The 103,190-nt window shown below is 68.4% G+C and carries 97 protein-coding genes and 2 tRNA genes (1 of these 99 cut by a window edge); 37 read left to right on the top strand and 62 right to left on the bottom strand.

The features are described from left to right. Together AB0F51_RS34765 and ffh are read right to left on the bottom strand one after the other, a co-directional pair. Positions 1–1,320: lytic transglycosylase domain-containing protein (locus AB0F51_RS34765; protein ID WP_360287015.1), on the bottom strand; the 1,320-nt coding region annotated here is incomplete at its 3' end. Between the two features lie 189 nt (positions 1,321–1,509). Further along, a complete protein-coding gene (ffh, locus tag AB0F51_RS34760) occupies positions 1,510–3,066 on the bottom strand; it encodes a signal recognition particle protein (RefSeq protein WP_360287013.1) in 1,557 nt (518 codons plus the stop codon). A gap of 386 nt (positions 3,067–3,452) precedes the next feature. On the opposite strand from ffh, the gene AB0F51_RS34755 reads away from it, so the two are divergent. Further along, positions 3,453–4,127, top strand: a complete 675-nt coding sequence (locus AB0F51_RS34755) for an arginase family protein (RefSeq protein ID WP_360287011.1) — start codon at positions 3,453–3,455, stop codon at positions 4,125–4,127. 1 nt (position 4,128) lies between these two features. Here the strand turns inward: AB0F51_RS34755 and AB0F51_RS34750 are convergent, their stop codons facing one another. From AB0F51_RS34750 to AB0F51_RS34735, 4 genes are read right to left on the bottom strand one after another with little or no spacing between them, the layout of a single operon-like run. Next, positions 4,129–5,169: a DUF2332 domain-containing protein gene (locus tag AB0F51_RS34750; protein ID WP_360287008.1), complete on the bottom strand. Its 1,041-nt coding sequence runs from the start codon at positions 5,167–5,169 to the stop codon at positions 4,129–4,131. A 10-nt stretch (positions 5,170–5,179) separates the two neighbouring features. Next, positions 5,180–7,441 (bottom strand): [protein-PII] uridylyltransferase, encoded by a 2,262-nt coding sequence (locus AB0F51_RS34745; RefSeq protein WP_360287007.1) that lies wholly within the window; start codon positions 7,439–7,441, stop codon positions 5,180–5,182. Next, entirely contained in the window at positions 7,442–7,780 is a 339-nt protein-coding gene (locus AB0F51_RS34740; RefSeq protein ID WP_131346991.1) for a P-II family nitrogen regulator, read from the bottom strand. Further along, positions 7,777–9,120 carry an ammonium transporter gene (locus tag AB0F51_RS34735; protein ID WP_360287004.1) on the bottom strand — a complete coding sequence of 448 codons (1,344 nt, stop codon included), beginning with the start codon at positions 9,118–9,120 and terminating at the stop codon, positions 7,777–7,779. Before AB0F51_RS34735 ends, AB0F51_RS34740 begins: the two co-directional genes overlap by 4 nt. A 250-nt stretch (positions 9,121–9,370) precedes the next feature. On the opposite strand from AB0F51_RS34735, the gene AB0F51_RS34730 reads away from it, so the two are divergent. Further along, positions 9,371–9,967, top strand: coding sequence for a TetR/AcrR family transcriptional regulator (locus AB0F51_RS34730; RefSeq protein WP_360287003.1), 597 nt, complete (start codon positions 9,371–9,373; stop codon positions 9,965–9,967). A 22-nt stretch (positions 9,968–9,989) separates the two neighbouring features. Here AB0F51_RS34730 and AB0F51_RS34725 read toward each other — a convergent pair whose 3' ends face one another. The 3 genes from AB0F51_RS34725 to AB0F51_RS34715 all read right to left on the bottom strand — a co-directional run bounded on the left by AB0F51_RS34725 (position 9,990) and on the right by AB0F51_RS34715 (position 12,959). After that, positions 9,990–11,237, bottom strand: a complete 1,248-nt coding sequence (locus AB0F51_RS34725; RefSeq protein WP_360287000.1) for a hypothetical protein — start codon at positions 11,235–11,237, stop codon at positions 9,990–9,992. After that, positions 11,234–11,692 carry a sigma factor-like helix-turn-helix DNA-binding protein gene (locus AB0F51_RS34720; RefSeq protein ID WP_360286997.1) on the bottom strand — a complete coding sequence of 153 codons (459 nt, stop codon included), beginning with the start codon at positions 11,690–11,692 and terminating at the stop codon, positions 11,234–11,236. The genes AB0F51_RS34725 and AB0F51_RS34720 overlap by 4 nt, the downstream gene beginning before the upstream one ends. An 85-nt stretch (positions 11,693–11,777) precedes the next feature. After that, on the bottom strand, positions 11,778–12,959 hold the full coding sequence (locus tag AB0F51_RS34715) for an MFS transporter (RefSeq protein ID WP_360286994.1): 1,182 nt from the start codon (positions 12,957–12,959) through the stop codon (positions 11,778–11,780). A 38-nt stretch (positions 12,960–12,997) separates the two neighbouring features. Here AB0F51_RS34715 and AB0F51_RS34710 point away from each other — a divergent pair, with 38 nt between their 5' ends. Continuing rightward, a complete protein-coding gene (locus AB0F51_RS34710; protein ID WP_360286991.1) occupies positions 12,998–13,570 on the top strand; it encodes a CGNR zinc finger domain-containing protein in 573 nt (190 codons plus the stop codon). Here AB0F51_RS34710 and AB0F51_RS34705 read toward each other — a convergent pair. Further along, positions 13,548–14,525: an NAD(P)/FAD-dependent oxidoreductase gene (locus tag AB0F51_RS34705; RefSeq protein ID WP_360286988.1), complete on the bottom strand. Its 978-nt coding sequence runs from the start codon at positions 14,523–14,525 to the stop codon at positions 13,548–13,550. The genes AB0F51_RS34710 and AB0F51_RS34705 overlap by 23 nt on opposite strands. Positions 14,526–14,610: 85 nt before the next feature. On the opposite strand from AB0F51_RS34705, the gene AB0F51_RS34700 reads away from it, so the two are divergent. Together AB0F51_RS34700 and AB0F51_RS34695 are read left to right on the top strand one after the other, a co-directional pair. Beyond that, positions 14,611–15,192: a helix-turn-helix transcriptional regulator gene (locus AB0F51_RS34700; protein ID WP_360286986.1), complete on the top strand. Its 582-nt coding sequence runs from the start codon at positions 14,611–14,613 to the stop codon at positions 15,190–15,192. An 84-nt stretch (positions 15,193–15,276) separates the two neighbouring features. Beyond that, entirely contained in the window at positions 15,277–16,260 is a 984-nt protein-coding gene (locus AB0F51_RS34695; RefSeq protein WP_360286984.1) for an asparaginase, read from the top strand. Here the strand turns inward: AB0F51_RS34695 and AB0F51_RS34690 are convergent. Beyond that, complete coding sequence (locus AB0F51_RS34690) at positions 16,232–17,443, bottom strand: sigma-70 family RNA polymerase sigma factor (RefSeq protein ID WP_360286982.1); 1,212 nt, start codon at positions 17,441–17,443, stop codon at positions 16,232–16,234. The genes AB0F51_RS34695 and AB0F51_RS34690 overlap by 29 nt on opposite strands. Positions 17,444–18,011: 568 nt before the next feature. On the opposite strand from AB0F51_RS34690, the gene AB0F51_RS34685 reads away from it, so the two are divergent. The 4 genes from AB0F51_RS34685 (at position 18,012) to AB0F51_RS34670 (ending at position 21,765) form a co-directional block, all read left to right on the top strand. Continuing rightward, positions 18,012–19,307 carry a globin domain-containing protein gene (locus AB0F51_RS34685; RefSeq protein ID WP_360286979.1) on the top strand — a complete coding sequence of 432 codons (1,296 nt, stop codon included), beginning with the start codon at positions 18,012–18,014 and terminating at the stop codon, positions 19,305–19,307. Beyond that, positions 19,255–19,770, top strand: a complete 516-nt coding sequence (locus AB0F51_RS34680) for a hypothetical protein (protein ID WP_360286977.1) — start codon at positions 19,255–19,257, stop codon at positions 19,768–19,770. Before AB0F51_RS34685 ends, AB0F51_RS34680 begins: the two co-directional genes overlap by 53 nt. 86 nt (positions 19,771–19,856) lie before the next feature. After that, positions 19,857–21,002 (top strand): nitric oxide synthase oxygenase, encoded by a 1,146-nt coding sequence (locus AB0F51_RS34675; protein ID WP_360286975.1) that lies wholly within the window; start codon positions 19,857–19,859, stop codon positions 21,000–21,002. Between the two features lie 13 nt (positions 21,003–21,015). Further along, positions 21,016–21,765 carry a class I SAM-dependent methyltransferase gene (locus AB0F51_RS34670; RefSeq protein WP_360286972.1) on the top strand — a complete coding sequence of 250 codons (750 nt, stop codon included), beginning with the start codon at positions 21,016–21,018 and terminating at the stop codon, positions 21,763–21,765. Positions 21,766–21,784: 19 nt separating this feature from the next. Here the strand turns inward: AB0F51_RS34670 and ftsY are convergent, their stop codons facing one another. The 5 genes from ftsY to AB0F51_RS34645 are packed head-to-tail and all read right to left on the bottom strand — an operon-like array spanning position 21,785 to position 28,700. Further along, the gene (gene ftsY, locus AB0F51_RS34665; RefSeq protein ID WP_360286970.1) at positions 21,785–22,978 is read right to left on the bottom strand and encodes a signal recognition particle-docking protein FtsY; all 1,194 of its coding nucleotides are present in this window, start codon (positions 22,976–22,978) and stop codon (positions 21,785–21,787) included. Positions 22,979–23,015: 37 nt separating this feature from the next. Beyond that, positions 23,016–24,623 carry a thiol reductant ABC exporter subunit CydC gene (cydC, locus tag AB0F51_RS34660; RefSeq protein WP_360286968.1) on the bottom strand — a complete coding sequence of 536 codons (1,608 nt, stop codon included), beginning with the start codon at positions 24,621–24,623 and terminating at the stop codon, positions 23,016–23,018. Between the two features lie 8 nt (positions 24,624–24,631). Then, positions 24,632–26,221 carry a thiol reductant ABC exporter subunit CydD gene (gene cydD / locus AB0F51_RS34655; RefSeq protein ID WP_360286966.1) on the bottom strand — a complete coding sequence of 530 codons (1,590 nt, stop codon included), beginning with the start codon at positions 26,219–26,221 and terminating at the stop codon, positions 24,632–24,634. Between the two features lie 50 nt (positions 26,222–26,271). Beyond that, entirely contained in the window at positions 26,272–27,270 is a 999-nt protein-coding gene (gene cydB / locus AB0F51_RS34650) for a cytochrome d ubiquinol oxidase subunit II (RefSeq protein ID WP_360286964.1), read from the bottom strand. A gap of 11 nt (positions 27,271–27,281) precedes the next feature. Then, positions 27,282–28,700, bottom strand: a complete 1,419-nt coding sequence (locus AB0F51_RS34645; protein ID WP_360286961.1) for a cytochrome ubiquinol oxidase subunit I — start codon at positions 28,698–28,700, stop codon at positions 27,282–27,284. A gap of 80 nt (positions 28,701–28,780) precedes the next feature. On the opposite strand from AB0F51_RS34645, the gene AB0F51_RS34640 reads away from it, so the two are divergent. Continuing rightward, on the top strand, positions 28,781–29,167 hold the full coding sequence (locus AB0F51_RS34640; RefSeq protein ID WP_360286959.1) for a BlaI/MecI/CopY family transcriptional regulator: 387 nt from the start codon (positions 28,781–28,783) through the stop codon (positions 29,165–29,167). Further along, positions 29,164–30,069 (top strand): M56 family metallopeptidase, encoded by a 906-nt coding sequence (locus AB0F51_RS34635; RefSeq protein ID WP_360286956.1) that lies wholly within the window; start codon positions 29,164–29,166, stop codon positions 30,067–30,069. Before AB0F51_RS34640 ends, AB0F51_RS34635 begins: the two co-directional genes overlap by 4 nt. Before the next feature lie 152 nt (positions 30,070–30,221). Here the strand turns inward: AB0F51_RS34635 and AB0F51_RS34630 are convergent, their stop codons facing one another. The 4 genes from AB0F51_RS34630 to AB0F51_RS34615 all read right to left on the bottom strand — a co-directional run bounded on the left by AB0F51_RS34630 (position 30,222) and on the right by AB0F51_RS34615 (position 33,270). After that, on the bottom strand, positions 30,222–31,340 hold the full coding sequence (locus AB0F51_RS34630) for a beta-eliminating lyase-related protein (protein ID WP_360286953.1): 1,119 nt from the start codon (positions 31,338–31,340) through the stop codon (positions 30,222–30,224). A 33-nt stretch (positions 31,341–31,373) separates the two neighbouring features. Then, positions 31,374–32,099, bottom strand: a complete 726-nt coding sequence (locus AB0F51_RS34625) for a zf-HC2 domain-containing protein (RefSeq protein WP_360286951.1) — start codon at positions 32,097–32,099, stop codon at positions 31,374–31,376. Beyond that, positions 32,096–32,629, bottom strand: a complete 534-nt coding sequence (locus AB0F51_RS34620) for a sigma-70 family RNA polymerase sigma factor (protein WP_360287035.1) — start codon at positions 32,627–32,629, stop codon at positions 32,096–32,098. The genes AB0F51_RS34625 and AB0F51_RS34620 overlap by 4 nt, the downstream gene beginning before the upstream one ends. 155 nt (positions 32,630–32,784) lie before the next feature. Next, the gene (locus tag AB0F51_RS34615; protein ID WP_360286948.1) at positions 32,785–33,270 is read right to left on the bottom strand and encodes a hypothetical protein; all 486 of its coding nucleotides are present in this window, start codon (positions 33,268–33,270) and stop codon (positions 32,785–32,787) included. Positions 33,271–33,353: 83 nt separating this feature from the next. Between AB0F51_RS34615 and AB0F51_RS34610 the strand changes: the two genes are divergently transcribed. Then, positions 33,354–33,683 carry a nuclear transport factor 2 family protein gene (locus AB0F51_RS34610; protein WP_360286946.1) on the top strand — a complete coding sequence of 110 codons (330 nt, stop codon included), beginning with the start codon at positions 33,354–33,356 and terminating at the stop codon, positions 33,681–33,683. Positions 33,684–33,692: 9 nt separating this feature from the next. Here the strand turns inward: AB0F51_RS34610 and smc are convergent, their stop codons facing one another. From smc to AB0F51_RS34560, 10 genes are all read right to left on the bottom strand, one after another. After that, a complete protein-coding gene (gene smc / locus AB0F51_RS34605) occupies positions 33,693–37,256 on the bottom strand; it encodes a chromosome segregation protein SMC (RefSeq protein WP_360286944.1) in 3,564 nt (1,187 codons plus the stop codon). A 222-nt stretch (positions 37,257–37,478) separates the two neighbouring features. After that, positions 37,479–37,634, bottom strand: coding sequence for a hypothetical protein (locus tag AB0F51_RS34600; RefSeq protein WP_360286942.1), 156 nt, complete (start codon positions 37,632–37,634; stop codon positions 37,479–37,481). A 189-nt stretch (positions 37,635–37,823) separates the two neighbouring features. Beyond that, positions 37,824–38,678: a bifunctional DNA-formamidopyrimidine glycosylase/DNA-(apurinic or apyrimidinic site) lyase gene (mutM, locus tag AB0F51_RS34595; protein ID WP_360286939.1), complete on the bottom strand. Its 855-nt coding sequence runs from the start codon at positions 38,676–38,678 to the stop codon at positions 37,824–37,826. Between the two features lie 6 nt (positions 38,679–38,684). Next, a complete protein-coding gene (gene rnc / locus AB0F51_RS34590) occupies positions 38,685–39,416 on the bottom strand; it encodes a ribonuclease III (RefSeq protein WP_360286937.1) in 732 nt (243 codons plus the stop codon). Positions 39,417–39,429: 13 nt separating this feature from the next. Further along, positions 39,430–39,621: a 50S ribosomal protein L32 gene (rpmF, locus tag AB0F51_RS34585; RefSeq protein WP_020389378.1), complete on the bottom strand. Its 192-nt coding sequence runs from the start codon at positions 39,619–39,621 to the stop codon at positions 39,430–39,432. A 92-nt stretch (positions 39,622–39,713) separates the two neighbouring features. After that, on the bottom strand, positions 39,714–40,226 hold the full coding sequence (locus AB0F51_RS34580; protein WP_360286934.1) for a YceD family protein: 513 nt from the start codon (positions 40,224–40,226) through the stop codon (positions 39,714–39,716). 173 nt (positions 40,227–40,399) lie between these two features. After that, positions 40,400–40,870 (bottom strand): pantetheine-phosphate adenylyltransferase, encoded by a 471-nt coding sequence (gene coaD, locus AB0F51_RS34575; RefSeq protein ID WP_360286932.1) that lies wholly within the window; start codon positions 40,868–40,870, stop codon positions 40,400–40,402. Further along, positions 40,863–41,426 carry a 16S rRNA (guanine(966)-N(2))-methyltransferase RsmD gene (rsmD, locus tag AB0F51_RS34570; protein WP_360286930.1) on the bottom strand — a complete coding sequence of 188 codons (564 nt, stop codon included), beginning with the start codon at positions 41,424–41,426 and terminating at the stop codon, positions 40,863–40,865. The genes coaD and rsmD overlap by 8 nt, the downstream gene beginning before the upstream one ends. Continuing rightward, complete coding sequence (gene recG, locus AB0F51_RS34565; protein ID WP_360286927.1) at positions 41,423–43,666, bottom strand: ATP-dependent DNA helicase RecG; 2,244 nt, start codon at positions 43,664–43,666, stop codon at positions 41,423–41,425. Before recG ends, rsmD begins: the two co-directional genes overlap by 4 nt. Continuing rightward, the gene (locus AB0F51_RS34560) at positions 43,663–45,318 is read right to left on the bottom strand and encodes a DAK2 domain-containing protein (RefSeq protein WP_360286925.1); all 1,656 of its coding nucleotides are present in this window, start codon (positions 45,316–45,318) and stop codon (positions 43,663–43,665) included. The genes recG and AB0F51_RS34560 overlap by 4 nt, the downstream gene beginning before the upstream one ends. Positions 45,319–45,393: 75 nt before the next feature. Between AB0F51_RS34560 and AB0F51_RS34555 the strand changes: the two genes are divergently transcribed. Continuing rightward, positions 45,394–46,377 (top strand): SAM-dependent methyltransferase, encoded by a 984-nt coding sequence (locus tag AB0F51_RS34555; protein ID WP_360286923.1) that lies wholly within the window; start codon positions 45,394–45,396, stop codon positions 46,375–46,377. Here the strand turns inward: AB0F51_RS34555 and AB0F51_RS34550 are convergent. Beyond that, entirely contained in the window at positions 46,351–46,809 is a 459-nt protein-coding gene (locus AB0F51_RS34550; protein ID WP_360287032.1) for a MarR family winged helix-turn-helix transcriptional regulator, read from the bottom strand. The genes AB0F51_RS34555 and AB0F51_RS34550 overlap by 27 nt on opposite strands. 69 nt (positions 46,810–46,878) lie before the next feature. Between AB0F51_RS34550 and AB0F51_RS34545 the strand changes: the two genes are divergently transcribed. Next, the gene (locus AB0F51_RS34545; protein ID WP_360286920.1) at positions 46,879–47,991 is read left to right on the top strand and encodes a nitroreductase/quinone reductase family protein; all 1,113 of its coding nucleotides are present in this window, start codon (positions 46,879–46,881) and stop codon (positions 47,989–47,991) included. Positions 47,992–48,021: 30 nt separating this feature from the next. Continuing rightward, on the top strand, positions 48,022–48,504 hold the full coding sequence (locus AB0F51_RS34540) for an AAA family ATPase (protein WP_360286916.1): 483 nt from the start codon (positions 48,022–48,024) through the stop codon (positions 48,502–48,504). A gap of 69 nt (positions 48,505–48,573) precedes the next feature. On the opposite strand, the gene rpmB is transcribed toward AB0F51_RS34540, so the two are convergent. From rpmB to AB0F51_RS34515, 5 genes are all read right to left on the bottom strand, one after another. Next, positions 48,574–48,795, bottom strand: coding sequence for a 50S ribosomal protein L28 (gene rpmB, locus AB0F51_RS34535; RefSeq protein ID WP_360286914.1), 222 nt, complete (start codon positions 48,793–48,795; stop codon positions 48,574–48,576). A gap of 73 nt (positions 48,796–48,868) precedes the next feature. Continuing rightward, positions 48,869–50,863, bottom strand: coding sequence for an aldo/keto reductase (locus tag AB0F51_RS34530; protein ID WP_360286912.1), 1,995 nt, complete (start codon positions 50,861–50,863; stop codon positions 48,869–48,871). A 30-nt stretch (positions 50,864–50,893) separates the two neighbouring features. After that, a complete protein-coding gene (locus tag AB0F51_RS34525; protein ID WP_360286909.1) occupies positions 50,894–51,721 on the bottom strand; it encodes a carbohydrate ABC transporter permease in 828 nt (275 codons plus the stop codon). Continuing rightward, entirely contained in the window at positions 51,711–52,772 is a 1,062-nt protein-coding gene (locus AB0F51_RS34520) for a sugar ABC transporter permease (protein WP_360286906.1), read from the bottom strand. Before AB0F51_RS34520 ends, AB0F51_RS34525 begins: the two co-directional genes overlap by 11 nt. A gap of 1 nt (position 52,773) precedes the next feature. Beyond that, positions 52,774–54,057 (bottom strand): ABC transporter substrate-binding protein, encoded by a 1,284-nt coding sequence (locus AB0F51_RS34515; protein WP_360286903.1) that lies wholly within the window; start codon positions 54,055–54,057, stop codon positions 52,774–52,776. A gap of 188 nt (positions 54,058–54,245) precedes the next feature. Between AB0F51_RS34515 and AB0F51_RS34510 the strand changes: the two genes are divergently transcribed. Next, positions 54,246–54,872, top strand: a complete 627-nt coding sequence (locus AB0F51_RS34510) for an HAD-IA family hydrolase (RefSeq protein ID WP_360286901.1) — start codon at positions 54,246–54,248, stop codon at positions 54,870–54,872. Here the strand turns inward: AB0F51_RS34510 and AB0F51_RS34505 are convergent. Together AB0F51_RS34505 and AB0F51_RS34500 are read right to left on the bottom strand one after the other, a co-directional pair. Continuing rightward, a complete protein-coding gene (locus tag AB0F51_RS34505; RefSeq protein WP_360286898.1) occupies positions 54,799–55,974 on the bottom strand; it encodes an MFS transporter in 1,176 nt (391 codons plus the stop codon). The two genes, AB0F51_RS34510 and AB0F51_RS34505, sit on opposite strands and share 74 nt — an antisense overlap. Next, a complete protein-coding gene (locus AB0F51_RS34500) occupies positions 55,971–56,603 on the bottom strand; it encodes an HAD-IA family hydrolase (RefSeq protein ID WP_360286896.1) in 633 nt (210 codons plus the stop codon). The genes AB0F51_RS34505 and AB0F51_RS34500 overlap by 4 nt, the downstream gene beginning before the upstream one ends. Before the next feature lie 65 nt (positions 56,604–56,668). On the opposite strand from AB0F51_RS34500, the gene AB0F51_RS34495 reads away from it, so the two are divergent. Then, on the top strand, positions 56,669–57,853 hold the full coding sequence (locus AB0F51_RS34495) for an ROK family transcriptional regulator (protein ID WP_360286893.1): 1,185 nt from the start codon (positions 56,669–56,671) through the stop codon (positions 57,851–57,853). Here the strand turns inward: AB0F51_RS34495 and AB0F51_RS34490 are convergent. The 3 genes from AB0F51_RS34490 to AB0F51_RS34480 are packed head-to-tail and all read right to left on the bottom strand — an operon-like array spanning position 57,829 to position 60,311. Then, positions 57,829–58,476, bottom strand: coding sequence for a DinB family protein (locus AB0F51_RS34490; RefSeq protein ID WP_360286890.1), 648 nt, complete (start codon positions 58,474–58,476; stop codon positions 57,829–57,831). The two genes, AB0F51_RS34495 and AB0F51_RS34490, sit on opposite strands and share 25 nt — an antisense overlap. Continuing rightward, positions 58,473–59,288, bottom strand: coding sequence for a bifunctional hydroxymethylpyrimidine kinase/phosphomethylpyrimidine kinase (gene thiD / locus AB0F51_RS34485; RefSeq protein WP_360286888.1), 816 nt, complete (start codon positions 59,286–59,288; stop codon positions 58,473–58,475). The genes AB0F51_RS34490 and thiD overlap by 4 nt, the downstream gene beginning before the upstream one ends. A 60-nt stretch (positions 59,289–59,348) precedes the next feature. Then, a complete protein-coding gene (locus tag AB0F51_RS34480; RefSeq protein ID WP_360286886.1) occupies positions 59,349–60,311 on the bottom strand; it encodes a thiamine-phosphate kinase in 963 nt (320 codons plus the stop codon). 203 nt (positions 60,312–60,514) lie between these two features. Between AB0F51_RS34480 and AB0F51_RS34475 the strand changes: the two genes are divergently transcribed. Together AB0F51_RS34475 and AB0F51_RS34470 are read left to right on the top strand one after the other, a co-directional pair. Continuing rightward, positions 60,515–60,748 carry an Lrp/AsnC ligand binding domain-containing protein gene (locus AB0F51_RS34475; RefSeq protein ID WP_041290445.1) on the top strand — a complete coding sequence of 78 codons (234 nt, stop codon included), beginning with the start codon at positions 60,515–60,517 and terminating at the stop codon, positions 60,746–60,748. Continuing rightward, entirely contained in the window at positions 60,727–61,248 is a 522-nt protein-coding gene (locus tag AB0F51_RS34470; protein WP_360286884.1) for a DUF3515 domain-containing protein, read from the top strand. Before AB0F51_RS34475 ends, AB0F51_RS34470 begins: the two co-directional genes overlap by 22 nt. A 16-nt stretch (positions 61,249–61,264) precedes the next feature. Here AB0F51_RS34470 and AB0F51_RS34465 read toward each other — a convergent pair whose 3' ends face one another. After that, entirely contained in the window at positions 61,265–62,398 is a 1,134-nt protein-coding gene (locus AB0F51_RS34465) for a D-alanine--D-alanine ligase family protein (protein ID WP_360286881.1), read from the bottom strand. A 47-nt stretch (positions 62,399–62,445) separates the two neighbouring features. After that, positions 62,446–63,687 (bottom strand): cytochrome P450, encoded by a 1,242-nt coding sequence (locus AB0F51_RS34460; protein ID WP_360286879.1) that lies wholly within the window; start codon positions 63,685–63,687, stop codon positions 62,446–62,448. Positions 63,688–63,846: 159 nt separating this feature from the next. On the opposite strand from AB0F51_RS34460, the gene AB0F51_RS34455 reads away from it, so the two are divergent. Both AB0F51_RS34455 and AB0F51_RS34450 read left to right on the top strand, forming a co-directional pair. Beyond that, the gene (locus AB0F51_RS34455) at positions 63,847–64,446 is read left to right on the top strand and encodes a TetR/AcrR family transcriptional regulator (protein ID WP_360286877.1); all 600 of its coding nucleotides are present in this window, start codon (positions 63,847–63,849) and stop codon (positions 64,444–64,446) included. Continuing rightward, positions 64,443–65,549: a PLP-dependent transferase gene (locus AB0F51_RS34450; protein ID WP_360286874.1), complete on the top strand. Its 1,107-nt coding sequence runs from the start codon at positions 64,443–64,445 to the stop codon at positions 65,547–65,549. The genes AB0F51_RS34455 and AB0F51_RS34450 overlap by 4 nt, the downstream gene beginning before the upstream one ends. Here AB0F51_RS34450 and AB0F51_RS34445 read toward each other — a convergent pair. Continuing rightward, a complete protein-coding gene (locus AB0F51_RS34445) occupies positions 65,546–66,706 on the bottom strand; it encodes an MFS transporter (RefSeq protein WP_360286872.1) in 1,161 nt (386 codons plus the stop codon). The two genes, AB0F51_RS34450 and AB0F51_RS34445, sit on opposite strands and share 4 nt — an antisense overlap. Further along, a complete protein-coding gene (locus tag AB0F51_RS34440; protein ID WP_360286869.1) occupies positions 66,703–67,485 on the bottom strand; it encodes a DeoR/GlpR family DNA-binding transcription regulator in 783 nt (260 codons plus the stop codon). Before AB0F51_RS34440 ends, AB0F51_RS34445 begins: the two co-directional genes overlap by 4 nt. A gap of 93 nt (positions 67,486–67,578) precedes the next feature. On the opposite strand from AB0F51_RS34440, the gene AB0F51_RS34435 reads away from it, so the two are divergent. Further along, the gene (locus tag AB0F51_RS34435; RefSeq protein ID WP_360286866.1) at positions 67,579–68,739 is read left to right on the top strand and encodes an MFS transporter; all 1,161 of its coding nucleotides are present in this window, start codon (positions 67,579–67,581) and stop codon (positions 68,737–68,739) included. Here AB0F51_RS34435 and AB0F51_RS34430 read toward each other — a convergent pair. Next, on the bottom strand, positions 68,736–69,536 hold the full coding sequence (locus AB0F51_RS34430; protein ID WP_360286863.1) for a class I SAM-dependent methyltransferase: 801 nt from the start codon (positions 69,534–69,536) through the stop codon (positions 68,736–68,738). The genes AB0F51_RS34435 and AB0F51_RS34430 overlap by 4 nt on opposite strands. Positions 69,537–69,685: 149 nt before the next feature. Between AB0F51_RS34430 and AB0F51_RS34425 the strand changes: the two genes are divergently transcribed. After that, complete coding sequence (locus AB0F51_RS34425) at positions 69,686–69,994, top strand: MerR family transcriptional regulator (protein WP_360286860.1); 309 nt, start codon at positions 69,686–69,688, stop codon at positions 69,992–69,994. Here the strand turns inward: AB0F51_RS34425 and AB0F51_RS34420 are convergent. Next, complete coding sequence (locus AB0F51_RS34420; protein ID WP_360286858.1) at positions 69,981–73,433, bottom strand: S8 family serine peptidase; 3,453 nt, start codon at positions 73,431–73,433, stop codon at positions 69,981–69,983. The genes AB0F51_RS34425 and AB0F51_RS34420 overlap by 14 nt on opposite strands. 22 nt (positions 73,434–73,455) lie before the next feature. On the opposite strand from AB0F51_RS34420, the gene AB0F51_RS34415 reads away from it, so the two are divergent. Further along, positions 73,456–73,686: a hypothetical protein gene (locus AB0F51_RS34415; protein WP_360286856.1), complete on the top strand. Its 231-nt coding sequence runs from the start codon at positions 73,456–73,458 to the stop codon at positions 73,684–73,686. A 195-nt stretch (positions 73,687–73,881) separates the two neighbouring features. Here the strand turns inward: AB0F51_RS34415 and AB0F51_RS34410 are convergent, their stop codons facing one another. Together AB0F51_RS34410 and AB0F51_RS34405 are read right to left on the bottom strand one after the other, a co-directional pair. After that, positions 73,882–74,889, bottom strand: a complete 1,008-nt coding sequence (locus tag AB0F51_RS34410) for a sugar phosphate isomerase/epimerase family protein (RefSeq protein WP_360286853.1) — start codon at positions 74,887–74,889, stop codon at positions 73,882–73,884. Between the two features lie 11 nt (positions 74,890–74,900). Further along, complete coding sequence (locus AB0F51_RS34405) at positions 74,901–75,995, bottom strand: Gfo/Idh/MocA family oxidoreductase (protein ID WP_360286851.1); 1,095 nt, start codon at positions 75,993–75,995, stop codon at positions 74,901–74,903. Positions 75,996–76,068: 73 nt separating this feature from the next. Between AB0F51_RS34405 and AB0F51_RS34400 the strand changes: the two genes are divergently transcribed. Beyond that, a complete protein-coding gene (locus AB0F51_RS34400; RefSeq protein WP_360286849.1) occupies positions 76,069–77,202 on the top strand; it encodes an ROK family protein in 1,134 nt (377 codons plus the stop codon). A 2-nt stretch (positions 77,203–77,204) separates the two neighbouring features. Here AB0F51_RS34400 and AB0F51_RS34395 read toward each other — a convergent pair whose 3' ends face one another. Beyond that, positions 77,205–78,209: an NAD(P)H-dependent glycerol-3-phosphate dehydrogenase gene (locus AB0F51_RS34395; protein ID WP_360286846.1), complete on the bottom strand. Its 1,005-nt coding sequence runs from the start codon at positions 78,207–78,209 to the stop codon at positions 77,205–77,207. Further along, entirely contained in the window at positions 78,206–78,976 is a 771-nt protein-coding gene (locus tag AB0F51_RS34390; protein WP_360286844.1) for a lysophospholipid acyltransferase family protein, read from the bottom strand. The genes AB0F51_RS34395 and AB0F51_RS34390 overlap by 4 nt, the downstream gene beginning before the upstream one ends. Positions 78,977–79,192: 216 nt before the next feature. On the opposite strand from AB0F51_RS34390, the gene cofC reads away from it, so the two are divergent. Both cofC and AB0F51_RS34380 read left to right on the top strand, forming a co-directional pair. Next, a complete protein-coding gene (gene cofC / locus AB0F51_RS34385; RefSeq protein ID WP_360286842.1) occupies positions 79,193–79,864 on the top strand; it encodes a 2-phospho-L-lactate guanylyltransferase in 672 nt (223 codons plus the stop codon). 20 nt (positions 79,865–79,884) lie between these two features. Next, positions 79,885–80,091 (top strand): hypothetical protein, encoded by a 207-nt coding sequence (locus AB0F51_RS34380; RefSeq protein WP_360286839.1) that lies wholly within the window; start codon positions 79,885–79,887, stop codon positions 80,089–80,091. A 117-nt stretch (positions 80,092–80,208) separates the two neighbouring features. On the opposite strand, the gene AB0F51_RS34375 is transcribed toward AB0F51_RS34380, so the two are convergent. The 5 genes from AB0F51_RS34375 to leuC form a co-directional block, all read right to left on the bottom strand. Beyond that, positions 80,209–80,790, bottom strand: a complete 582-nt coding sequence (locus AB0F51_RS34375) for an HU family DNA-binding protein (RefSeq protein ID WP_360286837.1) — start codon at positions 80,788–80,790, stop codon at positions 80,209–80,211. Between the two features lie 292 nt (positions 80,791–81,082). Continuing rightward, complete coding sequence (locus AB0F51_RS34370) at positions 81,083–81,268, bottom strand: hypothetical protein (protein WP_360286835.1); 186 nt, start codon at positions 81,266–81,268, stop codon at positions 81,083–81,085. An 80-nt stretch (positions 81,269–81,348) separates the two neighbouring features. Next, complete coding sequence (gene corA, locus AB0F51_RS34365; protein WP_360286832.1) at positions 81,349–82,512, bottom strand: magnesium/cobalt transporter CorA; 1,164 nt, start codon at positions 82,510–82,512, stop codon at positions 81,349–81,351. A gap of 269 nt (positions 82,513–82,781) precedes the next feature. Beyond that, on the bottom strand, positions 82,782–83,381 hold the full coding sequence (gene leuD / locus AB0F51_RS34360) for a 3-isopropylmalate dehydratase small subunit (RefSeq protein ID WP_360286830.1): 600 nt from the start codon (positions 83,379–83,381) through the stop codon (positions 82,782–82,784). 14 nt (positions 83,382–83,395) lie between these two features. Continuing rightward, positions 83,396–84,826 (bottom strand): 3-isopropylmalate dehydratase large subunit, encoded by a 1,431-nt coding sequence (gene leuC, locus AB0F51_RS34355; RefSeq protein WP_360286827.1) that lies wholly within the window; start codon positions 84,824–84,826, stop codon positions 83,396–83,398. A gap of 132 nt (positions 84,827–84,958) precedes the next feature. Here leuC and AB0F51_RS34350 point away from each other — a divergent pair, with 132 nt between their 5' ends. Continuing rightward, on the top strand, positions 84,959–85,678 hold the full coding sequence (locus AB0F51_RS34350; RefSeq protein ID WP_360286824.1) for an IclR family transcriptional regulator: 720 nt from the start codon (positions 84,959–84,961) through the stop codon (positions 85,676–85,678). 157 nt (positions 85,679–85,835) lie between these two features. On the opposite strand, the gene AB0F51_RS34345 is transcribed toward AB0F51_RS34350, so the two are convergent. The 5 genes from AB0F51_RS34345 to AB0F51_RS34325 form a co-directional block, all read right to left on the bottom strand. Next, positions 85,836–85,911 (bottom strand) — tRNA-Glu (locus AB0F51_RS34345). Between the two features lie 81 nt (positions 85,912–85,992). Beyond that, positions 85,993–86,064: transfer RNA gene (locus AB0F51_RS34340), tRNA-Gln, on the bottom strand. Between the two features lie 116 nt (positions 86,065–86,180). After that, positions 86,181–87,143, bottom strand: a complete 963-nt coding sequence (locus AB0F51_RS34335; protein WP_360286821.1) for a CPBP family intramembrane glutamic endopeptidase — start codon at positions 87,141–87,143, stop codon at positions 86,181–86,183. Next, complete coding sequence (gene gltX, locus AB0F51_RS34330; RefSeq protein WP_360286818.1) at positions 87,143–88,681, bottom strand: glutamate--tRNA ligase; 1,539 nt, start codon at positions 88,679–88,681, stop codon at positions 87,143–87,145. The genes AB0F51_RS34335 and gltX overlap by 1 nt, the downstream gene beginning before the upstream one ends. Beyond that, entirely contained in the window at positions 88,674–89,462 is a 789-nt protein-coding gene (locus tag AB0F51_RS34325) for a fumarylacetoacetate hydrolase family protein (RefSeq protein ID WP_360286815.1), read from the bottom strand. Before AB0F51_RS34325 ends, gltX begins: the two co-directional genes overlap by 8 nt. Positions 89,463–89,539: 77 nt before the next feature. Here AB0F51_RS34325 and AB0F51_RS34320 point away from each other — a divergent pair, with 77 nt between their 5' ends. The 5 genes from AB0F51_RS34320 (at position 89,540) to AB0F51_RS34300 (ending at position 96,101) form a co-directional block, all read left to right on the top strand. Next, positions 89,540–90,028 (top strand): GNAT family N-acetyltransferase, encoded by a 489-nt coding sequence (locus AB0F51_RS34320; protein WP_360286812.1) that lies wholly within the window; start codon positions 89,540–89,542, stop codon positions 90,026–90,028. Next, positions 90,025–90,888 (top strand): 3-methyladenine DNA glycosylase, encoded by an 864-nt coding sequence (locus tag AB0F51_RS34315; RefSeq protein ID WP_360286809.1) that lies wholly within the window; start codon positions 90,025–90,027, stop codon positions 90,886–90,888. Before AB0F51_RS34320 ends, AB0F51_RS34315 begins: the two co-directional genes overlap by 4 nt. A gap of 599 nt (positions 90,889–91,487) precedes the next feature. Further along, the gene (locus AB0F51_RS34310) at positions 91,488–94,106 is read left to right on the top strand and encodes a P-loop NTPase fold protein (protein WP_360286806.1); all 2,619 of its coding nucleotides are present in this window, start codon (positions 91,488–91,490) and stop codon (positions 94,104–94,106) included. 55 nt (positions 94,107–94,161) lie between these two features. Then, the gene (locus AB0F51_RS34305; RefSeq protein ID WP_360286803.1) at positions 94,162–95,433 is read left to right on the top strand and encodes a Fic family protein; all 1,272 of its coding nucleotides are present in this window, start codon (positions 94,162–94,164) and stop codon (positions 95,431–95,433) included. Between the two features lie 86 nt (positions 95,434–95,519). Then, the gene (locus AB0F51_RS34300) at positions 95,520–96,101 is read left to right on the top strand and encodes a DinB family protein (protein ID WP_360286800.1); all 582 of its coding nucleotides are present in this window, start codon (positions 95,520–95,522) and stop codon (positions 96,099–96,101) included. Between the two features lie 321 nt (positions 96,102–96,422). Here the strand turns inward: AB0F51_RS34300 and AB0F51_RS34295 are convergent, their stop codons facing one another. Beyond that, the gene (locus AB0F51_RS34295; protein WP_360286797.1) at positions 96,423–96,983 is read right to left on the bottom strand and encodes a CGNR zinc finger domain-containing protein; all 561 of its coding nucleotides are present in this window, start codon (positions 96,981–96,983) and stop codon (positions 96,423–96,425) included. A 101-nt stretch (positions 96,984–97,084) separates the two neighbouring features. Here AB0F51_RS34295 and AB0F51_RS34290 point away from each other — a divergent pair, with 101 nt between their 5' ends. The 4 genes from AB0F51_RS34290 to AB0F51_RS34275 all read left to right on the top strand — a co-directional run. Further along, entirely contained in the window at positions 97,085–98,257 is a 1,173-nt protein-coding gene (locus tag AB0F51_RS34290; protein WP_360286794.1) for an epoxide hydrolase family protein, read from the top strand. Positions 98,258–98,470: 213 nt separating this feature from the next. Beyond that, positions 98,471–101,290 carry a ribonucleoside-diphosphate reductase subunit alpha gene (locus AB0F51_RS34285; protein WP_360286791.1) on the top strand — a complete coding sequence of 940 codons (2,820 nt, stop codon included), beginning with the start codon at positions 98,471–98,473 and terminating at the stop codon, positions 101,288–101,290. Continuing rightward, complete coding sequence (locus AB0F51_RS34280) at positions 101,287–102,342, top strand: ribonucleotide-diphosphate reductase subunit beta (protein ID WP_360286788.1); 1,056 nt, start codon at positions 101,287–101,289, stop codon at positions 102,340–102,342. The genes AB0F51_RS34285 and AB0F51_RS34280 overlap by 4 nt, the downstream gene beginning before the upstream one ends. A gap of 92 nt (positions 102,343–102,434) precedes the next feature. Then, positions 102,435–103,190, top strand: the 5' portion of a protein-coding gene (locus AB0F51_RS34275; protein ID WP_360286785.1) for a hypothetical protein. 624 nt of this gene lie beyond the right edge of the window; the window shows 756 of its 1,380 coding nt (coding positions 1–756); its start codon is at positions 102,435–102,437; the stop codon falls past the right edge of the window.

Here is a 103,190-nt window from a genome sequence, read left to right as displayed (position 1 = left end):
GGGGGGCGCGGGGGGGGGGGTCGGGGGCCCGGGCGGGTGCGGGCCAGGGGGCGGGGGCGTGGGCGTGGGGGTCGGCGTGGGGGTCGGCGTGGGGGTCGGCGTGGGGGTCGGCGTCGGCGTGGGGGTCGGCGTCGGGGTCGGTGTGGGGGTGGGAGTCGGCGTCGGGGTCGGCGTCGGAGTGGGGGTCGGCGTCGGCGTCGGCGTCGTGGTGGGCCGGGTCGGGATCGTGGTCGGCGGCGGGGTGTTCTGCGGCGTCTTCGGCGGCGTCGGGGAGGAGGGCTTCGGCGTACTCGGCCGGGGCGTCGTCGGGCGCGGCGTGGTGGGCTGAGGCGTGGTCGGCAGGGGGGTGGTCGGCTGCGTCGTCGGCTGCGGCGTCGTCGGCTCGACCGGGGTGGTCGGCGTGGTCGGCACCTGGGTCGGGTCGTCCTCGTGGTCGACGTTGCCGTTCTCGTCCACCGGCGGGGTGATCGGGTTGCTGTCGTCCGGGATGGTCACGGTCGACTTGCTGTAGGTCTGCATCCAGCGCAGCACGGTGGACACGTAGTCCATCGAGTGGTTGTACCGCAGTACTGCCTGAACCAGGCCCGCCGGGTCCTTGAGGTTCGCTCCGCCCGAGCACAGGTAGTTGCCGGCCGAGCGGGCCGCGTCGAAGATGTTGTGCGGGTCCTTGACGCCGTCACCGTTGCCGTCGGCGCCGAACGACTTCCAGGTGCCGGGGATGAACTGCATCGGGCCGACCGCGCGATCCCACTTGGTGTCGCCGTCGTACGCGCCCTGGTCGGTGTCGGCGATCGCCGCCATCCCCGGGCCGCCGTCGAGCACGGGGCCGAGGATCTTGCCGCGGGTGAGCCCGGTGGCGTCGACCCGGCCGCCGCTGGCGTGCGCGGACTCGACCTTGCCGATCCCGGCCAGCAGCGGCCAGGTGATGCCACAGTTCGGCTGGGCCAGCGCCAGGTCGTTCGCGGTCTTCTGGTACGCCGCCAGCACGGTCCCCGGGATGCCGGAGGCGTCACCGGTGACTCCTGTCCCGGGCTGCTGGGCGCTGTCCACGGCTCCGGTGACCGGAACCTGGATCTGGGACTTCTGCTCGGTGGCGACGCTGCCGTCGACACCGGGACCGGACGGCAGGTTCTGGGCGAGCTCGTCGAAGACGGAGTCCTGGCGCGGCTGACTCAGCGCTTGGGCGTCGACGATGAACGTGTTCGAGGTGACTCCCCCGGCCACGAACACCACGACCATGGCGGTCGGGGGCGCAACACAGACCCAGACGGCGGTCAGTTTCCCCCGCCAGGTGTCCAGGTTCCTGAACTGCTGCCTCATCCGAACCGTCCCCACAACGTTTCGCAGTACCAGCGTGCTTCGGGCGTAGTGATGATCTTAGCCCTCGGTGGGGCCTGGGCAACCGCGGACGATCGGACTTGTGTTGCTGCCCGATGGTTGACTTGCGCTCACGGACCGATTCGTGCCCACGATCTGGACGACTACCCCCGGTGGCGGCCGGGGCTGGAGTCACTTGTCGCCGAGCATCTTCTTCAGCTCGTCCGGCAGTTCGAAGTCGCCACCCGCGGCCCCGCCGAAGGCCGCCGGGAGCTGACCGGCCGCCGGTGCGGCAGGCTCGCTCGGGCCCTGGTTGGCCCGCTTGGCCGGGTTGCCCGAACCGCGCTTGGGCTTGCCCTTCTTCGCCTGCTGCTTGGCCTTCTTCCCGCCGCCCATGCCCGGCATGCCCGGCATCCCGGGCATGCCCGGCATTCCCTTGCCGGACGCCATCGCGGACATCATCTTGCGGGCCTCGAAGAACCGCTCGACCAGGCCGCTGACGGTGGCCACCTCGGTACCGGAACCGTTCGCGATCCGGAGCCGGCGGGAGCCGTTGATGATGGTGGGATCGGCCCGCTCGGCCGGCGTCATCGAGTGGATGACCGCCTCGATCCGGTCGATCTCACGCTCGTCGAAGTTCTCCAGCTGGTCCTTGAACTGGGCCGCGCCCGGCAGCATGCCGAAGATCTTGGTCAGCGGACCCATCTTGCGCACCGACTGCATCTGGGCGAGGAAGTCGTCCAGGGTGAAGTCCTTGCCGCCCTTCTTCTGCAGCTTGGCGGCGGTCTTGGCGGCCGACTCGGCGTCGAACGACTTCTCCGCCTTCTCGATCAGGCTCATCACGTCGCCCATCCCGAGGATGCGCGAGGCCATCCGGTCGGGGTGGAAGACGTCGAAGTCCTCGAGCTTCTCGCCGTTCGAGGCGAACATCACCTGGCGGCCGGTGACCTGCGCGATCGACAGCGCCGCACCACCGCGGGCGTCACCGTCGAGCTTGGACAGCACCACGCCGTCGAACCCGACACCGTCGAGGAAGGCCTGCGCGGTGGTGACCGCGTCCTGGCCGATCATCGCGTCGACGACGAACAGGATCTCGTCCGGGGTGACCGCGTCGCGGATGTCCGCGGCCTGCTTCATCAGCTCCTCGTCGACACCCAGCCGGCCGGCCGTGTCGACGATGACCACGCTGTACTGCTTGGTCCGCGCCTCGTCCATCGCCTGCCGGGCCACGTCGACCGGGTCACCGACACCGTTGCCAGGCTCCGGCGCGAACACCGGTACGCCGGCGCGATCGCCGACCACCTGCAGCTGGGTGACCGCGTTCGGCCGTTGCAGGTCGGCCGCGACCAGCATCGGGGTCTGGTGCTTGGTCTCCTTCAGCCACTTGGCGAGCTTGCCGGCCAGCGTGGTCTTACCGGCACCCTGCAGACCCGCCAGCATGATCACCGTCGGCGGCCGCTTGGCCATCCGCAGCTCACGCGTCTCGCCGCCGAGGATCGTGACGAGCTCCTCGTTCACGATCTTGATCACCTGCTGCGCCGGGTTCAGCCCGCCGCGCACCTCGGCACCACTCGCGCGTTCCTTGACCGCGGCGATGAAGTCCTTCACCACCGGCAGCGCGACATCGGCCTCCAGCAAGGCGATCCGGATCTCCCGGGCGGTCGCGTCGATGTCGGCGTCGGTCAGCTTGCCCTTGCCGCGCAGATTCTTGAAGGCGGCGGACAGGCGATCAGAAAGCGTGTCGAACACGAGAACACAGTCCATTTCTTCCGGTGACGCGGTTTCCGGTGGAGGAGGCAGTCGCCAAGACCCCCAGGCAACTCCACGAGTCTACCGGCCCGGCCGGACGGGTAGCGGACCGGAGCGGGGGTAGCATCGGCTAACCGAATCTTCTGTAAGTAGTGGTTAGGGGTGGGGTCGTGGGAAAGAGCAGGGTCGTGCTCGACGGGCCGTCCAATTTGGGGTTGCGGCCACCGGTGCCGGGGAGTGTGCCGGGGTGTTACAAGTTGGCGGGGGCGGTGCGGGATCAGGGGTTTGTGGGGCGGATCGGGGCCGGGGACGCGGGGTGTGTGACGCCGCCGCGGTACGACCGGGGCGACTGGAAGCCTGGGGACGGGGTCTTCAACGCAGGCGCCATGGCGACATACACGACCAAGCTCGCCGATCGGCTGGGCAAGCTGCTCGAGGACGACAAGTTCGTCGTGTTGCTGGGTGGCGAGTGCAGCAACCTGCTCGGACCGGCGTTGGCGCTCAAGCGGCGCGGCCGGTACGGCGTGGTCTATCTCGACGGGCACTCCGACTTCCGCACCGTCGACAACGACGAGTACGTCGGAGCCGCCGGTGGTGAGGCGCTCGCGTTGGTGACCGGTCGCGGGCAGGACGACCTGACGAATCTCGAGAACCTCGGGCCGTACGTCCTCGACACCGATGCCGTGATGCTCGGGTACCGCGAGGACGAGGCGTATCTCGACAGCCTGCGCGAAGCGGGCATCCCCGACTGGTCGGCGCTCACGATCATCGACGACCCGGCAGCCGCCGCGGCCGGAGTACTGGCTCATCTGGAGCGGGATGAGTTGGACGGGTTCTGGGTGCACCTGGATGTGGACATCCTCGACTCCGAGGTGATGCCGGCCGTCGACAGCCCAGACCCCGGTGGTCTGCAGCACGAGCACCTACGCGGACTCCTGCAGCCACTGCTGGCCTCAGCCAACTGCGTAGGCATCGACATCGGCATCTTCGACCCGGACCTCGACCCCGACGGCAGGTACGCGGCCGAACTCACCGACACCCTGGTTGCGGCACTGACCTAGGTCACTCCCAGTGCGCAGGAAGCCCGTGAGGGTCGGCGGTGCCGAGGATGCGGGGCACTCCCCCGGGCCAGGTCTGCAGTACGACGAGGAACTCCGGCTCGGCGTCCGGCGTACGGCGCATTGGTTCCAGGCACAGGTGCGCCAGCGGTGTCGCCGGAGTCGCCTTGGCTCCCAGGGCGTTGATCAGCTTGTCCGCTGCCGCCTGGTCCTCCGGCGCGAGGTACTGCCACATGACGGAGTGCCAGATGACCGTGACGTGCCCCTCGGCCAGCTCCAGGTTCCGCAAGAAGGACAGCGCGTCTTCACGCCGTACGTCGGCCGGCACCTTCCGGGCGACCTCCAGTGCTCCGCGGAGTCGCTCCAGCCGGGCAGTCATATCCGGCCACACGTACGACGTGAGAGTGAGCGCCCCGTCCTCGCTCAGCGGGTTCACCGGCGAGATGTCGCTGCCGACCCGCTCTGCGATGTGCACGGCAGCCGGAGTGATCTCACGGCCGGACCAAGCGTCCTCCAGGACCACCGGACTCTCAGCCGGCCCGTAGCTGGTCCCGTCGGCCAGGTTGTAGCGGAAGTGATCGGCCCGCAGGTTGAGCCCGCCACTCGCGCCGATCTCGAACAGCCGCACGGGAAGCGGCACGACCTCCGCAAGCCGCAGCAGTCCGCCGTACAGGGCGGTGGAGCGGCCGACCTCGTTCGTCTGCGGTGCCTGGGTCAGCAGGTTGCGCAACTCGGGCCCACGCGCGAGCAGTACCTGGTCGAAGGCCTCCCAGCCGAGTACCGGGTCCCACTCGCCTCCAACACTCGGGTAGAACGCAGCAAGCTCAGGCGCCGCCCCGGACAACACCAGCCGGTGTACTGCGCCCAGCAACCGCAACCCGAGCGCAGCGTCGGGCGGCAGAGACTCGAACCCGGCCAGCACCTTCGTGGACGACCCACCGAGCTCGTAGTCGTCCACGAGCCGCCGCAACAAGTCGGCGTACATGGGCGATCCCAGGTCCTCGCAAGCCACCGCCTGCCGCTGCAATGCCTGTACTAGGTTCACCTACCCGACCCTAGAACGTCAGGCGATCCAGGATCGACTTGGCCGTGGTGCGCGCGTCCTCTGGCTCCAGTGGAGAGCCGTTGCGGTCGGTCAGGTAGAAGACGTCCACGCACTCCGCACCGAGGGTGCTGACGTGTGCCGACCTGACATCCGCTCCGGTCGAGGCGATCGCGGCAGTGACGTCGTAGAGCAGTCCCGGCCGGTCATGCGCCCGCACCTGCAGCACAGTGGCCGTTTCTGATGCCTCTGGCAACAAGTCGACTCGGCTGGCGGCACTCTTGCCTCTGGACGCGTCCCGCGCGGCCAACCGGCGTACCAGGTCGCTGTCGTCGCGCAGAGCCACAGCAAGCCGGTCACGCAGCCGTACGGGATCCGGGGCAGACCCGGCCACCGACCACTGCGAGATCCCGAGCCCCTCGACGGAGGTGACCACAGCAGCCCGTACTGCGAGCCGCTCCACCGCCAGTACTCCGGCCACCGTCGACAGCGTTCCGACCTGGTCAGGCACAGCCACGTTGACCCGCACATCACCCCGGTGCTCGGACACTGTCACGCCGAGCCGGCCCACGCCGACGATGTGATGCAGTTCGGGTACGGGGATCGGCGGAGCCTCAGTCCACAGGCCGGCCCCTCCCCCGGACAGCTCACCGCGGACACGGCGGGTCAGCTCGCCCACCAGCCGCAGCCGCCAAGGTGACGCGGCCGCAGGACCGGCAGCGCGCGCATCGGCGTACGTGAGGGCTTCCAGCAGGTCCAGGGTCTCGGTGTCGCCCACGATGCCCGCGACGAGATCCACTGTCATCGGGTCCTCGAGGTCGCGCCTGGTGGCCACCTGCGCCAGTACGAGGTGCTGCCGCACGAGCAAGGTGATCGTGTCGACATCAGCCTCCGCGAAGCCCAGCCGGCGAGCAACAGTTGTGGCGATGGCCGCACCGGTGACGCTGTGGTCGCCCTCGACCCCCTTGCCGAGGTCATGGATCAGAGCGGCGATCAGCAGCAGGTCAGGACGCCGTACGTCGCGAACCATCTTCGACGCTTCGACACAGGTCTCCAGCAGATGCCGGTCGACCGTGTAGCGGTGCACCGCCGACTGCGGCGGACGGAAGCGAACCAGATCCCACTCAGGCAGGATGCGTGCGATGTACCCGGCCTGGTCCAGCGCCTCCCAGACCTCCAGGAGTCCTGTCCCCGCACCGACCAGCGCACAGAGCAACCGTCGAGCCTCGGCAGGCCAGGGCTCGGGCAGAGGAGCAGCAGAGCTCGCCAGCCGAGCACAGACAGCCGGAGACAACACCAGGTCCCTGTCGGCGGCCACAGCCGCAGCACGCAGCCCTAGCGCCGCGTCCCGCTCCGGGCGGGCGTCGGGCATCAGGACGACCTCGCCCTCGTGCTGGCCAACGCCTTCGTCCAGTGCCAGCAGCAGCGGCCCACCAGTGCGGTTACGTCGTCGCGAACGCGGCGGCCGGGCCGTGAGACTCTCGATCCGCCGCCACGACACGTCACACACGTGCGCGAGCGTTCTGCCGGTCGAATAGATGTGTCGCAGCAGGGCATCGCGATCCGGGAGTCCCAGTCCCGCAGCGACTTCACCTGCCACGTCTGCGACCACCCGGTCGGTTGCCCGGCCGGCGACGGTGTGCAGCTCGTCCCTGATGTTCAGTAGGTCCAGCCGGGCTCGCTCGACCACGGGATGCGGTACGTCGATCAACCAGGAGGCGACCAGCGCACGCAGTACGACGGCATCCCGCAACCCGCCGTACGCCTCCTTCAGGTCAGGCTCAGCCAGGTGCGCCAGCTCGCCAACCGTGTTGGCCCGCTCGCGGCACGCCTCGGCCAACGCGGGCAGCCGCGTCTTCGCAGTACGGCGCCAGTCGGCCATCAGCACCGACCGCAGCTGCAGGGTGAGGTGGGAGTCGCCTGCCACATGCCGGGCGTCCAGCAAGCCCAGCGCAACCCGTACGTCGTCCGCGGCCGCTGCCGAGGCCTCGGCAACCGTGCGGACGCTGTGGTCCAGCTTGGTCCGCGAGTCCCACAGCGGGTACCAGATCTGGGCGGCCAGTTCGTCGATCTGCGGGTATCCCTCGGTGTGCAGCAGCATCACGTCGAGATCGCTGTACGGCGAGAGCTCCTCCCGGCCGTAGCCGCCGACGGCGACCAGCGCGACGCCCTCGGCGGGTAGGCCGAGGGCGTCGCAGGCTTTGGAGAGGAGCAGGTACAGCAGCGCGTCGGCCTCTTCGGCACGCACGCGCCGCTGTGCTGCTCGATCCACCATCTAGAGGGCGTCTCCGTCCAGCTCGCCGGTACGGACCCGGACGATCGTCTCGACCGGGGTGACCCAGACCTTGCCGTCACCGATCTTGCCGGTCTGCGCGGCCTTCACGATCACGTCCACCACGTCGGCGCTGTCGCCGTCCTCGACGACCACCTCGAGCCGGACCTTCGGGACCAGGTCCACCTCGTACTCCGCGCCCCGGTAGACCTCGGTGTGGCCCTTCTGCCGGCCGTAGCCGCTCGCCTCGGTGACCGTCATCCCGGTCACTCCGAACGTCTCCAGCGCGGCCCGGACATCTTCCAGCTTGTGCGGCTTGACCACCGCGGTGATCAGCTTCATGCGTTCGCACCTTCCTTGTCGGCCGTCTCGGCGTCATCCTGCACGACAGGGGTCCGGACCACGGTGCTGTGACCGCGCAGGCCGGAACCCGCGGCCAGGAAGTCGTACGCCGTCTCGGCGTGCTCCACCTGGTCGACACCCGCGACCTCGTCGTCCTCGCTGAGCCGGAAGCCGATCGTCTTGTCGATCAGCTTGCCGAGCGCGAAGGCGACCACGAACGAGTAGACACCGACGGCCAGGTTGGCCAGCGCCTGCCGGCCGAGCTGCCCCGCACCGCCACCGTAGAACAGACCGTCCACCGCGGACGGCGCGGCGGCGCTGCCCAGGAAGCCGATCGCCAGCGAGCCGACCAGACCGCCGACCAGGTGGACGCCGACCACGTCGAGCGAGTCGTCGAAGCCGAGCTTGTACTTCAGCGACACCGCGAAGGCACAGATCCCGCCGGCCACCAGGCCGAGGATGATCGCGCCGACCGGGGTGACCGCGCCACAGGACGGGGTGATCGCGACCAGACCGGCCACGGCACCGGACGCCATCCCCAGCGTGGTGGCCTTGCCGTGCCGGATCCGCTCGATGATCAGCCAGCCGATCACCGCGGCGGCGGTGGCGATCTGGGTGTTCACGAAGGTGACCGCGGCGGTGGTGCCGGCGCTCAGCGCCGAACCGGCGTTGAAGCCGAACCAGCCGAACCACAGCAGACCGGCGCCGAGAATGACCAGCGGCAGGCTGTGCGGCCGCATCGGGTCCTTGCGCCAGCCGACCCGGCGGCCGAGCACCAGCGCCAGCGCGAGTGCCGCGGCACCGGCGTTGACGTGCACCGCGGTACCACCGGCGAAGTCGATCGCCTTCAGCTTGTCGCCGATCCAGCCGCCGTTGCCGTCGTCGAGGAACCAGACGGAGTGCGCGACCGGGAAGTACACCAGGCAGGTCCAGCCCGCGACGAAGGCGATCCAGCCCCGGAAGGTGGCCCGGTCGGCGATCGCACCGGAGATCAGCGCCGGGGTGATGATCGCGAACATCAGCTGGAAGGCGACGAAGGCCAGCGTCGGGATCGTGCCGGTGACCGCCTCGGGAGCGATCAGGCCCTTCAGCCCCGCGAGCGAGAAGTCGCCGATCACATGCCCGGAGTCACCACCGAACGTCAGCGAGTAGCCGACCACCACCCACAAGATGGTGACGACCGCGATGGTGATGGCGCTCATCATCATCATGTTCAGCACGCTCTTGACGCGCACCATGCCGCCGTAGAAGAAAGCCAGGCCCGGTGTCATCAAGAACACCAGGGCGGCACTGACCAAGACCCAGGCGGTATCGCCGGCGTTGATCTCCATCAACGTCATCCCTTCCATCGATCTGGGGGTGGGCCGCGTCCTCGATCGGGGAGTTCCACAACGCCGGGGAACCCGCGCCGCCCACATCGCAAACGGTGTCGGCGTGTCGTTTCAACCGATCGGTCCGCATGTTTCAGGCATGTGACAAAGCGGCTCCTCAGGTGACATCGGCGTGACATCGGCCTGGTTGTGGCACTCTGGCCTGACCACACGGCCAGCAGCCGCGCCACTGCGACCGTCCGAGCTGGGGAAGTACGAAATGGGGACGAGCAGCACCGAAAGGCCGCGCCGCGGCAGGCCGCGGGACCCGGACGCCGAGCCGAGGATCCGCCAGTACGCCGTCCGGCTGCTGCTGGAGCGCGGCTTCGACGGGATGACGGTGGACGACGTCGCCGAGGCGGCCGGCGTCGGCAAGGCGACGATCTACCGGCGCTGGGCGAGCAAGGAGCAGCTGGCCAACGATGCGATGGCCGAGTTGTTCGACATCGAGATTCCCGATGCCGACACCGGTTCGCTGGCCGGCGACCTGCGCCAGGTCTATCGCCACGCGCTGGGGTTCGTGAACACCAAGGAAGGCGTCGCGCTGATCCGGCTGGCCGTCAGCGAGGCGAACCGCGACGAGCAGTTCGGCGCCTTCTACCGCAGCTTCCTGCAGCGCCGGATCGCCTTGACCGAGGCAGCACTGGAGCGGGCCCGGAAGCGGGGTGAGCCGATCCGGGCCAATGCGGACCCGGTCCTGATGGTGCAGTGGCTGGCCGGAGTGCTGATCATCCGGGCGCTGACGGGAGAAGAGATGCCGCCCGTCGAGGAGGCTGACCACTTGGTCGAGATGACCATGCGGTGCGTGTCCGACTGAGTGTCCGACTCAGGACACGTAGTCAGCGGATGCCGGGGCCGAGGGCGACACCGTCGACCTCGAGCTCGGCCACGCGGCGGACCTGGCCGGTCTGGACGTTCCAGGCCAGCAGCCAGTCGGTGACCTGGAACAGTGCGATCTGGCTGTTGTACCAGCCGAGTACGAAGCAGCAGCCCGGTTCGCGGATCCGGTCCGGGGTGGTCCGGCCCGGGGTCGGTGTGGCCGCCGGTGTCTCGCCGAGGACCAGTAGCCGGTCCTCGAGCGGCTGCAGTGTGGAGATCGCCGCGACCACCTGGGCTGCCGACGCGACGGTCGGGACCTGCGGCAGACGGCCTGCTACGAACACCCGGCCCACCAAGTTGCCGCCAGCAAACGTTTGTCCCACCCAGCTGGCGACCGGCAGCCGCGGGTTGCTGATTTCCACCCAGCCGTTGGCCCCGGCGTACTGCCGCAGCGTGACACCGCCCGCGACACCTTCCAGCCGGTACGGCGTGGTGGCGTCCTCGGCATCGTTGCTGGGGGGCGCGCCGCCGATGACCGGGTCGGTAGAGGTCTCCAGATCGACATCGAGCCGGTACGCCGTACCCGGCCCGCTGACGATCAAGCGGGTGCTGTTGGCCAGCCACGAGACGCTGCGGATATCCCTCGACGGCAAGGGGATCAGCCGGCTGTTCGCAGTACTGGCGTCGATGACGTAGACAGCTCCGGGCTGTGGGAAGGCCACGAGCGTCCCGTTGGATGCGATGGCTCCAGAGCTGAGTGGATGGCCTGTGGCGATGGGCTGCAATTGGCGGTAGCCGTATGCCCAGCGGGAGTCTGCACTGAGGAAGAGAGGCACATAGCCGCCTTCCTGCGAAGCCACGATGACCGCCGCGAGCTGCTCGATCGGCTTGGTCCGGAGATCGTCGGGATTGTCCGGGACGCGCAGTGCGTCGCCCAGTGGGGTGGCGAGCCGATCGAGGAAGCGCTCGCTCCCTGCGGGCGGTGCGTTCCAGTAGTCGATGCCGGAGATCTGCCCGGCCGGCGGAACGGTGCCGGGTGGAGTAGGTGTGGTGTCAGGTGGAGTGAAGGCGTTCTTGCCGCCTCCCAGCGTGAGCACCAGGGCAACGACGATCGCTAGCACCAGCAGGAGAACCAACCCGGACACGGTGTTGCGCCGCTGCCTGCGGCGGTGTGCGACTGCTGCAGCCCAGGCCGCATCGGCCAGGTCCGGCTCTGGGATGCCTTCGGATGCCCTGCTCAGCAGGAGAGGGACCTCCTCCCGCCTCATCGCGAGTCTCCTTTGGTGACGTCGCGCCAGTCCGGCGTACCGAGCTCGAGCCGGAACCGGCGGACGGCGGTCATGGCGGTCGAGTGCACGGCCGAGTGGGACATGCTCAGGATCTCCCCGGTCTCGAACTCGGTGAGCTCCTCGAAGTACATGAGCACCAGTACTGCGCGCTGCTGGGGCGTGAGAGCGGCCAATGCGGTCTTGACCAGATCCTCCTCGCCTTCGAACGCCTTCGCCCGCGACCAGCGCGACAACGCCGCCTGGTAGAGGTTCCCGAGCACGTACGCGTCCGGGTCGTCGACCTTCCCCCACCGCAACGACAACCGCGTGAAGGCGTCCAGCAGCTGCTCCTCAGCCCGCTCCAGATCGCCGTACACGAGGTACGCCGTACGGATCCATCTCCCTTGCCGCGCATCGACGTACGCGGCGAACTCCGGGTCGACTGTTTCGCGCATTCAACCCTCCCTAGTGCCCTGCGTTGGGTGGCGCAAGCGCCGAACAACGCCCAACGCGGGGTGCTTAGTGCATTCAACCTCTGAATTACCCGGGATGGGGAGGGTGTGACCGCACTTGGCGGCGCAAGCTTGGCTGGAGGGCTGCCAACACCACTGCAAGCAGGCCGCAGCCGACCCAGAGGGCTACTGGGCCTGCCGCCTTATACACCTGAGTGCTGAGTAGTGGCGCTACTGCTGTGGCCACTCCCCAGCTGAGGCCGTAGGTGGCGAGGTAGCGACCGCGTGCGTGTTCTGGAGCCAGTTCGGCGACTATCGACAGCGCACGGCCGATCAGTATCAAGTCGGCCAGGCTCCACACGACAGCAGCGGCCATGAACGCCTGCAGGCTGTGGGAGAAGCCATTCGCGATCAGACCGACAGCCAGCAAGACATAGCCCAGCGTCATGGCTTGGAAGTTCTCCAGCGCCTGCAGCCGACGGTTTCGCAGTACTGGCTGTACTGCGACTTGCGCGATCGCCGAGACGGCCAGGATGAGCCCGATGCCCGAGGCCGGCACACCACGGTCGAGCAGAGTGAGCGGAAGGCTGAACACGATCACCATGGCGAGTACTGCGAAGACTGTGCCGGACGCGAGTACCAACAGCAGCCGCCGGTCGCGCCAGACCGCTGCAGCCGCCGGTGCTGCCTGCACCCCACCCGGCAACGCGATCGCCACCAGCACAGCGCAGGCCAGACACGAGACCGCATCGGCGACGAACAGCCACCGCAGGTCCCACTGGCCGAGCCACGCGGCCAACAGCCCGGCAACAACCCCAGCAACCGCCATCACCGCGCCCAGCAACCCGTACGCCGCCGGCCGGGCGGCGGGCTCGGTCACGTCGGCGATGATCGCCTGACTCGGCGGCTCGTAGATCTCGAACGCCAGCCCCAGCACCACTACCGCCGGCACCGCGGACCACAGGCTCCCCGAGGCCGCGATCCACACCTGCCCCACCGCGCAGCCGACCAGCCCGAACACGATGGTCCACCGGCGCCCGAATCGATCAGCCAGCCACCCGCCGAAGACCCGGGACGGCAACGTCGCGGCCCCGAACACAGTCAGCACCAGCCCTGCCTGGGCGACCGTGGCCCCCAGCTCCACCGTCAGCACCACTGCGAGGAACGGCAGCGTAAAGGCGCCCAGCCGATTCACTCCGCGAGCGACCACCAGGACCCAGACGACCGCCGGCAACCGTCGATGACTGGCTAACTCGGTATGGTTGGTCACGAGACGAGACCCTACGAAACTCCGGAGTGACTGGTCAAGTGAACTTCGATAGTCACATCCTCACCGTGCTGACCGCTGCCACCGCGCTGGTCAACCGGCTGACGCCCGGGTACGCCGGCGGCTCGGCCTTCAGCGGTCCGGACGACCTCGCCGAGGCGACCGCGGATGCGCTCGGTGACGACGGCCGGCCGAGGCCAGAAGTGAGCACCGGCGACGCGCAGTACCTGACGGCGGTGGCCAGGCGAATGCGCGTTGTCTTCGAGGCGGCCCACAGCGGAGACCTGGACCGGGCCGCCGAAGAGACCAACGCCCTGCTGCTCGACACCAACGCACGGCCGCAACTCGACCGAACCGGCTCACCAGGTTGGAATCTTCACTTCCACGGCGCCGACGACACCCTGGGAAACGGCTGGGCAGCAGGCTGCGCGGCAGGGCTGGCCATGGCACTCGGCAGCGACCTGGCAGGCCGGCTCGGTGTTTGTTCCGCGCCGGCCTGCGACCGGGTGTTCGTCGACGCCTCCCGCAACAGCGCCCGGCGGTTCTGCTCACCCCAGTGCCAAAGCCGCGTCAAGGCAGCGGCCCATAGAGCTAGACGACTGCAGACACCGTGACGCCTGCGCGGTAGGCGTCTACTGCCTTGCGGGTGTCGTCGTTGACCAGGTCGGCGTTGATCGCTGCGCCTGCCGCGAGGCCGGCCGCAGCGGAGGTGATCACCTGGATCATCGGGTCGGTGACATTGCCCGCCACCCAGACGCCTGGGACCGCAGTGGCCCCAGTGGCGTCCGACTCGATCGCCGTGCCGACTACTACCCCGCGCGCCTCTCGCACGACCGCCTTGAGTCCCAGGTCGGTCAGGAAGTCGGCACGCGCCTCCAGCTCGGTCTGCACGACCAGCGCCTGTCGCGGGATGACCCTGCCACCCTCCAGCCGGACCCCGGTGAGCTTGTCGTCGGTCACCTCAACTGACTCCACCTTTCCTTGCACCACAGAGATCCCGCGAGCGGCGAACTGCTCCCACTCCTCCTCTGTCGGCTCCAGCACGTCATTGAGGAACAGCGTCACGTCATCGCTCCACTGCCGGAACAGCAGCGTCTGATGCCCAGCCATCCCGCCAGTAGCCAGTACGCCGATCGCCTGGTCCTGCACCTCCCACCCATGGCAGTAGGGGCAGTGCAACACGTCCCGGCCGAACCGCTCGGCCAGCCCCGGTACTGCGGGCAGCCGGTCGACAACCCCGGTAGTCACCAGCAACCGCCGAGCCTCCACCGCCTCCCGCCCGGCCAACTCCACCACGAACCCGTACTCCGATCCGCCTGGCCGCACCCCCGTCACGGTGTCGATCACCACGTCCCCGCCGTACCCGCTGACCTCGGCCCGCCCGATGGAGTAGAGCTCCGAAGGCGGGACACCGTCCCGGGTCAGGTAGTTGTGCACATGCTCGGCCGGGGCGTTGCGGGGCGTGCCGTTGTCGACCACCAGCACGGACCTGCGCGCCCGGACCAAGGCCAGCGCGCCACTCAACCCGGCTGCTCCCCCGCCGATCACCACCACGTCGTACCGCTTCATCTTCGTGCTCCTTCGTTGTCGTGCTGCTGGTCCGACTTTCTGCCGCACCATCGAAAATGACAAACTTCTTTGCCAGAATGGCAACATGGAACCTGATCTGGACGACGTCCTCGAAGCGGTCGGCCCGCGGCTGCGCGCGCTGCGCCTGGAGCGCGACACCACGCTCACCCAGCTGTCGGAGACCACCGGCATCTCGGTCAGCACGCTGTCCCGGCTGGAGTCCGGGCAGCGCCGCCCGACCCTGGAACTGCTGCTGCCGCTGGCGCGCGCTCACCAGGTCCAGCTGGACGAGCTGGTCGACGCGCCGCCGACCGGTGACCCGCGCGTGCACGCCAAGCCGTTCAAGCGCCACGGTGGCGCCACGGTCGTCCCACTCACCAGACGGCCGGGCGGCCTGCAGGCGTTCAAGCAGATCGTCCCGGACGGCTGGCCGGGCGGCGACGTGCAGCAACGCGTGCACGAGGGCTACGACTGGGTCTACGTGCTGTCCGGCCGGATCCGTCTCGTCCTCGGCGACCAGGACTTCGTCCTGCGCGAGGGTGAGGTGGCCGAGTTCGACACCCGGGTCCCGCACTGGTTCGGCAACCCCGGGCCCGGGCCGGCCGAGATGCTCTGCCTGTTCGGCCCGCAGGGCGAGCGGATGCACGTCCGCGCCCGCGCGAAGTAGTAGTACTCTTCCGGCGGCGCCAGCACCAGCCGGAGTACCTACCGCCCCACCACTCGGTCGTGAATCGATGAGAGGACTCTGTCCGTGAGCGTTGCGTTGTTCACCCTCGGCGGCACCATCTCCATGGCCGGCCGCACGGCCGCCGGTGTGAGCCGGCTGACCGGCGCCGACCTGACCGCTGCCGTGCCCGGCCTGGCCGACCTGCCGGTACCGCTCGAGGTCCAGGACATCGAGGCAGTGCCGAGTGCGAACCTGACCCTGGCCAAGATGCTCGACGTGGTCGACGCCGCGTCGAAGGCGATCAGCAACGGCGCGACCGGCGTCGTCGTCACCCAAGGCTCGGACACGCTGGAGGAGACGGCCTTCCTGGTCGACCAGGTCTGGCCACACGCCCACCCGTTCGTCCTCACCGGCGCCATGCGCAACCCGACGCTGGCCGGCCCCGACGGCCCGGCCAACCTGCTCGCCGCCGCCCGCGTCGCCTGCTCCCCGGCTGCTCGCGACCTCGGCGCCCTCGTCGTGTTCAACGACCAGGTCCACGCCGCCCGCTGGGTCCGCAAGACCCACAGCACCAGTACTGCGACCTTCGCGTCCCCCAACGCCGGACCGATCGGTCAGCTCGTCGAGGACCAGGTCCGGATCCTCACGCGCCCCGCCCGGCAGGACGGCGTACCGGGGCGGGCTGAGCCTGCGGATTTCGATGCTGCCCGGGTGGCGCTCTACACCGTCACGCTGGACGACGACGGCGTACTGCTGTCCGGGCTCGCCGACACGCACCAGGGGCTGGTGGTAGCCGGGTACGGCGTCGGACACGTGCCGGCCGCCTTGGCGCCAGTACTGGGCGAGTTGGCCGAGCGCATCCCCGTAGTACTGACGTCGCGGACCGGCGGCGGGTCGGTACTGCGCAACACCTACAGCTCAGTCGGCTCCGAGTCCGACCTGCTCCGTCGAGGCCTCATCGACGGCGGTTTCCTCGACCCCTTCAAGGCGCGCGTGCTCCTGAGGTTGCTGTTGGCAACGGGTGAGGGACAGGACGAGATCATCGGGGCTTTCGCCCAGCATCACTGACCTCAGCGGCCTTCGTGGTCAGGTAGTTCTGCTCCGGCAGGCTGGTCGTCCCCCGGGCCGCCGCACCGAAGTGCTGCGCGGCGGTCTCGTACTCACCGAGCATCTCGTACAGGTGCCCGCGTACTGCGTCCAGCCGGTAGTGCCCGGGCAGCTTGTCGTCCAGCGGCCGCAGTAGCGCCAGGCCCGCCTCCGGGCCCGCCACCATCGCCTCGGCGATCGCGCGGTTCAGCGTCACCATCGGGTTGCCGGACAACTCCTCCAGCAGCTTGTAGAGCCCGAGAATCTGCGGCCAGTCGGTGTCCTCCGGCCGGGCCGCCTCGTCGTGCAGCGCGGCGATCGCGGCCTGCAACTGGTACTCCCCCAGCGGCGGCTGCTGGAACGCCTCGACCGCCAGCGCGACGCCTTCGTCGATGAACTCCTTGTTCCACAGCGATCTGTCCTGCTCCCTCAACGGGATCAGCTCGCCCGCCGGACCGGTCCGCGCCAGCCGCCGGGCATCGTTGAGCAGCATCAGCGCGAGCAGCCCGGTGACCTGCGGATTGTCCGGCAGCAACGCGTGCACCATCCGGGTCAGCCGGATCGCCTCGCCGGACAGATCGGTGCGATGCAGCTCGGTCCCGCTGCTGGTCGTGTATCCCTCGTTGAAGAGCAGGTAGAGCACATGCAGCACCTGTGCCAGGCGCTCCTCGTCCTGTGACAGCTCGAACGGCTGACCCTTGAGCTTCTGCTTCGCCCGGCTGATCCGCTGCGCCATCGTTGCCTCAGGCACAAGGTAGGCGGTGGCGATCTCCGCGGTGGTCAAGCCGCCGACCGCGCGCAGGGTCAGCGCGATCGCGGACGCCGCAGTGAGCGCCGGGTGGCAGCACAGGAACAACAGCCGCAGGGTGTCGTCGTGCTCCTCGACCTCCTCGGCCGGTACTTCGCGCTGCGCGGCCAGCTCCTCGCGCCGCCGTCGCGCCTGCTCCTGCCGGACCTGGTCGATGAACCGGCGCGAAGCTGTCTGGATCAGCCAGGCGCGTGGGTTGTCGGGCACCCCGTCGGCAGGCCACGTCTTGGCTGCCGCGATCAAGGCCTCCTGGACGGCGTCCTCGGCCGCGCTGAAGTCGCCGGTCCGCCGGACCACCGCACCGAGCACCTGCGGCGTCAGCTCCCGCAACAGATCCTCGAGTCTCGTCTCCGCCATGCCCATCGCCCGCCTCTAGCCGAACTGGTCTGATCCGCAACTGAAATTCTTCTTACCATTGCCTTTAGCAACCAATTCGGCTGATGACCCGATCAACGGCAGCGAACGGTTTACGGACGCATACTTTCAAATGTCGGCCGACACCTTGACTCGGCCCTGGCTCACGTGTTCGGAACGCTCAACTCGGGAATCGATTCCATCTCCGAGGAGGGTCGCCTGCGGCTCTGAAACGTTTAATGCACGGAGCAGTAGTTGCCATGGGCAACTTTGCCGTGAAAACCCAGTGTTCTGAGGGGTAGCCAGCGGGGTGGGGGCAGGTCTAGCATCGCCCGGGTGAGGCCGTGGGAATTCCGAGACGATTCGGTCCGATTTACTGGTTTCGGTCCGTTGGACCGCGGGTAGGTCGGAGGAGGACTGGAAAGACTCGGGGACTGGATCTGGGAGGGAACCCTTGTCACCACAGCACCCGCCGGCGCGAACTGCCGACGGCCGCAACCACTTGAGGCCTTGCGATGGGCGGTCGGACGCCCCGGAGGAGCTGCCGGTCCGAGACGGATAGCGAAGTCCGATGGATGCCTATGCCCTGCAACGCAGCTGGGACCAGGTCACCGAACACGGTGAGCAGGTTCCGCTCTACTTCTACTCACACTTGTTCGTGTCGCACCCCGAGGTGCGGTCGATGTTCCCGCTGTCGATGTCGCACCAGCGGGACAAGTTCGTCGGTGCGCTCGGGCGAATCGTCAGTCATGCCGACCAGATCGAGCAGGACGCGGCCTTTCTGCAACACCTGGGCCGCGATCACCGCAAGTACGCCGTACTGGCCGAGCACTACGACGCGGTCGGTGCCTCGTTGTGTGCGACGCTGATGCACTTCCTCGGCTCGGAGTGGGACGAGCAGCTCGCCGCACACTGGACGGCGGCGTACCAGATCGTCGCGCGGCTCATGGTCGAGGCGGCTGAGACGTCGTCGGAAACCAGTCCGGACTGGTGGGACGCCGATGTGTTGTCGGTCGAGCGCCGGACCATGGACCTGACGCTGCTGACCGTTCGCCCCCGGCGCCCGTTCCAGTACCTGCCCGGCCAGTCGATCTCGATGGAGATTCCGCAACGCCCACGGCAGTGGCGCTACTTCAGCCCGGCCAATGCACCACGCGCGGATGGCTCCATCGATCTGCACGTGCAGCAGATCGACGGTGGTCAGGTGAGCCCGGCCGTGGTCCGGTTCCTGAAGATCGGCAACACGGTGAAACTCGGAGCACCGGTCGGCGAGCGACTGACCCGCCGCGTGGGCGATCCGCGTGACCTGCTGCTGGTCGCCGGTGGAACCGGGCTCGCCCCGCTGCTCGCCGTACTGGAACAGATCGACAACGAGTGGCAGCGGACGGGTCGTGGACCTGTCGTGCAACTGCTGCACGGAGTGCGGATGCCGTGGCACCTCTACGACCGGCCGAGGTTGCGCGAGCTGGCCGAACGGCGGTCGTGGTTCGACTACACGGAGGTCGTGTCCGACGATCCGTCCTACCCGGGGACCCGCGGGAAGGTCGGTACGGCGGCGGCGCGGCAAACGCTGTCTGGCCGTACGGCGATGGTGTGCGGCGGACCACAGATGGTCGCGCACACGCTGGAGCGGCTGTCCGCCGCCGGCATGCGCGCCGAGCACATCAAGTACGAGCACTTCTACTACGCCGCAGCGGGCGAACACGCCGCCGGGCCGGCGATTCCAGGTCAGGAGACAGCTACCGATGATCCATCGCCACGACTTCCCACGGCAGACACCGCACTCGATCCGCGACAAGAGGTTTCGGCGGCGGATGCGCGGTCTCGATACGGAGGAGGTGTTCGAATTCCTCGATCTGCTGGCTGACCAGGTTCAGGCCGGCGAACGCGAGCTCGCGGAGAGCCGTGCCAAAAGTGAGCGTTTGCTGGCCGAACTGCAGCGCACCCGGTCGGAGCTGCAGACCGTGCGGACCGAAGTGGAGCACTACGAGCAGGCCGGCGACCGCGTGAACGAACAGGTCGTGCAGATGTTCAGCCAGGCGCAGCTCGTGGTCGAGGAGATGGTCCAGGACGTCAGCCGGGACGCTCGGGAACGGATCGGCCAGGCCCGGGCGCACGAGCGCAAGATCGTCGCCGAGGCGATGGACACCGCCGGCGAACAGGTGCGCGAGTACGCACAGACGGCCCAGGCTCAGATGCAGTCGATCGTGAACTCGTTCGCCACCGAGGTCGACCAGATCGCGACACCGCCCGCGCCTCCCCCGGTGCCGGATCCGTTGTTCGACCGGGATTGGCAGACGCGCTTCCGGAGCGGTTCGGGCAGTCCATGAGCACCCGGCCGTGGCGGAAGGCTCCGCGGATCGGCCGCCGGGCGTCGCCCGGTCCCGGACGGGTTCTGGCCAGGCACACCCATGCGGTGAGCAGTCCGGAAAACAGCGATACTGCGGCGCTCAGGTCGGCGGCCGAGGAGTTCCTCGAGCTCTTCCACGCCGAGAACCCACAGGCCGGTCCGATCGAGGCGCGGATCGCCGCCGTGATGCGCGAGATCGACCTGACCGGCACCTACTGGCACACCGCCGACGAGCTCGTCTTCGGCGCCCGCGTCGCCTGGCGCAACAACGCCCGCTGCATCGGCCGCCTGTACTGGCACAGCCTGCAGGTGCGTGACCTGAGGAGCGTCACCGCCGCGGGTGAGGTCGCGGCACACTGCTTCGACCACCTCCGCATCGCGCACAACGGCGGGAAGATCCGCCCGATGATCAGCGTGTTCGCGCCCGAAACCCCCACCAGACCAGCCCCGAGGATCTGGAACGAGCAACTGATCCGGTACGCCGGGTACGCGCAACCCGACGGCCGGATTCTCGGCGACCCCCGCTACCGGATGTTCACCAGCCAGCTCATCCAGCGCGGCTGGCGACCACCGGCGTTCCCCGGAGCCTTCGACATACTCCCTCTGGTCGTGGAAACCGTTGACGAGGGCCCGCAGTTGTTCGAGCTTCCGCGGCGATCCGTGCACGAAGTCGCCCTCGAACACCCCGAGCTGGCCTGGTTCGCCGACCTGGGTCTGCGCTGGCACGCGGTACCGGTGATCAGTAACAACCGCTTGGACATCGGCGGGGTTTCCTATCCGGCGGCACCCTTCAACGGGTGGTACATGGGCACCGAGATCGGCGCGCGCAACCTCGGTGACGAGGACCGCTATGCGATGGTCCCCGAGGTCGCGGAGCGGATGGGACTGGACACGTCCAACGAGGCGACCCTCTGGCGCGACCGGGCCCTGGTTGAGCTCAATCGCGCGGTCCTGCACTCGTTCCGGGTGAACGGGGTGAGCATCACCGACCACCACACCGAGTCCCGCCGATTCCTCGTCCACCTGGAGCGAGAGGAACGCGCCGGCCGCCGCTGCCCGGCCGACTGGACGTGGATCGTGCCGCCGCTGTCCGGCTCCCAGACCCCGGTCTTCCATCGCTACTACGACGCCGAACCCCAGCAACCGAGCTTCCGCACCGATCACGACGGCGGCCTGCGGGGTCTGCACGGCGGTCCGCCCGCGTTCTCCTGACTAAGCTGCCGGCATGGCTGGGGACAAGGTGCAGGCGCTGGTGTTCGGTGAGGTCGCTGAGGAGTACGACCGGGTTCGGCCGGGCTATCCGCCGGCATTGTTCGAGGACATGCTCGGCTACTCGGCGCCGACCACCGCTCTGGAGATCGGCGCGGGTACGGGGAAGGCGACAGTCACGGTCGCGTCCCGCGGCGTACGGGTTGTTGCGCTGGAGCCAGACCCGGCCATGGCGCTCGTACTGCGGCAGCGCGTGGCCGGGCTCGCGGTGAACATCGCCATGGCGCCTCTGGAGTCGTACGAGCCGGAGGAGCCCGTCGATCTCGTCTACTGCGCCCAGGCGTTCCACTGGACCGACGAGAAGACGCGCTGGTCCCGTACTGCGGCCGCCCTGCGCCCGGGCGGCTCGCTGGCGCTCTTCTGGAACATGGAGCGGCTACCGGGCGCCGCCTTGCGGGCAGCGGCCGCCACGATCCTGGGCGAGTACGAACTGCGGGCGTTCAGCTCGTGGCCTGAGTCCGACCAGCTCGAGCCCGACCCGGAGTTCGCCGCGCGGCCCGAGTTCGCGGAGTTCCGGCAGGAGCTCTACCGGTGGGAGCGCCCGCTGCCGCGGGAGGACTACCTCGCGAACCTGAGCACCCAGTCGTCGTACCGGATGCTCGAGGACGAGGATCGCGACGAGCTGCTCGGCAAGCTCCGCGACCTCCTGCCCGACCCCGTCACGCTCGAAATGGCGACCGCGCTCTACCTGGCCAAGCGGGTCTAGCCGAGCCTGGCCGGAGCGCCTAGTCGAGCAGGGCGTCGACGAACTGCTCCGCGTCGAACGGGGCCAGGTCGTCGGCGCCTTCGCCGAGGCCGACCAGCTTGACCGGGACGCCGAGCTCGCGCTGGACGGCGATCACGATGCCGCCCTTCGCCGTACCGTCCAGTTTGGTCAGCACCAGGCCGGTCACGTTGATCACCTCGGCGAACACGCGCGCCTGGGTCAGCCCGTTCTGGCCGGTGGTGGCGTCGATGACCAGCAGCACCTCGTCCACCTCGGCGGTCTTCTCGATCACCCGCTTGACCTTGCCGAGCTCGTCCATCAGGCCGGTCTTGGTGTGCAGCCGGCCGGCCGTGTCGACCAGCACGACGTCCGCTTCCTCGGCGATGCCCTGCTTGACCGCGTCGAACGCGATGCTGGCCGGGTCGCCGCCCTCGGGTCCGCGGACGGTCTTCACGCCGACCCGCTCACCCCACGTCTGCAGCTGGTCGGCCGCGGCGGCCCGGAACGTGTCGGCTGCTCCGAGCAGGACCTTCTTGTCCTCGGCGACCAGGACCCGGGCCAGCTTGCCGACCGTGGTCGTCTTGCCGGTGCCGTTGACGCCTACCACCAGGACGACGGCGGGCTGGCTGTCCTTGCGCTCGACCTTCAGGGAGCGGTCCAGCGACGGGTCGACCAGCGCGATCAGCTCCTCGCGCAGGATGGTCCGCGCCTGGTCGCCGGTAACGCCCTCGACCCGCACCCGGGTCCGCAGCTTCTCGACCAGCTCCTGCGTCGGCGCGACGCCCACGTCGGCGGTGATCAGCGTGGTCTCGATGTCCTCCCACGCCTCTTCGTCCAGCTTGTCGCGCGAGAGCAGCGCGAGCAGGCCCTTGCCCAGGGAGCCCTGAGAGCGGGCCAGGCGGGCCCGGAGCCGGACCAGCCGTCCCTGTGCGGACTCGGGCTTCTCCACCGTCGTAGTGGCGGTGGAGGGCTCTGGCAGCTCGGTGTCCTCGAGCGTCCGGGTCGGCGTGTCCCGCGGCTCCTCGGCGTCGTCGCCCACCTTGGGCTCGGTGAGCTCCGGGGTGGGCTGCGCGGCGGGCAGCTCGGCCTTACGGCGCCTGGAGACGACCAGACCGGCGGTTCCGGCGACCAGGAGGGCAGCGACCACCGCGATGATGGCGATCAGGGCCTGGTCGGTGAGCAAGGAGACAAGCTGAGGGGTCGACACGATCACCCATCTTCGCAGACGCCCGGACCGCGGCTGGCAGGCCTCACGGCAGAACCAGTGCCGGTTGCGTTGTGTGAGGAGCCAGTTCCGGACGGTGCGTCAGCAGCACGACGGTACGCTGCCCCGCCGCGGCGAACAGGTCCGCCAGCAGGACCCGGGCGGTCTCCTCGTCCAGGTGCTCGGTGGGTTCGTCCAGCACCAGTACGTCGTGGTCCGCCAGCAACAGGCGGGCGAACGCGAGCCGCTGCCGCTCCCCACCGGACAGTCGAGCCCCGTGTTCGCCGACCATCGTGCTCAGCCCCTCCGGCAGGCTGTAGACGAATTCGCCCAAGCGGGCGCGGTAGAGCGCTCGCCAAAGCATCAGGTCACTGGCACCGGGCCTGGCGAGCAGGAGGTTCTCCCGAATGCTGGTGTCGAACACGTGGCTCTCCTGCGTCAGCAGCCCGATCACCGAGCGCACGTCGTCGCCGTCGAGGTCCGTCAGGATGACGCCGCCCACCTCGACCTGTCCACTCATGGGCTCCAGGAAGCGGAGCAGTACGGCGGCCAGGGTGCTCTTGCCCGATCCGCTGGGACCAGTCACCACCACACGGCTCCCGGCAGCGACGGTCAGGCCGACGTCGCGTAGTACGGGGCCGTTGTCGTAGCCGGCGTGCAGGTGGCTGATGACGAGGTCACGGCTCGTTGGGAGCTCGTGGGGAGTGGCGGGCTCCTGTACAGGGGTGGGCGCGCTCAGGAGGTCCTGCACTCGGCGGAGAGAGGCTTTGACGCGCATGGCGACCTGAGCCGTGGCCGGGATGCCGCCGAGCGCGTCGGCGAGCGCCAGAGGGGTCAGGACGAGCACAGCGAAGACTGGGCCGGAGATGTCGGCACTGCTGCCGAGTACCAGCCCGGCCACGCTGGCACCGCCGACACAGAGCACTAGCAAGGCGTTTCCCAGGCCTGCGCTCCACGCCGACCGCCGCTCTGCAGCCGCCAGCCGCGCATCCGCCTCACCAAAGGCAGCCAGTACTGCGTCCGTCGCGTTGAAGGCCACCACGTCCGCAGCAGTCAGCAGTGTCTCGGTCGCACTGGCTGCAACCTCTCCCCTGTCGCCGGCGATCGCTGCTTCGGCTCGCCGGGCGCTGTAGGCGGTGAGCCACGGCACCACGGTGCAAGCGAGTGCTACGGCGACGGCCACTGCAGCCCCGGCCGTGGGTAGCAACACCACCAGCAGACCGACCGTCGCCAGCGCGGTCACGCTGGCCACCAGCAAAGGCAGGACGACCCGCAGCCACAGGTCGAGCACCGCGTCGACATCGAGCAGCAGCCTCGCGAGGAGGTCGCCACTGCGCATCGGCCCGAGTCCGGCTGGTGCCAGCTCTTCCAGGCGGCTGGTCACTCGCGAGCGGGTCGCGCCCAGCACGCGATAGGCGGCGTCGTGCGCGGCGAGCCGTTCGACGTACCGGAAGACGCCGCGGCCGACACCGAAGGCGCGGACGGCCACGATTGCTACCAGCAGGGTGAGTACCGGCGGTTGGGCGGCTGCTGTGGTGATCAGCCAGGCAGAGGTCGCTAGGAGGCCGATGGCTGACCCGGAGGCCAGCACGCCGGCCAGTACGGCTAGGGCGAGCCGGGGCCTGACGCTCTGCTCGGGCTTCACTAATGCCATCAAGACGCTCACCTCACCAGCACCGATTCAGTCGACAGGTCTTCGGTTGCGCCGACTGTGACAACTCGGTCGGCGGCCGCGAGGAGTGCAGGGCGGTGTGCTACCAGGAGAACTGTGCGCCCGGATGCGCGGAGGTGGCGGACTACTGCCGCCTCTGCCTCCGCATCCAGCCCGGCTGTCGGCTCGTCGAGCAACAGCACAGGTGCGTCCGTCACGAGCGCCCTGGCGAGAGCTACTCGCCGTTGCTGCCCGCCTGACAGCAGCCGTCCGCCCTCGCCCACTGGCTGGTCCGGGTCCAGTTCCGGCGCGCCCGCCTCAGTCAGCGCGCGCAGTACCTGGTCGTCTGTGGCGTTGGGCTTGGCGAGACGGATGTTGTCGGCGATCGTGCCGGTGCGGAGCCCGGGACGCTGCGGCACCCAGGCGAACTGGGCCCGCCACTGCTCCGGGGTGAACTCGTCAGCGGCACTCGCACCCGCAACCACGACTCCACGCTCGGGTACTACGAAGCCCAGCACCGCCGCGAGCACTGTGGACTTGCCGGCGCCACTGGGACCGGCCAATGCGACTACCTCGCCCGGCCAGAGATCCAGGTCGAAGCCTTCCAGCGCAGGCTCGTCCCGGTCCGGGTACCGCACCGTCACGTCGTGCAGGTGCAGCGGAGTCACCCGCAGATCCGGTACGTCGGTCCGCTCGCCCCGCTCCGGCAGTGGAGTCTCCAGCACCCGAAAGACCTCTTCGCTGGCCGCTACGCCATCTGCACTCGCGTGGAAGTGCGCACCGACCTGCCGTAGGGGCAGGTACGCCTCAGGAGCCAGGATCAGTACCAGCAAGGCCGTCTCGAGCCCGAGCTTGCCGTCGATGAGCCGCAGCCCGACGCCGACCGCGACGAGCGCCACCGAGATGCTCGCCAGCAGTTCCAGCACGAACGACGACAGGAACGCCAGCCGCAGGCTCTTCATCGATGCCACGCGATGCCGGTCGGTCACCTGCCGTACGGCGCCCACCTGTCCCTTCGCCCGCCCGAACAGCTTCAGCGTGGGCATTCCGGCCACTACGTCGGAGAAGTGATGAGCCAGTACTGCGAGCGCGTGCTGCCGGCGACGGCTGTGGGCCTCGGTGGCCCAGCCGACCAGAGCCATGAAGACCGGGATGAGCGGCAGAGTCACCGCCACTGTCCCGGCCGCGAGGAGGTCGCCGGTAGCCATCCAGCCGACCACACCGGCCGGCACTGTCGCGGCCAGCACGAGTTGCGGGAGGTAGCGGGCGAAGTACGGGTCTAGGTCGTCAAGTCCCTTGGTGAGCAGGGTTGTCAGGGCACTGCTCCGCTCGCCGCTCAGCCACGCCGGGCCGAGCTTCAAAGAGTGCTCCAGCACCTGCCTGCGCAATGTCGACTTCACTGCGGCGGCCGCGCGCTGTGCCACGACCTCTTGCAGCCAGACGAGTGCTGCACGCGCTAGGAGCACTCCCGCGAGCAACCACGCGACCTGGCCTACGCCTTTGTCGCGTAGTACGACGTCGGTGATGCCGCGAGCCAGCAGCACCGCCTGCACGATGATCAGCAGCCCGGTGAGCACACCGATCACCACAGAACCGGCCATGAACGTCCGAGCAGCCTTTGCCCTCCGCAACAACCGCGGATCAACCGGCTTCACGAGACCGCAACCGGTTCGACGCTGATGCGCTTGCGAAACACCCAGTAGGTCCAGCCCTGGTAGAGCATCACCAACGGCGTGAAGATCGCCGCGATCACGGTCAAGATCTTCAACGTGTACGCCGACGAGGCAGCGTTGGTGACCGTCAAACTCCACGCAGGATCAAGCGTCGAGGGCATCACGTTCGGGAACATCGCCACAAACAACGAGGCCACCCCCAACGCAATCGCGGCTGCGGTGCAAGCAAAGGCAAAACCTTCACGACCTCTCCTGTTCGCCAGCAGTCCACCGACAAGTGCGAGAGCGGCCGCCGCAGCAACTACTACCGACCACGTGTCGCCTCGCAGGCCGTGTGCCCACACCAAGAACACCCCCACCAGCACCGTCGCGACCAAGCCCGTCTGCGCGGCCAGGCGGTTGGCGCGGGCTCGGAGGTCGGCGGTGGTGCGGAGGGCTAGGAAGATGGCGCCGTGGGCAACGAAGAGGGCGGTAAAGGCGACGCCGCCGAGGAGGGCGAAGGGGTTCAGAAGGGTGGCGAGGCTTCCGGTGAACTCGTGGTCGGCGTCCAGGGGCACGCCGCGGACGAGGTTGGCGAAGGCGATTCCCCAGAGCAGCGCCGGCAGCAGCGAGCCGATGGTGATCAGGGTGTCCATCCGGCTGCGCCATGCCAGGTCGTCGCGTTTGCCGCGGTACTCGATCGCAACCCCGCGCAGGATCAGCGCGACCAGGATCGCGAACAGCGGCAGGTAGAAGGCGCTGAAGAGGGTCGCGTACCACTCCGGGAAGGCCGCGAACGTCATCGCGCCCGCCACGATCAGCCAGACCTCGTTGCCGTCCCAGACCGGCCCGATGGTGGTGATCACCGCCCGCCGCTCGGGCTCGTCCCGGCCGAGCACGCGGAGCAGGATGCCCACCCCGAAGTCGAAGCCCTCGAGCACGAAGTACCCGATCCACAGGCCCGCAATGACGACGAACCAGATCGTCGTGAGTTCCATGTCAGACCCCTCTAGTACGCGAAGGAGAGCGGCTTGGCGGTATCGTCCGGCGACTCACCGGACGGTTCGTCGGACTGTGGCGGCGAGGCCCCGGCCAGGCCCGCCCGGATCGCCTTGAGCATCAACTTGACCTCCACCACCGCCAGTACGCCGTACAGGAGGGTGAAGCCGATCAGCGAGATCAGTAGCTCGGACATCGTGGTGCCGGGCGACACCCCGGCCGCGGTGGGCAGCAGGCCGAACACCAGCCACGGTTGGCGGCCGGTCTCGGTGAAGACCCAGCCGAAGACGTTGGCGAACAACGGCAGCAGCGGAAGCGGCACCACCAGCCAGGCCAGCAGCCGGTGCGGCGCCCGGCCCTTTCTCGTTGCCCAGAGCAACAAGAGGGCGATCGCGGCGGCCGACATCCCGACCCCGATCATCAGCCGGAAGGTCCAGTAGGTGAGCGGCACGCTCGGCTTGTACGAACCAGGCCCGTAGAGCTTCTCGTAGGCCTGCTGCAGGTTGTTGATGCCCTGCACCTCGCCGTCAAAGGTTCCGGTGGCCAGGAAGGACAACAGGTAAGGAACCTTGACCGAGTAAAGCTCGCGCGAACCGTCCAGCGTGCCGACGGTGAAGACCGAGAACGAAGCCGGCTTCTCGGACTCGTACAGCGCCTCGGCGGCCGCCATCTTCATCGGCTGCACCTCGGTCATCACCTTGCCCTGCTGGTCACCGCTCAGCGCCACCCCGGCGCCGGCCACGAGCACCATCACCGCACCGAGCCGCAGCGCGGTCCGGAAGGCGCCGGTGTCGACACCCGGCCGGCGGAGCAGGTGCCACAGCGCCACCGCCGCGACGAACGCGCCACCGACCATGAAGGCGGCGAAGATCGTGTGTGGGTAGGTGACCAGGACGACCTTGTTGGTCAGCACCGCCCAAATGTCGGTCAGTTCGGCCCGGCCGCGCTCGGCGTTGTAGCGGAAGCCGACCGGGTTCTGCATCCAGGAGTTGGCGGCCAGGATGAAGTACGCCGACAGCTGGGTGCCGAGCACCACCATCCAGATGCAGGCCAGGTGCACCTTCTTCGGCAACCGGTCCCAGCCGAAGATCCACAACCCGATGAAGGTCGACTCGAGGAAGAACGCGAGCAGTCCTTCCAGCGCGAGCGGCGCCCCGAACACGTCGCCGACGAAGCGCGAGTAGTCGCTCCAGTTCATCCCGAACTGGAACTCCTGGACCAGCCCGGTGACCACGCCCATCGCGATGTTGATCAAGAACAACTTGCCGTAGAACTTGGTCAGCCGCAGGTACTTCTCCTTGCCGGTCCGGTACCAGGCGGTCTGCAGGCCGGCCGTGACGGCGACCAGCGACAGCGTCACCGGGACGAAGAAGAAGTGGTAGACGGTGGTGATCGCGAACTGCCAGCGGGCGAGATCGAGCGTGTCCACAGGGCCCTCCCGGGCGATCTACGACGTTACGTAGTAGATGCTAGCGCAGATCTACTACACGTCGTAGTTATACTGGCCACATGGCCACCGACGAGAAGGTTCCGCGCCGCCTGGGCGAGCTGGAACGGCTGGTGATGGAACAGCTGTGGGCCGCCGACGGCGCGCTCACGGTGCGCGAGGTGCACGATCGGCTGTCCACCACCCGCGAGCTGGCCTACACCACCGTGATGACCGTGCTGGACCGGCTGGCCAAGAAGCAGCTGACCGAGCGCGAGCGCGACGGCAAGGCCTGGCGCTACAAGGCCGCTTCGCCGCGCGAGGAGCTGGCCGCCGACCTGATGCGCGACGCCCTCGACCGGGCCGGCGACCGTCGCGAGGCACTGGTGCGCTTCGTCGGGCAGGTCAGCGACGAGGAGGCCGCGCTGCTCCGCGACGCGCTGGCCCGGCTGGAGGCACAGGAGGGGTGATCACCCCACTGCTGCTCGCAGCGCTGGCCCTGGTGCTGACCGGGCCGGCTCCGGCACTCATGGCTCGGGCGACTTGGCCGTACCGGATTCCCCGGGCTGCTGTCGCCCTGTGGCAGTCGATCGCGCTGGCCGCAGTACTGGCTGCTGTCGGAGCGGGGATCTCGCTGTCGTACTCGACGGCGGGTCAGCCTGGTGAACCACGGTTCGATCCGTCGTCGCCGCGGGACCTTGCTGCGGCTCTAGTGCTCGCACTGACCGCTCTGGTCGGCATACGGCTGCTCTGGGCGGTCGGACGCGTTGCTGTCGGGACTAGAGCCCGCAGGAAGCGCCACCGCGACCTGGTCGACGTGCTGGCGACACCTGACGGGCTGATCCCGGGGCTGCGAGTACTGGCCGAGGAGACGCCATTGGCCTACTGCTTGCCCGCGATCCGGGGCTCCCGAGTAGTCGTGTCGGTGGGCGCACTTGACCGGCTGGACGACCGGGAGCTGCGCGCAGTACTGGCGCATGAGCAGGCACATCTGCGGGCCCGGCACGACCTTGTGCTGGAGGCCTTCACGGCGCTCCACATGGCGTTCCCCCGCTTCGTGCGGAGCGACATCGCGCTGGACCAGGCGCGCACACTCGTGGAGCTGCTGGCTGATGACGACGCCCGGCGCCGCAGCGGCCCACTGCCGCTGGCCCGCGCACTGGTCGCCCTGGCAGGCTCACCGGCTCCAGAGGCCGGCCTTGCCGCTGCCAAGTCGTCCACGGTGCTGCGAGTCCAGCGACTGGCTGACCCCGCGCCCAACTCGACCCTGCTCGCGGCTGCCGCCTACAGCGCGGCGGTTCTGCTGCTGGTCGTCCCCACCTTCACAGTCGCCGCCCCGATCGCCAAGGCAGTCCTCAACGCTGTCAGCTAATGGCCGATGCCTCGGCCTTCCCCCCGGGCTACTGCCAGGAGGACCAGGCCTGACAGGACTAGCAGGACGAGCATGGTGATGACGAACGTCAGCACTGGTGATTTACTCCCCGAATTGTTGCCGTGCAAGAACCCCGCTCCCTAGTGACGAAGTCACCCGTCGAGAAGTTCCCCGCTCAGCAACTCTCCGAAGGCCTTGGCCACTTCGTCGACGCGCCACTGCAGCGTCCCCGGCGTGACGACCAGCTCGACCCACGACCAGCCCGGTACGTCGGCTGCCTGCCAAGTGGCCGCCGTTGCCTCCCGAGTCGCCTCCATCCGCCGGATCGCGGCCAGCTCCATCTGCTCGGCCGGACGCGGCGCGTAGACCCGGAACGAGTTGGTGTGCGGCGGCTCGGGGAACACCCGGAAACCCGTGTTCTGCAAGGCCTCTGCCAACTCGACCGCCCGCTGGTGCAGCTCCCCCATCTGCGGCAGCACGGTCCGCAGGCCTTCGCGCGCGGACACGGCGTACGGGAAGAGCGTGTAGAGGTTGCCGCCGAGCCTGCGCTGCCACCGGCGTACCTCGGCAACCACGTCCTCGGGTCCGGCCAGTGCGGCACCGCTCAGACCACCGAGGCCCTTGTAGAAGGAGACGTAGACCGTCGAGGCGAGTGCAGCGATCTCTGCCAGGCTGTGCTCGAGGTACGGCGTGCTCTCCCACAGCCGGGCGCCGTCGAAGTGCAGCGGTACGCCACGCGCTTCGCAGGCCGCAGCAAACACCACCAGCTCGTCCCAGGTCGGCAGCACGAACCCACCGTCGCGCAGCGGCAGCTCCACCGTCACCGCGGCCAGCTTGCCCGGGATGGCGGCTAGCTCATCAGGCCGAGGCTGCCGCGGCTCGGACGTCATCCGCTCGATCCGCAGGTGGTGAACCTCTTCCAACGCGTTCAACTCGTGCAACAGCAGATGAGACAACCCGTGTACTGCGACGCGCTGCGTCCCCGCGCGGTCTGCGAAGACCCGGAGCACGCTCTGCTGGGCGAGGATCCCACTGGGCAGGAAGACAGCCGCCGGCTTGCCCAGCAGCTCAGCGACCTCCTGCTCCAGCAGCGCGACCTCACCACCGCTGCCGTAGCCGTCCCGGCCGTCCTCCATCGCCACGTCCGCCAGCGCCCGGAGCGTCTCAGCAGGCGGCACCCTGCGACCGGACAACCAGCGCGTGCAGCCGTCAGCCGCGGCCTTACGCCGCTCCCGCAGATCTTCGGTCGCGTCCGTGATCGCGTAATTCACGCTATCCATCTTCCCGGACGTCGCAACCGAGTATCAGAGCGGAGTGGTGACCACGTGCTCTCCCTGGAGGGTTTTGATCTGCACCGACTTCACCTGGTCGACCCGTACGAGCACACTGCCGCTGTAGCGGGCGCCGTCTCGTGCCGCTTTCTCCGGCACCACCCAGCTACCGGCGACGTAGGTCTTGCCCGCCTTATCGGTGACGAGCATCTCGCACTCCTCGCCGGCCGTCAGGTTGGACAGCTTGACAGTGACCCAGCTCCCGCCCGGCCGCGGCTCCACAGTGGCTGCCATCGTGACCTTGGTGACCGCATCCGTCGCAGTCGCCTGCTTGGAGCCGGCAGGCGGAGGACTGGCCGCATAGGGGTCGTCGACCGAGCTACGGCCGATCAGTACGCCGCCACCCAGCGCGCCGGCGATTAGCACGACGGCAGCAGCAACCAGGAGCCATGGTCGGCGCATGCGGGAACCACCCGAGCCACCAGTCTCAGCAGCAGGAGCGGCGGAGGCAGGGGCGGCCTCAGCAGCAGCCACCTCTCGTAACGTGCGTTGCAGCAGGAGGTCGCCACCCGGCGGCGGACCATCGAGGAACGCCTCAGGCGGTACCTCGCCGAGGAACTCCTTCAGCTCCTCCAGCTCAGCCAACTCCCGGCGGCAGGCCGCACAGCCGGCCAGGTGCTCGTCGACCTCGCGAACCTCGTCCGGCTCCAGCGCACCGAGAGCGTAGGCGCCGAGCTGCGAGTGGTCATGCTCGCTCATCGCGCCACCTCCGCTTCGGATCCGGCCATCACTGCGCGCAGCGCACGGAGGGCGTAGTAGGACCTCGATTTCACCGTACCGGGCGGGATGCCCAGTTCCTTCGCAGCCTCCGTCACGGACCGGCCGCGGTAGTACAGCTCCACCAGTACTTCGCGATGCTCCGGAGACACCTGGTCGAGCGCGTCGAGCACCACCATGGTGTTCACCACCGACTCGGAGTGGTCTCGCTCCACCGGCGGCCGGTCCTCGACCTCGGCCACCTCGGCGGGCCGGACGGCACGCGCCCGGGCCCGATCCGTCACCAGGTTGCGCGCAACAGTCAGCAACCACCCACGCACGGACCCCTTGCCGTCCACGAGATCGTCGGCATGCTTCCACGCCCGGACCAGAGTCTCCTGGACGACGTCCTCCGCGGCGGCCCGGTCACCGGTCAAACGGGTCGCGTAGGCGAGCAGGCTGCGCCCGTGTTCGGCGTACAGCGAGCGGATCAGCGCTTCGCCCGTCTCCGGACGGCGGTCCGTCTCACCCACCGCAGTCCTCCCGGCCTCGATCGTCGAGCTAGATCGTACGACAGCGGCCCAGTCCGGAGGACCCTTCACCGGGCCGGACAGGACGATCGAGATCGGACCGGGTCCGTCGGCCCAGCCTGAGCCGGCGAAGGTCGCGGAGCCGGCGGCCATCTTCGTCAGTAGCCGGAGCCCGGTGCGGGCTCGGTGGTGATCTTCTTGCCGTCCGCGCCGACCACCCACCAGACTCCCCCGACCGCCTGCCCGTCGGCCTTGCCCGCCTTGTCGTCCTTCGCGAACTGGTACAGCGGCCACCCGGCCAGCGTGACCTGCTTGCTGCCGTCGGTGCGCGTGACGGTACCTACGAGCGAGGCGTCCACCCCGTCGACCTGCGGCGTACCGGAGGTCACGGTCAGCGGCGGCCACTTGGCGGCGCAGTCCCCGTCGCAGTTGGACTTCGACGGCGCAGCGGTGTCCTTGTCGAACACGTAGAGCGTCCGACCGGTGCCGTCGACAACAATCTTGCCCAGGTTGGAGACTTCCGCCGTAGCCAGCTTCGTCCCAGCAGCCTGACCGCCGGCGGCAGGCTCGTCCTCTCCACCACACCCCGTGAGCGCGGCCAGCCCGAGGACGGCCACGCCGACGATGACGCCAAAGCGCTTCATGATCCTTCTCCCCGCTCGTTGACACCCTCCACACGGCTGCACAACCGAAACGGTTCAAGAACAAGCCCAGCTACCTTTGTCCCATGACCGATCAGGACACCCTGCCGACCGCGGTCCAGCGGGTACTCCGGGCCGTCGACACCCACGACGCCGACGCCTTCGTCGCGTCATTCGCCCCGGACGGCTACGTCGACGACTGGGGCCGCCAGTTCCGCGGCCCGGACCAGATCCGCTCCTGGAGCGACTCGGAGTTCATCGGCAAACGCGTCACCTTCACCAACACCCACATCTCCACCCCCGGCAACCCCGTCACCATCGCCACCACAGTCGGCGGCAACGGCTACAACGGCCCCTCCCACTTCACCTTCGACATCCAGAACGACCAGATCGCCTCGATGACGATCACCGCCTGAACCACGCGATCAGGCGGGTTCGGTTTCGCGGATTCGTTGGGAGATGACTGCGGAGACGCCGTCGCCGCGCATGGTGACGCCGTAGAGGGCGTCGGCTACCTCCATGGTGCGTTTCTGGTGGGTGATGACCAGGAGCTGGCTGTTCTCGCGGAGTTCCTCGTAGATCTCCAGCAGGCGGCCGAGGTTGGTGTCGTCCAGAGCCGCCTCGACCTCGTCGAGGATGTAGAACGGCGACGGGCGCGCCTTGAACAGGGCGACCAGGAAGGCGACCGCGACCAGTGAGCGCTCGCCGCCGGACAGCAGCGACAGGCGCTTGACCTTCTTGCCCGGTGGGCGGGCCTCGACGTCGATGCCGGTGTTCAGCATGTCGTTGGGGTCGGTCAGCACGAGCCGGCCCTCGCCGCCGGGGAACAGCCGGCTGAAGACGTGCTCGAAGGCGACCTCGACATCGCGGTAGGCCTCGGTGAAGACCTGCTCGACGCGGTCGTCGACCTCCTTGACGATGTCCATCAGGTCGCGCCGCGACTTCTTCAGGTCCTCGAGCTGCTCGGCGAGGAAGCGGTGCCGCTCCTCCATCGCCTCGAACTCCTCCAGCGCGAGCGGGTTGATCCGGCCGAGCTGGTTCAGCGCGCGCTCGGCCTGCTTGAGCCGCTTCTGCACCTTGGCCCGGTCGAACGGCTCACCCTCCAGCTCGAGCGTGTTCTCGTCACCGTCCTTGGGCAGCGGCGGCACCAGCTGATCCGGCCCGTACTCCGCGACGAGCGCGTCGACCTCAGTACCCAGCTCGCTCAGAGCCTTCTCGTACAGGGCCTCCAACCGCATCTTCTGCTCGGCCCGGGCCAGCGCATCGCGGTGCACGGTGTTGGTGAGCTGCTCCAGCTCGCTGCTCAGGTTTCGAGTGGCGGAGCGGGCCTGGGCCAGCGCCTGCTCACGCTCGGCCCGCTGAGCCTGAATCGCCGAGCGCTCGGTGGCTGCAAGCTGCAGCGAGTGCTCCAGCCGCGCCAAGACATGTCCCGCGGCCAGGTGCACGGCCTGCGCGGCCTCTGACTGCCGGGCCCGGCGTGTCGCCCTAGCGATGGCCCGAGCCCGGGCCTCCCGCTCCTGGCGGGCCGCGCGCTCCAGCGAGTCGGCACGGCCGGACAGGGCCCGCGCACGCTCCTCGGTGGTCCGCAGGGCGAGCCGTGCTTCCATCTCGGCCGCCCGGCCTGCCTTGGCCGCCTCGGCGAGCCGGTCACGCTCGGTCGGGTCGGGCTCGTCGCCCTCGTCGTCGCCGTACTGCTCGACGTCGCTGAGCCGCTTCTCGAGGTCGGCGAGGCCGGACAGGTTCCGGTCGCGCTCCTCCTCGGCCGCCGCGATCGCCTCAGCCATCCGCTGGGCCTCACCGCGGGACGCCTTCGCCAGTGACCCGAACTGGGCCAGCTGCTCCGCCACCGCGGCCATCGACGCGTCCGACTCGTGCAGCCGGGCCAGCGCGATCTCGACGGACTGCTTCTGCGCCTCCCGCTCGCGCTCCATCTGCGCCAGCTCGAACCGCAGCCGCTCACTCCGCGCAGTCGCCTCGGTCAGCTTCTCGGCCGCCTCGTCGACAGCGGACTGTACTTCGATCAGGCTCGGCGCGGCGTCAGAGCCGCCGTACGCGAAATGCGCACCCAGGACGTCGCCCACGCGGGTGGTCGCGGTGATGTCGGGCAGGTGCTGGATCAGCGACCGGGCCGCGGCGACATCCTCGACCACGGCGACCTTGCGGAGCAGCCGTCGCAGCGCGGGCCGGAGCGTCTCCGGGCAGTCGACGACATCGACGGCGTACGTCGCGCCGTAGGGCAACTGTGGCCAGCTGGTGTAGTCGTCGGCCGGAGCGTCGCCGAGCAGCATCCCGGCGCGGCCGAGGTCGTGCTCCTTGAGGTGGCCGACAGCGTCCAGCGCGGCCTGCGTGTGCGTCACGGCGACCGCGTCGGCGGCCTCGCCCAGCGCGGCGGCGATGGCGGTCTCGTAGCCGGCGCGGACGCTCAGCAGCGCGGCGACCGATCCCATCAGGCCGGTGACCTGCTCGGAGGCGGCCAGCAGAGCACCGGCGCCGTCCTTGCGGTTCAGGCCCATCTCCAGGGCGTCCTTGCGAGCGGTCAGGCCGGCTCGCTCCCGCTCGGCGTCCCGCTCCTCGGCGCGGAGCTTGGTGAGGCGCTCCTCCAGCTCGTCCAGGACGCTCTGGGCTGCCTCGTACTCCTCGTCCAGGCCCCGCTCACCGGCGTCGAGGCCGGCCACCTGGGTCTCCAGCGCGGTGAAGTCGTGCTGGGCCTTGGCGGCTCGCGCCTCGGCCTCGGCCTTGTTGGCGGCCAGCCGGCCGATCTCGGACTCGGCGGCAGCCGCGCGGCTCTTCAGCGCGTTCACCTGACCGGTCAGCCGGGCCAGACCCTCGCGGCGGTCGGCAGCGGCCCGGATCAGCGCCGCGATCCGGCGCTCCTCCTCGGCGTGCTGGGCCTCCAGCTCCTGGCGGTGCTCGATCGCCCGGGCCAGCAGCTCGGAGTGCTCCTCGACCTCGGCCTCGATCTGCGCCTCGGTCTCGCGGACTCGGGCAGCCTCCAGCTCGAGCTCCTCGGGGTCGCGACCGCTGCGCGACTCCTCGGCCTCGTCGTTCAGCGACCGGATCCGGTCCGCGGCGATCCGGGCGGTGCCCTTGATCTTCTCGCCGAACCCGGACAGCGCGTACCAGGTGTCCTGCGCGGCCTGCAGAGCCGGCGCGTCGGTGCGCAGCGCGTCCTCCAGCTCGGCCTCGAGATCCCGCGCCTCCCGCAACGCGGCCTCGATCTGGGAGCGCTTCTCGGTCAGCGCCGCCTCGTCCTTGAGCTCGGCCTCGAGCGCGGACTGGGCCTGCACGATGTCGTCGGCGAGCAGCCGGGACCGGCCGTCGCGGACCTCCGCCTGGATCGTCACCGCCCGCCGCGCCACCTCCGCCTGGCGCCCGAGCGGCTTCAACTGCCGGCGGATCTCGGCGATCAGGTCGCCGAGGCGGTGCACGTTGCCCTCGGTGGACTCCAGCTTCCGCAGCGCCTTCTCCTTGCGCTTGCGGTGCTTGAGCACCCCGGCCGCCTCCTCGACGAAGCCGCGGCGGCCCTCGGGCGTGGCACGCAGGATCGAGTCGAGCTGCCCCTGGCCGACGATGACGTGCATCTCGCGGCCGATCCCGGAGTCGCTGAGCAGCTCCTGGACGTCGAGCAGCCGGCAGTTCTGGCCGTTGATCTGGTAGTCCGAGCCGCCGTTGCGGAACATCGTCCGCGAGATGGTGACCTCGGCGTACTCGATCGGCAGCGCGCCGTCGGTGTTGTCGATGGTCAGCACCACCTCGGCGCGGCCCAGCGGGGGGCGGCCGGAGGTGCCGGCGAAGATGACGTCTTCCATCTTGCCGCCGCGCAGGGACTTGACGCCCTGCTCACCCATCACCCAGGCGAGCCCGTCGACGACGTTGGACTTGCCGGATCCGTTGGGGCCGACGATGCAGGTGATCCCTGGCTCGAAGTTCATCGTCGTGGCCGACGCGAATGACTTGAATCCTCGGAGCGTCATACTCTTGAGGTACAAAGCGAGGCTCCCAACCCGTGAGTGGACAGACGGTACCGAAAGGAACCGTCGTAACTGCTCGTAACGCTGCCGCTACATGCTGCCGCTACCCGGGGGAAGAAGTTCCGAGCGCAAGTCTACCCAAGCCGGACCCGCAGATCGGCAAAAAACGCGGCGGAGGCCCCGACAAAGGGGCCGCCGCCGTGGGTGGTGCGGACGGTGATGTGGTGCGGCTTCGGCGGGTCAGACCGATGCAGGCTCGCGCAGAGCCTCATTGACCGTGAGCAGGCGTCCGTCGTGTACTGCTGCGACCAGATGGTCGTTCTCAGCCTGCAGGCGCATCACGTGCGCCTCCAGATCGGCGACACGCCGGTTGAGCAGACGAACCTGCTCGAGCATGCGCGGGTCAGTGCCTCCAAGGTGCCCTAGAAGAGCCTTGGCCATTGTGCTGTCCTCCGGAAGGGGTCTGGCAGTTTGGCGCCCCTGGTCCCTGTGATGACACGGAGCGCAGAATTGTGTGCCGTCTTTCAGGGTGACACCGCGACGGGGTTGGGTCAACCTGAGCTACTCGAATTAACGATACCGCGCTCACCACCGGGCGTGTCGCGGCGCCGGCTGGCATTTCGGGCAGCGGAACGAGGAACGGTTCATGAACGGCTCGCGACGGATCGGACGGCCGTCCCGCGGACAGGGCGAACCCTCTTGGCCGTAGACCGCCAGACCGCGCTCGAAATAGCCGGATTCCCCGTTCACGTTGACATACAGGGCATCGAAGCTGGTCCCGCCGACCTCCAGCGCCTCACCCATCACCGCCCTGGCGTGACCGAGGATTTCCCTTGCCTGCAAGGGTTTCAGCGTCTCGGTCGCCTTGGCGTAGTGCAGCTTCGCCCGCCACAAAGCCTCGTCGGCATAGATGTTCCCGACTCCGCTGACCAGTGTCTGGTCGAGCAGCGCGCGCTTCAGACCGGTCTTGCGCCGCCGCAGTCCGGCGACGAAAAGGTCCTCGTCGAAGAGCGGGTCGAACGGGTCCCGGGCGATGTGCGCGATCTCGGCCGGCAGCTCGGCGCCGCCCTCGGAGTACGACAGACCACCGAACATCCGCTGGTCCAGAAAACGGACCTCTCCGCCCTCGTCGGCGAACCGGAAACGGACCCGCAGGTGCTTCTCGTCCTGCGCTCCGACCGGCTGGACGCGGAACTGCCCGCTCATCCCCAGGTGCGCCAGGATCGCGTCCCCGGACTCCAGTGGGAGCCACAGGTATTTTCCGCGCCGCGCCGGGGTGGCGAACGTCTGCCCCTTGAGCTTCGCGACGAAGTCGTCCGGCCCGGCCAGATGCCGCCGTACCGGGCGAGGATGCAGTACCTCGACGGCGTCGATCGTCCGCCCGGTGGTGAAATCCGCGAGTCCGCGGCGAACGACCTCTACCTCGGGAAGCTCAGGCACCGGACGCTAGGGCTGCTGGGACGGGTCTGTGCTGTCCGGGTGGGCTGCCCTGAGCGCCTTCCAGGCGGTTTCGGCAGCTTGCTGCTCGGCTTCCTTCTTGCTCCGGCCGATGCCGTGGCCGTAGGTGTCGGAACCGATCCGCACCCGCGCCTCGAAGGTCTTGGCGTGGTCAGGACCGGACTCGGCGATCACGTACTCCGGTACGCCGACTCCCAGCTGCGCCACCAGCTCCTGCAGGCTGGTCTTCCAGTCCAGGCCGGCACCCAGCCGCGCCGACGACTCCATCAGCTCGTCGAACAGCGTGTGCACGACCCGGCCGGCGGTCTCGAACCCGCGATCCAGGTAGACGGCGCCGATCAGTGCCTCGACACAGTCGGCCAGGATCGACGACTTGTCGCGCCCACCGGTGGCTTCCTCGCCGCGCCCCAGCCGAAGGTACTTCCCCAGCTTCAGCTCGCGGGCCACACCCGCCAGGGCGCGCATGTTGACCACCGCGGCGCGCAACTTGGCCAGCCGGCCCTCGGAGAGGTCCGGATGGTTGCGGAACAACGACTCCGTGACGATGACGCCGAGCACGGAGTCCCCGAGGAACTCCAGCCGCTCGTTGGTCGGCAACCCACCGTTCTCGTACGCGAACGAACGGTGGGTGAAGGCGTGCTCCAGTAGTTCGTCAGCCAGCGATACGCCGAGCCGCTGGTTCAGCTCGGCGTAGAGCCCCGATCCGTTGACTGAATTCACTGACTGGTGCCGTTTAGCTCTCGACGACCTGGCGACGCTCGCCCTTGGCGCCGTACTGGCCGCAGGTGGGGCAAACGGTGTGCTGCAGGTGCTTCGCGCGGCAGGCGGGGTTCACGCAGGTGACCAGGGCGGGCGCAGTGGCCTTCCACTGGGCCCGGCGGCTCCGGGTGTTGCTGCGCGACATCTTCCGCTTCGGAACGGCCACGGTTATGACTCCTCGGTTCGGCCGGGGGCTTGCGACCCGGCCGGCTGGCTGGTGACTTGGCGAACTGCTTCAGGTACTACGGCTGCTCGGTACTACGGTCGTTCATCCTGCGGGAGCAGGCCCTGCAGAGCGGACCAGCGCGGGTCGGCTCCGTCCTCGTGCTTGTGGCCGGGCTCCTCCACCAGGCGCACCCCACACTCGGGGCACAGACCCGGACAGTCGTCCGTACACAGCGGCTGGAACGGTAGCGCGAGCACCACCTGGTCCCGCAACGCCGGCTCGAGGTCGATCAGATCGCCCTCCATCCGGCTGGCCTCGTCGGGCTCGGCCTCGCTACCGGGGTAGACATACAGTTCCTGGACGTCGGCGAGGAACTCGTCCTCGACGTCGACCAGGCACCGCGCGCACTCCCCGACCAGCCGGCCACTGGCCGAACCGGTCACGAGCACCCCTTCGACCACCGCTTCCAGTCGCAGATCGAACTGGATCGGATCGCCTTCGGGGACGCCGATCACGTCGATTCCGAGATCCGGCGGTGCCGGAGCCGTGAAGGAGACCTCGCGCTGGGACCCGGCGCGGCGTGACAGCTCGTGCGTATCGATCACGAGTGGGGACCGCGGGTCCAAGGCGTTCAGGACATCCCTTTCAGGCGTAGGCAGGCAGAATCTCGGTCTCAACAAGACCAGTGGACAACATTACCAAGTCCGCACCGGTTGGCCCAATCCGGGCACTCACCGCGCGCGCCGACCGGGCACCTCGGCGCCCCGGTCACGCTCAGCTAGAGGGCCGCGAGCAACTTCGCGTGGACGGCGGGCGGCAGGAAACCCTCCACCGGACCTCCCAGTTTCGCGATCTCCTTGACCAGGCTGGAGGAGATGTAAGCGTTCTCCGGGGCGGTCGGCACAAACAGCGTGTCGACACCGGACAGCTTCCTGTTCATCTGGGCCATCTGCAGCTCGTAGTCGTAGTCCCCGCCCGAGCGCAGCCCCTTGACGATCACTGTGGCCCCCTCGGCCCGGCAGTAGTCGACCAGCAGCCCCTCGAAGGTCCCGACCCGGACGTTCGGGTACGGTGCGGCGATCTCGGTCAGCATGGCGACCCGGTCCTCGACGCTGAACAGCCGCTGTTTGGACTGGTTCACCCCGGTCGCGACGATCAGCTCGTCGAACGCGGCCGCCGCCCGGGCGATCACGTCCAGGTGCCCGTTGGTGGGCGGATCGAAGGTGCCGGGAAACACAGCCCTACTCATGGCGGTGACCGTACCAAAGCCGCGCCTCGCCGTACTTGCGGTCCCGCAGCGCGGCGAACCCCTCGGGCCACTCCCAGGGCTCGCGCTTGGCCCGCTCGACCACGACCACCGCATCATCGGCCAGCCAGCCGCCGGTCACCAGCGCGGTCAGCACGTCCTGCAGCTCACCGGCTTCCAGCTTGTACGGAGGGTCGGCGAAGACCAGGTCGACCGGTCCTTCCAACTTGGGGCCTGAGGCAACCTTCTCGACCGGCCGGGTGAGCAGAGTGGCCCCGGGCAGCCCGACAGCTTTGATATTCGCCGCAACCACCTCGGCCGCCACGCGATCCGACTCGACCAGCACAACCTGCAAGGCGCCCCGAGACAACGCCTCCAGCCCGACCGCACCCGAACCGGCGTACAGATCGAGCACCCGCAACCCGTCGAACCCACCGAATTCCGCTTCCAGAGAAGAGAACAGCGCCTCCCTGACCCGATCAGCCGTCGGCCTGGTTCCGTTGCCAGGTGGTACGGCAATCCGCCTGCCTCCGGCCACTCCCCCGACGATGCGGGTCATGTTTTCTCCAAGTAGTCGGTGGCTTCGGACTCCAGGGCGCTGCGGATGTAGGAACGTAGTACTGGGTATTCGGCGAGTTCGGCGTCGACCGAGATGAGGGAGTTGGCGACGTGGCGGGCGGTGAGGATGATTTCCTCGTCGCGGAGGACGCTGAGCAGTTTGAGGCTGCTTCGCCGACCCGACTGGGCAACTCCCAGCACGTCGCCCTCGCGGCGGTTCTCCAGGTCGATCCGGGACAACTCGAAGCCGTCGCTCGTCGCGGCCACGGCGTCGAGTCTGGCTCGTGACGGTGAAGCCGGCCAGGTGTCGGTCACCAGCAGGCAGAGGCCCGGCACCTTGCCCCGGCCGACCCGCCCGCGCAGCTGGTGCAGCTGGGAGATGCCGAACCGGTCGGCGTCCATGATCACCATCGTCGAGGCGTTCGGCACGTCCACGCCGACCTCGATCACCGTGGTGGCGATCAGCACGTCGATCTCGCCGGCCGCGAACCGCGACATCACCGAGTCCTTCTCGTCGGACGGCAGCCGCCCGTGCAGGATCTCCACCCGCAGATCGCCCAGCACCTGTTCGAGCACCTCGGCCACCTGGAGCACCGAGATGGCCGGCCGCGGTTTGCCCTTCGCGCCGCCCTCGTCCTCCGCACCGGCCGCGAACTCGCCTTCCTCATCACCGGCGTTCTTCACGTCGTCGCCGATCCGCGGGCAGACGACGTACGCCTGGTGGCCCTTGCCGACCTCCTCGCGGACCCGTTCCCAAGCGCGATCGAGCCAGGCCGGGCGCTCCTTGGCGGGCACCACCGAGCTCATGATCGGCGACCGTCCGGCGGGCAGCTCGGTCAGCGTGGACACCGCCAGATCGCCGAACACGGTCATCGCGACGGTCCGCGGGATCGGGGTCGCGGTCATCACCAGGACATGCGGCGTCGCGTCCCCCGACTTCTGACTCAGCGCGGCCCGCTGCTCGACACCGAACCGGTGCTGCTCGTCGACCACCACCAGCCCGAGATCGGCGAACTGCACCTTGTCCTCGAGCAGCGCGTGCGTGCCCACCACGATCCCGGCGGCGCCACTGGCCGCGTCCAACATCGCCGTACGCCGGGCTGCTGCATTCAGCGACCCGGTCAGCAACCCGACCCGGGTGGCCTGCTCGGCACCCCCGAGCATGCCCTGCTCGGCCAGCTCACCGAGCATCTTCGTCAACGTCTTGTGGTGCTGGGTTGCGAGCACCTCGGTTGGGGCGAGCAGTACCGCTTGGCCCCCTGCGTCGACCACCGACAGCATCGCCCGCAGCGCGACCACGGTCTTGCCGGAGCCGACCTCACCCTGCAGCAGCCGGTGCATCGGGTGCGGCCGGGCCAGGTCGGCGAAGATCTCGTCGCAGACCTCGGCCTGTCCCTCGGTCAGCCGGAACGGCAGCCGGGCGTCGAACTCGTCCAGCAGCCCACCCGAGGTCCTGACCCGCGGCACGGCCTTCAGCGCGTCGGTGACGGCCCGGCGCTGGGCCAGGATCGTCTGCATCACCAGCGCCTCCTCGAACCGGAACCGCTTCTGCGCGACCTCCCAGTCCTTCTCGGTCTCCGGCAGGTGCACCTTCTGCAGGGCCTCGCGCAGGCCGATCAGCCGCTCCTTGCGCAGGATCAGCTCGGGGATCGGGTCGTCCACGTCCTCGAGGTTGTCCAGCACGATCTTGATACTGCGCTCGATGGTCGCGGTCGGCAGCTTCGCGCTGGCCGGGTAGAGCGGCCGGAACGGCTTGGCCCGGCGCTCGATCTCCTCCTCGGTCAGGTCCTCCTCGTCGAGGATCTCGGTGCCCGGGCCCTTGAGCTGCATGATGTCGCGGAACATCGTCACCTCGCCCCAGAACAGCGCGGCCGTCCCGACGGTCAGCTTGTTCGCCAGCCAGGGCTGGTTGAAGAAGGCGAGCTCGAGGTCGTTGCGGCCGTCGGTGACGACGACCTTGGTGATCGTCTTGTGCCGGCGGAACTTCTGCACCTCGTCGGGGCGGATCTCCTGCTTGGAGTCCAGCGAGCGGACGGTGACCTTCTTGACCCGCCCGCTGACGGTCGCCTGGTCGCCGACCTGCAACTCGTCGAACGGCGTCAGCTCGCCCTTCTTCAGGTAGCGCCGCGGGTAGTGCCGCAGCAACTCACCGACGGTCTCGATGCCGAGCACCTCGGCGAAGCTCTTGGCCGTCTTCGCCCCGACGAAGTCGCGGAGCTTGCGGTCGATGTCGGTCTTCATTCCACCCCGATCAGCAACGGGTACCTTTCCTGACCACCGTCGTACACCACGACATCGACATCCCGGCGAATCCGCCGCACGTGCCGTACCAGCGCGTCGACCAGCGCCGGGTCCACCTCACGGCCGGTGACCACCGTCATCAGCTCGCCGCCACCGCCCAGCAAGCGGTCCACAACTCCCGTTGCCGCGGTCTCCAGGTCGTCGGTGATGAGGGTGAAGTCGCCGTCCACCACGCCCAGCGCGTCACCGATCCGGCAGGTGCCGGCCATCGTCCAGGCGTCCTTCACGGCGATCGTCACCGCGCCGTGCCGGGTCTGCCCGGCCGCTGCCGAGAGCTGCACGACTGCGTCGTCGAAGCTCCGCTCAGGGTCGTGTACTGCGATCGCCGCCAGCCCTTGGACCTGTGCCCGCGTCGGGATCACCGCCACCCGTACGCCGTCCTGCCGGGCCGCAGCCGCCGCTGCCTCGGCTACTGCGATGGAGTCGCTGTCGTTGGGCAGCAGCACGATCTCCGGCGCTCCGGAACGCTCAATCGCCTTCAGTAGCTCACCTGTCGAGCAGCGCCTTCCAGGGCCGCCTTGGACGACGACTGCACCGGCCTCGGCGAACAGGTTCGCCAGTCCGTCGCCAGCGGCTACAGCGATCACCGCCCGGTTCGGCACCGGCACCCGGTGAGCCAGGTCGGCGAAGTGGGTGACCCTGATCCGGTACGGCTTCCCGATCCCTATCCCGAGCTCGATAGCCGCGCCGACGTCATCCGTGTGCACATGGACGTTCCAGAGCTCGTCCCCACCGACCACCACGACCGAGTCCCCCAGCCCGGCGAGCTGCCCGCGGAAGTCGCCGATCTGCTCGTCCGGCGCCTCCAGCAAATACATGACCTCGTACGCCGGTCCGTCTGGATCCAGGTCGGTCCCTTGCGCCGGCACCAAGGCCTCCAGCGGCGGAACCCGAGCCGGTACGCCGGTAGTCGCCGCCGGCCCGCGTCCGGACAGGACCGACTCCATGGCCCCCAGAATCACGACCAGCCCGGCACCACCGGCGTCCACGACACCGGCACGGCGTAGTACCTCCAGCTGCTCGGTGGTCTTGGTGAGAGCCACTCGTGCAGCCGCTACTGCAGCCAGACACACCTCGGCCAGGCTCTTCCCCTCGTTGGCCGCCTCCATGGCCGCAGTAGCCGCCTGCCGGGCAACCGTGAGCATGGTCCCCTCAACCGGCTCCGCCACCGCGCTGTAGGCAGCATCAGCCGCAAACACCAACGCATCCGCGAAGGCGACCGCCTCACTCATCCGCGCATCCGCCAGCACTCCCCCACTGACCTCCACTGGATCTCTGGGAAGGTTCTCCGCCAGCCGTAAACCACATGCGCGGACTAGTTGGGAGGTGATGACTCCGGAGTTGCCGCGGGCTCCCAGGAGGGCTCCTCGGCCGAAGGCTTGGACTGCTTCGGCGAAGGTGAGTTCGCCTTCGGGGAGGGCGTCGCAGGCTGCCTCCCAGGTCAGGTAGAGGTTGGTGCCGGTGTCGCCGTCAGGGACGGGGTACACGTTGAGCTCGTCGATCTCCGCCCGGGCGCGCCCGAGCTCCGACAACGCAGTACGGGCCCAGGCTCGTAGTACCGCCGTCGTCAGCACCTCTCCACGCACGTCCACGCCCGGAAGGCTAACGGGTCCGGCCGCGCGGCATCCGGCCGCTTACTATGTGGCGTGCTCGCTTCGCTCTTCTCGGTGGCTACCGACAGCTATGACGTGGCGGTCCGGGAGATCAGGGACGAGTTCGGGCCGCGGGTGAAGATCGAGCGGGTCAGCGGCGACCTCGGCCGGATCACCGAGAGCGGGCCGCCGATCGAGGAGCTGGCCGCCGCCTGTGGGGACGGGCGGATCATGTTCATCCGCCACCTGACCGCGGAGCTGGCGAGTTTTCCGGTCAGCGAGGTGCCGCCGCCGCACGAGCTGACCGAGTTGATCCTGGCCGAACTGCCGCGCCACCCGCAGGCACTCGCAGTACAGACGTGGACCGATGGGCCCAGTAGCGGTGGGTCGTACTACCACCTGCTGGCCGACGGCCTGGTCGCCCGCGGGATCGAGGTCAGTCGGGCCGGTCAGGAGGTTGTCGTCTCCTGCTTCGCGTCGAAGAAGAACGTGCTGATCGGCCTCAACCGGCTGGAGCACAGCCTGTCGGACTGGCCGGGAGGGCGGATGCGGCTGGCCCGGTCGGACGAGCGGGTGTCGCGGTCGGAGTTCAAGCTGGAAGAGGCGATCCAGACCTTCGACCTGCGGTTGCCCGACGGCGGCAAGGCGCTCGACCTGGGTGCCAGCCCGGGCGGCTGGACGAGGATCCTGCGCCAGCACGGCCAGGAGGTCTGGTCGGTCGATCCCGGCGAGCTCGACCGCCGGGTAGCGGCCGACCGTGGCGTGCATCATGTGGCCACGACGGCCGGCGAGTTCTTCCGCCGCAACCAGGTCCGGTTCGACGTGGTGGTGAACGACATGCGGATGGACCAGGTCCTGAGCGCCCGGGTGATGGTGGACGCCGTCCCGCACCTGCGCAGCGGCGCCCTCGCGATCGTCACCCTCAAGGGCGGCGGCCGAAACCCCCTCGACGCGGCCCGCCGCGGCCTGGACGTCCTCCGCAAGCAGTACGACGTACTGACGGCCCGCCAGCTCCACCACAACCGCAACGAACTAACGGTCGTCGCCCGGGCTCGCTGACCCGGCGCTCAGCAGTTCGGTCAGCAGCCGGCGGAGTTCCGCGTGGCCGTCGGCCCCGAGGACCTGATCGATCCGGCGCTCGATGCCCTTGATGGTCGCGATGCCCGCGGCGATGCACTCGTGGCCGCGCGGGGTCAGCATGATCAGCTTCGCCCGCCGGTCGGTCGGGTCCGGCCGTCGCTCGACGTACCCAAGCTCCTCCAGCTCGTCGACGAGCTCCCCCATCGCCTGCGGAGTCATGTTCGCCCCGCGGGCCAGCGTGCTGAGGCGGCTGCCGTCCGGGCTGATCTGGGCGAACACCGCGGAGTGGGACGGCTTCTGCGGGTAGCCCGCACCGACCACTCCGTCGACGATCTGGAACCCGAGCAGGCTGTACGCCTGACCGAGCATCGCGACCGTGTTCCGCGCCTGCTCAGGAAGGTCTTGTGCCATCACCACTTGATCAAGTATACCTGATTATCAGGGTTACCTGATAAAAACGAGCGCCACAGGAGGCGCGCCATGACAAGCAGCACACTCAGGCCTGAGCAAAACCCGGCGACCGCGGCCCGCACCGAGGAGATGGTGGTCATCCACCGCATCTTCCGCCGCGGCTTCCCGGAGATCGCGAGACTGGTACGGCGCACCCCGCCGTCGGCCACCGCGCGCGCCCGGGCGATCGCCGCGCATCTCGACTTCCTCCTCACCTCGCTGCACCATCACCACACCGGCGAGGACGAGAACCTCTGGCCCCTCCTCCTCGAGCGCGCCGCGCCGCAGGCGGAGCTGATCGACCGGATGGAGAAGCAGCACGCAACGGTGGCCGACAGGTCGGCGAAGGTGCGAATCGAGCTGGAGGCCTGGCGGGTGGCGCCGGCCCACGGCGAGGCGCTGGCGACGGCTCTGGACGACTTCGCCGACGCCCTGGTGGAGCACCTGGACGACGAGGAGGCCCACGTCGTCCCGCTGCTCCGAGCGCACATCACGGCCGACGAGTGGCGGCGGTTCGGCGAGGCGACGTTCGAGAAGTTCACGAACGCGGAGAAGCTGATCGCCACCGGCACCCTCGAGGAGGTTGCGACCCCGGAGGAGCAGGAGTGGTTCATCGGCGGCCTGCCGCTCCCGATCAAGGTGATGTGGCGCCTGGTCGGCCGGCGCCGCTACCGCCGGTACGTCACCCGCGTCCGCGGCGCCTCGAGCCTGGGCCCGGTACTCCGCAGAGTCGCCCGGACCGGCAACCAGCTCGCCGGCGGACTGTATCGCCGCTCATCAGGGCGGATCGGCGGAACAGCCAAAGGCCTCCCGGTGATGCTGATCACCGTGCCCGGCCGCAGGACCGGCACCCCCCACACCGCGCCGGTCGCGTACTTCGAGGACAACGGCCGCTACATCGTCACCGGCTCCGCAGGCGGGACCAAGGCCGACCCCCAGTGGTTCCGCAATCTCCGCGCCACCACCCGGGCACGGATCCAGATCGGTGACAACCAGTACGACGTCGAAGCCCAGGCAGCCGAAGGCGCCGACCGCGACCAGCTGTGGCAGGACATCGTGCTCGCCCGCGCGCCGTTCTTCGCGAAGTACGAGCGGAAGGCGGGCCGCGTCATCCCGGTGGCTGTGCTCTCGCCCCTGCCCTGAAGGAGGGTGGCGCCCGCCTAGGGTGCTGGGATGATCATGACTCTGCTCATCGGGTTGCCCGGGGCCGGCAAGACCACGCTGGCCAAGCAACTGGAGGTGGAGCAAGCGGCGCTCCGGTTGACACCGGACGAGTGGATGTCACCGCTCTTCAGCGCCGGCGAGCACGACGGAAGGCGCTGGGTTCTCGAGTCCGAACTGCTCTGGGGCGTAGCCGCTCGCGTGCTGACCCTGGGCGTGAACGTGATCCTCGACTACGGCTGCTGGAGCCGGGAGGAGCGGGAGTTGTTCCGCCGGAAAGCCCAGGAGCTGGGTGCGAAGACCGAGCTGATCGTCCTGCAGGCGTCGATCGACGCGCTCTGGGCGCGGCTCGAGGCCCGCAACCAGGCTGCCCCGGCCGGGACCTTCGAGATCACCCGGGCCGAGCTGGTTTCGTACGACAAGCTCTTCGAGCGGCCCACCGCGGACGAACTGGCCGGGTACGACCGGTACCGCGTGCTGGGGACACAGCAGTAGGCGCCCGGGTTGGACCCGGGCGCCACTGAGGACCTACACGGAGGGCCGGCCTGCTGGAGGCCGGAAGTTCTAGCCGACGACGCGCTGAACCTTGCCCGCCTTGATGCAGGACGTGCAGACCTTCAGCTTGACCGGCGTGCCCTTGATGACCGCGCGGATCGGCTGGATGTTGGGGTTGAACCGCCGCGACGTACGAGCCTTGACCCGACGGATCATCGCGCCCTTGCCGAGCCGGGCAACGCTGTTGCCGAACATCGGCTTCTTGTCACAAACATCGCACTTCTTAGACATGATTCTCCGTGTTTAGGGTCGAGACACCGACAGACCATGTTACACAGCGGTAGATGTGTCCACCAATTCGGTGTCAGCCGAGGTCGGCGGCCGTCAGCCAGGCCACTTCGTCGCCCGACAACTCCACCGACAGCCCCGGCAGGGAGGTCCGCGTCTCGCTGAGGTGACGCGGGCCGATCAGCGGGAACACCGGGTACGGCTGGTTGAGCAGCCAGGCCAGCGCGATCGCCGTCGGTTCCACACCATACTTGTCCGCCAGTTCCTGCGCACGCCGCAGCCGCTCGAAGTTGCCGTCGGAGTAGAAGCAGCGCACCAGCTCCTCGTCCGAGCGGTCCTCGGGCTTGGCCCGGCCGGTGAAGAATCCGCGGGCCTGGCTGGACCACGGGAACAGCGCCACCTGCCGGTCCCGCAGCCACGCCTGCGACTCGTCGTCGCTGACGTGCCGGCAACCGGCCCACGGTACGTCGTACGCCCGGGCCAGGCTGAGGTGGTTGCTCAGCAGCGTGAACGCCTGCTTGCCGTTGGCCGCGGCGTACGCGTTGGCCTCGTCGAAGCGCGCGGTGGACCAGTTCGAGCCGCCGAACGCCTTCATCCGCCCGGCCCGGAAGTGCTCGTCCAGTACGTCCACGAACTCCCCGACCGGGATGTCCTCGTTGTCCCGGTGCATCAGGTAGAGGTCGACGTGATCGGTCTGCAGCCGCTCCAGCGACTCGTTCAGCTGCCGGGTGATCGACTCCGGGTCGCAGTACGGCGTGTGCGCGCCCTTCCCGATCACCACGACCTCATCGCGGTTGCCGCGCGACGTGATCCACTGGCCGAGCAACTTCTCACCGCGTCCGCCGCCGTAGATGTAGGCCGTGTCGAACGTCGTCCCACCGCGCTCGACGAAGTCGTCGAACATCATCGCGGCGTGCGGCAGCGTCTGCTGGTTGTCGACGCCCATCACCAGCCGCGACACCTGCTTGTCGAGACCGGGCACCTTGCCGTACGTCATCGGAGCGTCCTCACGGCGGGCCAGCGGCCGCCCGGTCGCGGTCGGGATCAGTACGTCGTCCCGCTCGCTCGCGTACTGCTGCCCGATCGCCTTCCGCCAGGCGTCCTGTACTTCGAGGTTGCCCAGCGTGTCGGCCCAGGTCATCTCCGGCGCCTGCCGCTGCTCTATCGCGGCGGCGACCGCGTCGGCCTCCGCGGTGTAGATGAAGGCCGGCTCCGCGGAGATGTCCCGCGGCTCCTCCCCCACCTTGTGCAGCGTCACGTGGGTCGGCTTGCCGTCACCGGCGAACCACGGGTCCTCGATGACGAGGTACCCCTCGCTGCCGAGCACCCGGACCCGGTTCTCGTCACCGAGCCGGACACCGGTGCTGACCTGGGCGGTCATCCCGCTGTCGAAGAAGAGCGTCGCGACCGACCACTCGTCGGCACCGGTCTCCCCGACCTGGCCGACGGCGGTCACCGCCGCGGGTTCGGCGTACGGCGCTCCGATGGCAGCGCCGGCGATCAGGCGCGCCATCGAGACCGGGTACCCGCCGACGTCGAGGATGCCACCGCCGGCCAGTTCGTCGGCGAAGATCCGGCTCTCGGGGTTGAACGAGGCCTGGAAGGCGAACGACGCCTGGATCTGGTGCACCTTGCCGATCGCGCCGTCGCGGACCAGCTGGGCGACCAGCTTGGTCTGCGGCAGGCAGCGGTACATGTACGCCTCCATCAGGAAGACGTCGTTGCGGATCGCCGCCTCGATCATGGTGGCGGCCCAGGCGCGGTTGATCGCGAGCGGCTTCTCGCAGAGCACGTGCTTGCCGGCCTCCGCGGCCTTGATCGCCCACTCGGGATGCAGCGGGTGCGGGGTGGCGATATAGACGGCGTCGACGGCCTCGTCGGCGAGCAGTTCGTCGTACGACGCGTGCCGGTGCGGGATGTCGTACTTGTCACCGAACGCGTCGGCCGACGTCTGGCTGCGGCTACCGACCGCTGCCAGTACGCCGGTGGCCGAGGCCGGGACCTGACTGGCGAACCGGGACGCGATGTTGCCGGTCCCCAGAATTCCCCAGCGGAGCTTGCTGTTCTGCACAGAGGTTCCCCTCATCGTGTGCGGTCAGGGTCAGAACTTCATGGCGCCGGCGGCGATGTCGGCGATGAAGTGGCGGCCACCGATCAGGAAGACGCCGATCAACGGAACCACACTCATGAGGGCTCCCGCCATCACCATGCTGTAGTCGGTTCCGTAGATGCCGTTCAACTGCTGCAGCGCGACCTGCAAGGTGAGCCGGTTGGGATCCGTCATCACGATCAACGGCCACAGGTAGTCGTTCCAGACGTTGATGAAGGTGAAGATGCCCAGGAACGCCAGGCCGGGGCGCAGTACCGGCAGGCCGACGGTGACGTACTGCCGGAAGAAGCCCGCCCCGTCCACCTTGGCGGCCGAGATCAGCTCGTCGGGGATCGCGCCCTTGGCGTACTGGCGCATCCAGAAGATCCCGAACGCGTTCGCGGCGCCGGGGATGATCAGCGCCTTCAGCGACCCGATCCAGCCGAACTCGGCCAGCGTCACGAACTGCGGCACCAGCGCCAGCTGGGACGGGATCATGAAGGTCGCCAGCAGCAGCCCGAACAGGAAGTTGCGCCCCGGGAACTCGTACTTCGCGAACGCGAACGCGGCCAGCGAGTCGAAGAACAGCACCAGCACGGTGACGCCCAGACTGGCGGCCAGCGTGAGCAGCATCGAGCCGAAGAAGTCGATGTTGTCCAGCACCTTGCCCATGTTCTCGAACAGGTGCGAGCCGACCATCAGCTTCGGTGGGTAGGCGAAGATGTCCGGCGTGGTGTTCGAGGCCATCACCAGCATCCAGTAGAACGGGAAGATCGAGACCAGCACGCCGAACATCAGCACGACGTGACCGACGACGGTACGGAGTTTTTCAGTGCGCATCGGCGTGCTCCTTTCCTGCCTCAGCCAGGTCCCTGTCGTTGGCCACCTGCTCGGCGGCGATCTTGCGCTGCACCCGGCGGGCCGCCCGCCTGGTGATCCGTTCGTCGTCGTTGCCACCGATCAGGCGCCAGTTGATGATCGAGAACAAGACGATCAGGATGAACAGCGCCCAGCCGATCGCGGCGCCGTAGCCGAACTGGTTGGAGCCGAACGCGTTGTCGTACAGGTAGGAGACGATGGTCAGCCCGCCGTCACCCGGCCCGCCGATCGCGCCGCTGCTGCCGAACAGCACCTGGGACTCGGTGAAGATCTGCAGGCCACCGATCGTCGAGGTGACCGCGGTGAACAGGATCACCGGGCGCAGCAACGGGACGGTGATCCGCCAGAACGTCTGCGTCGGCGAGGCACCGTCCACCTTGGCGGCCTCGTAGATGTCGGACGAGATCGCCTGCAGACCGGCCAGGAAGATGATCGCGTTGTAGCCGGTCCACCGCCAGGCCACGATGGTCGCGATGGCGACCTTGATGCCCCACGGCTGGCTCAGCCACTCGATCTTGTCCAGCCCGATCGACTGCAGGAACGCGTTCAGCAGGCCGAAGTTGTTGCTGAAGATCGAGCCGAACACCATCGTCACCGCGACCACCGAGGTGATGTTCGGGATGAAGTAGGCGATCCGGTAGAAGCTGCGGAACCGCGTCGCGTTGTGCAGCGCGTTCGCGATCACCAGGGCCAGCAGCAGCATCGGCACGGTCGAGATCACCCAGATCAGCAGGGTGTTGGTGATCGACTTCCAGAACGTCGGATCGGTGAGCAGGTAGCTGTACTGCTCCAGCCCGACCCACTTCATCGTGCCGATCCCGTCCCAGGCGTGGAACGACAGCCAGATCGAGAAGAACACCGGGAACGCGCCGAAGATCGCGAACAGGATGAAGAACGGCGACACCGCGGCGTACTGCGGCAGTGCCTGGCGGATCTTGTTGGGCGGCTTGTCCGGCGCCGGGTCCTTGGTGGTCACCGCGGCCGTACTGCGTACTGCGTCGCTGACGGCCATCTCAGATCGCCCCCGCCCGGGTGAGTTCGCGGTCGATCTGGTGCTGCGCGTCCTTCCAGGCCTGGTCGGAGGTCTTGCTGCCGATCTCCACGTTGACCAACTCCGCACTCAACGGCTTGTTGATGATCGAGTCGTACGGGCTGAAGTACGCACCCGGGTACTTCTTCGCGGATTCGGCGAACACGTCGACGATCTTCTGGCCACCGAAGAACGGGTCCGGAGCTGCCAGCCGGGGATCGGTGTAGCTGGCCGGAGTGGAGGGGAAGAGAACCGGGTCGAGGAAGGACTGGGCCTGGTTCTTCGCAGACTCCAGCCAGGTGATGAAGGCGAAGGCGGCCTGCGGATCCTTGCAGTACTTGGTGATCGCGAGGAACGAGCCGCCCCGGTTGCCCGGACCGCCGGGCGACGGCGTGACCCGCCAGAGGCCCTTCGTCTTCGGCGCGGCGTTCTTCGGTCCCAACTGGGCCCACCAGACCGCGCCGATGAAGGCCGCCAGCCGGCCGTTCGTGACCACGGCGTTGGCATCGGTGCTGCCTTGCTGCGCGTTGGCCGACAGGCCTTCCTTGACCACGCGGACGGCCAGGTCCCAGGCCTTCCTGATGTGGTCACCATTGCCGATGTAGCGGCCGTCGGCAGTCATGTAGCGCTGCGGCATCTGGGCCAGCGCATAGGCATAGACCGAGGTGATGTTGTCGGTGATCGCCGAACCGCGCACCGCCTTGTTGAGCTTCTTGCCGAGCTGGATGTAGCTATCCCAGTCGGGCGCGGCAGCGGCCACGTCCTGCGGCTCGGTCGGCAGGCCGGCCTTCTCGAAGATGTCCCGGCGGTAGAACAGGGCGGTCGGCCCGGTGTCCATCGGATAGGCCATCATCCGGTTCTCCGGGGTGATGCCGAGCTTCCACTTCCACTCCAGGAAGTCGGCCTTGAACTTGTCCGCGCCGAGCTCGTGCAGGTCGTGGAACTGGTCGGCGTTCGGGAAGTAGGTGGCGACGTCGTCGTTGATCGCGATGATGTCGGGGACCATCGACTTGCCGGCCAGCGAGGTCAGCACCTTGGTCTTGTAGTCGCCGCCGATCCGGGTCATCGAGAGCTGCTTGCCGCCGCCACCGGGGATGGACTTCTCGGCCTCGGCGATCAGGGCGTCGTTGACCGAGCCGGTCCAGGTCCACATGCTCAGCTGGTTGGCGCCGCCGAGCGAACCAGGGGATCCACATCCGGTCAGTCCGGCCGCCGCGGCACTCGCCCCGGCGCCGAGCACCAGGAACCGCCTGCGTGTCACTGCCATGAACCGCCTCACCTACACCTTCGCGTCGCTACCGGGAGGGGGAGTACAGATGTTCATTTCCGCGAGAACGTGTCGACAAATGTTCAGCAAGGGTCTAGGTAAGCGCATACCAACTGAACCGGTCAAGGGGTCATCCCACCTCCCAGCCCGGGCGGAGCCGACTGGTACGGAACTGACAGGATGGCGCCATGCCGACGATCGATACCGTCCTGTTCGACGCCGACGGAGTCATCCAGCAAGGCACCAGCGACTGGCGGGGGACGCTGTCCTCGTACGTCGAACCGGCCGAGGCCGAGGAGTTCATCCTCGACCTGATGGCCTCGGAGGCTCCGACGCTCACCGGCAAGGGTGACTTCCGCGAAGCGCTGGCCGAGGTGCTCCAGCGCTGGTCCTCGACCGGCACCCTCGAGGAGGTGCTGCAGCTGTGGCACCAGTTCGAGGCCGACCCCGTTGTGGTCGGCTGGATCCAGGAGCTCCGGGCCGCCGGGATCGGGTGCCATCTCGCCACCAACCAGCAGACCTACCGGCGAGCGATCATGCACGACGAGCGCCGGTACGGCGACTGGTTCGACCAGACCTTCTACTCCTGCGACCTCGGCCTGGCCAAACCCGATCCGGCGTACTTCACCGCGATCCTGACCGCCGTCGACCGGCCGGGCACCTCGACGCTGTTCATCGACGACAACCAGGCCAACATCGACGGCGCCCGCAGCGCGGGCCTGCACGCCGAGCTCTACGACCTCAGCGAAGGGCACGAGGTGCTGCGTGATCTCCTGGCGAAGTACGGACTGAAAGTGGCCTCAGCGGCCGGCTGATGGCGAAGAGGATCGCCAGTAGCGGGAGGGTGATCAGGAACGCGGTTCGCAGGTCGACGACCCGGGTGAGGCCGGCGAGGATGGCTGGTGCCGACAGGATCGCCGCACCGGAAGCGGCGGCTCCGAGTGCTGCCAGGCGGGCTGGGCTGAGGCCCGGGGTGGCGACCAGGGCAGCCACCGTCATGGGGTAGAGCGGCGCGATGCCGATCCCCGCGATCACCAGGCCGACCGTCACCACGGCCGGTCCGTCGAACAGGCTGACCAGCAGGGTGCCTCCCATCGCCAGTACGCCGGCCGGGACCAGCGGCGACCAGTCGCGGAGGCGCAGCGGGCCTATCGCCCGGCCCACCGCCATCCCGATCGGGAACGCGCTGCCCAGCAGGGCGGCCGTTGCCATCGGCAACCCAGTGGTGACCAGCCGCGCCACAGCCCAGACGACAAAGCAGAACTCCACGGCCACCGCGAGCACGACCCGAAGCCAGCCTCTGGCCACCTGCAGCACGACCAGTCCGCCGCTGGCTGCTTGCTGATGAGTCGCCGCGGGCCGAGCGAAGACAGCCAAGGCCAGGAGCGGCGGCGCTGCGGCCAGCATCGCCAGCCGCCCGGTGGCGCCGAGGGCGTCAACCGCGCCGATTGCCAGCGGGGCCAGGATGCCCGTCGCGCTCGCGAACGCATTGACCTTGGTGAGCCGCACCGCGGCTGTCGGACCACTCAGCAGCAGCGGCGCAATCAGGATCAGCAGGGCTCCCCCAAGCCCGACACACAACCCGCCACCGATCGCGACGACGTACTGCGGAGCAATCGCGATCAGCACTCCACCGAGCGCGCAGACGATCGACCCCACTCGCAGTACGACGCTGATGGTGAACGTCCTGAGCACCACCGGCCCGACCACCGCAACGACCAGCAACCCCACCGCGAACGCCGACGGCAGCAACGCCAGCCGCTCCGCGGGCAGGTCGAGATCCCGGGCCAGGACCGCGACGCAAGCCCCGAGCCCGGCCAGCAGGAACCCCAAGGCCCCCAACGCAACCCCGATCTCCACCTCCTCCCGCCGGCTGCTGTGCGCCCGCGGATCGGTTTCGATCGGCTGGTTGGTCACTCCCCCGACCGGTTCAGCAGAGACCGGTTCAGCAGAGTCACGAGGTCGTGCAGGTCGCGGAGCTTGAAATCACCGTCGAGGCCTTTGAGCGCGGCGGTCCGAGCACCTGCCGCTCGACCGGCGGCCAGTCCCACTTCGGCGTCTTCGACGACCAGGCAGTACTGCGGATCGACGTCGAGCAACTCGGCAGCGCGAAGGTAGCCCTCCGGGTCGGGCTTGCCCCGGCTGATGTCCTCGATCGTCACCAGCAGCGGCGGGTCGATACCTGCCGCGCCGAGACGCGCTTTCGCGAGCCGAAGGTCAGCGCTCGTCACAACTGCCCACGGAAGGCCGTCGAGCGCAGCCAGTACTTCGAACGCACCGGGCGCCGCGACGACATCGGACAGATCGTCGTACTGCAGCTCCAACTGCCGGGCCGCGGCCGTCGACCGGGCCACCTCGTCGAACCCCGGCAGCATCCGGTCGACCGTCGACTCGGCGGGCGCGCCGTGCGCCTGCGACAGCACCTCGGCAGCAGATACGCCGTACTCCGAGGCCCACGTCGTCCACGCGCGCTCGACAGACGCGTCCGAGGTGACCAGAGTGCCGTCCATGTCGAACAACACGGCCTGCAGTTCCCGCAAGTCCATCGATCCTCCATTAAACTCGTTCTCCGAGGATAAACCTGATACACCCCAGGTCAGCAAGAGGTGAAGTGAAACCAGTGCAGCGGCGAGGGCAGTGGCAGACGGCTGCGGACGTCCTGACCCGGGTCGCCCGGCAGCCCGGGATCACCCGAGCCGCCGTGGCCAAGGAACTCCGGTTGAGCACCAGCACGACCACCGAGGTCACCGCTCGTCTCCGCGACCTGCAGCTCTTGACCGAGACCCCGGCGCCGAGCCAGGGCCGTGGGCGGCCGACGACAGTACTGCGCCCGCATCCGCGGGGTCCGGTGGTCCTCGCAGTGGAGTTGCGGCAAGCGGGTTGGCAGAGCGCAGTGGTGTCGCTGGACGGCGTACTGACCGACCGGCGGTCCAAGAGCCACCGCCGCCGGCCGGACGCAGTACTGGCTGCTCTTCGGGCTGTTGTTGAGGACGCCAGAGCGCAGTACGGCGATCGTCTGCTGGCTGTCAGCCTGGCTGCGGCGGGCACGGTCAGGGCGGGTCATCTCATGCAGGCGACGACGCTGGGGTGGGGCACTGTCGATTTGAGCCCGGTGGTGGAGGGCACTCAGTTGCCGCTGCTGGTGGGGAACGATGCGACGCTCAGTGGGGTCGCTGAGGCGCGTACGGGGGCGGCCGCCGGCGCTGGGACAGCTCTGCACCTCATTGTCGAGGTGGGAGTCGGCGGGACGCTGATACTCGACGGGAGTCCTGCCAGCGGCGCTACTGGCGCTGGAGGCGAGTACGGGCACATCCCCTTCGGAGACCGCAGGCTGTCGTGCCCGTGCGGAGCACGCGGCTGCTGGGACCTCGAGGTAGACGGCCGCGCCCTGGCCCGCCATCTCGGCGATCCAGAGCCCGAGGACCCCTACACCTACGCCGAAGCAGTCCTACAACGCGTCACAGACCCGACTGTGAAGGCGGCGGTGGACGCGGTTGTTGCTGCTTTGGCTAGTGGGATTGCTGGGCTGGTGAACGCTCACGACCCCGAGGTGGTGACGCTTGGCGGCCTGGCGATCCCGCTGCGAGCTGCCGCGCCTGCCACCTTCACCACCGCCTACGCCGAAGGCCTGATGACCTTCCACCGCGCCAGTCCGCCGCCGGTCCTCGACTCGACTCACCAGGAGACCGGCCCGCTCCGCGGCGCCGCGGCCCTCGGGTTCGACCACATCACCACCCCGGCCGCCCTGGCTGCCTGGGCGGACCGGACTACTCAGTCCCTCTCCCCCGCGACCTGATCCTCGGCGTCATCGGCCGGCCCGCTCTCGGTCTCCGCCTCCACCACAGGCTCCGGCTTGGGGGCCGGCACGATCGGCGGTTCGAGGACGGCGAGGATCTTGATGATGTCGTGGCGGTGGTGCTGGATCTCGTGCGCGGTGTGCCGGATGATCCAGCCGAGCGAGCGAGGCGCCCGGACCGGGTAGTTGTAGAGGCCGAGCTTGCCGAGCTGAGGCGGCGTGAGCACCCGCGCCGCAGCGCCGAACTCGCGGGCGAATCGCATCAGCGCGGCCGCCACCTCCATCGGGTCCTGGTCCTCGTACTTCGCCTCCTTCACCCGACCGGTCCGGTCCATCGGCGCGTACACCGGCCGGTCCTCGGCCAGGCACTGCGCGATCCGCAGCCGCTGCACCTCCAGTACGTCGCGCACGTGGCAGGCGTACTCGATCGCCGACCACACCTCCGGCTCCGGGCGGATCCGGACGACATTCGCATCGGGCCCGGCCGCCGCCTTGGTCAGCGCCATGCTGCACTCGGCCGACTGCCGGATGAGCGTCGTCACCGTGCCCTGCAGGTCACCCGTGTCGTAGTTGAAGCCGCATTCCTCACACAGTCCGTCGACCGGCGGGCGACTCTTGTTCACTCAGCACTCCTGTTTCGGAACTTCCACGCGTGATCCACCGGCCCGATCCCACCACCGAGCGCAAACCCGGCAGCCACCGCCCCACTGACGTAGTCCTTCGCGGCCCCGACAGCAGCCGGTACGTCGTACCCGCGGGCCAGGTACGACGCGATCGCACTCGCCAGCGAGCACCCCGTGCCGTGCGTGTGCCGGTTGTCCGCACGAGGCGCACTGAACTCCAGCCGTACGCCGTCCCCGTGCAACACGTCCACAGCCAACGGACCCGTGTCGTGCCCGCCCTTCACCAGCACCCACGTGGCGCCGGCATCGAGCAATACCTTGGCCGCAAGCTCGCGATCCTCGACACTGCGCAACTCGACCCCAGCCACCGGCCCCAGCTCGGTCAGATTCGGTGTCAGGACGGTCGCCAGCGGCACGATCTCCTCCCGCACCGCCACCATCGCATCCTCGGCGAGCAACGCGTCCCCGTGCTTCGACACCGACACGGGATCGACCACCACCGGTACGCCGTCCGGCAGCGTCCGCAGCAACCCGGCCACCAGCCGGACCATCGAGGCGGACGCCAGCATCCCCGTCTTCACCGCGTCGACGCCGATGTCGTCCACGACACTGCGGAACTGCGCCACCACCTGTTCCTCGGGCAGCTCCCAAGCGCCCTGCACACCCAGGCTGTTCTGGGCCGTGATCGCCGTCAGCACACTCATCCCGTGCACGCCGTTGGCCAGCATCGACTTCAGGTCGGCCTGGATCCCGGCTCCACCTCCGGAATCGGATCCGGCGACGGTAAGCACCCGCGGCGGCGCGGCGTTCATGACAGCTCCTGACAAACGATGGCGGGGGACATGGCAGGGGGCATGGCGGGGGACATGGCTTCAGCTCCGGAAGTGCGCGTGGCCGGTGACGGCCGTGTAGAGCTCGCCGTCCACGGTCACCGTGCCGGGCGGTTGCTCTTCATTGCCGACGGCAACGGTGCCGATGACGGTCCAGGTGTCCGGCACGTCGGCCGGCTCGAAGGTGCCGACCAGGGCGTGGTCCTCGCCGCCGCTCAGGACGAACGCCAGCGCGTCCGCGCCGGTCGCCGAGGCGACGGACTGGAGTGGTTCGGCGATGGTCAGCGCGGCCGAGCGGATGTCGATCCGGACCTCGCTGGCGACCGCGATGTGGGTCAGGTCGGCGATCAGCCCGTCGCTCACGTCGCACATCGACGACGCGCCGGCGATCGCGGCGCGCGGCCCTTCGGCGTACGGCGGCGCGGGGCGGCGGTGCGCCTCCACCACCGAGCGCGGGGACCGGAACCCGCGGTTGAGCACGGTGAACCCCGCCTCGGCCCAGCCCAGCCGCCCGACCACGGCGACTTCGTCGCCGGGGCGCGCGCCGGAGCGCAGTACCGGGGAACGACCGTCGAGCGAGCCGAAGGCGGTGACCGAGACGACGATCTTGTCGGACTGCACGGTGTCGCCGCCGACGATGCTCACGCCGAGCAGTTCGCACTCGTCGCCGATGCCCTGGGTGAGCTCGATCGCCCACGCGGTCGGCAGATCCGCCGGTCCGCCGAACCCGACCACCACCGAAGTCGGCCGGGCGCCCATCGCGACGATGTCGGCCAGGTTCTGCGCCGCGGCCTTGCGGCCCACGTCGTACGCCGAGGACCAGTCGCGGCGGAAGTGCCGGCCCTCCACCAGCAGGTCGGTCGTGATCACCATCCGGCCGTCCGGCACCGCCACCACGGCCGCGTCGTCACCCGGACCGACCAGGACGTCCGCACCTTGGGGAAGGCTCTTGGTGGCGGCTTGGATGAAGCCGAACTCACCGGTGCTTCCCAACGTCTCTGTCACGTCAACAGACCTCCCATATCGCTCCACGGAGTCTAAGCGTCCTGAGCCGGTCGCCACGCCGCACCGGCGACGCCCAGGCACTGGCGTGACTACCGGCTCAGGACACTAGGCGGTACGGTGACCGAGCAACGAAGAGTACGCCCGGCCGCTCTGCAGTACCGTGGCCGATGTCAGCTGAGGACGACTGAGTGGAGAACGACGTGGTGGTCCAGGCCTACATCCTGATCCAGACCGAGGTCGGCAAGGCGGCCGACGTCGCAGCGCAGATCGCCGAGGTGCAGGGCGTCACCCTGGCCGAGGACGTCACCGGTCCGTACGACGTGATCGTGCGTGCCGAGGCGCGCAACGTCGACGAACTGGGCAAGCTGGTCGTGGCGAGGGTGCAGAACGTGCCCGGTATCACCCGCACGCTGACGTGCCCCGTCGTTCACATCTGACCCCGATCACCGCCCCGAGACGCCAGCGCGTCCGCCGGAGAGCCGCCCTGGCCACTGCCTTGGCCGTGCTCTCCCCGGCCGCCCTGGCCGGCTGCACCCCCGGCCCGGCCAAGATCGCCGTCCCGTCACCCGCACCCGAGGTCGCGGACGCCTGCGCCGACCTGATCAAGGCGATGCCGGCCAAGGTGCTAGACGCCAAGCGCCGCAAAACCGACCCGGCCAGCCCACTGACCACGGCGTACGGCGACCCACCCATCGAAGTGACCTGCGGCGTCGCCACCCCGGCCGGGATGGCGGAGGCCCAGTCACAGTGCTTCGAGGTCAACGGCGTCGGCTGGTACGCAAAACAGGTGACCAACGGCTACATCTTCACCACCATCGGCCGAAAGCTCTACCTGGAACTCGCCGTCCCCAACAAATACGCGCCGGAAGCCAACGCCCTCACCGATGTCGCTGACGCCGTCAAGACCCACAACACCCTCATCACACCCTGCACCTGAACCGCGGGGGCAGGGGTCAGCGGAGGCCGGTGGGGCGGGTCATGGCTAGGGTTAGGAGCCGGTCTACTAGTTCCTTGTAGTCGATTCCTGAGGCGGCCCACAGGCGCGGGAACATGCTGGTCGGGGTGAAGCCGGGCATGGTGTTGATCTCGTTGATGACCACCTGCTGGTCCTCATCGACGAAGAAGTCGACCCGGGCCAGGCCTTCGCCCTCGATCGCGTCGAACGCGGTCAGCGCCTTCGCGCGGATCTCCGCGGCGATCGGCTCGGGCAACTCGGCCGGCACCGAGAGCGCGGTGTACTCCTCACCCTCGGGCAGGTACTTCGTCTCGAAGTCGTAGAAGTCGTGCCCGCCACCGGAGACCGAGATCTCACCGCAGACACTCGCCTCGGGGGCCCCGCCGTTGAGGCCGCCCAGTACGCCGACCTCGATCTCGCGCGGGTTCTTGGCGGACGCCTCGACGATCACCTTCGGGTCGTGCGCGCGCGCCTCGGCGACGGCCAGGTCCAGCTCGTCCAGGCTGTTCACCTTGCTGATCCCGAGGCTCGACCCGCCCCGGCTGGGCTTCACGAACACCGGGTAACCGAGCTTGTCGACCGCTTCACGGCAGGCCTGCGGGTCACGGGTCCAGTCCCGGTCCCGGATCACGACGTACGGCGTGACCTCGAGCCCGGCGGCCGCGAAGACGACCTTCATGTAGTGCTTGTCCATGCCGACCGCGCTGGCCAGTACGCCGGAGCCGACGTACCGGATGTCCGACATCTCCAGCAGGCCCTGCAGCGTGCCGTCCTCACCCCACGGGCCGTGCAGCAGCGGGAAGACCACGTCCACCTCGCCGAGCGTGGCGGGCACTTCGCCCGGCTCGGTGACGACCAGTTCGCGGTCGGCGCCGAACAGCACCGGCAGCGCCGTCACGTCGACCTCCGGGAGCTTGCCGTCGGTGATCGACAGCCGCTCCGGGTCACCGCTTTCCAGCACCCAGTGCCCACTGGTGGTGATGCCGACCGGTACGACGTCGTACTTGTCCCGGTCGATCACCTGCAGCACGTTGGCCGCGGTCACACAGGAGATGGCGTGCTCGCTCGACCGGCCACCGAAAACCACGGCGACGCGGGGCTTGCGTTTTTCTTCCCTCGAGTACTCACTCACCGGCTCGACGATAGCGCCAGTTCCGGGCGGCTTTGACCAGGGTTTAGTTAAGACCTCTTCAGATCTCGCTCCGTCACCCCTCGGTCCCAGGTCACCGGCAGCGCCTGGACGCCGTACACGAGGGTGTTGTTCTTGAACTGGAGTTGCTCGAACGGGACGGCCAGCCGCAGGGTCGGGATCCGGCGGAACAGGCGGGTGAAGACCTCGCGCAGTTCGACCCGGGCGAGTTGTTGCCCGAGGCACTGATGTGGGCCGAAACCGAAGGCCAGGTGGGCGGACGGCCGGCGGGACACGTCGAGCCGGTCCGGGTCCGGGAAGGCCGACTCGTCGCGGTTGGCCGAGGGCAGGGCGGCGATCAGGTACTCCCCCGCCTCGATCGTGCTGTCGCCGACCGGGAGGTCCTCCACCACGTGGCGGAACAGGCCGAACTGCACCACGGACAGGTAGCGCAGCAGTTCCTCCACGGCCGACGGCGCGAGGTCCGGGTTGTCGCGCAATGCGGCGAACTGTTCGGGGTTGCGCAGCAGCGCGAGCGTGCTCAGCGCAATCATGTTGGCCGTCGTCTCGTGGCCCGCGATCAGGAGCGTGATCCCGATCGTCACCAGCTCGGGCACGGTCAGCGGCCGCCCTTGCTCCTCGCCTCTGGTGATCAGCCGGGACAACAGGTCGTCCTCGCGGTGCGCAAGCTTGGCCATCACCAGCCCGGCCATGTACTGCTGCAGTTCCCCGTTGACCCGGTCAACCTCTTCTTCGGGCCGGTCGACCGCGACCAGTACTGCGCTGCGGTGCTGGAACTCGTCGCGATCGGCGTACGGAACGCCGAGCAGCTCGCAGATGACCAGCGACGGAATCGGCAGCGCGAACGCCTGGACCAGATCGACCGGCCCCTCCTCGACGGCGAGCATCGCGTCGATGTGCTCGTCGATCAACTGCTGGATCCGCGGCTGCAACGCCCGGATCCGCTTCATCGTGAACTCGCTGGTCAGCAGCCTCAGCAGATACGTGTGCTGGTCCCCGTCGTTCTGCAGGATCGACCCGGACTCCACCTCCCGCTCCAGGTTCGCCTCCGGTACGACGTGCATCGACGGCGCGACTCGCGAGCTCAGCCGGCGATCGGTCAGCACCGAGCGCACTTCGTCGTACCGGCTGAACAGCCAGGCGTCGACGCCGGCCGGAGTGGACACCTTGGTGGGGCCGTCGTCCTGCCGCAGCTCGGTGTAGCCGGTGGCCGGGTCGAAGGGGCAACCGCTCGGCCGGGTGACGGGAAAAACCTGGCGGGTCTCGGTCATCGGCAAGATCCTCGCTTCGCTGGGTTTGCAACTGAGGCAAGATTGGTAGTAACTACCATATGGCCGTGGGAACCAACTGAGATCAGCTCTCGGCGGGTCGCCCGCCGTGTACGCTGCCCGCACCTACCGGCGTACGGGCGCACGAGCAAGGGACACGGCATGGGGCTTCGCGAGCTGAAGCGGGAACGGACCCGCCGGCTGATCTCGGACAAGGCCTTCGAGCTGTTCAGCGACCACGGCTTCGGCCGGACCACGGTCGAGCAGATCGCCGCGGCCGCCGAGGTCGGGCCGAGCACGCTCTACCGGTACTTCCCGACCAAGGAGACGCTGGTCCTGGAGTTCGTCGAGGACTGCCTGTTCGACGCGCTCGGTTGGTTCCGCGAGCAGCCCGCGGACCTGGATCTCCCGGACGGCCTGCAGAGCGTCATCGAGCGGGTGCTCGGTCAGCTGGAGCGCAACCCCGACCGAGTGCGGATGGTCTACGAGCTGGCCGGTCAGACGCCGTCGGTGAGCGCCCACCTGGCCGAGCTGATCTGGCGGTGGCGCAACGAGCTGACCGTGGAGCTGGCCGGGCGGCTGGCGGGTGACTCGGTGGAGTTCACTGCCGCGCTGGCGGCCGGCACCACGATGAACATCATCGAGATCGTCGTCCAGACCTGGGTCGACAACCCGGACGGCACCGAGGTCAAGGACCTGGCGCTCGAAGCGATGGGCCTGCTCCGCGGCGGTGGCATCCCGCTGCCTACAGTGCAGGCATGACGCCTGATCTGGATCCCTCCACCGTTGTCGTGCACGCCGGCCGCCCCGCTCGGGTGGCAGATGCGCCGATGGGTGAGTCACCTGTCTTCAGTTCGACCTACGTCGCGGGTGGCGAGAGAGGCTACGGCCGCTACGGCAACGACGCCTGGACGGCGCTCGAGGAGACCCTCGGCGCCCTGGAAGGTGGGCGCTGTCTCAGCTTCGCCTCGGGCATGGGAGCCGCCGCTGCCATCTGTGACCTCGTACCGGTCGGTGGCCGCGTTGTAGCGCCGCAGCACGCCTACAGCGGAGTACTGGCACTGCTGGACCAGCAGGCAGCTACAGGTCGGCTGACTGTGGAGCGGGTGAGTATTACCGACACTGCGGCCGTGTCAGCCGCCGTCGTCGGTGCTGACATGCTGTGGATCGAGTCGCCGACCAACCCGGCCATGGAGGTCGCCGACCTACCAGCACTGGCAGCAGCGGGCCGTACTGCGGGCGCCACGGTTGTAGTCGACAACACGTTCGCCACGCCACTCCTGCAGCAGCCGCTCGCCATGGGCGCCCACATCGTGTTGCACTCGGCGACCAAGTTCATCGCGGGCCACTCGGACGTAGTACTCGGTGCTGTCATCACCAACTCGGATGACCTCTGGTCGGCGCTGGAACTGCGCCGGAGAAGCCTGGGCGCCATCCCTGGTCCCATGGAGGCCTGGCTGGCACTTAGAGGGCTCCGCACACTCGCCCTGCGGCTGGAGCGGGCGCAGTCCAACGCCGCCTTCCTGGCTGCGCGACTGCTGGAGCACCCGCGGGTCAGCCGGGTGCGCTACCCCGGGCTGGCCGAGGACCCCGGCCATGCCCTAGCCGCTGCCCAGATGTCCGGCTTCGGCGCGATCCTCGCCTTTGAGCTCGGTGGCGACGCCGCAGGCGCCCAGCGCGTCTGCGAAAGCACCGAGCTCTGGGTTCACGCCACCAGCCTCGGCGGCGTCGAGTCCATGCTCGAACGCCGCCGCCGCTGGGCCATCGAAGTACCGACGATCCCCGAAGACCTCATTCGCCTCTCGGTCGGCATCGAGCACCCGGATGACCTGTGGGTCGATCTGGCGCAGGCGCTGAAGGCCTAGCGCTTCATCACCGACGCCGAGGCGACGGTGATGGCGCAGAGGGCGACCGGGAGGATGAAGGCGATGTTGAGCGGCATCCAGTGGGCCAGGGCGCCGATCAACGCGGGACCCGCGAGCAGGCCGACGTAGCCAAGGCCCACGACCTTCGCCATCAGAGCGCCTGATGCTCGGGTGTCGAGATTGCCCGCGGCCGTGAAGAGTTGCGGCACTCCGCCGGAGAGCCCGAGACCGAACAGCGCCCAGCCGACGAGGGCCACCGGCACCCAGGGCACCACGATGACGGTGCTGAGTCCGATGGCGGCCAGCAGAGCGCCGTACCGGACGATGGCGGCCGGACCGACGATCGCGGCGACCCGGTCGGTCGCGAAGCGCCCGACGGTCATGGCGATCGCGAAGGCGCCGTACGCGTAGGCCGCAGTACTGGTCGAGGTGTCCAGGACGTCGCGGAACTGGAGTGCCGCCCAGTCGTTGGCGACGCCCTCGGCGAGCATGAGCGCGAAGGCGAGCCCGCCGAGCTGCCAGACCAGCTTGGCGGGCGGCGCGACTCGCGCCGGCTCGTCTTCCGCCGACTCCGGCTCCTTGGGTGCCTCGATCAGGAAGCGGCTCGCCACCAGCGAGATGACGATGCAGAGCACACCGGCTCCACTCAACGAGACCGCGGTCGGTACGTCGGCCTTCAGCGCCGCCGCGCCGATCAGGGCCGCGAACGCACCGCCGATCGACCACATGGCGTGGAACGCGGCCATGATCGGCCGGGGGTAAAGGCGTTCGACGACGACCGCCTGCGAGTTCATCGCGACGTCGATCGAGCCGTTGCCGAAGCCGAACGCGAGCAGGGCAAGGCCGAGCGTCCACCAGTTGTTCGCCAGTCCGGGCCCGAACAGGGAGAGGCCGAGCAGCACACCGGCCGCGGGCACCAGCCGGCGTTGACCGACCCGGTCGGCCAGCGGACCTGCGACCTGCATCCCGGTGAAGGCGGCACCGCCCAGGACGAGCAGGAGCAGGCCGAGCGTGCTGTGCGAGATGCCGGTCGCGCGCTCGATGTTCGGGATGTGCACGACCCACATGCCGACCCCGAAGCCGTTCAGGCCGAAGTAGGTCCAGGTAGCCACCCGGGCCGCGCGAGGTGGCGCGGCGGTGGCGAAGTCGATGCTCAAGAAAGCCCTTCCAGGGTGGAGTCCGCGACCTCGACCAGTACTCCGCGCTGCGCGAGCAGCGTGCGGGACTCTTCGGGCGCGGTGGAATCGGTGATGATCAGGTCGGGTCGCTCGGCCGGGCAGACGTACGCCAGCGCGGCGCGATCCCACTTGGCGCCGTCGGCCAGCACGACGGTTCGGGTCGCCACCGCCATCGCCTGCTGCTTCACCTCGGCGTCGCCCAAGTCGAACGCGGTCATCCCCGCGTCGAGGCTGAACGCGCACGGGCTCAGCACGGCCACGTCGAACCGCAGCGCCCTGAGCGAGGCCAGCGCGAGCGGGCCGACCATCGCCAGCTCCCCGGGCCTCGGCTCGCCGCCCGGCATCAGCAACCGGACTCGCGGCGCGTCGATGAGCTCCTGGGCGACATAAAGAGACAGCGGCATCACGGTGACCGCCCGGTCGCGGAGCAACCTGGCCACCTCGAGCGCCGTCGTACCGCTGTCGAGCACGATCGTCTCGCCGTCGCGCAGATGCTCGACCGCGGCTCGCGCGATCGCCTGTTTCGGCCCGAGGTCAGCCGTCACACGCGCCGCGAAGGGCGGCTCGACACCAGTTGGCATCGCCGCGATCGCACCGCCGTGGACGCGCTTGAGCACACCCTGCGCCGCCAGGTAGTCGAGGTCGCGCCGAACCGTCATGTCGGAGGCGCCGGTCGCGCTTACCAGCTCGGCCACCCCGACCCGCGGGGCCGCCTTGAGACGCTCGACGATGACGCGCTGCCGTTCCGTACTCTTCACTGGGGTAAAGCTACTTCCATTTGTTCGATCAAACAACTTGTTTGTTTGAATGGTGGAATCCGATGAGGGGTTGGGGTAGTGGGATTCGGATCGATGACCGAGATTCGCCGGGCCCGGTACGCCGTTGCCGCGGTCTTCTGCGTGCACGGCGCGGTGACCGGCTCGTTCGCGACGCGGGTGCCGTGGATCCAGGACCACGCCTCGGTCAGCGCCGGCCAGCTCGGGCTGGCGCTCGCGTTCCCGGCGATCGGCGCCTCGCTGACGATGCCGCTGGCCGCGCGGATCAGTCACCGCTTCGGCAGCAGGGCGGCCCTACGCGGGCTGATCGCGCTCTGGACCCTCTCCCTCGTCCTGCCCTCGCTCGCGCCCCACCTGGTCACCCTGTGCGCCGCCCTGTTCGTGTACGGCGCCTCGGCGGGGATGGCCGACGTCGTGATGAACGCGGTCGGCGTCGAGGTCGAGCAGCGGCTCGGCCGCTCGATCATGTCCGGGCTGCACGGGATGTGGAGCGTCGGAACGCTGATCGGCTCGGGGATCGGCACGGTCGCCGCCCACCTCGACGTGAGCGCCCAGCTGCACCACGCGGTAGCGGCCGTAGTACTGACTCTGGCCGGGATGTGGGTCTGCAACTGGGTGCTGAACCTGCATCCGGCCGAGGACGAGCTAGCGCCGCCGCGCTTCGCCCTGCCGCCCAAGTCGGCGTGGCTGATCGGCGCAGTCGGCTTCTGCGCGGTCTTCGCCGAGGGGGCGAGCCTGGACTGGTCCGCGGTGTACCTGCGCGACGTGCTGGACTCCTCGGCCGGTGTGGCCGCAGCAGCCACGACCGGCTTCGCACTGACGATGGCTGTGGCCAGGATCGCCGGCGACGCGGTGGTGGACCGCTGGGGCGCAGTACGGACCGTGCGGGTCAGTGGAGCCGTCGCCACGCTCGGCGGCGTACTGGTGGTACTGGCGAATCACCCAGTGATCGCCATGGCCGGCTTCGGCCTGCTGGGCCTGGGTATTGCGGTGGTCGTCCCGCTCGCCTTCGCCGCCGCCGGCCGCAGCGGCCCCAACCCGAGCCAGGCGATCGCCGGTGTAGCCACAGTCACCTACACCTCAGGCCTCATCGCCCCATCCATCATCGGCGGCATCGCCGAGGCCAGCAGCCTGACGATCTCGTTCATCCTGGTCACGCTGCTCGCCACCGGCATCGCCGCCTTCTCCGCGGTACTACGGCCTGCCGTCGTCCGCGAAGGCCACCTCGACAACTAACGGCGGGCGGTCACGACCGCGTAGTCGTTGGAGACCTTGAAGGCTGCCGGGTCCTCATTCAGCTCCCGTACTGCGACCAGCAGCCGTTGGGTGAGGTCGGCCTGCAACGCTTCACCGTCGGGTCGCGCAGCCAGCGCCTGGGCGGAGCTCACGGCCATCGGGTGCTGGGCCGACTTCTCGAGGTACTCCTCCGGGGAGGCGGCCGTGAGGCTGATCGAGTGTCGCTCCAGCTCGACCGAGAAACCGTGCGGGGCAAAGGCTTCTCGCAACGCTGCCTCGTCGTGCCAGGCAAGCGGTTTGGGGCTGGCCGGATCCGCCGGGCCGCCGCCGAAGACCTCGCCCATGAACTTCCCGGCGACCTGGTTGATCGCCATCATCGAGCCGCCGGGCACCCACGAGGTCAGCCGGATCACTCCATCGGGCGCCGTCACCCGCGTCATCTCGGCAATCGCCGCCCGGGCATCCGGCGCGAAAATCACCGCGAACACCGACAACAGCAGATCCGCAGCACCGTCCTCTACCGGAATAGATCCAGCATCACCGACGAGGAACTCAGCCTGCAACCCCCGCTCAGCCGCCCGCTTCCGAGCCACCTCCACGAGCCGCTTGGCCGGATCGACACCCGTCACCACCGCGCCGCGCTCGGCAGCCAGCAGCGCGGCGTTCCCGGTCCCAGACCCGAGGTCGACGACGCGCTTGCCCGCCAACGGCTCGCACATCCCCACCACAACCTCGGAAACCGGCAGGAGCACCTCACCGGTCCCCTCGTACTCCCCCAAACCCCAATCCAACTCCACAACCCACTCCCCTCGCGCCGCCACCACCACCTGACCGAGCCCAGTGAACCACTAGGCCAGGTTGCAGTTGACACCATGTGAAGTCGGACAGTGGAAGGGCCATGATGAATATCGGAGAATTTGCCCGGCTCGGCGGGATTTCAACGCGCATGCTGCGTCACTACGACGCTCTCGGCCTGCTCGTCCCGGCTCACGTCGACCCCTTCACCGCCCGCCGCTCGTACGACGCTGCCCAGTTGCCGGTGCTCAACCAGTTGCTCGCCCTCAAGGGTCTCGGCTTCAGCCTGGACGAAGTCGGCACTCACCTGACCCGAGAGCAGCGGTGCTGCGATTCTCCCGGAGCTGTGCCCGGCCCAGGCGCGCGGTGCGGGCCCGGCCGCCAGCGCCCGTCGCGGGAAGTACGGCCGCCACTGGTCCCCCCGTGTGGAACCAGTGGCGGCGAGGTTAGTCGGCTGTGAGTTCGTAGGCGCGCAGGATGGTCTGGTCGACGGTATTGCCGCTCAGATCACGCGCCTTCGCTCGTAGCGAGACGAACCCGGCGCTCGGCTGGTTGAGCGTGGCGGTCCACCCGGTACGCGTCTTCCGGACCGGCACGCTCACCCAGGTCTTGCCGTCGTACGACGCCTCGACCGCGAGGCTGACCACCCGAGCCCGGGTGGAGCCGTGCTGGTGCTCCACCCGGACGGGGATGTCGAACCGCCCTCCCAGGGCCTGGTTCCGCTCGTTCACGTCAGGCGCGAACCGGACGGACATCAGCGGTAAACGGGTGTCCTCGCCATCCGGCGTACGAGCCGACTGGAAGGTCCAGGACGAGGTGATGTCGGTCGACCAGCGGAAGAACTCCTCAGACCGCTGGACGTGCTTGGTCAGCCGGTAAGTCCCGGCCTCGGCGGGTAGCGCGAAGGTCTGCTGCACGGGCGTCTCCGAAGTCCGCAGCAACGAGCCGTCGCGATAGAGGCTGGTGGTCTCCTTCTCGACCTCCGACGCGCCGAACCGGCCCGGACCGGGATCGGCGAACATCGGCGCCACCACCGTCAGGCTGTCGCCGTCTCGCGAGACCCAGGCCTGGTCCTCACGCCCGGGCATACCCGCCTGCGAGCTCGGGAGATTCGGTCCGACCACGGCGTGGTTCCAGGTCAGCTTGGTGGTCTTGCCGGCCGGGTAGGACCGGGCCGGCGCGTCGATCAGCGCGATGTACCTGACTTCCCCGTCCGGCAGGATCCGGAACGTGTCCGCCGCGAAGGCCCAGCGGATTCCGCCGGTGACCGAGTAGTACTCCTCACGCTGGAACGGCATCGTCATCTCGACCGCCGGGGTGAAAACGTACCCGGGCACGGTACGGCCGGCGCCGTCATCGGCCGGCAGCACCGGATAGCCCCAGTTGTTCAACCTGTTGCCCGGGGCACCGAGATATGTCCCGTCAATCCGGGCGTAGTCCTTCGCCGCGGTGACAAGCGACGGGTTGTCCGGGAAGCGCGCCGGCCAGCTGATCACGTCGTGGTAGAGGTACGGGCTGTTCAGATAGAAGTCCCGTTCGGGATCCTGGCCGTCCGGCATTTCCGCCCAGGCGAGGTGCGCGAAACCGGTGAAGGTCTTGGCCGAGCCGGTCAGGTTGGGCGCGACGAACAAGGCGGGCGCGTAGTCCGGCCGGAACGAGTTGGAGATCGCGAGACCGGCGATCAAGGTGAAATCGCGGAGCGGCCGGGCGAAACCGACACCACCCGCGGCCGCGGCGGCTCCCGCGACCGGCGCCCTGAGCTTGATCGGCTTGGCGCGGCGCGCGTCCAGTACCAGCGTCCCGGGCTTGTCGACCACCACATCGGGCTCACCGAGATAGATGGCCTGGCTCACGCCCACGTCGCCGGGGTTGAACATCGCGATACCGCCGTCGACCACGTACCGGCCCTTCGGCAGCGTCAAGGTGTCACCGGACAAGGCGAAGTAGCCCAGCAAGGTGTCGACGTTGAGCACGAACAGCCCGGCCGACAGGTCGTCACCCGGGACCACCGGCTTGCCGTCGGTCCCCAGAATCGTGAGCTTCTGCTCGTACGTCGGCAGCGCCTTGCCGACACCGACAGCCGTCCGGACGACCTGGCCATTGCCGGTGGCAACGATCCAGCCGGCGTACGCGCCGTCAGGGCCCGGCAGGGAGGTGTCCGCGGTGATGTCCAGGGTCACCGTGCCGTGGGCCGGGATTCGTACGACGGACCGGCTCAGCTTGAACATCCCTGCGGGAGCCGTACGGCCCTTCGGCCCCTTGGCGCTCAGCTTGAGCGTCAGCGTGACCGCCTGGTCGCCGTCGTTGCGATAGGTCAGCGCCTTGGTGACGGGCTTGTCGTCGTCGTGCGGCGCCTCGACCGGTCCGAGGTCGACCTTGCTCGGTGAGGTGGTGACCGCTTGCTTCAGCGCTCGGGCGAGATCGACCCGGCCGGCGCCCTGGCCGAGAACACCGATGCCGGGCAGGCCGAGAGACGACCCGGTCAGGGCGGAACGCAGCTCCTCTGCCTTCCAGTCCGGGTGCAGCTGGGCCAGAATCGCGGCGGCGCCCGTCACGTGCGGAGCCGCCATCGAGGTACCGGACAAGTCGGCGTACGACTCGTTGACCGCCATCGGGTCCAGCGGTGCACCGACGGCCCGGGCCGCGATGATGTGGCTGCCGGGGGCCGCGATGTCCGGCTTGAGGCCGAAGTCGTCGGCCCGCGGGCCACGGCTGGAGAAGGCGCTCAGGCCATCCGATTTGGTGACCGAAGCAACCGTCAGGGCCGCGTCGGCCTCAGCGGGACTCCCGATGCTGAAGTCCGCGCCGAAGTTCCCGGCGGAGATGACGAACAGCGCGCCGGTACTGGCGGTGAGGTCGTTGACCGCCTGCTCCAGCGGGTCGACCCCGTCCGTGGGACCGCCGCCGAGGCTTAGGTTGATCACCCGGGCGCCCGAGGTGGCTGCCCACTCCATGCCGGCGATGATCGCCGAGAACTCGCAGTCGTACAGGCCGCAGACCTTGCCGACCATGAGGTCCGCGTCCGGCGCTACGCCGCGGTACTTGCCGTCGGAAGCCGCGCCCGAGCCGGCCACGGTCGACGCCACGTGCGTGCCGTGACCGCCTTGGTCGACTGCATCCTCCCCGTCGCTGGTGAAGCCCTTGGCAACGGATACACGGCCCTTGAGGTCCGGGTGCGTCTCGTCGATGCCACTGTCCAGTACGGCGACCTTCACCCCCTTGCCGGTGGCTCCAGCCTTCCAGGCCTCCGGAGCGCCGATCTGCTGGGTACTACGGTCCAGCAGTGGTTTGACCCCGCCATCGAGCCAGACCTTGCGTACGTCGCCCGCGAGCGCCGTACGACGCTTGGGCCCCTTGTTGTCGGTCCAGCTGTCCCAAAGGAGGTTGGCCGACCCACGCTGCTGGCTGATCGCCAAGGCGTCCACGATCGGCAACTCCCGGCGGACCGTCGTACCGGCCGTGAGTGCGGAACGGGCCGTGCGGGCGGCTCCGTTGTACTGGACCAGCAGGGGCAACGTCGGCGAACTGGCGTCGTCCAGGCGCAGCTCGGCCAGCAGGGAGACGTCGAACAGCCGCTGGTCGAGTACGCCGGAGGCCAGCAGCGGTACGGCGTCCAGCGGCACAATGGTCTGTTTGTTGCCGAGGGCATGCTTTTGGAAGACCATACCGTCTCGGCCCGGTCCGGGCTGGACGTGCACGGCTTGGCCGGCTCCGCCGCGACGACCTGGGCGATACGTCACCTTGTCGCCGGTGATCAGGGTGATGGTCACGCTCTTGCCCAACAAACCGGCGGAGGTAGTGGTCGGCTCGGCGGCCGATGGGCGGAACGGGATCGCCGTGGCGGCCAGCGCGGCGGCCATGGCAGCGGCAAGCCAGCGCTTGCTGCGTGGTCTCGTCAAAACACACCTCTTCGTATAGGCGGTGATAGAGGACTTCACGCAGGGTAAAGCGGGCGAAGGCCAGGAGTGGCCGTCGCCGAGGGCGTGGGATCAGGGCAGCTCGGCGACCGGAGGCTTCGGGGTGTCGTTCGTCCAGCCCGAGGCGAGTACGACGGAATTGCTGCGTTTCCGCGGTGAATGGTCCTTCGCGCTCAGCAGGCGTCCGGTCTTCCCGTCGATGATCAACTGGCTGGTGCAGATGTGGCGGCCGTAGCTTGCTGAGGCGCTGCCGCTACTGCACGCAGCCGCCGGAGGGCGACGTCGACGACGTCGCCGCCCGGCTGCGCGCCTTGTGGACTGTCCTGACCCCTAGCTGCACCCCAGCATCACCGGACCCACCGCGGGACGACCACGCCAGCGCAGCCCACGCCCAGAGGTTCGGGTGGGCGCAACTCCCTGATAGCTCCCGCTACTTGTCTGTGGCGAAGGCTGCGTCGAAGGCGGCTTCTGGTTTGTCGAAGGCTAGTTTGCGGATGACGTCGACGGCCTCGGCGGCGCCGACCTTGCGTTCCATGCCGGCGTCTTCCCACTCGACCGAGATCGGGCCGTCGTAGCCGATCGAGTTGAGGACGCGGAAGCAGTCTTCCCAGTTCACGTCGCCGTGGCCGGTCGAGTAGAAGTCCCAGCCGCGGCGCGGGTCGCCCCACGGCAGGTGTGAGCCGAGCCGGCCGTTGCGGCCGCCGCCGACGCGCATCCGGGTGTCCTTGCAGTCGACGTGGTAGATCCGGTCCTTGAAGTCCCACAGGAACGCGGCCGGGTCGATGTCCTGCCAGACCATGTGGCTCGGGTCCCAGTTCAGCCCGAACGCCTCGCGGTGCCCGATCGCCTCCAGCGTCAGCACGGTGGTCCAGTAGTCGTACGCGATCTCCGACGGGTGCACCTCGTGCGCGAACCGCACCCCGACCTCGTCGAACACGTCCAGGATCGGGTTCCACCGATCCGCGAAGTCCTTGTACCCCGCTTCGATCCGCTCGGCCGGCACTGGCGGGAACATCGCGACGTACTGCCAGATCGACGACCCGGTGAACCCGATCACCGTCTTCACGCCGAGCTTGGCCGCGGCCCGGGCGGTGTTCTTCATGTCCTCGGCCGCCCGTTGCCGGACACCTTCGGGATCACCGTCGCCCCACACCCGCGACGGCAGGATCGCCTCGTGCCGGAAGTCGATCGGGTCGTCGCAGATCGCCTGGCCGACCAGGTGGTTGGAGATCGCGTACACCTCCAGCCCGTGCCGCTTGAGGATCTCCTTGCGGCCGGCGACGTAGTTCTCGTCGTCGATCGCCTGCTGGACGTCGAAGTGGTCCCCGGAGCAGGCGATCTCGACGCCGTCGTACCCCCAGGACGCGGCAAGACCGCAGACCTCCTCGAAGAGCAGGTCGGCCCACTGACCGGTGAACAGGGTGATCGGGCGTGGCATGTGCAGGCTCCTCAGTTTTCGACAGTGGTCCAGGCGCCGTCGGCCGCGGCAGAGCGCAGTACGGCGTCAACGAGATGGGCAGAGCGAACGCCGGCGGCGAAGTCCGGCAGGCCGTCGGGCTGGTCGCCGTCGAGCGCGGCCGCGTAGGTGTCGGCAACGAAGGAGTCGAACGCGTCCTGGTAGCCCTGCGCGTGCCCGGCAGGCAGCCGGTTGACCCGCGCCGCGGGCGGGCTGAGCGTCTCGGGGTCGCGAGTCAGCAGCTGGCTGGCAGCGCGCCGCCCGACCCACAGCCGATCCGGGTCCTCCTGGTCGAAGCCGAAGCTCGACTCAGTGCCCGAGACCTCCAGGTACAAGCGGTTCTTCCGACCGGCCGCGACCTGACTGACCACGACGGTCCCGACCACGCCGGCCGCAGTACGGAACTGTGCGGTCGCCAGATCTTCGGTCCGTACTGCGGCCCCGCCGCGCGTCGCGCGAATCGTGCGGGTCTGCGCGCTGACATCGGCGATCCGGTCGCCGGTCACGAACTCGGTCAGATCGCACCAGTGCGATCCGATGTCGGCGAAGGCCCGGGACGGTCCGCCCGCCGCGTCGTCCACGCGCCAGTTCTGGTCGTTCTCGCCGGCCAGCCAGTCCTGCAGGTAGCTCCCGTGCAGGCTGGTGACCTGACCGGCCTCGCCCTCGGCGATCCTCGTTCGCAGCTCGCGCACCATCGGGTGGTAGCGGTAGACGAACGGCACGGTCGCAACGCGGCCGGCCTCCTGCGCCGCCGCGAGCAACCCGGTCGCGTCCTTGGCCGAGGTGGCCAGCGGCTTCTCGCAGATGACGTGCTTGCCCGCCTCGAGCGCTTGCAAGGTGACCGGCAGGTGCGTGCTGTTCGGCGTACAGACGTGGACGAGATCGATGTCGGCGGCAAGCAGTTCGTCCAGGGTGGCGAAGCCTCGCTCGGCTCCGGTTGCCTCGGCCGCGGCTTCGGCGCGCTCCGGACTGGATCCGACCGCGCCGACGAGCTGTGCGCCGGCGACGATCGCGGACCGGCCGTGCACCCGTCCCATGAAGCCGCCACCGACGATCCCGACCCTGAGCTTTCGCGCTGTGGTGGACATGACGGCGACGCTATGTTGAACTTTTGTTCCCCGTCAAGCAAAAGCCTGACGACCCGCGACGAAAGTGCAGCCGATGAGCGAGCTCGGTCCCGCCCACGGGGTACTGCGGCTGCTGCTCGACGGCCGGCCGCGAACCCGTGCCGAGCTGATCGACCTGAGCGGCCTCGCCCGGTCGACCGTCACCGGGCGGCTCGAGGAGCTGCTCACCGCAGGCTTTGTCGTACCGTCCGGCGAGGCCGCGTCGAGTGGCGGGCGGCCGCCGGCGCGGTTCCGGTTCAACCCCTCGGCGCGGCTGATCCTCGCGGCCGACGTCGGCGCGACCCACCTCTCGGTGGCGCTGACCGATCTCAGCGGGACGATCCTCGACAGCACCACCTCGGCCCTCAACATCGCCGAGGGCCCCGAGACCGTCCTCGCCGCCTTGGCCTCCGCTGGTCGCGACTTGCTCGCCGCCGCGGACCGCTCGGTCGACGACCTTGCCGGTACCGGCGTCGGCCTCCCCGGCCCGGTCGAGCACAGCACCGGCCGGCCGAACCACCCACCGATCATGCCCGGCTGGGACTCGTACGACGTGGTCGCGCGACTGTCCCGCGAACTGCCCGGCCCGGTGCTGGTCGACAACGACGTGAACATCATGGCGCTCGGCGAACACACCACGCAGTACGCCGACGTCGAGCACCTGCTCTACGTGAAGATCGCCACCGGCATCGGCGCCGGCGTCATCAGCGGCGGCCGCCTTCACCGTGGGGCGCAAGGCGCGGCCGGCGACATCGGCCACATCCGCGCGGAAGGCCACACAGAACTCTGCCGCTGTGGCAACACCGGCTGCCTGGAAGCCATCGCCTCAGCCGCCGCCATCGCCGCCCACCTACGCACCACCGGTCTACACGCCGAGACCAGCCGCCACGTGGTCGACCTCGTGCGTTGTGGCAACCCGGTCGCCACCCAAGCGGTCCGCCAGGCCGGCCGCGAGATCGGCACCGTGCTGGCGGCGTGTGTCAGCCTGCTCAACCCGTCGGTCGTGGTCATCGGCGGATCGCTCTCCCAAGCCGGTGACAGCTTGCTGGCCGGCATCCGGGAAGCGATCTATGCCAGATCCTTGCCCTTGGCCACCACCGAGCTCCAGGTCGTCACCTCCCGAGCCGGCCACCAAGCCGCAGTCCAAGGCGCGGCGGCACTAGTCCTGCAACACGCCTTGGGCTTGTAGCCTCAGCCCCAGCGTTCGGACTTGGCCGAGCGGGAGACCAAGCTGAACAGCATGTCCTTCGGCGTCATCTCGCCTGAGACCACCTTCGTCACGTGCTCGACGATGGGCATCTCCACATCGTGGTGGTGGGCCAGTTCGGTGATCGACTCGCAGGACTTCACCCCCTCGGCCACCTGACGAGTCGCCCCAGCGATCTCCGCGACCGTCATCCCCTGCCCGAGCTTCTCGCCGAAGGTCCGGTTCCGCGACAACGGCGAAGAACAAGTAGCCACCAGATCGCCCAACCCCGCCAACCCCGAGAACGTGTGCTCATCCGCCCCCAGTGCAGTACCAAGCCTCGCGGTCTCCACCAACCCGCGAGTGATCACCGACGCCCGCGCGTTGTCCCCGAAACCCAACCCGACCGCCATCCCCACGGCCAGCGCGATCACGTTCTTGGTCGCGCCACCGAGTTCGCACCCGATCACGTCGTTGTTCGTGTACGGCCGGAAGGTCGGCGAGTGGCAAAGCTTCTGCAGCCGAGCCGCGGTCCCCTCATCAGCACAAGCAACAACCGCAGCAGCCGGCTGCCCCTCAGCGATCTCCCGCGCCAAGTTCGGCCCGGACACCACCGCGATCCGCTCCGGCCCGGCACCAGTGAGCTCGGCGATCACCTCGCTCATCCGCTTGGTGGTGCCGACCTCAACGCCCTTCATCAACGAGACCAGCGGTACTGCGGCCGGCAGCACGTCGGCCCAGTCGCGCAGGTTGTCCCGCAGCGACTGGGACGGGACAGCGAGCACGATCGCCTCGGCTCCGTCGGCGGCCGCGGCAGGGTCGTGGGTTGCGGTGATGGCGTCCGGGAGTTGCAGGCCGGGCAGGTAGTCGGGGTTCTCGTGCCGCGTGTTGATCGCCTCGCACAGCGATTCGCGGCGGCCCCAGACGGAGACCTGATTACCGGCCTGGGCCAGGACAATGGCGAACGCGGTCCCCCAGGACCCCGCACCGAACACCGCAACCTTGGTCATCGAGTCTCCCCATCCTCACGGTCGTCTTCCACAGCCTTGTGCCGGCGTGGATCGTAGAGCTCCGGCGGCGGAGTCTCGCCCCGCAGTACGCCGAGCTCCGCGGCCACCCGCCGCATGATCACCTCGGTTGCCTCGTGCAACAGCTCGTTCGTGATCGGCTTGCCCTCGAAAGCGCTCAGGTCGACCGGCGCACCGGCGGTCACCCGCATCGTCTTGCGCGGCAGCAGCCGGACCCGCAGGCTGCCGTACGACGCGAACACCTCCTGCGCGCCCCAGTTCGCGATCGGGATCACCGGGCAGCCCGTCATCAGCGCGATCCGCGCGGCGCCGGTCTTGCCGGTCATCGGCCACAGTTCCGGATCGCGGGTGATCGTGCCCTCGGGGTAGACGCCGACGCACTCGCCCTTCTCGACGGCGGCGACCGCGGCCCGGAACGCGTCGGCGGCCTCGGCCGAGTCGCGGAACACCGGGATCTGCCCCGCGCTGCTGAGGATCCGGCCCGCGATCGGCAGTTTGAACAGCGACGCCTTGCCGAGCAGCCGCGGGATCCGCCGGCACTCCCAGAGGAAGAAGCCGATCACGAACGGGTCGAAATGCGAGATGTGGTTCGTCACGAACACCATGCCACCGGTCCGCGGAACATTTTCCCGGCCACGGAAATCCTGTTTGGTCCAGATCAGCAGGAACGGTTTGACGATGGCGACCACCAGGCCGAACCAGAACCCGCGGCGTGGCCGAGGCCCCTCGGCGGTGTGCTGGCCGTTCACTGCTGCCTCCTAGTGTGCCGTGAGTCGCGTAGCTTGAGTGATGATGGCGCCCAGGTGCGTGCCTCGCAAGGCGGAGAAGCGTCCTCGATGCGGAGCATCGTGGACGTTTCTCCAACGCCGCGAGGTGCGTGCCTGGGCGCCATCAGCGCCAAGCTACGCGGCTCACGGCACACTCTGTGGCTGTCGTTGCCCTCGGTCATGGGAGAATCCTGCCTGATGGCAGACCTACAGGTCGCTCCCTGGACCCTGGTGATCCCGGTGAAGCGTACGGCGATCGCAAAGAGCCGGCTCGCTTCCGCATACCCACAGCACCGTCCGGAGCTTGCCCGTGCCTTCGCAGTCGACACTACTGCCGCAGCACTCGAGTCCCGGCTGGTCCTGGCAGTGCTGGTCGTGACCGATGACCCAGTGGTCGCAGCTGACGTCACAGCGATCGGGGCGCACGTAGTACCGGACCTGCCTGATGTGGGGCTCAACGGGGCTCTGGAGCACGGTGCAGCGGTTGCGGCGGCCCAGTACCCAGAGGCGGGAGTAGCAGCGCTCTCTGCCGACCTACCGGCTCTACGGCCGACCGAACTGACCGCAGCCCTTGCAGCCTGCACAGCAGCCCGCAGCTTCGTCATCGACGAGCCAGGGACCGGTACGACGATGCTGGCGGCTGCCCCGGGCGTTCCCCTGGATCCCCGCTTTGGTGTGGGTTCCGCGCAAGCTCACCAGGCATCCGGTGCGGTACCGATCGAGCTGGCAGTCCTGGAGTCGCTGCGGCGCGACGTGGACACTGCCGCCGACCTGGCGCACGCAGTACAGCTTGGCGTCGGTCCACGGACGGCTGACGTGATGTCGCTGGTGATGGGAGCCGCGACCGGCACCGAGGGCCTGGCCTGCTGAGAGGCCGCTACCGTTAGGGCATGCAAGCAACTGTCAGCCGCTACGACCCAGAGACGGCCTCCGGCGCGGTACTGACCGACACGGGCATCGAACTCCCCTTCGACGTCGAAGCCCTGGCCGGTACTCCGGTGCGCCTGCTCCGCCCCGGCCAACGAGTCCGCCTGACCACCACCGGCTCCGGCGCCGGCCTGGCGATCTCCGAGGTCCACTTCATCACTTTGCCCTGAGCAACCCCGCCGCCACCAAGAAAACACTGCAGACAACGGCGAAGGCCGGTCGCCCCTGGTGTGGGGTGACCGGCCTTCGCTGGTGCTGCGAGGACTGCCTACTGCGATGCTGACAGGTCAGCGGGCGGCAGCGCGCTTCGCCGGTGCCTTCTTGGCGGGAGCCTTCTTGGCAACCGTCTTCTTGGCAACGGCCTTGGCCGGAGCGGCCTTCTTGGCGGTGGTCTTCTTGGCCACCGTCTTGGCCGGAGCCTTCTTGGCGGGAGCCTTCTTGGCAACCGTCTTGGTGGCTGCGGCCTTGGCCGGCGCCTTCTTGGCGGCGGTCTTGGTCGCGGCGGTCTTGGTCGCCGCGGCCTTCTTGGCCGGAGCGGCTGCCTTGGTGGCGGTCGCCGGCTTCGGCGTCGTCAGCTTCGGCAGCTTCTTGGCACCGGAGACAACGGCCTTCAGCTCCGCACCCGCGCGGAACTTCGGAACCACGGTCTTCTTGGCGCGCTTGGTCTCACCGGTCCGCGGGTTGCGGACCATGCGAGCGCCGCGCTCGATGGCCTCGAAGGCACCGAACCCGGTGATGGCAACCTTGCCGCCCTTCTTGGTCAGCTCGCGCTGGACGGTGTCGATCACCGACTCCAGGGCGTGCTGGGCCGAACGGCGATTTCCGTCGAAGTGCACTGCGAGCGCTTCGACCAACTGGCTCTTGTTCACTGTCTTCCCTCCGTGAACGATGGCGTCGAGCACAGCGCTCGATCTTCCGTGAACGTTATGGACTCTTCGGCGTGTTCACAAACACCAACGCGGCAATTCGCCCTTGTTTCAGGCGATTCGGGCCAAATTTGTCCCGGATTCGCCGTCCAGGCCTCTCCTGATTCCCTTCAGCGCAACGAACCGGCGACCAACGGTGACCTCGGCCACACCCCGGATCGCGCCGCCGGCCGGGGTTTCAGCGCCCCTTTCGGCCCCTTTCAGCGGCCCTTTCAGCGGCCTTTGAGTGGCGCCGTCAGCGGCGCCTTCCGCGCAGGGTCCGGACGCCGGACCGGGCCGTGTCGAGCCCTCTGGACACCGCGTTCTCGCCCTTGCGTGCCTTGAGTTGCTCACTGACCTTGCCCAGCAACCAGTCCAGCAACGGCACCGCGATCGCCAGCACCACCCACATGATGAGTCTTCGCCGCAGGAACAGCCACATAGCCCACTACCTCCTCGAGACATCCGGAGTCGCAGCGTAAACCGTTGCGACAGCCCCGATCCGGTACCCCGCGCCGGGTACTACAACCAGCCGCGCCGCTTGAAGATCAGGTGCAGACCGCCGCAGACCATCGCCATCAGCCCGACCGCGAACGGATAGCCGAACTCCCAGTGCAGCTCGGGCATGTAGTCGAAGTTCATCCCGTACACGGTGCCGATCAGTGTTGGCGCGAACAGGATCGCCGCCCAGGCAGAGATCCGCTTCACCTCTTCGTTCTGGTCGTTGCTGGCGACGGTGAGGCTCTTCATCTCCTCGTTCTGCTGCTGGGCCACCAAGGTGGCGTTCACCGTCAGGATGTCGCGCAGCAGTTCGCGGAAAGCGTCCACCCGCTCGACCACCTGGGTGACGTGGTCGGCCACGTCGCGCAGCGATCGCTGCAGTTCCTCGTCGACGCCGTACTTGTCGAAACCCGCCCGCAACGAGTCGAGCATGCCGACCAGCGGCCGGGTCGCGCGCTGGAACTCGATCACCTCACGGGACAACTCGTAGATGCGCCGAGACACCTTCGGGTCACCGCGGAACACCTCGGTCTCGATCTCGTCGATGTCGTTCTCGAGACCCGCGACAACGGGTGCGTACCCGTCGACGACCTTGTCCATGATCGCGTAGAGAACCGCCTCGGTCCCGCGCCGCAGCAACTCGGGATCGCGTTCCACCCGGCGCCGGACCGCGGCCAGGTTGGGCGCCTCGGCATGCCGGACCGTCACCACGAAGTCCGGGCCGACGAACAGGTGCACCTCGCCGAACTCGACCTCCTCGGTCGCGTCCCGGTAACGAGCAGCCTTGAGTACGACGAACAACGTGTCGCCGTAGCGCTCGAGCTTCGGCCGCTGATGGGCCTGGATGGCGTCCTCGATCGCCAGCTCGTGCAGGTCGAACTCCTGCGCCAGCGAGGTCAGTTCGCGCCGGTCAGGCCGGTACAGGCCGATCCAGGCAAGGCTTTCCGGCGACTCGTGCAGCACCTGGTAGGTCTCGGCCAGCGATTGCGGCGAGGCCACTCGTGCGCCGTCGCAGTAGATGGCGCTGTCGACCACGCTGTGGCCTTGGGGCTTGCCGGCCGTCAGAGCGGGCTTCTGCTCGACGGGGCTGGGCTCGGCGACAGTACCGGCGTACCGGCGGGCGGCGGCGCGGAGGGAGGGGGTGCGGCTGAACGCACGCAGGGTGCGCAGGCGAAGGTCGGACATGGCGGGTCCTCCAGGTACGAGGTGTGGGATCAACGGGCGACAAATCGCCCGGCCCCGCGCCGCAGGTCACCCCCGCGCGGCGAACGCGCAGGGGTGACCTGACCTAGCTCTGTCTATTTACAGAGGGAGTTCAGCGCCTCAAGGCCGAGCGAGATCCGTATGTCTGGAGGGTTCGCTGCTCATGGCGCCCCACCTCCAGGATCTCGTGACCTTGTGCTGACAACTGCGCCAGGATAACACCGCAGTTATCGGGACAACGCCTTGGTGCGTTACGCCTTGGCCGGGAGGGTGGCCGGCTTGAAGGCCGGCCGGGTGGCCTCGTACGCCGTGATGTCGGCCTCGTGGGACAAGGTGATGCCGACGTCGTCGAGCCCGTTCAGCAGCCGGTAGCGGGTGTAGTCGTCGATCTCGAACGGCGCCGAGATGTCGCCGGCCGAGAGCGTCTTGTGCTCCAGGTCGACGGTGACCTTGGTCCCGGGGTCGGTCTCGATCGCGGTCCACAACTTCTCGACCACATCCTGCTCGACGAGCGCCGCGAGCAGACCGGCCTTGCCGGAGTTGCCGCGGAAGATGTCGCCGAACCGCGACGACACGACCACCCGGAACCCGTAGTCCAGCAGGGCCCAGACGGCGTGCTCACGCGACGAGCCGGTGCCGAAGTCCGGGCCGGCCACGAGGACCGAGACACCTTCGTACTCCGGCTGGTTCAGGACGAAGGTGGGATCGTTGCGCCAGGCAGCGAACAGCCCGTCCTCGAACCCGGTCCGGGTGACCCGCTTCAGGTAGACGGCGGGGATGATCTGGTCGGTGTCGACGTTGCTGCGCCGCAGCGGGGCCGCGGTGCCGATGTGCTGGGTGAAGGCTTCCATGATTCCTTTTGTCCTCAGACGTTCTCGGGTACGACGACATCGAGCGGCTGCAGATCGGCAGGCGCCGCGAGCGTTCCGGTGACGGCCGTGGCCGCGGCGACGAGCGGCGAGACCAGGTGGGTGCGGCCACCCTTGCCCTGCCGGCCTTCGAAGTTGCGGTTCGACGTCGAGGCGCTGCGCTCACCCGGAGCCAGCTGGTCCGGGTTCATGCCCAGGCACATCGAGCAGCCGGCGCCGCGCCACTCGGCCCCGGCGTCCTTGAAGATCTTGTCGAGCCCCTCGGCCTCGGCCTGCAGCCGGACCCGGCCCGACCCCGGGACGACGAGCATCCGGGTGCCGTCGGCAACCTTCCGCCCGGCCAGGACGCCGGCCGCGGCCCGCAGGTCCTCGATCCGGCCGTTGGTGCAGGACCCCAGGAAGACGGTGTCCACCTTGACCTCGCGCAACGGCGTACCGGCGGTGAGGCCCATGTACTCCAGCGCGCGCTCGGCGGCGATCTTGTCGTTCGGGTTGTCGAAGTCGTCCGGCGACGGCACGTTGGCCGACAGCGGGACGCCCTGGCCCGGGTTCGTTCCCCAGGTGACGAACGGGGCGATGTCCTCGGCCCGCAGTACGACCTCGCGGTCGAACGTCGCGTCCTCGTCGGTGGCCAGGCTCTTCCAGTACTCGACCGCGGCTTCCCAGTCGACGCCCTGCGGTGCGTGCGGCTTGTCCTTCAGGTACGCGAAGGTGGTCTCGTCCGGCGCGATCATGCCGGCCTTGGCGCCCCACTCGATCGACATGTTGCAGATCGTCATCCGGGCTTCCATCGTCAGCGCGCGGATCGCCTCACCGCGGTACTCGACGATGTAGCCCTGGCCACCACCAGTACCGACCTGGGCGATCAGCGCGAGCACCAGGTCCTTGGCCGAGACGCCGTCGGGCAGGACGCCGTCGACGGTGACTGCCATCGTCTTGGGCCGGGCCTGCATCAGCGTCTGGGTGGCGAGCACGTGCTCGACCTCACTGGTCCCGATGCCGAACGCGATCGCACCGAAAGCGCCGTGCGTCGAGGTGTGGCTGTCACCACAGACCACGGTCATCCCGGGCTGGGTCAGGCCCAACTGCGGGCCGATCACGTGCACGACGCCCTGGTCGGGGTCGCCGAGGGTGTGGATCCGGATGCCGAACTCGGCCGCGTTCCGCCGCAGGGTGTCGACCTGGGTGCGCGACACCAGGTCGGCGATCGGCTTGTCGACGTCGAGGGTCGGGACGTTGTGGTCCTCGGTGGCGATCGTCAGGTCCGGGCGGCGCACCTGCCGGCCGGCCAGCCGGAGGCCGTCGAAGGCCTGCGGGCTGGTCACCTCGTGGACGAGATGGAGATCGATGTAGAGGAGGTCGGGCTCTCCGTCGGCATGGCGCACGACGTGCGCATCCCAGACCTTTTCCGACAACGTCCTACCCATCAGACAAACTCCTTCAAGAAGTGTGGTGAAGCCCGTATCGCTCACCGTGCTCCGGCTGCTTCACTTACAGTGCTCCGCACGGAGCCGGAGAAGCGACTTGCGTTCCACGATTCGAGACGGCAATATCGTCCCATGGACAACTCTAGCGGAGTCGGCGTTCTCGACAAAGCAGCTCTCGTTCTGTCCGCGCTCGAGTCCGGACCGGCAACCCTGGCCGGACTCGTGGCAGCGACGGGACTGGCCCGGCCGACGGCGCACCGGCTCGCCGTGGCCCTCGAGCACCACCGGCTGGTGGGGCGCGACATGCAGGGACGCTTCGTGCTGGGCCCGCGACTGAGCGAGTTGGCCTCCGCGGCCGGTGAGGATCGCCTGCTCGCGACGGCCGGTCCGGTACTGGCCCGGCTGCGCGACATCACGGGTGAGTCCGCCCAACTGTTCCGGCGCCAAGGCGAGTACCGAGTCTGTGTCGCGGCCGCCGAGCGTCCGTCGGGTCTGCGCGACACCGTCCCGGTGGGCAGCCAGCTGACCATGTCCGCCGGGTCGGCCGCGCAAATACTGCTTGCCTGGGAGGACCCGGAGCGGATGCACCGCGGTCTCCACAACGCCACCTTCAACGCAGCCGCGCTGGCCGGCGTACGCCGCCGCGGCTGGGCGCACTCGGTCGGCGAACGCGAGCAGGGCGTCGCCTCGGTCTCGGCCCCCGTCCGCTCCCCCTCCGGCAAGGTCATCGCCGCGGTCTCGGTCTCCGGCCCGATCGAACGCCTCTCCCGCCAGCCCGGCCGGATGCACGCCCCCGCCGTGATGGCCGCCGCCGAACGCCTCTCCGAAGCCCTCCGCCGCGCCTCGGAGTAACAGCCCCGAACAGCCGCCCCGCCTCGCAGTAACAGCGCCCCGTACTACGAACAGCCCGCCGCGCCCGTCGCGGCGGGCTGTTCCAGTTGCTCAGGACAAGGGAAGTGTGGGGTAAACAACAAGCGCCTCTCACTCGGTGAGTGAGAGGCGCTTTCTCTGGTAGCCCCGACGGGATTCGAACCCGCGCTACCGCCTTGAGAGGGCGGCGTGCTAGGCCGCTACACAACGGGGCCAGAGGGTTGTTACTCGCTCCTTGCGGACCGGGCAACGAGGATGAACTGTACCGACTTTCGTCGGCGCGGTCCAATCGCTCGCTGGGGTACTAGGACTCGAACCTAGACTAACTGAACCAGAATCAGACGGGCTGCCAATTACCCCATACCCCAAGGCATTTCTCTGCGGTTGTGAGCTTGTTTCCGCCCTCACAACCTGGCCCGCTGAGCCTATCTCAGCAAAGCGCCAGACACCAAAACGAGTCGGCCGCCGGGCGTTGTCACTCCCGTCACACCAGCCTCTTGCCGCGGCCGGGGTCGATGATCGGCAGCGGTGCCAGGGGCAACTCGCACCGCGTCGCCAGGCCCTGCCGACGGGTCAGCAGCAGCGCGATCACGCCGAAGGCAGCGAACTTCACCACATCGACCGCGACGAGCGACCAGGGCGCGTCAGCGGCTCCCAGGCTGTCCCCCACTGTGTCGGTCAGAGCCGCGTAGATGAAGGTGATCACGTTGTTCGCAGCGTGCGCCGCGATCGGCGCCTCCAGCCCACCCGTGCGGACAGCCAGCCACCCGGCGACCAGGCCGAACGCGAACCGGTCCAGGAACAACGCCGGGCTCTCCCAAGGCCAGATCCCGTGCGCCATCGTGAACAGCACCGTCGTCACCAGTACTGCGATCAGCGCGCTGCGGACGAGCGCACCGACAGCCTGCAACAGATAGCCGCGGAAGAAGTACTCCTCCCCCGCCGCCTGGAACGTCGAGGTCAGCAACGTCACCGCGATCACCAGGGCAGCATCCGACGCCACCCCATCCGCCCCGTCGCCCAGGACTTCGACCCCGCCCAGCTGGATGATCCCCAGCATCACGAGCTCGAGTGCGACGGCAGCCGCCAGGAACACCGCCAGCGGACGCCAGCGCAGCTTGCCGATCACCGACGACAACAGCCCCGGCGTCTGCTTGTTCAGCTTCGTCGCGACGATCATCGTCAGCGGGATCAGCACGATCAGCGAGAGGTTCGTCGCCAGCAGTGTGAACCAGGAGACCGTGCCTTTCGGGTCTGTCCGGATCGCCTGCTGCGTCCCCAGGATCAGCACGCTGGCGAGCATCCAGCCGACCAGCACCGCCAGCGCTCCGAGGAGCACGTAGCCGGTCGGCGTCACGTCGTTGCGGAGCAGCCGGTGGTACGGCTGCGGGCCGGCGTCCCGGGGGTCGACCACCACCCCGGGACGCGGCGTACCGGCGGAGGGCATCAGTCTGCCGGGAGGCTCGCGCGGGCCTGCTCGATGCGGTGCAGCGAGCGCTCCCGTCCGAGCAGTTCCAGCGACTCGAACAACGGCGGCGAGATCCGGCGGCCGGAGATCGCCACCCGGACCGGGCCGAACGCGTTCTTCGGCTTCAGCCCGAGACCTTCGATCAGCGAAGCGCGCAGCGCCTGCTCGATCGCCTCGGTCTTCCACTCGCCGACCCCGGCCAGCGCCTGGATCGTCGCCTCCAGTACTGCGCCGGCGTCACCGGTCAGCACCTTGGCCGCGGAGTCCGGGTCGATCGAGAACGCCTCGTCCGGGACGAACAGGAAGGCCAGCATCTCGACCGACTCCGACAGCGTGTTCATCCGCTCCTGGACCAGCGGTACGGCGGCGCCGAGCAACTCCAGCTGCTCCGCCGACGGCTCGGCCGGCAACACCCCGGCCTTGGCCAGGAACGGCACCACGCGACGGGTGTACTCCGCCGGGTCAAGCATCCGCATGTGGGAGGCGTTGATCGCCTCGCACTTCTTCGGGTCGAACCGGGCCGCGTTCGCGTTCACCTTGCGGATGTCGAACGCCTTGATCATCTCGTCCATGGTGAACACGTCGCGGTCGTCGGCGATCGACCAGCCGAGCAGCGCGAGGTAGTTCAGCAGGCCCTCGGGCAGGAAGCCGCGCTCCATGTACTCACCGAGGCCGGCCCCCGGATCGCGCTTGGACAGCTTCTTGTTGCCCTCACCCATCACGAACGGCAGGTGCCCGAACCGCGGCGTCCGGCCGGCGCCGATCCCGATCTCGGCCAGCGCCTCGTAGAGCGCGATCTGCCGGGGCGTCGAGGACAGCAGGTCCTCGCCGCGCAGTACGTGGGTGATCTCCATCAGCGCGTCGTCCACCGGGTTCACCAGCGGGTAGAGCGGGTAGCCGTTCGCCCGGACCAGGACGTAGTCGCCCAGGTTCTCCGGCAGGAAGGTGATCTCGCCGCGGACCAGGTCGTCGAAGGTGATCGGCCGGTCCGGCATCCGCAGCCGGACGACGGGGCGACGGCCCTCGTCGAGATAGGCCTGCACCTGGTCGGCCGTCAACGTGCGGCAGTGGCCGTCGTACCCGCTGTGCTGGCCGGCGGAGCGAGCGGCCTCGCGGCGCTGGTCGAGCTCCTCCTGCGAGCAGTAGCAGTGGTACGCCCGGCCGGCGGCCAGCAGCTTCGCCACGACGTCGGAGTAGGTCTCCATCCGCTCCGACTGCAGGTACGGCCCGTACTCGCCGCCGACCTCGGGGCCCTCGTCCCAGTTCAGGCCGAGCCAGCGCAGCGAGTCCAGCGTGTACTGCAACGCCTCCGGGGTGTTGCGGGCGGCGTCGGTGTCCTCGATCCGCAGCACCAGCTTGCCGCCGTAGTGCCGGGCGAAGGCCCAGTTGAACAGCGCGCTGCGGATGTTGCCGACCGTCAGCAACCCGGTCGGCGACGGTGGGAACCGCACCCTTACCTGGCTGGGCTCCAAGCCGCCGAGGACGTCGTCGTCAGTCGGGGCAGGCTTGTCAGTCACGCACGATCACCTTGTTCGTCAGAGTTCCGAGTCCTTCGATGCTGATCGCGACCTCGTCGCCGGGCAGCATCGGGCCGACACCCGCGGGGGTGCCGGTGAGCACCACGTCGCCGGGCAGCAACGTGGTGAACGAGGTGATGTAGGCCAGCACCTCGGGAATGTCGAAGATGAACTGCGAGGTCCGGCCGTCCTGCTTCGGCTCGCCGTTCAGCGTGGTGGTCACCCGCACGTCGGACACGTCCAGCTCGGTGCTGATCCACGGGCCGAGCGGGCAGAACGTGTCGTACCCCTTCGCCCGGGCCCACTGGCCGTCGGTCTTCTGCAGGTCCCGCGCGGTCACGTCGTTGGCGATCGTGTAACCGAAGATCACCTCGTTGACGCGTTCCTTGGGCAGGTCCCGGCAGATCCGGCCGATCACGATCGCCAGCTCGCCCTCGAAGTGCAGGTTGTTGGTCTGCTCGGGGTAGACGATGCCGTCCCGCGGGCCGATCACCGAGGTGTTCGGCTTGAGGAAGATCATCGGCTCGGCCGGTACCTCGTTGCCCAGCTCCTCGGCGTGCGCGCGGTAGTTGCGCCCGACGCAGACCACCTTGCTGCGCGGGATCACCGGGGCCAGCAACCGGACGTCAGCCAGTTGCAGCTGCTCGCCGGTGAACTGGACCGGCCGGTAGAGCGGGTCCGAGTCGAGCACGGCGACGGTGCCGACGAGCCCCTCGGGGTCGTCGGTCTCGACGATCCCGTACTTCGGTTCGTCGTCGACGGAGAATCTGGCGATGCGCACGTCAGGCCTTCGTGTGAGTGTGTTAGTGAGGCAGCGGCCCCGAGCCTACCGTCGCGCCGGGGTGAGACAGTTATCCGGTGACGACTGAGATCCGGCTGGCACGGCCCGCGGAGTACGACGAAGTGGGCGAGCTGACCGCCGAGGCCTACGCCGTGGACGGATTCATCCCCGCGGGCTCCGACTACGGACTGACCCTGCGCAACGCCGCGGACCGCGCCGCCAAGGCAGAGCTGTGGGTCGCCTCCGACGGCACGGATCTGTTGGGCACGGTGACGTTCTGTGTCCCCGGCTCGGTCTACGGCGAGCTCGGCCGTGACGGCGAAGGCGAGTTCCGCATGCTCGGCGTCTCCGCCAAGGCCCGCGGCCTCGGCATCGGTACTGCGCTGTCCCAGCACTGCATCGACCGCAGCCGTGAGTTGGGCTTTCACCGGGTGGTGCTGTCCAGCGCCACCTACATGACCACAGCCCACCGCATCTACGAGCGACTCGGCTTCACCCGCCTCCCCGAACGCGACTGGTCTCCCCGCCCCGGTGTCGACCTGTACGCCTTCTCCCTGGACCTGTGAGCACTGTCCTCGAGCCCGCCGAGTGGGAGCCGTTGCAGGCGGCCCATGTCCAGCGGGTCGACGCACTGCTGGCAGGTCATCTGGATCGCCGCCGGCGCGGCGAGAAGCACCCGGTCGAGGACTTCCTCTTCACCTACTACCCGACGCGCCCCAAGCAGCTCCGCCTCTGGCACCCCGGACCGGGCATCAGCCTGCGCGGCGCAACGCAGTACGAGGGAAAACGCGGCTACCTGTACTCCGAAGGCGCCGCGCGGCTGGATCCGGCGGAGATCTCGCGCCGGGCCGACAGCATCGGGTGGATCAGGAAGTTGCTCTCAGCAACGGCCGACCGCCAGCCCCAGTTCGGCTGCTTCGGCCTGCACGAGTGGGCGATGGTCTACCGCACCGAGGAGGTCCGCCACGATGCGTGGCCACTCCGCCTGGGTTCCGAGGGCACCGACCGAGTGGTCGAGTCCCACAAGATCGCCTGCTCCCACTTCGACGCCTTCCGCTTCTTCACCCAGCCGGCCCGCCCACTCAACGTCCTGCAACCCACCCGCGAGGCCCAACCCCACCTGGAACAAGGCGGCTGCCTCCACGCCAACATGGACCTCTACAAATGGTCCACCAAACTCATGCCCTTCGCCCCCAGCTCCCTACTCCTCGACTCCTTCGAACTAGCCCGAGACATCCGCACCCTCGACATGCGCGCCTCCCCCTACGACCTCACCCACCTCGGCTACGACCCCATCCCCATCGAAACCCCAGCCGGCAAGTCCCACTACGCAACATCCCAACGCACCTTCGCCGACCGAGCCCGCCCGCTCCGCCTTCAACTGATCGAACTCTGCGACAAGCTGGTTCCCGGGCAGACTGGCTGAGTAGCTGCCACCATCGGAGGATGTCCCAGCCCTTCCCCCCGCCGTCACCTGGCCGTCCGCAGCGAATACCTCGTCTGATCGAGCGGGCAGTTTCGTTGCCCCGGCCTTCCGCGGAGCCGACAACCTGGGGCGAGTGGCACCCCGACGGCGATCCGATTCTCCTCGCCGGGACCGCGGCCGGAGAGGTGTTGTCACACTCTTTCAAGACGGACCCAGGCCGCCAGTGGGTCGACACCCGAACGGGAGCACACACGCTACCTCCCCGTGCTTCTCGGGGACGACCTCCAGGTGATTCTCGGGGACGCGCGTGGGGCAGGTGGGGGCGACTGTACGGCCGGCCGACTGCCGCCGTCGGAGGCACCGGACTCGGTGTCACTCTGTGGGCGCCGTCGGAAAGCGGCCCCACTTTCCTCGATACGGTCGGCAACATCCGCAATTCCCCCTGGGCGACCTGGGGTGTTCTGGGCGATGCAACAGTTCTGGCGGTCGGCACGACCCACGGGTGGGTACAGCTGTGGAACCTGACAAACGCAGAGGACCTAGGGGCGATCCAGGTCAATGAGCGTCAAAAACCCGTCGGTTGGGGTGCGTGGCACGAAGTGGACGGCGCACCGATCCTCGCGACCGGAGGCCTTCGGACTCAGGTCTGGCCTGCCCGAATACTGCAGGACCCCGCCAACGCAGCTGCCAGCGGCACAGTACCGACCACTCTGCTGGACGCGCGAAGCGAATGGGGCACCTGGCAGGACATTGAAGGAACGACCTTCCTGGCCACCGGTGACTCCGAGGGTGTGATCCGGTTCCACAACTATCGAACAGGTGAGGTCTCCAGCTATCAGCATCAGGACTTCCCCTCTGGGGATCGGAGCTGGAACAGCTGGGGGATGTGGCATCTGTACGACGGCCAGCCACTACTGGTGACCGGTAACACCGAGGGCACAGTCCTGTTTCTCAACGTCGACCGGACGTCGGTACACCAGCTCAGTCTGGGCGGTCCTGTCGTCTGGGGGGCGTGGGGTCGACTGGATGGACACCCAGTGCTCGCCGCCGGGAACGACGAAGGCGTGATCCGGCTGTGGGATCTGGTCTGGGAATCAGCAGTACCGCGGGTGCCGCGGTACCGATCTGACACCGGCAGCACGACTGACTTGCTAGGCAGGCGGAGCGACGCGGCGGCCCTGGCCGACGTGGTGACAGCACGTTCTGCGCGTCCGCCCCTGGCAGTGGGACTCTTCGGGCAGTGGGGTGATGGGAAGAGCACGTTCCTGGAGATGCTGCAGGAAGAGGTGACTGAACGCGCCCGCGCCGCCGGCCCGAACGATCCGATCGCCCACGGTCACGTTCGGCAGGTGCGGTTCAACGCGTGGCACTACGCCGAGGCCGACCTCTGGGCGAGCCTGGTCGCCGAGTTGTTCGCCCAGTTGAGCGAAGACGATGCCGACCCGACCCGGGAACAACGCCAGCGCTCCCGCCTGGCGAGTGAGTTGGTGCAGGCGCGCGGCCTCCGTGAACAACTCGCCGCCGCGGAGGACCGGCTGGCCGAGTTGCGTCGCGCCGATCTGGGCAAACTGTCCGCCTGGGCCGCCCTGACACCCTCCACGAGGCAGCGCCTGCAGGACGTCCTCGGCCAGGACGCCGAGAAGATCTACCAGGAAGCCGCGACCACCTCGTCGGTCGGCCGACGGACTTTGCGCGCCCTGGCCAGGCTACCCAGGGCAATTTCCTGGCGCGGCTGGCTCGCGGGCGCCGTGGGAGTGGCCGGAACCGCCACGCTCGTGCTCTGGGGACCCGACCTGGCCCGCTGGTTCGCCGCGCTGCCTGCCGTGGCAGGAGCCGCCGTCGTGATCGGTGCCGCCGTGCGCGGCTGGGAGCGGACCCAACCTGCCCGCGAGGCGATCGGCGCGGGCTGGCAGACAATCAAGCGGATCCGTGACGAACAGAAGCAACGGCTGGAGACCGCGGAAGCCGTCGCCGCGGCCGAGGTCGACGAGTTGCGTCAGCGCATCCAGAACCTCACCTCCGCTGGGCAGCTCGCGGGCGTGGTCCAGGAACGAGCGGGAGCGGCGTCGTACCGGGAACGACTCGGGTTGATGACTCAGATCCGGCAGGACTTCGAGCGGATGGCCGAACTGCTCCGCCCGGACGAGGTTTCGCAGTACGACGTACCGGTGCACGATGCAGCCGGAGACGAACTGCCGACGATCGACCGAATCGTCATCTATATCGACGATCTCGATCGGTGTCCGCCCGATCGCGTCATCGATGTGCTGGAGGCAGTACATCTGCTGCTGGCGGTCCGGCTGTTCGTCGTCGTGGTCGCCGTCGATCCACGGTGGCTGCTGCGATCACTCACGAGCCACTACCGCGAACTCTTCGAAGAGGCCGACGACGAACTCCGGACCTCCACGCCCGCGCAGTACCTGGAGAAGATCTTCCAGATCGTGCTGACGCTGCCGCCGATGGAGCAGACCGGCTACCAGCGGATGATCGACGACCTCGTCGGGCTCCGTTCGGACGCGAACGTGAGCGTCGCAGCCGCAGCCGGAGGCGCTGGTTCGGAAACTGGCCCAGGCGCCGCGGTCGACCAGACGCTTGCTCTGGGCAAACAGGAGCCGGCCGTCGGTGTCGCAGCAAGGGCTGGTCAGATCGAGGAGGCTGGAAGGGAGTCGCAGGGGCGGAAGCCGATCGATCTGAGTTCCAGGATCGTGGAGCGGGTGGATCCACTGGCCCTCACACCGGACGAGTACAAGCTGATCAACCTGCTCGGCCCGCCACTCGTCACCGGGCCACGCTCGGTGAAGCGCCTTGCCAACAGCTATGGCCTCCTGATCGCGACGCGTTCGTCAGCCGGGGGTGAGCGGCCTGACCTCGAGCCGGTAGAAGACCTGGGCGGCTCGGTCGCGCTGCCCTATCGAGCCGGAATGGTTCTCCTGGCCGCTGTCATCGGCTTCCCGATGCTCGGCCCCGAGTTCTTTCCCGACCTCTATCGAACGGCCCACGACCACCCGCGGCTCCCTTGGCGCGACTACCTGGCAGAGAACCGCCCGGGAACAACCCCCGAGTTCCTGCACGCCCTCGACCGGGTCGGCAGCCGGGCGGACTTGGCGGATCTACCGCTACCGCGGCGCCTGTCGATCTGGGCCGACTGGGTCATCCCGGTCGGGCGCCTCTCCTTTCCAACCGGAAGCGCTGTTACCCGTCTGATGACTCAGGAATGAACCCGGACCTATCTCAGCTCTTGTTCAAGGTTGTCGCATAAGCTTGAATAAGAAGATGGCGCGGGTGGAGTTGCATCGGTGGCCGGGGGATCCGGATGGGTTCACTCGGGCTGAGCGGCTGGGTGGGTCGTATGAGTTGTATTTTCCGGACCCGCTTGTTGGGCGGGAGTTTGATCTCGGCGAAGAGGTGTTGGCCGCGCTGGAGGATGCGGCCGGGGATCTTGCGCGGCTGGATGCGACGGCCGCAGTACTGACGAACAGTGAGGCGTTGGCTCGGTTGTTGTTGCGGGCCGAGGCGGTGGGGTCGTCGCAGATCGAGGGGTTGGTGGTGGGGGCCCGGCGGTTGCTGAAGGCTGAGGCGTTGCGGGAGAACGCTCGCCATCATGATGTGACGGCCGAGGAGGTGCTCGGCGCGGTCGATGCGATGGTGTGGGTGACCGAATCGGTGCAGGCCGGGGACAAGCTCGAGGTCGAGCATCTGCTGGAGGCGCACCGGCGACTGATGGCGCATTCGCCGAATCCCGAGTTCGGCGGCGAGGTGCGGTATCTGCAGAACTGGATCGGCGGGCGCTCCCCCGCCGAGGCATACTACGTGCCACCGCCGGCCCAACTGGTGCCGGAGCTACTCGAAGACCTGATGACCTTCGTGCGGGAGTCGCGGCTGCCCGTGCTGGCCAAGACCGGGATCGCGCATGCGCAGTTCGAGACGATCCACCCCTTTGCCGACGGCAACGGCCGCACCGGCCGCGCCCTGATCCACCTGGTACTCCGCGCCGAAGGGCTGGTCACGCGAAGTGTGCCACCGGTCTCCTTGTCGCTGGCCACCCACGCAACGCAGTACGTCGAAGCGCTGACCGCCTTCCGGCACACCGGCAAGCCGACGAACGCGCGCGCTCGCAGTGCGGCGAACGAATGGCTGCTCATGTTCGCGACGGCATGCAGCCACGCGACGGCCGAGGCCGCGCGATTCGAGCAGACCGCCGCGGACCTCAAGGCCGCCTGGCGTGAGCGAGCCGCGCCGGTGCGCGCCGGGTCTGCGGTCGACCTCCTGATCGAGACCCTGCCCGCTGCGCCGGTACTCACTCTCGGAGCGGCAGCCGAACTCATCGGCAGATCACAGCAGGCAGCCAACCAGGCCCTCACCCGCCTGACCGAGGCCGCCGTCCTCCGCGAGCTCACCGATGGCCGCCGCAACCGCGTCTACGAAGCTCCTGAACTGATCGATGCCTTCACCCTCCTCGAACGCCGATTCGCCAGTCCGGCGGCCGACACCCGGATCGCACCGCCTAGCAGACCTGTTCCTTCCGTGCCGGGACCGACACGCTGAGCTGATTGACTTTCCTCGCTTCCTCGATGAACAATTCGAACATACGTTCGAGAGCTGGACCAAATCGGGGAGTGTGAGGACTTGTGATGCCGCAGCCGTTCGACTGGGAGATCCTGCAGCGGCCGTCCGCGATGGCGATGGTGCGGGGGCAGCTCGGCTTCAGCTGGATGGTGCTGTCGGGGCGTCTCGCGACACTGACGGACGAGCAGTACTTCTGGCGGCCGAGCAGCGAGGCACTGACCGTGGTGCGGCGGCAGTACGCGGGGCGGTTCAGGTCGCTGGGGTCCGGCGAATGGGTGGCGCAGTGGCCGGACGAGCCCGATCATCGCGGGCCACGGACGATCGCCTGGCTGATCGCGCATCTCACCGAGACGTTCTTCGAGCGCTGGGAGTGGACCTTCGGCGCCAGCAAACAAGGCCGCGCCGACATCACCCTGCACGGCAACGCCCAGGACGCGGTCGCCTGGCTGGCGCACTGGGTCGAGGCCTGGCGCGATTCGATCGCCGAACTCGACGAAGAAGAGGCGATGACCGTAGGCCTCAGCCAGGCCACCGAACTGGACGCCGCCGAACCCTTCGGCCACGTGGTCCTCCGCCTCAACCGAGAACTCATCCACCACGGCTCAGAAATCATGACCCTCCAAGACCTCCACGCCCTAGCCGCCTGACCGCACTGCCCGCCCGCACAACCCGACCAGCGCACCAGCCGACCTCCCCCCAATCGCCTGGCCGTCGAGGCAAGCCTCCATCCACCGCTCAGGAGAGCACCCTCGGCGGCCAGGCCCTCAATACACGAACCGGCTCACGACGCCTGCTCCGCTGCCCTACGCCGGCTGCATCGCCTGTTGAAGAGGGGCATCGGTGGGTGCCATGGGCAGGTGAAGGCGAAATCCCGCCAGGTCGCGCGCCAACTGGAACGCATGGGCCGACTCGCGACGCCCGCTCCGCTGCGCCGGCTGCATCGCCCGTTGTAGCGAGACTGCGGTTGGTCAGGGGTTTTTGGGGTGGTTGGCGTTGTAGCGGGCTTTCTTTTGGCGGTTGCCGCAGGTGTTCATGTCGCACCATTTGCGGGTGCGGCTTTGGCTGGTGTCGAGGAAGGCGGCTTGGCAGGTGGGCGAGGCGCACAGGGCCAGTCGTCCGTCTCGGTCGCCGGCGATGATGCTGATCGCGTCGGCGGCGATCACGCTGAGGGCATCTTCGACAGAGCCCGAGCTGAGTTGCCATCGCCGACTCCCCTCGGGCGTCAGGACAGCCGCGGCCCGCCCCTGAATGCTGCAGTCGTTGAGGACTCGGACAGCACCCACAGGAAGAGCACCTTGTACTGCGGCCGCCGTCGCGGCAGCGTGAATTGACTCCCTCAGTTCCCGAGCCAGGTCGAGGTGGGCGCTCGTACAGGAGTCGACAGCGAGGCCGTTCACCGCCAGCCAGTCGACGAGTCGCTCCGGCGTGGGGATGCGCTCCACAGCGTTGCCATGACGCTCCGACAAAGTCCCCGTGAAGCTGGTGGCCAGCACGGTACCGAGGCGGAAGTCAGGAAACCCAGCAGGCATGGAACCACCTTAGCCGGTTGCAGCACCGCTGCGAGGCATGTTAGAACCGTCTTAGCCGGTTCACGAGAACAACAGCCGATCTACGACGGCCAGGAGGTCTCATGCCCAGCCCAAGCAGCGCCGTACAAGCATTCGAAGCCCGCGCAACGGACGCCGAACTCGACGATCTAAGAACGCGATTGGCCGCGGCGCGCCTACCGGAGCCCGAGACGGTCCGTCGCGACGCGCCTGGCCCCAGCCGATGGGATCAGGGCGTCCCGCTCGCCGACCTCGTCGATCTCGTGAACTACTGGCGCACCGACTACGACTGGCGCTCGTTCGAAGCGCGCCTGCACCAGATCGGCCAGTTCCGCACGACCATCGACGATCTGGGCATCCACTTCCTGCACCGCCGATCAGCGCGCGCAGATGCGACTCCACTGGTCTTGACGCACGGCTGGCCAGGCAGCATCGCCGAGTTCATCGACGGAGTGGACGAACTGGCAGATCCCAAAGACGCGGGCGCGCCGGCGTTCCATGTCGTGGTCCCGTCATTGCCAGGGTTCGGCTACAGCGACAAGCCGACCACCACAGGCTGGGGTACCGAAAAGATCGCAGCCGCCTGGGTGGAATTGATGGGAAGACTCGGCTACACCAAGTTCGTAGCCCACGGCGGCGACTGGGGAGGTGTGGTCACCACCACCCTCGGCGGCAGATTCCCGGAGCACGTCCTGGGCATCCACACAACGCTCGCGCAGCCGCCGCCCGGATTGACGACGGACGGCCTCACAACGGTCGAACGCAAGTGGGTCGAGGAAACCCGCGACTTCACGCACAACCGCTCGGCGTACGCGAAGCAGCAGGCGACCCGTCCGCAGACCGTTGGCTACGCGCTGGTCGACTCACCGGTCGGCCTGCTGGCTTGGATTCTCGACAAGTTCGCCGAGTGGACAGACACCGAAGACAGCCCGTTCGAGACGCTTTCCAGAGACAGGGTCCTCGACGACGTCACCCTGTACTGGCTAACGCGAACCGGCGCCTCGTCGGCCCGCATCTACACCGAAAGCCTTGCGTTGCTCGACCCAGAGCTTCGCGTCGACGTCCCGGCGGCGATCACCATCTATCCCCGCGACATCGAAAAGTGCCCACGCCTGTGGGCCGAGCAGCGATACCGCCAGATCGTCCGCTGGAGGTCACCCGCGTCCGGCGGACACTTCCCCTCCCTGGAGGTCCCCGGCTACTTCGTCAAGGACCTGCAAGCAGGCCTAGCCGCAATCCTGGCCGCCAACCGCTGACCGGGGCCGGCGCCGGCGCCAGGGCCGGGGCCGGGCCGGGGTCGGGCCGGGGTCGGGACCGCCGAGAATCTCGACCACAAGATGTGCGACACGCGGCGCGTCTTGCCACTACATGTAGGGGTCGGCGATTTAGAGTCACTACCGCTAGTGGTTCCGACCGATCTGCACCACAACATGTAGATCGGCGCCCCAAAGACCGTGGAGAGAGCGCTTGTGACCATCGTTTCGTCAGATCAGCCGACGGCAACCGACTCGGCCCGGCCGATCCATCTCACCGTCGTGCGGCGCGACGGCAGTAGTACCGCCTTCGACTCGACCAAGATTTCCGTCGCGCTCAGCAAGGCCTTCCTCGCCGTCGAGGGAGCCGAGGCGGGTGCCAGCCATCGCGTGCGGGATGTCGTCGCCGACCTCACCCACCGCGTCATCGATGCCCTGACCAGTCGTGGCGATGCCCGTCGCAGCGTCCACGTCGAGGACATCCAGGATCAGGTCGAGCTCGCGCTGATGCGCGCGGGCGAGCACCAGGTCGCCCGCGCCTATGTCCTGTACCGCGAAGAGCGCACCAAAGCCCGCACCCCCGACACCGCGGCCGAGGTCAGCTCAAGCAAAACAATCAACGTACGCGCAGCAGACGGCACAAAAGCCCCTCTCGACGTCGAGCGACTTCGCCTGATCGTCGCCGAAGCAGCAGCCGGTCTCGAAGCAGTCGACGCCGAACTGATCCTCAACGAAACTCTTGGCTCCTGCTACGACGGGATGGCTCAGCACGAGGTCGAGCTCGCCCTGGTGATGGCCGCTCGCGGCTTCGTCGAGACAGAGCCGCAGTACAGCTTCGCGGCCAGCCGTTTGCTGCTCGACCAGATCCGGCGCGAGACGCTTGGCCGCGTCCACGGTGAGCCGCGTCAGGCGAGCCAGGCCGACATGGCCACGGCGTACGTCGACTACTTCCCGCGCTACCTCGAGGTCGGGATCGAGGCCGGTCTGCTCGACCCTGAGCTGGCCACCTTCGACCTCGCCAGGCTGGCCGCGGCGATCAAGCCGGAGCGCGATCTGGACTTCGCGTTCCTCGGCCTGCAGACGCTCTACGACCGCTACCTGCTGCACATCGACAAGACCCGGTTCGAGCTGCCGCAGGCGTTCTTCCTCCGCGTCGCGATGGGCATCGCGCTCAAGGAGGAGAACCGCGAGGAGCGCGCGATCGAGTTCTACGAGCTGCTCAGCTCGTTCCGTTTCATGTCCTCGACACCCACACTCTTCAACTCCGGTACTACGCGCCCGCAGCTCTCTTCTTGCTTCCTCACCACGGTCGACGACGACCTGGCCGGCATCTTCGCGCGCATCCGCAACAACGCCCTGCTGGCCAAGTACTCCGGCGGTCTCGGCAACGACTGGACCCCCGTCCGCGGCATCGGCGCGAAGATCCGCGGCACCAACGGCGAGTCGCAGGGCGTCGTACCGTTCCTCAAGATCGCCAACGACACCGCTGTCGCCGTCAACCAGGGCGGCAAGCGCAAGGGCGCGGTCTGCGCGTACCTCGAGACGTGGCATCTCGACATCGAAGAGTTCCTCGACCTCCGCAAGAACACCGGCGACGAGCGACGCCGCACCCACGACATGAACACCGCCAACTGGGTGCCCGACCTGTTCCTCCAGCGGGTCGAGGCCGGCGGCGACTGGACGCTGTTCTCGCCTGACGAGGTCCCGGACCTGCACAACCTGTACGGCGCTGCCTTCCAGACGGCGTACGAGAACTACGAGAAGGCTGCCGACCGAGGCGAGATCCGGGTGTTCCGCCGGGTCAAGGCGGTCGACCTGTGGCGCCGGATGCTGACCGTGCTGTTCGAGACCGGTCACCCGTGGATCACGTTCAAGGACGCGTGCAACCTCAGGTCGCCACAGCAGCATGACGGCGTCGTCCACTCCTCCAACCTGTGCACCGAGATCACGCTGAACACGACGGTCGACGAGACGGCGGTCTGCAACCTCGGCTCGGTCAACCTGGTCGCCCACCTCACCGAGACGGGTCTCGACGCCGACCTGCTCGAGAACACCGTGAAGACCGCCGTCCGGATGCTCGACAACGTGATCGACGTGAACCTCTACACCACGCCGGAGTCGGAGCGCGCGAACCAGCGGCACCGCCCGGTCGGCCTCGGCCTGATGGGCTTCGCGGACGCGCTCTTCGCGCTCCGGATCCGCTACGCCTCCGACGCCGCCGTCGACTTCGCCGACAGCTCGATGGAGCAGATCAGCTACCACGCAATCGCGGCGTCGAGCGACCTGGCGGCCGAGCGCGGCCGGTACCAGACGTACGACGGATCGCTGTGGAGCCGGGGCATCCTCCCGATCGACTCGATCGAGTTGCTCCGCGAGGCACGCAACGGCGACCTCACCGTCGACACCAGCCGGCAACTCGACTGGGACAAACTGCGCGAGAAGGTACTGCGCGACGGCATGCGCAACTCCAACGTGCTCGCCATCGCCCCGACCGCGACGATCTCCAACATCTGCGGGGTCAGCCAGTCGATCGAGCCGATCTACCGCAACCTGTTCGTGAAGTCGAACATGTCCGGCGAGTTCACCGTCGCCAACCCGTACCTGGTCGCCGACCTCAAGGCGCGCGGACTGTGGGACCAGGTGATGGTCTCGGATCTCAAGTACCACGACGGCGTCCTGTCCCAGATCGACCGCATCCCACCCGACCTGCGCGAGCTGTACGCGACCGCCTTCGAGCTCGACCCGCTCTGGTTGGTCAAGGCCGCATCGCGCCGGCAGAAGTGGCTCGACCAGGCGCAGTCGCTCAACCTCTACATGTCGGCTCCGTCGGGCAAGGCGCTCGACGAGCTCTACCGTTCGGCCTGGCGGTACGGGTTGAAGACGACGTACTACCTGCGATCCCAGTCGGCCACGCATGTCGAGAAGTCCACCCTGCAAGGAACGGACGGCCGGCTCAACGCAGTACCGGTTGCTCTGCCGGAGCCCACTGGTGCTGCTTGTTCCATCGAGGATCCGGATTGCGAGGCCTGCCAGTGACCACCACAGGGCTGGGCGAAATCGCCCTCGGAGCGGCTCGCGTCGAGGTTGCCGACAAGGCGATGATCAACGCGCGGGCGGATGTGAACCAGTTGCTGCCACTGAAATACCAGTGGGCCTGGGACAAATACCTTGCCGCCTGCAACAACCACTGGATGCCGACCGAGGTCTCGATGCAGGCCGACATCTCGCTGTGGAAGAGCAAGGACGGCCTGACCGACGACGAACGGCTGATGCTGAAGCGCAACCTCGGCTTCTTCGCCACCGCCGAGTCGCTGGTCGCGAACAACATCGTGCTCGCGGTCTATCGCCACCTCACCAATCCCGAGTGCCGGCAGTACCTGCTGCGCCAGGCGTTCGAGGAGGCCGTCCACACGCACACCTTCCAGTACATCTGTACGTCGCTCGGCCTGGACGAGGGCGAGCTGTTCAACATGTACCGCGAGGTGCCGTCGATCTCGGACAAGGACGCCTGGGCGCTGAAGTACACCCAGCATCTGGAGGGCCCGGACTTCCGGACCGGTACGCCGGAGTCGGACACCGACTTCCTGCGCGACCTGATCGCGTTCTACGTGGTCTTCGAGGGGATGTGGTTCTACACCGGCTTTGCGCAGGTCTTGTCGCTCGGCCGGCGCAACAAGATGGTCGGGATCGCCGAGCAGTACCAGTACATCCTGCGCGACGAGTCGATCCACCTGAACTTCGGTATCGACTGCATCAACCAGATCAAGCTGGAGAACCCGCACCTGTGGACCGAACGGTTCCAGGCCGAGGTGCGGCAGATGCTGACCGAAGCCTGTGAGCTGGAGGTCGCCTACGGCCGCGCGACGCTGCCGAACGGCATGCTCGGCCTGACCGCGGACCTGTGCGAGCAGTACATGCACTTCGTCACCGACCGGCGAGCCGAGCAGATCGGCCTCCAGCCGATCTTCGGCGAGACGCGCAACCCGTTCGGCTGGATGTCGGAGGTGATGGACCTGAAGAAGGAGAAGAACTTCTTCGAGACCCGGGTGATCGAGTACCAGTCGGGCGGCGGCCTGAGCTGGGACTGAACGGGAGCGTCCGGGGTACGGCCCGCCGCCGTTCCCCGGACCTCCGGTTTGGCATGCTTGCGGTTCACCCACCGCCCCCAGCGAGGATCCCGATGCCCAAGAGAACCGCGGCATTCGCCGTTCTTGCGGTCGCAGTTGTCGCCGCAGCCCTGACCATCGCCTTCGACTGGGGCCGGTACGCGTGGATCGCCGCCCTGGTGATCGCAGCGGTCGCGCTGACCGTTGCCTCGTTGCGGTCCAGCCCGGTACTACGAACCGCCGCGGTGGTTGCTGCCGTCGCCATCATCGCGGCCGGCGTCCTCGTGGTCCGCATCCCGCCGCTCACATCAGCCGGCTGGGAGGTCGGCGAGGACACCTCGCTGATCGCGGCCAACGACAAGCTCGCGGTCACGCTGGACCAGCAGACTCACGCGGTGCAAGGCCGCACGATCACTGATGGTGACGTGGTCTGGAAGAACGGTTTCGGCAGCTCGGGCACGGTCCGGTCGCAACAGCTGGGAGGGGATTCCGTCCTTCTCTACGGCGACAGCGGCAGCTCGCAGCGGGCCAACCAGGCGGGCGTCATCTCGATTGCCGACGGCAAGAGCCGCTGGAACCAGGACGTCGGACAGCAGGAACCCTTCACCACCAACGGCGACATCGTCGTGTTCAGCAGCAACGAGACGACGACCGGCATCGAGGTCAAGACCGGCAAGAAGGTGTGGACGCACGTCGGCGAGGCGAACGCGGGGTCGGGCGGGCAAAACTCCTACAACTCAAGGCGTTGGGTACCCCGGTCCGACTGGGTGGTCATCCGCGGCGGCGCCCGGACCGCGCCGGCCACCGTGCTCGACGTACAGACCGGCCGG

The organism is Kribbella sp. NPDC023855 (assembly GCF_040639475.1).
Taxonomy (GTDB): Bacteria; Actinomycetota; Actinomycetes; order Propionibacteriales; family Kribbellaceae; genus Kribbella.
Note: the sequence above shows the minus strand (reverse complement) of the source record. Positions and strands in the feature narration are given on the sequence as shown.

Excerpts from the sequence above, each read along its gene's own strand:
- coaD (WP_360286932.1), bottom strand. The coding sequence starts at position 40,870 with ATGAGTAGGGCTGTGTTTCCCGGCACCTTCGATCCGCCCACCAACGGG.
- AB0F51_RS34425 (WP_360286860.1), top strand. The coding sequence starts at position 69,686 with ATGCTGCGTCACTACGACGCTCTCGGCCTGCTCGTCCCGGCTCACGTC.
- AB0F51_RS34525 (WP_360286909.1), bottom strand. The coding sequence starts at position 51,721 with ATGCGCACTGAAAAACTCCGTACCGTCGTCGGTCACGTCGTGCTGATG.
- AB0F51_RS34725 (WP_360287000.1), bottom strand. The coding sequence starts at position 11,237 with ATGAGGCGGGAGGAGGTCCCTCTCCTGCTGAGCAGGGCATCCGAAGGC.
- AB0F51_RS34700 (WP_360286986.1), top strand. The coding sequence starts at position 14,611 with ATGGAACCTGATCTGGACGACGTCCTCGAAGCGGTCGGCCCGCGGCTG.
- AB0F51_RS34615 (WP_360286948.1), bottom strand. The coding sequence starts at position 33,270 with ATGAAGCGCTTTGGCGTCATCGTCGGCGTGGCCGTCCTCGGGCTGGCC.
- AB0F51_RS34730 (WP_360287003.1), top strand. The coding sequence starts at position 9,371 with ATGGGGACGAGCAGCACCGAAAGGCCGCGCCGCGGCAGGCCGCGGGAC.
- AB0F51_RS34705 (WP_360286988.1), bottom strand. The coding sequence starts at position 14,525 with ATGAAGCGGTACGACGTGGTGGTGATCGGCGGGGGAGCAGCCGGGTTG.
- rsmD (WP_360286930.1), bottom strand. The coding sequence starts at position 41,426 with ATGACCCGCATCGTCGGGGGAGTGGCCGGAGGCAGGCGGATTGCCGTA.
- AB0F51_RS34550 (WP_360287032.1), bottom strand. The coding sequence starts at position 46,809 with ATGGCACAAGACCTTCCTGAGCAGGCGCGGAACACGGTCGCGATGCTC.
- AB0F51_RS34520 (WP_360286906.1), bottom strand. The coding sequence starts at position 52,772 with ATGGCCGTCAGCGACGCAGTACGCAGTACGGCCGCGGTGACCACCAAG.
- AB0F51_RS34510 (WP_360286901.1), top strand. The coding sequence starts at position 54,246 with ATGCCGACGATCGATACCGTCCTGTTCGACGCCGACGGAGTCATCCAG.
- AB0F51_RS34300 (WP_360286800.1), top strand. The coding sequence starts at position 95,520 with ATGCCGCAGCCGTTCGACTGGGAGATCCTGCAGCGGCCGTCCGCGATG.
- AB0F51_RS34400 (WP_360286849.1), top strand. The coding sequence starts at position 76,069 with ATGAGCGAGCTCGGTCCCGCCCACGGGGTACTGCGGCTGCTGCTCGAC.
- leuC (WP_360286827.1), bottom strand. The coding sequence starts at position 84,826 with ATGGGTAGGACGTTGTCGGAAAAGGTCTGGGATGCGCACGTCGTGCGC.
- AB0F51_RS34545 (WP_360286920.1), top strand. The coding sequence starts at position 46,879 with ATGACAAGCAGCACACTCAGGCCTGAGCAAAACCCGGCGACCGCGGCC.
- rpmB (WP_360286914.1), bottom strand. The coding sequence starts at position 48,795 with ATGTCTAAGAAGTGCGATGTTTGTGACAAGAAGCCGATGTTCGGCAAC.
- AB0F51_RS34600 (WP_360286942.1), bottom strand. The coding sequence starts at position 37,634 with ATGCTCGAGCAGGTTCGTCTGCTCAACCGGCGTGTCGCCGATCTGGAG.
- AB0F51_RS34755 (WP_360287011.1), top strand. The coding sequence starts at position 3,453 with ATGGCGACATACACGACCAAGCTCGCCGATCGGCTGGGCAAGCTGCTC.
- thiD (WP_360286888.1), bottom strand. The coding sequence starts at position 59,288 with ATGAACGCCGCGCCGCCGCGGGTGCTTACCGTCGCCGGATCCGATTCC.
- AB0F51_RS34690 (WP_360286982.1), bottom strand. The coding sequence starts at position 17,443 with ATGGCGGAGACGAGACTCGAGGATCTGTTGCGGGAGCTGACGCCGCAG.
- corA (WP_360286832.1), bottom strand. The coding sequence starts at position 82,512 with ATGTCCGACCTTCGCCTGCGCACCCTGCGTGCGTTCAGCCGCACCCCC.
- AB0F51_RS34350 (WP_360286824.1), top strand. The coding sequence starts at position 84,959 with ATGGACAACTCTAGCGGAGTCGGCGTTCTCGACAAAGCAGCTCTCGTT.
- AB0F51_RS34450 (WP_360286874.1), top strand. The coding sequence starts at position 64,443 with ATGACGCCTGATCTGGATCCCTCCACCGTTGTCGTGCACGCCGGCCGC.
- AB0F51_RS34640 (WP_360286959.1), top strand. The coding sequence starts at position 28,781 with ATGGCCACCGACGAGAAGGTTCCGCGCCGCCTGGGCGAGCTGGAACGG.
- AB0F51_RS34335 (WP_360286821.1), bottom strand. The coding sequence starts at position 87,143 with ATGCCCTCCGCCGGTACGCCGCGTCCCGGGGTGGTGGTCGACCCCCGG.
- AB0F51_RS34540 (WP_360286916.1), top strand. The coding sequence starts at position 48,022 with ATGATCATGACTCTGCTCATCGGGTTGCCCGGGGCCGGCAAGACCACG.
- AB0F51_RS34290 (WP_360286794.1), top strand. The coding sequence starts at position 97,085 with ATGCCCAGCCCAAGCAGCGCCGTACAAGCATTCGAAGCCCGCGCAACG.
- AB0F51_RS34455 (WP_360286877.1), top strand. The coding sequence starts at position 63,847 with ATGGGGCTTCGCGAGCTGAAGCGGGAACGGACCCGCCGGCTGATCTCG.
- recG (WP_360286927.1), bottom strand. The coding sequence starts at position 43,666 with ATGAAGACCGACATCGACCGCAAGCTCCGCGACTTCGTCGGGGCGAAG.
- AB0F51_RS34395 (WP_360286846.1), bottom strand. The coding sequence starts at position 78,209 with ATGACCAAGGTTGCGGTGTTCGGTGCGGGGTCCTGGGGGACCGCGTTC.
- AB0F51_RS34740 (WP_131346991.1), bottom strand. The coding sequence starts at position 7,780 with ATGAAGCTGATCACCGCGGTGGTCAAGCCGCACAAGCTGGAAGATGTC.
- AB0F51_RS34625 (WP_360286951.1), bottom strand. The coding sequence starts at position 32,099 with ATGAGCGAGCATGACCACTCGCAGCTCGGCGCCTACGCTCTCGGTGCG.
- cydD (WP_360286966.1), bottom strand. The coding sequence starts at position 26,221 with ATGGCCGGTTCTGTGGTGATCGGTGTGCTCACCGGGCTGCTGATCATC.
- AB0F51_RS34610 (WP_360286946.1), top strand. The coding sequence starts at position 33,354 with ATGACCGATCAGGACACCCTGCCGACCGCGGTCCAGCGGGTACTCCGG.
- AB0F51_RS34380 (WP_360286839.1), top strand. The coding sequence starts at position 79,885 with ATGCAAGCAACTGTCAGCCGCTACGACCCAGAGACGGCCTCCGGCGCG.
- AB0F51_RS34295 (WP_360286797.1), bottom strand. The coding sequence starts at position 96,983 with ATGCCTGCTGGGTTTCCTGACTTCCGCCTCGGTACCGTGCTGGCCACC.
- AB0F51_RS34515 (WP_360286903.1), bottom strand. The coding sequence starts at position 54,057 with ATGGCAGTGACACGCAGGCGGTTCCTGGTGCTCGGCGCCGGGGCGAGT.
- cofC (WP_360286842.1), top strand. The coding sequence starts at position 79,193 with ATGGCAGACCTACAGGTCGCTCCCTGGACCCTGGTGATCCCGGTGAAG.
- cydC (WP_360286968.1), bottom strand. The coding sequence starts at position 24,623 with ATGGCATTAGTGAAGCCCGAGCAGAGCGTCAGGCCCCGGCTCGCCCTA.
- AB0F51_RS34685 (WP_360286979.1), top strand. The coding sequence starts at position 18,012 with ATGGATGCCTATGCCCTGCAACGCAGCTGGGACCAGGTCACCGAACAC.
- AB0F51_RS34670 (WP_360286972.1), top strand. The coding sequence starts at position 21,016 with ATGGCTGGGGACAAGGTGCAGGCGCTGGTGTTCGGTGAGGTCGCTGAG.
- AB0F51_RS34735 (WP_360287004.1), bottom strand. The coding sequence starts at position 9,120 with ATGACGTTGATGGAGATCAACGCCGGCGATACCGCCTGGGTCTTGGTC.
- cydB (WP_360286964.1), bottom strand. The coding sequence starts at position 27,270 with ATGGAACTCACGACGATCTGGTTCGTCGTCATTGCGGGCCTGTGGATC.
- AB0F51_RS34680 (WP_360286977.1), top strand. The coding sequence starts at position 19,255 with ATGCGCGGTCTCGATACGGAGGAGGTGTTCGAATTCCTCGATCTGCTG.
- AB0F51_RS34405 (WP_360286851.1), bottom strand. The coding sequence starts at position 75,995 with ATGTCCACCACAGCGCGAAAGCTCAGGGTCGGGATCGTCGGTGGCGGC.
- AB0F51_RS34370 (WP_360286835.1), bottom strand. The coding sequence starts at position 81,268 with ATGTGGCTGTTCCTGCGGCGAAGACTCATCATGTGGGTGGTGCTGGCG.
- AB0F51_RS34460 (WP_360286879.1), bottom strand. The coding sequence starts at position 63,687 with ATGACCGAGACCCGCCAGGTTTTTCCCGTCACCCGGCCGAGCGGTTGC.
- AB0F51_RS34745 (WP_360287007.1), bottom strand. The coding sequence starts at position 7,441 with ATGGTGGATCGAGCAGCACAGCGGCGCGTGCGTGCCGAAGAGGCCGAC.
- AB0F51_RS34305 (WP_360286803.1), top strand. The coding sequence starts at position 94,162 with ATGGCGCGGGTGGAGTTGCATCGGTGGCCGGGGGATCCGGATGGGTTC.
- AB0F51_RS34500 (WP_360286896.1), bottom strand. The coding sequence starts at position 56,603 with ATGGACTTGCGGGAACTGCAGGCCGTGTTGTTCGACATGGACGGCACT.
- AB0F51_RS34720 (WP_360286997.1), bottom strand. The coding sequence starts at position 11,692 with ATGCGCGAAACAGTCGACCCGGAGTTCGCCGCGTACGTCGATGCGCGG.
- AB0F51_RS34410 (WP_360286853.1), bottom strand. The coding sequence starts at position 74,889 with ATGCCACGCCCGATCACCCTGTTCACCGGTCAGTGGGCCGACCTGCTC.
- AB0F51_RS34435 (WP_360286866.1), top strand. The coding sequence starts at position 67,579 with ATGACCGAGATTCGCCGGGCCCGGTACGCCGTTGCCGCGGTCTTCTGC.
- leuD (WP_360286830.1), bottom strand. The coding sequence starts at position 83,381 with ATGGAAGCCTTCACCCAGCACATCGGCACCGCGGCCCCGCTGCGGCGC.